This window comes from Pseudomonas sp. 18058, from assembly GCF_902706155.1.
GTDB classification, from domain to species: domain Bacteria; phylum Pseudomonadota; class Gammaproteobacteria; order Pseudomonadales; family Pseudomonadaceae; genus Aquipseudomonas; species Aquipseudomonas rustica.
In genome coordinates this window covers 171859-261958 of record NZ_CACSJY010000001.1, presented here as the reverse complement: position 1 = coordinate 261958, position 90100 = coordinate 171859, and the positions used below count along the sequence as shown (strand labels likewise).

At 58.4% G+C, this 90100-nt stretch carries 90 protein-coding genes and 4 pseudogenes (1 of these 94 cut by a window edge); 43 read left to right on the top strand and 51 right to left on the bottom strand.

Features of this window, described 5'->3' with window-relative positions; all coding sequences use genetic code 11:
- Positions 1 to 186 precede the first annotated feature (186 nt).
- Entirely contained in the window at positions 187 to 480 is a 294-nt protein-coding gene (locus GVL50_RS01155; RefSeq protein WP_053121122.1) for a putative quinol monooxygenase, read from the bottom strand.
- Between the two features lie 123 nt (positions 481 to 603).
- Complete coding sequence (locus GVL50_RS01150; protein ID WP_159811462.1) at positions 604 to 2037, bottom strand: PLP-dependent aminotransferase family protein; 1434 nt, start codon at positions 2035 to 2037, stop codon at positions 604 to 606.
- A 297-nt stretch (positions 2038 to 2334) separates the two neighbouring features.
- Between GVL50_RS01150 and GVL50_RS01145 the strand changes: the two genes are divergently transcribed.
- The 3 genes from GVL50_RS01145 to GVL50_RS01135 all read left to right on the top strand — a co-directional run bounded on the left by GVL50_RS01145 (position 2335) and on the right by GVL50_RS01135 (position 6978).
- Positions 2335 to 2775: a carboxymuconolactone decarboxylase family protein gene (locus GVL50_RS01145; protein ID WP_159811461.1), complete on the top strand. Its 441-nt coding sequence runs from the start codon at positions 2335 to 2337 to the stop codon at positions 2773 to 2775.
- A gap of 431 nt (positions 2776 to 3206) precedes the next feature.
- On the top strand, positions 3207 to 5573 hold the full coding sequence (locus tag GVL50_RS01140) for a TonB-dependent siderophore receptor (RefSeq protein WP_159811460.1): 2367 nt from the start codon (positions 3207 to 3209) through the stop codon (positions 5571 to 5573).
- A complete protein-coding gene (locus tag GVL50_RS01135; RefSeq protein WP_159811459.1) occupies positions 5563 to 6978 on the top strand; it encodes an APC family permease in 1416 nt (471 codons plus the stop codon). The genes GVL50_RS01140 and GVL50_RS01135 overlap by 11 nt, the downstream gene beginning before the upstream one ends.
- 285 nt (positions 6979 to 7263) lie before the next feature.
- Here the strand turns inward: GVL50_RS01135 and GVL50_RS01130 are convergent, their stop codons facing one another.
- The 3 genes from GVL50_RS01130 to GVL50_RS01120 form a co-directional block, all read right to left on the bottom strand.
- Positions 7264 to 7725 carry a DUF3574 domain-containing protein gene (locus tag GVL50_RS01130; protein WP_159811458.1) on the bottom strand — a complete coding sequence of 154 codons (462 nt, stop codon included), beginning with the start codon at positions 7723 to 7725 and terminating at the stop codon, positions 7264 to 7266.
- Positions 7726 to 7965: 240 nt separating this feature from the next.
- Entirely contained in the window at positions 7966 to 10341 is a 2376-nt protein-coding gene (locus GVL50_RS01125; protein WP_159811457.1) for a DUF3772 domain-containing protein, read from the bottom strand.
- Positions 10342 to 10413: 72 nt separating this feature from the next.
- A complete protein-coding gene (locus GVL50_RS01120; protein ID WP_159811456.1) occupies positions 10414 to 10872 on the bottom strand; it encodes a metallophosphoesterase family protein in 459 nt (152 codons plus the stop codon).
- Positions 10873 to 10969: 97 nt separating this feature from the next.
- Between GVL50_RS01120 and GVL50_RS01115 the strand changes: the two genes are divergently transcribed.
- A complete protein-coding gene (locus GVL50_RS01115; RefSeq protein WP_159811455.1) occupies positions 10970 to 11326 on the top strand; it encodes a hypothetical protein in 357 nt (118 codons plus the stop codon).
- A 92-nt stretch (positions 11327 to 11418) separates the two neighbouring features.
- Here the strand turns inward: GVL50_RS01115 and GVL50_RS01110 are convergent, their stop codons facing one another.
- Together GVL50_RS01110 and GVL50_RS01105 are read right to left on the bottom strand one after the other, a co-directional pair.
- Positions 11419 to 12303: a serine hydrolase gene (locus GVL50_RS01110; protein ID WP_159811454.1), complete on the bottom strand. Its 885-nt coding sequence runs from the start codon at positions 12301 to 12303 to the stop codon at positions 11419 to 11421.
- Between the two features lie 108 nt (positions 12304 to 12411).
- Entirely contained in the window at positions 12412 to 13329 is a 918-nt protein-coding gene (locus GVL50_RS01105) for a LysR family transcriptional regulator (protein WP_159811453.1), read from the bottom strand.
- A 125-nt stretch (positions 13330 to 13454) separates the two neighbouring features.
- Between GVL50_RS01105 and GVL50_RS01100 the strand changes: the two genes are divergently transcribed.
- The 7 genes from GVL50_RS01100 (at position 13455) to GVL50_RS01070 (ending at position 19905) form a co-directional block, all read left to right on the top strand.
- Positions 13455 to 14213 carry a 5-oxoprolinase subunit PxpA gene (locus tag GVL50_RS01100; protein WP_159811452.1) on the top strand — a complete coding sequence of 253 codons (759 nt, stop codon included), beginning with the start codon at positions 13455 to 13457 and terminating at the stop codon, positions 14211 to 14213.
- Between the two features lie 94 nt (positions 14214 to 14307).
- Positions 14308 to 14553: an acetyl-CoA carboxylase gene (locus GVL50_RS01095; protein WP_159811451.1), complete on the top strand. Its 246-nt coding sequence runs from the start codon at positions 14308 to 14310 to the stop codon at positions 14551 to 14553.
- Positions 14554 to 14563: 10 nt separating this feature from the next.
- Complete coding sequence (locus GVL50_RS01090; protein WP_159811450.1) at positions 14564 to 15937, top strand: acetyl-CoA carboxylase biotin carboxylase subunit; 1374 nt, start codon at positions 14564 to 14566, stop codon at positions 15935 to 15937.
- On the top strand, positions 15934 to 16806 hold the full coding sequence (locus tag GVL50_RS01085; RefSeq protein ID WP_159811449.1) for an allophanate hydrolase subunit 1: 873 nt from the start codon (positions 15934 to 15936) through the stop codon (positions 16804 to 16806). Before GVL50_RS01090 ends, GVL50_RS01085 begins: the two co-directional genes overlap by 4 nt.
- Positions 16803 to 17777 carry a biotin-dependent carboxyltransferase family protein gene (locus GVL50_RS01080; RefSeq protein WP_159811448.1) on the top strand — a complete coding sequence of 325 codons (975 nt, stop codon included), beginning with the start codon at positions 16803 to 16805 and terminating at the stop codon, positions 17775 to 17777. Before GVL50_RS01085 ends, GVL50_RS01080 begins: the two co-directional genes overlap by 4 nt.
- Before the next feature lie 111 nt (positions 17778 to 17888).
- Complete coding sequence (locus tag GVL50_RS01075; RefSeq protein ID WP_159811447.1) at positions 17889 to 19211, top strand: cytosine permease; 1323 nt, start codon at positions 17889 to 17891, stop codon at positions 19209 to 19211.
- 208 nt (positions 19212 to 19419) lie between these two features.
- Positions 19420 to 19905, top strand: coding sequence for a hypothetical protein (locus GVL50_RS01070; protein WP_256671793.1), 486 nt, complete (start codon positions 19420 to 19422; stop codon positions 19903 to 19905).
- 44 nt (positions 19906 to 19949) lie between these two features.
- Here GVL50_RS01070 and GVL50_RS01065 read toward each other — a convergent pair whose 3' ends face one another.
- Both GVL50_RS01065 and GVL50_RS01060 read right to left on the bottom strand, forming a co-directional pair.
- Positions 19950 to 20222, bottom strand: a complete 273-nt coding sequence (locus GVL50_RS01065) for a hypothetical protein (RefSeq protein ID WP_159811446.1) — start codon at positions 20220 to 20222, stop codon at positions 19950 to 19952.
- A gap of 141 nt (positions 20223 to 20363) precedes the next feature.
- Positions 20364 to 20780: a glycine zipper domain-containing protein gene (locus tag GVL50_RS01060; protein ID WP_159811445.1), complete on the bottom strand. Its 417-nt coding sequence runs from the start codon at positions 20778 to 20780 to the stop codon at positions 20364 to 20366.
- Between the two features lie 472 nt (positions 20781 to 21252).
- Here GVL50_RS01060 and GVL50_RS01055 point away from each other — a divergent pair, with 472 nt between their 5' ends.
- Positions 21253 to 22266, top strand: coding sequence for a DUF1214 domain-containing protein (locus GVL50_RS01055; protein WP_256671792.1), 1014 nt, complete (start codon positions 21253 to 21255; stop codon positions 22264 to 22266).
- Positions 22267 to 22352: 86 nt separating this feature from the next.
- Here the strand turns inward: GVL50_RS01055 and GVL50_RS01050 are convergent, their stop codons facing one another.
- The 6 genes from GVL50_RS01050 to GVL50_RS01025 form a co-directional block, all read right to left on the bottom strand.
- Positions 22353 to 23147 (bottom strand): transporter, encoded by a 795-nt coding sequence (locus tag GVL50_RS01050; protein WP_256671797.1) that lies wholly within the window; start codon positions 23145 to 23147, stop codon positions 22353 to 22355.
- Between the two features lie 51 nt (positions 23148 to 23198).
- Positions 23199 to 24305 (bottom strand): DUF1254 domain-containing protein, encoded by a 1107-nt coding sequence (locus tag GVL50_RS01045; RefSeq protein WP_159811443.1) that lies wholly within the window; start codon positions 24303 to 24305, stop codon positions 23199 to 23201.
- A 75-nt stretch (positions 24306 to 24380) separates the two neighbouring features.
- A complete protein-coding gene (locus GVL50_RS01040) occupies positions 24381 to 25865 on the bottom strand; it encodes a DUF1254 domain-containing protein (RefSeq protein WP_159811442.1) in 1485 nt (494 codons plus the stop codon).
- 146 nt (positions 25866 to 26011) lie between these two features.
- Positions 26012 to 27478, bottom strand: coding sequence for a DUF1254 domain-containing protein (locus tag GVL50_RS01035; protein WP_159811441.1), 1467 nt, complete (start codon positions 27476 to 27478; stop codon positions 26012 to 26014).
- 317 nt (positions 27479 to 27795) lie between these two features.
- Positions 27796 to 28788 carry a DUF1254 domain-containing protein gene (locus GVL50_RS01030; protein WP_256671796.1) on the bottom strand — a complete coding sequence of 331 codons (993 nt, stop codon included), beginning with the start codon at positions 28786 to 28788 and terminating at the stop codon, positions 27796 to 27798.
- A 285-nt stretch (positions 28789 to 29073) separates the two neighbouring features.
- Positions 29074 to 29745 carry a lipopolysaccharide kinase InaA family protein gene (locus GVL50_RS01025; protein ID WP_159811439.1) on the bottom strand — a complete coding sequence of 224 codons (672 nt, stop codon included), beginning with the start codon at positions 29743 to 29745 and terminating at the stop codon, positions 29074 to 29076.
- Positions 29746 to 29953: 208 nt separating this feature from the next.
- Here GVL50_RS01025 and GVL50_RS01020 point away from each other — a divergent pair, with 208 nt between their 5' ends.
- Positions 29954 to 30409: a GNAT family N-acetyltransferase gene (locus GVL50_RS01020; protein ID WP_159811438.1), complete on the top strand. Its 456-nt coding sequence runs from the start codon at positions 29954 to 29956 to the stop codon at positions 30407 to 30409.
- An 86-nt stretch (positions 30410 to 30495) separates the two neighbouring features.
- On the opposite strand, the gene GVL50_RS01015 is transcribed toward GVL50_RS01020, so the two are convergent.
- Positions 30496 to 30858: a DUF6124 family protein gene (locus GVL50_RS01015; protein ID WP_159811437.1), complete on the bottom strand. Its 363-nt coding sequence runs from the start codon at positions 30856 to 30858 to the stop codon at positions 30496 to 30498.
- A gap of 392 nt (positions 30859 to 31250) precedes the next feature.
- Positions 31251 to 32165: a LysR family transcriptional regulator gene (locus tag GVL50_RS01010; RefSeq protein ID WP_159811436.1), complete on the bottom strand. Its 915-nt coding sequence runs from the start codon at positions 32163 to 32165 to the stop codon at positions 31251 to 31253.
- 225 nt (positions 32166 to 32390) lie between these two features.
- Here GVL50_RS01010 and GVL50_RS01005 point away from each other — a divergent pair, with 225 nt between their 5' ends.
- The 3 genes from GVL50_RS01005 (at position 32391) to GVL50_RS00995 (ending at position 35117) form a co-directional block, all read left to right on the top strand.
- Positions 32391 to 33731, top strand: coding sequence for a nucleobase:cation symporter-2 family protein (locus GVL50_RS01005; RefSeq protein ID WP_159811435.1), 1341 nt, complete (start codon positions 32391 to 32393; stop codon positions 33729 to 33731).
- 31 nt (positions 33732 to 33762) lie between these two features.
- Positions 33763 to 34272 carry a nucleoside deaminase gene (locus GVL50_RS01000; protein WP_159811434.1) on the top strand — a complete coding sequence of 170 codons (510 nt, stop codon included), beginning with the start codon at positions 33763 to 33765 and terminating at the stop codon, positions 34270 to 34272.
- A 107-nt stretch (positions 34273 to 34379) separates the two neighbouring features.
- Positions 34380 to 35117 (top strand): class I SAM-dependent methyltransferase, encoded by a 738-nt coding sequence (locus tag GVL50_RS00995; protein WP_159811433.1) that lies wholly within the window; start codon positions 34380 to 34382, stop codon positions 35115 to 35117.
- Here the strand turns inward: GVL50_RS00995 and GVL50_RS29335 are convergent.
- Both GVL50_RS29335 and GVL50_RS29330 read right to left on the bottom strand, forming a co-directional pair.
- Positions 35114 to 35620, bottom strand: a pseudogene (locus GVL50_RS29335) (methyl-accepting chemotaxis protein); the annotation flags it as partial. The gene GVL50_RS00995 and the pseudogene GVL50_RS29335 overlap by 4 nt on opposite strands.
- A gap of 378 nt (positions 35621 to 35998) precedes the next feature.
- A pseudogene (locus GVL50_RS29330) lies at positions 35999 to 36733 on the bottom strand (MCP four helix bundle domain-containing protein); the annotation flags it as partial.
- Positions 36734 to 37006: 273 nt separating this feature from the next.
- On the opposite strand from GVL50_RS29330, the gene GVL50_RS00985 reads away from it, so the two are divergent.
- Positions 37007 to 37429 (top strand): hypothetical protein, encoded by a 423-nt coding sequence (locus GVL50_RS00985; RefSeq protein WP_256671791.1) that lies wholly within the window; start codon positions 37007 to 37009, stop codon positions 37427 to 37429.
- Here GVL50_RS00985 and GVL50_RS00980 read toward each other — a convergent pair.
- Positions 37420 to 37869 (bottom strand): GNAT family acetyltransferase, encoded by a 450-nt coding sequence (locus GVL50_RS00980; RefSeq protein WP_159811431.1) that lies wholly within the window; start codon positions 37867 to 37869, stop codon positions 37420 to 37422. The two genes, GVL50_RS00985 and GVL50_RS00980, sit on opposite strands and share 10 nt — an antisense overlap.
- 426 nt (positions 37870 to 38295) lie before the next feature.
- Between GVL50_RS00980 and GVL50_RS00975 the strand changes: the two genes are divergently transcribed.
- The gene (locus tag GVL50_RS00975; protein WP_212549373.1) at positions 38296 to 38745 is read left to right on the top strand and encodes a hypothetical protein; all 450 of its coding nucleotides are present in this window, start codon (positions 38296 to 38298) and stop codon (positions 38743 to 38745) included.
- Positions 38746 to 38823: 78 nt separating this feature from the next.
- Here the strand turns inward: GVL50_RS00975 and GVL50_RS00970 are convergent, their stop codons facing one another.
- Positions 38824 to 39357, bottom strand: coding sequence for an adenylate kinase (locus GVL50_RS00970; protein ID WP_159811430.1), 534 nt, complete (start codon positions 39355 to 39357; stop codon positions 38824 to 38826).
- 186 nt (positions 39358 to 39543) lie between these two features.
- Here GVL50_RS00970 and GVL50_RS28705 point away from each other — a divergent pair, with 186 nt between their 5' ends.
- The 6 genes from GVL50_RS28705 (at position 39544) to GVL50_RS00940 (ending at position 44512) form a co-directional block, all read left to right on the top strand.
- Positions 39544 to 39714 (top strand): hypothetical protein, encoded by a 171-nt coding sequence (locus tag GVL50_RS28705; RefSeq protein ID WP_178124140.1) that lies wholly within the window; start codon positions 39544 to 39546, stop codon positions 39712 to 39714.
- Between the two features lie 47 nt (positions 39715 to 39761).
- The gene (locus tag GVL50_RS00960; RefSeq protein ID WP_256671790.1) at positions 39762 to 39968 is read left to right on the top strand and encodes a hypothetical protein; all 207 of its coding nucleotides are present in this window, start codon (positions 39762 to 39764) and stop codon (positions 39966 to 39968) included.
- 47 nt (positions 39969 to 40015) lie between these two features.
- Positions 40016 to 40390 (top strand): cytochrome c, encoded by a 375-nt coding sequence (locus tag GVL50_RS00955; RefSeq protein WP_371925868.1) that lies wholly within the window; start codon positions 40016 to 40018, stop codon positions 40388 to 40390.
- A 165-nt stretch (positions 40391 to 40555) separates the two neighbouring features.
- Positions 40556 to 41974, top strand: a complete 1419-nt coding sequence (locus GVL50_RS00950) for a DUF1254 domain-containing protein (protein ID WP_371925873.1) — start codon at positions 40556 to 40558, stop codon at positions 41972 to 41974.
- A gap of 20 nt (positions 41975 to 41994) precedes the next feature.
- Positions 41995 to 43485 carry a DUF1254 domain-containing protein gene (locus tag GVL50_RS00945; RefSeq protein WP_159811427.1) on the top strand — a complete coding sequence of 497 codons (1491 nt, stop codon included), beginning with the start codon at positions 41995 to 41997 and terminating at the stop codon, positions 43483 to 43485.
- 130 nt (positions 43486 to 43615) lie between these two features.
- Positions 43616 to 44512, top strand: a complete 897-nt coding sequence (locus GVL50_RS00940; protein ID WP_053120439.1) for a LysR family transcriptional regulator — start codon at positions 43616 to 43618, stop codon at positions 44510 to 44512.
- A gap of 3 nt (positions 44513 to 44515) precedes the next feature.
- On the opposite strand, the gene GVL50_RS00935 is transcribed toward GVL50_RS00940, so the two are convergent.
- From GVL50_RS00935 to GVL50_RS29320, 5 genes and pseudogenes are all read right to left on the bottom strand, one after another.
- Positions 44516 to 45700 (bottom strand): iron-containing alcohol dehydrogenase, encoded by a 1185-nt coding sequence (locus GVL50_RS00935; RefSeq protein WP_159811426.1) that lies wholly within the window; start codon positions 45698 to 45700, stop codon positions 44516 to 44518.
- A 51-nt stretch (positions 45701 to 45751) separates the two neighbouring features.
- A complete protein-coding gene (locus GVL50_RS00930; RefSeq protein WP_159811425.1) occupies positions 45752 to 47230 on the bottom strand; it encodes an APC family permease in 1479 nt (492 codons plus the stop codon).
- Positions 47231 to 47532: 302 nt separating this feature from the next.
- Positions 47533 to 48060: a GNAT family N-acetyltransferase gene (locus GVL50_RS00925; protein ID WP_159811424.1), complete on the bottom strand. Its 528-nt coding sequence runs from the start codon at positions 48058 to 48060 to the stop codon at positions 47533 to 47535.
- 128 nt (positions 48061 to 48188) lie between these two features.
- Positions 48189 to 48785, bottom strand: a pseudogene (locus GVL50_RS29325) (methyl-accepting chemotaxis protein); the annotation flags it as partial.
- 291 nt (positions 48786 to 49076) lie between these two features.
- Positions 49077 to 49808, bottom strand: a pseudogene (locus GVL50_RS29320) (MCP four helix bundle domain-containing protein); the annotation flags it as partial.
- Positions 49809 to 50085: 277 nt separating this feature from the next.
- On the opposite strand from GVL50_RS29320, the gene GVL50_RS00915 reads away from it, so the two are divergent.
- Complete coding sequence (locus tag GVL50_RS00915) at positions 50086 to 50598, top strand: macro domain-containing protein (RefSeq protein WP_159811422.1); 513 nt, start codon at positions 50086 to 50088, stop codon at positions 50596 to 50598.
- A 102-nt stretch (positions 50599 to 50700) separates the two neighbouring features.
- Positions 50701 to 51870, top strand: a complete 1170-nt coding sequence (gene ppk2 / locus GVL50_RS00910; RefSeq protein WP_159811421.1) for a polyphosphate kinase 2 — start codon at positions 50701 to 50703, stop codon at positions 51868 to 51870.
- Positions 51871 to 51948: 78 nt separating this feature from the next.
- Here ppk2 and GVL50_RS00905 read toward each other — a convergent pair whose 3' ends face one another.
- The 6 genes from GVL50_RS00905 to GVL50_RS00880 all read right to left on the bottom strand — a co-directional run bounded on the left by GVL50_RS00905 (position 51949) and on the right by GVL50_RS00880 (position 59899).
- Positions 51949 to 53274 carry an LLM class flavin-dependent oxidoreductase gene (locus GVL50_RS00905; RefSeq protein ID WP_159811420.1) on the bottom strand — a complete coding sequence of 442 codons (1326 nt, stop codon included), beginning with the start codon at positions 53272 to 53274 and terminating at the stop codon, positions 51949 to 51951.
- 7 nt (positions 53275 to 53281) lie between these two features.
- Complete coding sequence (locus GVL50_RS00900) at positions 53282 to 55636, bottom strand: TonB-dependent receptor (protein WP_159811419.1); 2355 nt, start codon at positions 55634 to 55636, stop codon at positions 53282 to 53284.
- A gap of 129 nt (positions 55637 to 55765) precedes the next feature.
- Entirely contained in the window at positions 55766 to 56839 is a 1074-nt protein-coding gene (locus tag GVL50_RS00895; RefSeq protein WP_159811418.1) for an AraC family transcriptional regulator, read from the bottom strand.
- Between the two features lie 42 nt (positions 56840 to 56881).
- Positions 56882 to 57499 (bottom strand): glutathione S-transferase C-terminal domain-containing protein, encoded by a 618-nt coding sequence (locus GVL50_RS00890; RefSeq protein WP_159811417.1) that lies wholly within the window; start codon positions 57497 to 57499, stop codon positions 56882 to 56884.
- Positions 57500 to 57513: 14 nt separating this feature from the next.
- Positions 57514 to 58551, bottom strand: a complete 1038-nt coding sequence (locus tag GVL50_RS00885) for an ABC transporter substrate-binding protein (protein WP_371925872.1) — start codon at positions 58549 to 58551, stop codon at positions 57514 to 57516.
- Positions 58552 to 59452: 901 nt separating this feature from the next.
- The gene (locus tag GVL50_RS00880; protein WP_256671789.1) at positions 59453 to 59899 is read right to left on the bottom strand and encodes a low affinity iron permease family protein; all 447 of its coding nucleotides are present in this window, start codon (positions 59897 to 59899) and stop codon (positions 59453 to 59455) included.
- 246 nt (positions 59900 to 60145) lie between these two features.
- On the opposite strand from GVL50_RS00880, the gene GVL50_RS00875 reads away from it, so the two are divergent.
- The 4 genes from GVL50_RS00875 (at position 60146) to GVL50_RS00860 (ending at position 62978) form a co-directional block, all read left to right on the top strand.
- On the top strand, positions 60146 to 60709 hold the full coding sequence (locus GVL50_RS00875) for a hypothetical protein (protein ID WP_256671788.1): 564 nt from the start codon (positions 60146 to 60148) through the stop codon (positions 60707 to 60709).
- Positions 60709 to 61137: a phage holin family protein gene (locus GVL50_RS00870; protein WP_159811416.1), complete on the top strand. Its 429-nt coding sequence runs from the start codon at positions 60709 to 60711 to the stop codon at positions 61135 to 61137. The genes GVL50_RS00875 and GVL50_RS00870 overlap by 1 nt, the downstream gene beginning before the upstream one ends.
- Entirely contained in the window at positions 61134 to 61958 is an 825-nt protein-coding gene (locus GVL50_RS00865) for a DUF3618 domain-containing protein (protein ID WP_159811415.1), read from the top strand. Before GVL50_RS00870 ends, GVL50_RS00865 begins: the two co-directional genes overlap by 4 nt.
- 90 nt (positions 61959 to 62048) lie before the next feature.
- Positions 62049 to 62978: a ZIP family metal transporter gene (locus GVL50_RS00860; protein WP_053120443.1), complete on the top strand. Its 930-nt coding sequence runs from the start codon at positions 62049 to 62051 to the stop codon at positions 62976 to 62978.
- Positions 62979 to 62984: 6 nt separating this feature from the next.
- On the opposite strand, the gene GVL50_RS00855 is transcribed toward GVL50_RS00860, so the two are convergent.
- The 4 genes from GVL50_RS00855 to GVL50_RS00840 all read right to left on the bottom strand — a co-directional run bounded on the left by GVL50_RS00855 (position 62985) and on the right by GVL50_RS00840 (position 65868).
- Positions 62985 to 63713, bottom strand: a complete 729-nt coding sequence (locus GVL50_RS00855) for an NAD(P)-dependent oxidoreductase (RefSeq protein ID WP_159811414.1) — start codon at positions 63711 to 63713, stop codon at positions 62985 to 62987.
- Positions 63714 to 63788: 75 nt separating this feature from the next.
- Positions 63789 to 64181: a GFA family protein gene (locus GVL50_RS00850; RefSeq protein WP_159811413.1), complete on the bottom strand. Its 393-nt coding sequence runs from the start codon at positions 64179 to 64181 to the stop codon at positions 63789 to 63791.
- A gap of 33 nt (positions 64182 to 64214) precedes the next feature.
- Positions 64215 to 64463, bottom strand: a complete 249-nt coding sequence (locus GVL50_RS00845; RefSeq protein WP_159811412.1) for a DUF6555 family protein — start codon at positions 64461 to 64463, stop codon at positions 64215 to 64217.
- Between the two features lie 181 nt (positions 64464 to 64644).
- A complete protein-coding gene (locus GVL50_RS00840) occupies positions 64645 to 65868 on the bottom strand; it encodes a zinc-dependent alcohol dehydrogenase (RefSeq protein ID WP_159811411.1) in 1224 nt (407 codons plus the stop codon).
- Between the two features lie 187 nt (positions 65869 to 66055).
- Here GVL50_RS00840 and GVL50_RS00835 point away from each other — a divergent pair, with 187 nt between their 5' ends.
- Positions 66056 to 66757: a glycosyltransferase family 2 protein gene (locus GVL50_RS00835; protein WP_159811410.1), complete on the top strand. Its 702-nt coding sequence runs from the start codon at positions 66056 to 66058 to the stop codon at positions 66755 to 66757.
- Positions 66758 to 66781: 24 nt separating this feature from the next.
- Positions 66782 to 67027 (top strand): hypothetical protein, encoded by a 246-nt coding sequence (locus tag GVL50_RS00830; protein WP_053119674.1) that lies wholly within the window; start codon positions 66782 to 66784, stop codon positions 67025 to 67027.
- Here the strand turns inward: GVL50_RS00830 and GVL50_RS00825 are convergent.
- Complete coding sequence (locus GVL50_RS00825) at positions 67018 to 67275, bottom strand: hypothetical protein (protein WP_159811409.1); 258 nt, start codon at positions 67273 to 67275, stop codon at positions 67018 to 67020. The genes GVL50_RS00830 and GVL50_RS00825 overlap by 10 nt on opposite strands.
- Positions 67276 to 67656: 381 nt before the next feature.
- Between GVL50_RS00825 and GVL50_RS00820 the strand changes: the two genes are divergently transcribed.
- From GVL50_RS00820 to GVL50_RS00810, 3 genes are all read left to right on the top strand, one after another.
- Complete coding sequence (locus GVL50_RS00820) at positions 67657 to 68088, top strand: DNA methylase (RefSeq protein ID WP_159811408.1); 432 nt, start codon at positions 67657 to 67659, stop codon at positions 68086 to 68088.
- Positions 68089 to 68274: 186 nt separating this feature from the next.
- Positions 68275 to 69414 carry a glutathione-independent formaldehyde dehydrogenase gene (locus GVL50_RS00815; protein WP_159811407.1) on the top strand — a complete coding sequence of 380 codons (1140 nt, stop codon included), beginning with the start codon at positions 68275 to 68277 and terminating at the stop codon, positions 69412 to 69414.
- A 75-nt stretch (positions 69415 to 69489) separates the two neighbouring features.
- Complete coding sequence (locus tag GVL50_RS00810) at positions 69490 to 70587, top strand: catalase family protein (protein WP_159811406.1); 1098 nt, start codon at positions 69490 to 69492, stop codon at positions 70585 to 70587.
- A gap of 6 nt (positions 70588 to 70593) precedes the next feature.
- Here the strand turns inward: GVL50_RS00810 and GVL50_RS00805 are convergent, their stop codons facing one another.
- On the bottom strand, positions 70594 to 71076 hold the full coding sequence (locus GVL50_RS00805; protein WP_053119680.1) for a MaoC family dehydratase: 483 nt from the start codon (positions 71074 to 71076) through the stop codon (positions 70594 to 70596).
- Between the two features lie 36 nt (positions 71077 to 71112).
- Positions 71113 to 71730 (bottom strand): LysE family translocator, encoded by a 618-nt coding sequence (locus GVL50_RS00800; protein ID WP_159811405.1) that lies wholly within the window; start codon positions 71728 to 71730, stop codon positions 71113 to 71115.
- Between the two features lie 149 nt (positions 71731 to 71879).
- On the opposite strand from GVL50_RS00800, the gene GVL50_RS00795 reads away from it, so the two are divergent.
- The gene (locus GVL50_RS00795; RefSeq protein ID WP_159811404.1) at positions 71880 to 72338 is read left to right on the top strand and encodes an Lrp/AsnC family transcriptional regulator; all 459 of its coding nucleotides are present in this window, start codon (positions 71880 to 71882) and stop codon (positions 72336 to 72338) included.
- A gap of 135 nt (positions 72339 to 72473) precedes the next feature.
- Positions 72474 to 72710 carry a hypothetical protein gene (locus tag GVL50_RS00790; protein WP_159811468.1) on the top strand — a complete coding sequence of 79 codons (237 nt, stop codon included), beginning with the start codon at positions 72474 to 72476 and terminating at the stop codon, positions 72708 to 72710.
- 58 nt (positions 72711 to 72768) lie between these two features.
- On the opposite strand, the gene GVL50_RS00785 is transcribed toward GVL50_RS00790, so the two are convergent.
- The 3 genes from GVL50_RS00785 to GVL50_RS00775 form a co-directional block, all read right to left on the bottom strand.
- A complete protein-coding gene (locus GVL50_RS00785; RefSeq protein WP_159811403.1) occupies positions 72769 to 72927 on the bottom strand; it encodes a DUF2986 domain-containing protein in 159 nt (52 codons plus the stop codon).
- A gap of 33 nt (positions 72928 to 72960) precedes the next feature.
- On the bottom strand, positions 72961 to 73284 hold the full coding sequence (locus GVL50_RS00780) for a gamma-glutamylcyclotransferase (protein WP_159811402.1): 324 nt from the start codon (positions 73282 to 73284) through the stop codon (positions 72961 to 72963).
- A gap of 69 nt (positions 73285 to 73353) precedes the next feature.
- Positions 73354 to 74262, bottom strand: a complete 909-nt coding sequence (locus GVL50_RS00775) for an alpha/beta fold hydrolase (protein WP_159811401.1) — start codon at positions 74260 to 74262, stop codon at positions 73354 to 73356.
- Between the two features lie 216 nt (positions 74263 to 74478).
- On the opposite strand from GVL50_RS00775, the gene GVL50_RS00770 reads away from it, so the two are divergent.
- Positions 74479 to 74946, top strand: a complete 468-nt coding sequence (locus GVL50_RS00770; protein ID WP_159811400.1) for an anti-virulence regulator CigR family protein — start codon at positions 74479 to 74481, stop codon at positions 74944 to 74946.
- Between the two features lie 29 nt (positions 74947 to 74975).
- Here GVL50_RS00770 and GVL50_RS00765 read toward each other — a convergent pair whose 3' ends face one another.
- From GVL50_RS00765 to GVL50_RS00755, 3 genes are all read right to left on the bottom strand, one after another.
- The gene (locus tag GVL50_RS00765; protein WP_159811467.1) at positions 74976 to 75263 is read right to left on the bottom strand and encodes a barstar family protein; all 288 of its coding nucleotides are present in this window, start codon (positions 75261 to 75263) and stop codon (positions 74976 to 74978) included.
- 182 nt (positions 75264 to 75445) lie between these two features.
- Entirely contained in the window at positions 75446 to 75868 is a 423-nt protein-coding gene (locus tag GVL50_RS00760) for a VOC family protein (protein WP_159811399.1), read from the bottom strand.
- A gap of 51 nt (positions 75869 to 75919) precedes the next feature.
- Positions 75920 to 77368 (bottom strand): L-lactate permease, encoded by a 1449-nt coding sequence (locus GVL50_RS00755; protein WP_159811398.1) that lies wholly within the window; start codon positions 77366 to 77368, stop codon positions 75920 to 75922.
- 132 nt (positions 77369 to 77500) lie between these two features.
- On the opposite strand from GVL50_RS00755, the gene GVL50_RS00750 reads away from it, so the two are divergent.
- The gene (locus GVL50_RS00750) at positions 77501 to 77983 is read left to right on the top strand and encodes an Lrp/AsnC family transcriptional regulator (RefSeq protein ID WP_159811397.1); all 483 of its coding nucleotides are present in this window, start codon (positions 77501 to 77503) and stop codon (positions 77981 to 77983) included.
- A 117-nt stretch (positions 77984 to 78100) separates the two neighbouring features.
- Here GVL50_RS00750 and GVL50_RS00745 read toward each other — a convergent pair whose 3' ends face one another.
- Complete coding sequence (locus GVL50_RS00745) at positions 78101 to 78616, bottom strand: AAA family ATPase (protein WP_159811466.1); 516 nt, start codon at positions 78614 to 78616, stop codon at positions 78101 to 78103.
- A gap of 205 nt (positions 78617 to 78821) precedes the next feature.
- On the opposite strand from GVL50_RS00745, the gene GVL50_RS00740 reads away from it, so the two are divergent.
- Positions 78822 to 79517: a tRNA (adenine(22)-N(1))-methyltransferase TrmK gene (locus tag GVL50_RS00740; protein ID WP_159811396.1), complete on the top strand. Its 696-nt coding sequence runs from the start codon at positions 78822 to 78824 to the stop codon at positions 79515 to 79517.
- On the opposite strand, the gene GVL50_RS00735 is transcribed toward GVL50_RS00740, so the two are convergent.
- Positions 79509 to 80558 (bottom strand): FAD-binding oxidoreductase, encoded by a 1050-nt coding sequence (locus GVL50_RS00735; RefSeq protein ID WP_159811395.1) that lies wholly within the window; start codon positions 80556 to 80558, stop codon positions 79509 to 79511. The two genes, GVL50_RS00740 and GVL50_RS00735, sit on opposite strands and share 9 nt — an antisense overlap.
- Positions 80559 to 80681: 123 nt before the next feature.
- On the opposite strand from GVL50_RS00735, the gene GVL50_RS28700 reads away from it, so the two are divergent.
- Complete coding sequence (locus GVL50_RS28700) at positions 80682 to 80831, top strand: hypothetical protein (RefSeq protein WP_172680105.1); 150 nt, start codon at positions 80682 to 80684, stop codon at positions 80829 to 80831.
- 42 nt (positions 80832 to 80873) lie between these two features.
- On the opposite strand, the gene GVL50_RS00730 is transcribed toward GVL50_RS28700, so the two are convergent.
- Both GVL50_RS00730 and GVL50_RS00725 read right to left on the bottom strand, forming a co-directional pair.
- On the bottom strand, positions 80874 to 81089 hold the full coding sequence (locus GVL50_RS00730) for a PLD nuclease N-terminal domain-containing protein (RefSeq protein ID WP_053119696.1): 216 nt from the start codon (positions 81087 to 81089) through the stop codon (positions 80874 to 80876).
- A gap of 74 nt (positions 81090 to 81163) precedes the next feature.
- A complete protein-coding gene (locus GVL50_RS00725) occupies positions 81164 to 82747 on the bottom strand; it encodes an EAL domain-containing protein (RefSeq protein WP_159811394.1) in 1584 nt (527 codons plus the stop codon).
- Positions 82748 to 83019: 272 nt separating this feature from the next.
- Between GVL50_RS00725 and GVL50_RS00720 the strand changes: the two genes are divergently transcribed.
- Positions 83020 to 86958, top strand: coding sequence for an autotransporter outer membrane beta-barrel domain-containing protein (locus GVL50_RS00720; protein WP_159811393.1), 3939 nt, complete (start codon positions 83020 to 83022; stop codon positions 86956 to 86958).
- A gap of 1679 nt (positions 86959 to 88637) precedes the next feature.
- Here the strand turns inward: GVL50_RS00720 and GVL50_RS00715 are convergent.
- Both GVL50_RS00715 and GVL50_RS00710 read right to left on the bottom strand, forming a co-directional pair.
- Complete coding sequence (locus GVL50_RS00715; RefSeq protein ID WP_159811392.1) at positions 88638 to 89081, bottom strand: PaaI family thioesterase; 444 nt, start codon at positions 89079 to 89081, stop codon at positions 88638 to 88640.
- 72 nt (positions 89082 to 89153) lie between these two features.
- Complete coding sequence (locus tag GVL50_RS00710; RefSeq protein WP_159811391.1) at positions 89154 to 89657, bottom strand: thiol-disulfide oxidoreductase DCC family protein; 504 nt, start codon at positions 89655 to 89657, stop codon at positions 89154 to 89156.
- Between the two features lie 219 nt (positions 89658 to 89876).
- Here GVL50_RS00710 and GVL50_RS00705 point away from each other — a divergent pair, with 219 nt between their 5' ends.
- Positions 89877 to 90100: the start of a carbon-nitrogen hydrolase family protein gene (locus tag GVL50_RS00705; RefSeq protein ID WP_159811390.1), read on the top strand. 589 nt of this gene lie beyond the right edge of the window; only the first 224 of its 813 coding nucleotides appear in the window; it begins with the start codon at positions 89877 to 89879; its stop codon lies beyond the right edge, outside the window.

Here is a 90100-nt window from a genome sequence, read left to right as displayed (position 1 = left end):
GTGGTAATCACAGTAGTCCGAGGGGCGGGGCAAGCAAACGGCCAATATTCGGGAAGATTGGGTGACCAATTGGCGGGGTTTACGGAAAATTATCGGTGGGCCGGAAACCGCTTTCGCGAGCAAGCCCGCTCCCACAGTGGAGCGCATTTCAAATGTGGGAGCGGGCTTGCTCGCGAAGGCGTCAGATCAGACGATGGGGAAACTGTTGAAGTCGACACTATTGGCCAGCCGGCTATCGATCAAGTCTATAAAGCCCTGCGCTTCGGGCCGGTTGAAATGCGCCTGCATCGCCGCTTCCGATTGCCAGCGCGCACTGACCGTCCAGCGATGGCTGTCCTCGGGGCAGCGGTCGACCAGGTAGGAATCGCAGCCCGGCGTTTCCCGCAGGGTTTCGACGATCCTTTGCAGTTGCTTGCCCAGCTCGTCAGAGCGGCCGGCAGCAGCCTGCACCTGCACCGTGTTGATCACTTCATTGGACATTGCTCACACTCCTGAATCAGGCCGGACGAATCCTGCTCATTGAGGGATAACGCCTGTGCAGAATAGGCCTGCACCCGCCGATCACCAATAACCAATCGGCGGTTAATCCGTTAGGCCAATCGCTCAGGCGACTTGCTGGAGAATGTCGCGCAGACGATCGAGGGCGATATCAATGTCCAGCGTCTCAATCGCGCCGAAGCCAAAGTACAAACCATCACGCGGCGTCTGCTGGTAATAAAAGCCATTGATCGCGTACAGACCGACTTCGACCTTTTTTGCCAGTTCGATCACCAGCGGCAGGTCGATCGGCACTTTGCAAAACACCGCCATATGGAATCCGGCACTGGCCGGCACCGCATCAAGCCAAGGCGACAGATCGCTGGCCATGCGCGCCAGAATCCGTTCGCGGCGCTGCGCATAAATCGTGTGGCAGCGGCGAATATGCTTGAGCAAACAGCCCTCGGCGATGAACTTGGCCAGCGCCCATTGCGGCAGGGTGGACGCGTGCAAATCGGTGAGCTGCTTGGCGCGGATCACCGCTTCGAGGATCGCCGGCGGCAGAATTCCGTAGCCCAGGCGCAACTCGGGCAGCAAGGTTTTCGAGAAGGTGCCTACATACGCGACGAGACCGCGCTGGTCGAGGTTGTACAGCGAATCAGTGGGCCGGCCTTCGTAGCGAAACTCGCTGTCGTAGTCGTCCTCAATGATGATTGCGCCGAGCTCATGCGCACGCACCAGCAAGGCTTCGCGGCGCGCCTGACTCATCGGCATGCCCAACGGAAACTGGTGCGATGGCGTCACGTAAATCAGCCGCGTGCCTTCGGGAATGTGTTCGACCTGAATGCCCTCGGCATCCACTGGAATACCGACCACGGTGGCGCCGTGCGTGCCGAACAGCAGGCGAGCCGGCGGATAACCCGGGTCTTCCATCGCCACTAGGCTGCCGGGACGCAGCAGCACGCGGGCGATCAGATCCAGCGCCTGCTGCGCGCCGTTGCAGACCACGATGTCTTCGTCCTGACAGTTAACCCCACGAGAAAATGCGATGTGTCGGGCAATCGCGTTGCGCAGCGACGGCAAACCTTCGGCAACGCTGTAAAAGCCTTTCGAATGCGCCATCTGCCGCATCGCATGAGCGACGCAACGACGCCAGTCATCCTGGGGAAACTGGCCCTTGCTGGTGGCGCCGCCAATGAAGTCGTAACGCAGCGAACCTTCCAGTGTCGGGTGCCGCAGGAACACCGGCAGATTGCGCCAGCTCTCGATCACCTCGGCACTGGCCAGTTCGCTGTGACTTTGCTTGCGCTGAGCCTGCGCCGGGCGCGCATTGACGTAGGTGCCTTTACCGATCACGCCGGTGAGGAAGTTTTCGTAGGTCAGTTGCGCGTAGGTGTCGGAGATGGTTTTGCGCGAGATCCCCAGTTGCTCGGCGAGCAAGCGGCTGGGCGGCAATTGCGTGCCAGCGGCCAGACGCCCGGATTCGATGGCGCCGCGCAGCTGTTGGTACAACTGACCGGCGAGATCCTTGCGGCCGTTGATCACGACATGAAGTTCCATACCGACGTGGCTCCGAGGCAATGTGAAGTGCCCGCCAGATTAGCGCTGTTGGGCGATTGGCAGAAGTTGCGCAGCACAAATACCCGAAATTGGCATAAACCCCTGTAGGAGCTGCCGAAGGCTGCGATCTCTTGATCTTAGAAAGCAACATCAAAAGATCGCAGCCTTCGGCAGCTCCTACAGGGGGTTTGTGTTGAGCCCGCTATTGGTGTGGCACTTTTCCGTGGAATTGGGGCTGTAACGCTAGCCTCTTGGCGCTTACTTTGAAGTCTTTATTGCGCCTGCCGAGATCAAGCCATGTCCCCGCGTCTGGATTACTACAGCGCTTCACCCAAAGCGATGAAAGCGATGATTGCCATGGAGGCGCTGACCAGCAACTTGAGCATCGAACAGCCGTTGCTGCAACTGATCAAGATCCGCGCCTCGCAACTGAATGGCTGTGCGTTTTGCACGGATATGCATTCGGTCGAAGCCCGGCGAGCGGGGGAGAGTGATCGGCGGTTGTATGCGATTGCAGTGTGGCGTGACAGCGGGTTTTTCAATCCTCGTGAACGCGCGGCACTGGCCTGGGCGGAGGCGGTGACCTTGTTGGCGGAAAGCCATGTGCCGGATGATGTGTATCAACAGGCGCGGGAGCAGTTTAACGAAGCGGAGCTGGTCGACCTGACCATGGCCGTGACCACGATCAACAGCTGGAATCGCCTGGCGGTGAGTTTTCGGCAAACCCCGAGCGATTAGTAGCCCGCCACCGTTAAATCTGTAGGAGCAAAGCTTGCTCGCGAAAGCGGTGGCTCATTCAAAGAATATGTTGGCAGGTATGGCCTCTTCGCGAGCAAGCTCTGCTCCTACAAGGTTTCGGTAGATTAGTTGTTGTTAGTTGGATTTAGTGTTGCCTGGGCAACACTTATGTTGCTCTAAGCACACTCCGCCAAGCCGATATAACCTAAGCGTTATTGGTTCTTTTGCCACAGCCCTCCGCTCGTCTAGCATCGGCCTCCAAGGGGAAAAGCTTACTTTTGGGGATCCTGCGTTCTATTTGCACTTTCCGATCTAACAGCCTTCGCTGCCTTCCTGTTTTATAAAACTACAGCAGACATTGCCGTGCACTGATTGCCGACGACTTTTGGTTGGCAGGGCCGGGTATTAGCTGCGATTCAAGGAGCTGTTGCATGTATTACCGTTCGCGTTCATTACTCGCTGCTGCTGTGCTCACGTCCATCTGGCAACTTCCCGCGCAAGCTGACGATGAGGCCAAACTCGACACCGTGTTGGTGACCGGCACACGCGGCACATCGCGCACCGTGCTGGATTCGCCAGTGCCGGTCGACGTGCTCACCGCTGATGACCTGAAAGCTGCCGGCGCCGCGGATGGCGAATTGGGCGCAGCTTTGCAGACGCTGTTGCCATCGTTCAGCCTGCCGCGCCAGTCCAACTCCGGCGGTGCCGACCATGTACGCGCCGCTCAACTGCGCGGCATGAGCCCGGATCAGGTGCTGGTGTTGGTCAACGGTAAACGCCGGCACACTTCGGCGGTGGTCAACGATTCCTCGAAGATCGGTCGTGGCACCGCGCCGGTGGATTTCAACTCGATCCCGATCAGCGCGATCAAACGCATCGAAGTGCTGCGCGATGGCGCCGGTGCGCAATACGGCTCCGATGCGATTGCCGGGGTCATCAACATCATCCTCGACGACGCCCCCGAGGGCGGCGAAGTGACGACGAGCTACGGCGCCTATCACACCCATCAGGACGCGATCGGCAAAACCACCACCGACGGCCAGAACAGCGTGACCACCGCCAAGATCGGCACGCGCCTCGGCGAGGAGGGCGGCTTCATTCGCGGCGGCACCGAGTACAAGGATCGCAACCCGACCAATCGCGCCGGTTTCGACGGCTTCGACGACATCCCCAACCAGCGCAACTACGTGATGGGCGACGGCATCGCCCGCGATGTCAACCTGTGGTTCAACAGCGAACTGCCGCTGGCCGGCGGCAAGGCTTACAGCTTCGGCACCTACAACCAGCGCCACACCACCGGCGCCGAATTCTATCGCTACCCGTACGAGCAGCCGCAGTTCTACCCCAACGGCTACCTGCCTCAATCGCTCGGCGACAATAAGGACGTCTCGGCCACTGCCGGGTTCAAAGGCATGATCGGCGACGACTGGGACTTCGACAGCAGCGTCACCCATGGCCGTAATCGCTTCGATGGATCGACGCGACGCACCCTCAACGTCAGCCTCGGTGAAGACTCGCCGACCGAGTTCGATACCGGCGATTACGAGTTGCGCCAGACCACGACCAACCTCGATTTCACCCGCGAACTGCGCCTCGGCGAACGCTCATTTGTGTTGGCCGTCGGCGGCGAATACCGCTACGAAAACTACCTGACTTACGCCGGTGACGCGGCTTCCTATGTCGGCTCCGGAGCCGATGGCGCCAATGGGCTGCGCCCGAGCGAAGAGTCGGATCTGGATCGCAATGTGTTCGGCACTTACGCCGAGTTGTCCGGCGATCTCACCGACCGTTTCTTCGTCGACGCCGCCACGCGTTGGGAGCATTACGACGATGCCGGCAGCAAACTCACCGGCAAACTCAGTGGCCGCTACAAACTCACCGAACAGTGGGCCTTGCGCGGCGCAGTGTCGAACAACTTCCGCGCGCCGTCCCTGGCGCAGAGCGGTTTCCAGAACACCACCAGCAACTTCGGCGACGGCGGCACGCTGACCGATATTCGCGTGCTCTCGGTCAACGATCCGATTGCCCGCGCATTGGGCGCAGAAAAACTTGATCCGGAAACCTCGAAAAACTTCAGCCTCGGCCTGACGTTCCAGTTGAACGAACGCTTCGATGCGTCGCTGGACGTGTTCCGCATCGACGTCAAAGACCGCATCACCCTGTCGCAACGCATCGGCAGCGATGCGCTGGAAAACTACATCAATGACAACTTCGGCGTGGCCGGCATACATGACGTCAACTTCTTCACCAACGCCGCCGACACCAGCACCCACGGCGCCGAACTGGTGCTTAACTATCATCAGCCGTTCTACGAAGGGCAACTCGGCCTGACCACCGCGTACACCTACAACCACACCAAAGTCACCAGCACCAAAGGCACGCCGTCGCAATTGACCGCGCTGGGCATCGGCAATGATGCGCTGGTCGGCGTCGAAGAAACCAACACCTTGACCGACGCCGCGCCGAAGGATCGCTTCATCTTTTCCGCCAACTGGGCCAGCGAACACTGGGGCTTGCTCGGACGCCTGACCCGTCAGGGCGAGACTACTCGTGTGTTTGATTTCGGTGATTCGCAACCGGAGCAGACCTACGGTGCGGTGTGGCAACTGGACGCTGAAGTCGCCTACAAATTCACCCCGAAATTCAACATCGCCGTCGGTGGCAATAACCTCACCGACAACTACCCGGAACGCTCCGGCTCGGCGATCAACTACGGCGGCAACTTACCGTACGATGTGCTCTCGCCAATCGGCACCAACGGCGCTTACTACTACGCTCGCGCCACCTATGGTTTCTAACGCCGGGCCGGGGCGGCATCTGCCGGTGATCCAGGCGCTGCTGATCACGCTGGGCATGGTGATCACCACCGACATCCTGAAAACCGCGCCGACCGTGGCGCTCAACGTCGGGCCCGAGCACTTCTACCTGGTGTGGGTGCTTGGCGGCGTGGCGTCGATGATCGGCGCGCTGTGCTTTGCGGAAATGGCCACGGCGTTTCCGCATCCCGGCGGCGACTACCATTTTCTGCGCACAGCGTATGGCGAGCGCATGGGGTTTCTGTTCGCGTGGTCGCGGTTTTCGGTGATGCACACCGGGTGGATTGCGTTGTCGGCGTTTATGTTTGCCGATTACGTGAATGCGGTGGTGCCGTTGGGACAGTATGGATCGGGGCTGTTTGCCGGGGCGGTGATCGCGGCGTTGGTGCTGCTGAATCTGACGGGCAAGCACATCGGTTTCATCACGCAGACATTGCTGGTTGGCTTGCTCGCGTTGGGCTTTTTGAGCATCGCCAGTGCGGGTGTTTTTCTGGCGTGGCAAGGGGTTGAACCGCCGGCGCCAAGCTCGGCGGTATTGCCAGAAAATACCGGTATGGCCGGGTTTTCGGCGGCGATGATTTTTGTGTTTCTCGCGTTCGGCGGCTGGAGTGATGCGGCGACGTTATCGGCGGAAGTGCGCGATGGTCGGCGGGGGATTTTCATCGCCATGATCGGCGCGCTGACGGTGTTGATGATTATCTATCTGGCGCTGAATTGGGCGTTTGTTCAGGGGCTGGGATTTGCCGGTTTGGCGGCGAGTAATGCGCCGGCAGTTGAACTGCTCAACCGTGCTTTTGGCGCGCCGGGGGGCATGTTGATTTTGTTGATGGTGGGGATTGCCGCGATCGCTACCATCAACTCGACCTTGTTGGTTGGCGCGCGCACCACTTATGCCGCTGCCCGCGATGTACCGCAGTTGCGCAGTTTTGGTGATTGGGATGATCGCCATGGCGTACCGCGTAAAGCGTTGCTGGCCGAAGGCACGGTGGCGTTATTGCTGGTGTTGTTCGGCAGTTTTACCCAGAGCGGGTTTAACACCATGGTCGAGTATTTGACCCCGGTGTATTGGTTGTTTTTGAGTTTGAGCAGTGTCGCGTTGATCATATTGCGGCGGCGGTTTCCTGAGGTGGCGAGGCCGGTGCGGGTGCCGTTGTATCCGCTGTTGCCGTTGCTGTTTTTTGGGTTGTGCCTGTACATGCTGTATTCCAGTGTGACCGTGGTGGGGTATGGGGCGTTTTTGGGGATTGGCGTTCTTTTGGTTGGCGCGGTGGTTTTGGCCGGGTTGAGTCGCTTAACGGCAAACCCTCATCGGAAACGCCGCCCGCCCAGCCCTCTCCCGGAGGGAGAGGGGGCCGACCGAGGTGTGCTGCGTGATACATCGACCTGAAAAACCGAGTCGATTATGAATTTTGTAAGGCATGTTCAGCAGACCGGATCGATTATGGATTCGCCAAAGCAAGTCCAAGTCGGCGAACCCCTCAAATATCCCCCAATCAGTTCCCTCTCCCTCGGGGAGAGGGCTAGGGTGAGGGGCTTTTAAGCTGTGCCTCAATCGACCTGAAAAAACCGAGTCGATGCTGGATTCGCCAAAGCACGTCCAGGTCGGCGTACCTCTCAAATATCCCCCAATTAGTTCCCTCTCCCTCGGGGAGAGGGCTAGGGTGAGGGGCTCTTAAAACGACACCTCCGCCGGCTGCGACAACCGCAGTACCGACAAGTCTCCGGTAATGCGCTTGTACGCCAATCGGATCGCCTCAATATCGCTGCCACGTTTCGCACTGTTCTCATGCAAAATCACAATGACTTTAGTGCTCAAACGCTCGGGCTCCTTCGCGCCTTTATCGCTCCACTGCCCATAAGCATCGAGCACCGTGAACCCATCCGGAAAACGCGGCGTCACTTCCTTGTCGAGAAACTCGCGCCAGCGCGCCGGGCTGACCGCGCCTTCCTTGCGATCGATCGATCCCACCGAGAAGTACAACTCAGTGCGCAACCACTGCGCCTGCGCCGGCCGTGAGGCATCGCCTTGCAGGGTTGAACTGGCGGGATCGTGGGTGTGAACGGAAGCAGGAGGAGGGCTGGCGCAACCGGCGACTGCGACGAACAGTGCCGCCAGTAAAAGACGTTGAGGCATGGAACATCCTTATTGATGATTGGGCGAACCCGGCGAGTATAAGGTCGCCGTTTCACCGTCAATAAAGACCTAAAAAGCAGGCTGATAGGCGCTTCAGGAATAACCCTTGGGTCGCTGCGCAACGAACGATCCGAAAGCCTGTAGGAGCCGTCGAGTGAAGCGAGGCTGCGATCTTTTGATCGTGTTTTTTTACAAGACAGGATCAAAAGATCGCAGCGTTCCGCAGCTCCTACAGGGGCATCAGGGTGGGGGCGATGCCAAGGCAATTCCGGCCGCTCCCAGCCGTTTGAGAATCTCGAACAACAGATCACTCTTGGTCACCCCGACAATCCTCGGGCTGCCGACATAACCGGTCACCGTCAGCGTAATCCCGTCCGGCGACAACTTGCTGAAGCGCACGAACGACGCCGGTTTTTCGAGGATGGTTTCGTTCTCGTGGTACGTGTTCAGCAGCAGAACCTTCACTGCCTCAGGATCGATATCCAGCGGAAACACCAACTCCAGCGACGCGACACCCTGAGCGCTACCACCCAGCGTGACGTTGCGCAGATTCTGCGAGATCAACTGCGAGTTCGGCACGATCACAATCGAGCGATCGCTGAGCTGAATTTCGGTGGCGCGCACGTTGATCCGGCGGATATCACCCTCGACGCCGCTGATGCTGATCAAATCGCCCACCTTCACCGGCCGCTCGGTCAGCAGAATCAGACCGGAAACAAAGTTCTTCACGATCTCCTGCAAACCGAAACCAATACCCACCGACAGCGCACTGACGATCCACGCCAGGTTCGTCCACTGCACGCCCAACGACGACAGCGTCAGCAGAATCACGAACGCGTAACCGATGTTGGAAAACAGCGTGCTCAGTGACGCGCACATCCCCGGATCCATGTCGGTCTTGGGCAGGAATTCATTGTCGAGCCACCGACTCAGGGCGCGGATCAGCCAGATACCGATCAACAGCGCGAGTACCGCGTTAAGCAAATGCGAAGGGACGATGTTGAACTTGCGCAATCCGGCACCGCCGAGGATCGCCATGATGTTGGTCGCCAACTGTCCGAGCGTGGTGCCGATGCCACCGACAAACAAGGCGATCACCGCCAGCAGCAACAGCGCCGCGCGGCTGAAACCGGACAATAGAATGGAGATCTGATCGAGGCGCCGATCGCCTATTCCCAGTAACTGTTTGAGCGCCTTGCCGCTCGCATGCTTGGGCGAGAACGCGTATTCGCAGCCGTCCTTGATCACCTGAATCAGCAAGTAAAAACCCGACAGCACAATGTAGGCCCAGACCACTTCATAGGTGATGAAACGGGCCAGCGATACGTAACCGGTGAGCAGCGCAATCGCCGAGACGAACATCGAAATACTGGCGATGGTGTACATCACCCCGGCGAACGTACTGTTCGCTTGCGTGTCATTGGCGGCGACCAACGCCTTGCGCACCTTGCCGACGCGCAGCAGCAGTGTCACCACAATCACCATGACCACAATCGATGTCACGCCGCGCCCGGTCAGAACGATCTGACTGCTCATGCCGGTGGCGTTGCACACCTGCACCAGCGTCACCAGCACCAGCAACGTGCCGGAAAGGATGCGCGGGAAGCGCTTCAGTGCCTGCGCGACCTGATCATGAATGGCCGGCAACCGCCACGATGGATGATCGATCGACAACAGCGCACGGCTCAGCCCGGTAATCAGTACGCAGGCGTACACAGCCTTCTCGAATTCCTCGGAAAACGTCGACAGCACCGGCGTCAGCGGCGCGTGACGGGTGAGCGCGTAATACAGCACATGCAAGGCGAGAGCGGTGGTCGCAATCGTCGCCAGCGCCGAAGCAAACGCCAGCGCACTGCGGCGCAAACGACCTTCCGGCATGCGGTGGATGCAAACCCAGGTCAAGCCGCGCTCGGCCAGACGACGGCCGAACGTCCACACCACCAGTGCCAGCGCGAGCAACACCAGCGTATAAAAATACCGCCCCGGCGCCCACACCGTCGCCCAGGTGTCAGAAACTTGATCAACGAAAAAACTGAAACGCTGCCGATCATCCCGCGAAGGATTGACCAGCGGTGCCCAGAAGTCCGGGTTCAACACGCTCAGCGTGCCCAGCGTCAACTCGCTCTCAAGCAATGTGCGGCGGATGCCGGCGATCTGCGTGATCAGATCCGCTGCACTCTGCTTCAGCGCCGCCAGACTTTTCAGCGTGCCGTCGACTTTGTTTTTTTGCTCCGTCAGCGTCGCTCGCTGGGCGACGATATCCGCTTGCTCGGCGGCGATCTCGGTGTCCGGCGCTGCGCCCAAAACGCCCAGTTGCACGGTCAGTTGCGCCTGTTGCGGTAACAACGCCGCCGACAATTTATCGACGTCCAGAATGAACGCCTGCACCCGATCCTGTGGGCCTTCGAGCTGGTTGTAATTGTTCGCGGCGGAGATTTGCTGTTTGAGGCCATCGAGGCGTTGTTGCAGGGCTTGCAGGTCACTTTGCGAAATGACCGGGAGCGGCGCGGCGGCGGTCGCGGCAGGTGCTGGCAGATCGGCGGCCCACAGCGATGGACTGCCGGCGGTGAGCAGCATGAATGCGATGAGAAACAACGACTTCAACGTGTTGCGCATGGGACAGACCGACTCTCGATGAACACACAGTCTAAGAGGTTAGGTGATCAGGCCGATTGGAGTGAAAAAGTTTCAGGGCAGGAGGTGGATTAATTGCGGTTCCAGAGCTTGTGCGTGGATGTCGAGCAGGGCGAGGGTGACCGGCAGTTTGAAACGCCGCCGCCCAGCGCTGCCCGGATTCAAGTACAGCCGATCGCCGCGCCATTCGATCAAGGGTTTGTGCGAGTGGCCGGTGATGATGAGGCGGGTAAGGCTGTCGAGAAGGGCGGGGACGTCGGCGATGTCGTGGGTCAGCAGGGTTGGCCAGCCGTTGAGGTTGAGGGTGAGGTGATCGGGAAGGTCGGTGGCCCAAGGCAGGTTCAAGTCGTTGTTGCCGCGCACGGCGTGAACCGGGGCGATTTGCGCCAGTTGGCTGAGGATGTCAGCGCTGCCGATGTCGCCACCGTGGAGGATCAGTTCGACGCTTTCGATCGCGGTTAACGCTTCGGGGCGCAGGAGGCCGTGAGTGTCGGAAATGATGGCGATTTTCATGGGGAACAGATTAGCAGGGTTGGTGTGGATGGCGGTGTTCAGCCGAAAATGCCAGAGTGCGCCTACGCCCCTTTAATGATCTGCCAAGGAACTTGCAATGCCCGCAGGAAAACGTGAACTAGCGCGAATAGAACGCCGGCTGATCACCACGCTGACCGAAGCGTGCGAAACGGCAAAAAGTGAAATCAACGGCTTCACCTGGCTCACCCACACGGCTGACCTGAATGCACTGGCTGAAACACTGAAAATCATCTGGGTGTTCGAAACCCTGGCCGACAGGAAGCTCGCCGAGGTTGACGCAAAAGCACGGATCTTTGAACTGACGGCTATTGCGCTGGATGAAGCGGGTATTGAGCTGAAACTGACAGATCGCAATGTTCGCTTTGATTCTGAGCAGGAGTGCGAAAACGCTCAGGGTGGCGATTGGCAAAAGCGTCTGGCCAAAGGGTATTGAAGCTGGCTACAGAAATCGAAAACTCTTGTGGGCCTCAGAGCAGGATGTGATCGAGAGGATGTACCACGACTTGCTGTTGGTGCCGTAAAGAATTAGACATGCGGCAGCGCTTGCATCAACTGTTCAACGACCTTGGCCTCGACAGCACCTTCACTGGTACCCGGCTCAAAAACAGCGCAACACGCTGATGCATCGCCCTCACGAACACGATAGACAGCGATAACACTGCCCGGCCCGCAACCGGTGTGCCCGCAGAGGGAATGCCCGCCGCCAATCGTGCCCTGCATCACCCCAAAGCCGTAGCCCGGAGTGATCCATGGGCGCCCGGGTATCGGGCCGCCCAATGTTCGCGCGGCCTGCATTGCCTGGCGCAAATTCGAGGAGAGCAAGTCAGTGCTGAGGAGGCGATCCAGAAATAGCGCTGCTTGCGAAACCGGTCCAGTCAGCAGACCGTGATAAACCCAGGCAGGGTCGTAATTCAAGGTGCTTCCAAGGTGAGTCGTTTGTAAGTCTGTGCGCGTTTTAGCGAAGCGAACATTCGACAGACCCAATGGTGAAATCGCCCGCTGTAGCACCGCCTCTTCAAGCGTCAGATCAGTTAGCCGCTCAATGAGCCTGCCGATAAGCAAATAACCGACATTTGAATAACGCCAACCGGTTCCGGGACTGTATCGAAGTCGAGCAGCGTCAAGCCGTTGCATCATTTCATCTGGCGACCAGGCCGATTCGTCATTCCTGACGGCTGCGTGATATTCCGCAAGTTCGCCGTAATCGGCCAGACCTGCCTCATGCCGCAGAAGCTGACGCAGCGTGAAAAGCTGATCAGGCACGGGCTCGTCTAACGTAGTCAGCCCATCTCGTACCAGCGACAGGGCTGTCGCCGCCAAAACTGTTTTGGTGAAACTCCACCAAGGCACCGTCAGTTCTAATTGTTCAGGCGTTTGTACCTGACCATTTGATATGAGCGAACTGAGCATTGGCTTCCCTAGGCTATTGAGTGAATCAGCAGGCCGACAAGATAGCTCACTTCGCAAAACAATTTGAACCGCCTTTGGGCATTCCGGAGTGGGCGGTGGAGTGGGTTGTCACCGTCGCGCAGACAGCTGTTGCGGCGCCAGAAATGCATCGTGGAAATAGTTACGAAACGCCTGCATCGCCGGGCTGAATTCGCGTTCGCGATGCCAGGCCAGCCCGACACTCATCGGCGTCACTTTGTCGGTGACGGTCAGGGTTTCAATGCGTTTACCTTCCAGTGACCAGGGGCGGTGTACCAAATCCGAGAGGATTGCCACGCCGCTGCCATTGGCGACCATACTGCGCACCGCTTCGACTGAACTGGTGCGTACCCGCACGTTTGGTTGCTGTTGTGCCTGTTCCCAGTAGCGCTTGGCGCTATGTTCAGCTTCGTCGACGGTCAGCAGAATGTAGGGTTCTTTCGCAACGTCGGCGAGGCTGACTGCCGAGCGTTCGCACAGCGGATGGTGGCTGGGCAGCCATAACCGGCGTTCGGAGTTGAAGAGTATTTCCGAGACGATGTCCGGGTGGGTGAGGTTGGCGGTGAGCACCACGGCCATGTCAAAACGACCTTCCAGCAAGCCTTGTTCGATCGCTTGCCGCTCCTGTTCGTGGACTTCGATGGCCACGTCTGGATGCCAGTGCTCAAGCCGTTGCAGATGGTGTGGCAGGAAGTATCCGATCACCGTGTAACTCGCCGCCAGGCGCAATACACCGCTGGCGCGGATGTCCGGCAACGGGCTGTTCAATGCGTCATCGACGCTGCGCAAAATCACGTAAGCCCGATTCAAAAAGTGCCGACCGGCGTCGGTCAGGCTCATGCCTTGGGCCGAGCGCTGGAACAACAGCGTGCCGAGGATGCTTTCCAGTTCTTTGATCGCCGTCGTCACGGCCGACTGGGAAATATTCAAATGAATCGCGGCTTGGGAAATTTGCCCGATCTCGGCGGTGGCGACGAAATAACGGACTTGGCGCAGGGTCAGTGACATGGGTACTCCGAGTGACGGGGTATCTGTTTTTCAGAAGATACCCTATCTATTAATAGATCTTCCCAAGGGGGTGGCGGGAATCTAACTTGACCTGCATGAAGTCACAAGCGTCGGGAGCAGGTGTTATGCAGGCAGTAGATTTCAACTCGGACATGGGCGAAGGGTTTGGCCCGTGGACCATCGGCGATGGTGTCGATAATGAGCTGATGGGCTTTATCAGTTCGGCCAACATCGCCACCGGTTTTCATGCCGGCGACCCTTCCACCATGCGCCGCACCGTCGAGCAGGCCAAGCGTCTGGGCGTAGCCATCGGTGCGCATCCGGGGTTTCGCGACCTGGTCGGTTTTGGCCGTCGGCACATCAATGCGCCGGCCCAGGAACTGGTCGACGACATGCTCTATCAGTTGGGCGCCCTGCGTGAACTCGCCCGGGTTCAAGGCGTGGCCCTGCAGCACATCAAACCCCACGGCGCGCTCTACATGCACTTGGCGCGGGACGAGGAGGCCGCCCGTTTGCTGGTGGAAAATCTCCAGCGTCTGGAGCCGGAATTGCTGTTGTATTGCATGCCCGATTCGGTGATCTGGCGGGTTGCCACAGAGCTCGGCCAACCAGTGATTCGCGAGTTCTACGCCGACCGCGAATACGACCTCAGTGGCTCCATCGTGTTCACCCGCAACGTGCAGGCTTACGACCCGGCCCACGTCGCTGAACGCGTGCTGCGTGCTTGCCAGCAAGGCGTGGTGCGCACTGTCGAGGGCGAAGACCTCGCCATTGAGTTTGATTCCATCTGTTTGCACAGCGACACGCCGGGAGCTCTGGCGTTGGTCGAAGCCACGCGTCGCGCGCTTGATGGCGCGGGCATAACGGTTCGCGCACCGCGCTGAGACCTGACGCAAACACCTCGCACAGAGACGCGAGGGTTTGCCCAACGATTCACCTTTTGCCTGCCTTTCTACAACTATTCCAAAAGGAACAGACATGGCCGAACACTCAGTCATCACCCCGTTGCCGGGAACCTTCTACCGCAAAGCCACCCCGGAATCGGCGAACTTCGTCGAGGTCGGCGCGCAGGTCGGCGCTGACACGGTCATTGGCCTGATCGAGGTCATGAAGCAGTTCTCCGAACTGACCGCCGGGACGGCTGGTCGCCTCAGTGCCTTTTTGGTAGAAGACGGTGATCCGGTGGAACCGGGTCAAGTCGTCGCAACACTCGACGACGAGTGAGGGCGCGATCATGACTCAAACCATTCATAAACTGTTGGTCGCCAATCGTGGCGAAATCGCCGTGCGGATTATCCGCGCCGCCAAAGAACTGGGCATTCGCACCGTTGCTGCGTGCAGCGAGGCGGACGTCGATTCCCAGGCCGCGCGCATGGCCGATGAGATCCACATTCTTGGCCCGGCCCGTGCCGATAAAAGTTATCTCAACGTCGAGGCCTTGCTCGGCGCCCTGAAAGCCACGGGCGCCAATGCCGTGCATCCCGGCTACGGCTTCCTTTCAGAGAACGCCGATTTCGCCGAAGCGGTGGTGGCGGCTGGCGCCATTTTCGTCGGCCCAAGCGCGCAGACGATCCGGCGCATGGGCGATAAAGCCGAGGCGCGGCGTACCGCACAAGCCGCTGGCGTACCGGTGGTGCCGGGTTCGCCGGGTGAACTGTTTGACGTCGAGTCGGCACTCAAGGCTGCTGAGTCCGTGGGTTACCCGTTATTGATCAAAGCGTCGGCCGGTGGGGGCGGGCGCGGTATTCGTCTGGCGGAAAACGCCGAGCAACTGAGCGAAGAATTTCCCCGCTCCCAGCGCGAAGCCCAAGCGGCGTTTGGCAATGGCGCGGTGTATCTGGAGCGGTTTATCAGCCGGGCCCGGCACATTGAAGTGCAGGTATTGGGCGACGGTCAGCACGCCGTGCATTTGTTTGAGCGCGAGTGCTCGCTGCAACGTCGGCGGCAGAAAATCTTCGAAGAAGCGCCGTCGCCAGTCCTCAACCAACAGCAACGGGACACCCTCTGCGAAAGCGCTGTGCGTCTGACCGAATCGTTGGGCTACAAGGGCGCCGGCACGCTGGAATACCTGTATGACGACGTCACTGGCGAGTTCTTCTTTATCGAGATGAATACGCGGATTCAGGTCGAGCACCCGGTCAGCGAACTGATCACCGGTATCGATCTGGTTCAAGCCATGTTACGCATCGCTGGCGGCGAGCCGCTGGGTTTCCAGCAAAGCGACATCCGACTCAACGGCGCCGCCCTGCAAATGCGCTTGAACGCTGAAGATCCGGCGCGGGATTTTTTCCCGAGTCCAGGTCTGGTCGAAGAACTGATCTGGCCGAGCGGCGAGGGCATTCGCGTCGATACGCATCTGTATCAAGGCTACCGGGTGCCGCCGTACTATGACTCGCTGCTGGCCAAACTGATTGTTCATGGTGCCGATCGCGCCGAAGCGCTGGCCCGCGCGCAAGTGGCGGTAGCGAACACCACGCTCACCGGCATGGCCAACACCTTGGCGTTGCACGCTGAATTGCTCGAGCAACCGTGGCTGCACAGCGCCGACTTTCACACCGGCACCCTGGAAACCTGGCTGGCCGAGCGCCGCAGCGGAGGTGAAGCATGAGTACGCCCATCCGATACAGCTTTGGCGCCGATGAGCATTTGTTTGCCGAAGTCAGTGACAGCATGTCTCTGGACGCGTTCTTCAAAGGTCTGGCCGTCACCCGCGCTGTGGAACGGCTGGCGCTGGATGGCGTGCTCGATATCTGCCTGGCTAACGCGTCATTCCAGATTCGTTTCGACCCGGATCGCATCGCCCCTCACACCTTGCTCGAAGCGGTAAAAATCGCCGAGGCCGGAGCTGTCGCCGAGCGCACATTGCAGACGCGGATTATCGAGATTCCGGTGCTCTACAACGATCCCTGGACTCACGAAACCCTGATGCGTTTTCGCGACCGTCATCAAGACCCGAGCGCCACGGATCTTGAATACGCTGCCCGCATCAACGGACTGGCCGACGTCGATGCCTTCATCGCGGCCCACAGCGGCGCGCCGTGGTTTGTCTCGATGGTCGGCTTCGTTGCCGGGCTGCCCTTCATGTTTCAGATGGTCGAGCGTGAGCGTCAGTTGCAGGTGCCCAAGTATCTGCGCCCGCGCACCGATACACCGAAATTGACCCTGGGCCACGGCGGTTGCTTTGGTTGCATTTATTCGGTGCGCGGCGCCGGCGGTTATCAGATGTTTGGCGTCACCCCCGCGCCGATCTACGACCCGCTACAACACCTCGCGTACCTGAAAGAACACATGGTGTTTTTCCGTCCAGGCGACATCGTGCAATTCAAGCCGATGGATCGAGAAGCCTACGACTCCGCGGTGGCAGAAGTGGACGCCGGAAGCTTTGATCTGCGGATTCGGCCGGTGGAATTTTCGCTGGACGCGTTCCTCGCCGACCCCGTTGGCTATCCCAAGTCGCTGCAGGAGGTATTGGCATGATCAAGGTTCTCAAACCCGGCCTCGCCACTTCGGTACAAGACTTGGGCCGCGAAGGGTATTACCACTTGGGCATTCCGCCCTCCGGCGCGCTCGATCAGTACGCCTTGAGCGCGGCCAATCAATTGGTCGGCAACCCGCCCGGTTTGGCGGCCCTGGAATGCACCTTGCTCGGGCCCGAGCTGGAGTTTCAACAGGACGCATTGGTGGCGGTCAGCGGCGCGCACATGACGCCCCGGGTCGATGGCGTGGAAATGCACCACGATACCGCCTTCACCGTGAAGGCCGGGCAAGTGCTGCGCTTTGACTTTCCCAAGGCGGGTGCCCGCGCTTACGTGGCGGTGGCCGGCGGTATTGATGTGCCAGTGGTACTCGGCAGTCGCTCCACCTATGCGCTGGGCGCGCTCGGCGGTTTTCAGGGTCGACGTCTGATCGCGGGTGACGAATTGCCCGTCGGCATTGCCAGTGGCAAAAGCCGCGCCGGGGCCAGTTTGCCCATGGCGTTACGGCAATCACTGGGTGGCGAAATCACTCTGCGGGTGGTGCCCGGTTTGTACTACCACCGCTTGACTGAATCGGCGGCGAAGAGCTTTTTTGCCGAGCCGTGGACGGTCGGTTCGGAAGCCGACCGCATCGGCTATCGCTACAAGGGCGGCAGCGCGCTGAGCTTTCAGCCCCGCGACCAGCCGTTCGGCGCCGGTTCCGATCCGTCGAACATCGTCGACAGTTGCTATCCGATCGGCTCGATTCAGGTGCCCGCCGGGCTCGAACCCATCGTGTTGCATCGTGATGCGGTGTCCGGTGGAGGCTACGCAATGATTGGTACGGTGATCAGCGCCGACCTTGATTTGATCGGCCAAATGCAACCCAACCAGAAGGCCCGCTTTGTCGCGGTGACCCTCGAAGAGGCGCTGGAAGCGCGACGTTCCTATAAGAAAAAACTCAGCTGCCTGAGCAAGCTGTTCCCTTCCTGATTCTGCCCGCCGTCAAGCGCGGGTCATGCCATACGGTACGCCAACGCCGCACTTCGGTGCGGTGACGGCTGCCCGCGCTTCAACCTTCGACTGGTTTTGGAGTTCACGCACATGGCTGCTTTATCGCAATCGAATCAAACCGGGCAAGATCCGGCGCATCATCCCGTTCCCGCCGAAGCACGCATGGGGCGACTGTCCCTGACGATGGCCTGGTGGGCGGTGTGCAGTGCGATGTTTTACATCGTGGTGGGCGCTTCTTTGGCGTTGTCCTTCGGTGCGCGCAATGCGCTGATCGGCATGGTGCTGTCGGTAATCTGTTATGGCCTGGTCAACAGCGTGCTCAGCCGCTTTGCGATTCGCAGCGGATTGTCGGTGGCGTTGTTTTCACGACTATTGTTCGGCAGCACCGGAGCGTGCCTGGCGACGCTGATTTTCTTCTCGACCGCGATCTATTACGCGGTGTTCGAAGGTTCGGTGATCGCTGTTGCGCTCAATCACCTGTACCCGGAACTGGTCTATCCGCTGGCGGCACTGGCGGTGGTTCTGTACAGCGTGCCGATGATCCTGGGCAGCGTGCAGCACTGGCTGGACAAGCTCAACGGCGTTTTGCTGCCGGTGTACCTCGGTGGATTGCTGGTCGCGGTCGGGCTATCCATCAGCCGTTATGGCTACCAGCCGCAATGGCTGGATTTCGGCCCGGCAACGCCTGATGCATTCGGCTGGTGGGATTGTTTTGTCGCCTACATGGGCGTCTGGGTGTTGATGCTGTTCACCTTCGACTATGCGCGTTTCGGCAAGCCTGAAGATGCCGAATACCACGGCCGCTGGAACTTCGGCATGCCGTTCTACGCGGTGACGTTCCTGCTCAACGGCGCGGCAGGCATTTATCTGGTCAGCAGCATTCCCCACGAAGGCGCGTTGAACGAAGTCTCGGTGGTGATGGCGATTTTGCAGTTGATGGGCTTGTGGGGATTGCTGTTTGTCTGGGCCACGCAAACCCGGATCAACACCGCCAATTACTACCTGGCGACGTTGAATATGCAGGCGTTCTTTGGTCGATTTGGCCTTCGCGGTTCGTACCTGATGTGGGCCGTAGCGGTGGGGGTGATCGTCTACGGCTTGATGCTGGCGGACGTGTTTGCCTACCTCCTCAAGGCGCTGGCCTATCAGGGGATTTTCGTCGTGGCCTGGGTGGGAGTGGCGTTGGCGCGAATTATCTACGGACGCAGTGACGTGGCAGCGCTCGATCGGGTGGGCGAGTTCAATCCGGTAGGCTTGACGGCCTGGTTTGGCGCGACAGCATTAGGTCTTGCGCTGATGTTTTCCGGCGGCGGCTTCAGCAGCTTTTCCGCGCCCGCTACGGTGATCGTTGCATTTACCTTGCACGCAGGGTTGTCCCATCGAAGCCGGTTGCGGTTAGCGCTGGCCGAGTAAAACGTTGCAGTCACTTATCCCGTGCCCGCCTGCTCTGACAAGGCAGAGCGGGCAGGGGCTAGCCTGTTATGACGCCCGGAAGGCACAGGGGGAGGGCAACCCGTAATTTTCGACTAAGCTCGTTCGATCATTAAACACCAAGCGCTGTGCTGTACTCGCTCAGGGGATCGATATGAAAGCCGTACTCCACACGATCAAGCATGAAGTCATGAAGGCCATTCCGCCGACCGTATTTTTCTTCATCATTCTGCACATCGTCGCCCTCATCCGTACGCTGATGATGAAAGGCACAGGCGTTTCGCTGCCGGTCTCCACGTCAATCCTGATCGCATCGCTGGTGCTCGGCAAATCCGTGCTGGTCGCAGACATGCTGCCGTTCATTAATCGCTTTCCGGAAAAGCCGCTGATCTGGAACGTCACCTGGAAAACGCTCATGTACGCGCTGGTGGCGCTGGTCGTTCATTATCTAGAGCGGCTGTATGAGTTCTGGAAAGAGGCACACAGCTTCATGGACGCGAACGCCACGTTGTGGACTTCGATGAACTGGCCCCAATTCTGGGCAGTGCAGATTCTGCTGATTACTTTGATCTTCGTGTATTGCGTCTTTTCAGAACTGACGCGCGCATTGGGTCGTGATCGACTGAAAAGAATGTTCCTCGGCCCGCTGCCACCAGACATCAACAAAGATTTGTAAGAAGGGAAGAGGCTAGGGCGTAGCGCCCTAGCCGATAGCAGAGGTTACTTTTTCTTCTTCGCCGGTTTGTCGGCCTTCTCTGATTTCTTGGCCTTTTCAGGCTTGCTATCAGCTTTCTTGGTGGCTTTCTTATCGGCCTTCTTATCGGCTTTTTTCGGTTCGGCGTCTTTTTTCTTGTCTTTCTTATCGGAAGATTTCGAAAGCGCCGAGGCTGCCGCGGATTTCTTTTCCGGTGACGACTTCTTGTCCTTCAAGTCCTTGCTGGCCTTGGAAGCTTCACCTTTGCTTTTCTTATCGTCTTTAGCCACGTTGATCACCTCTCGGAGCATGCCGGTATTGGCAGATTGCCTGTGGGAATACTCACAAGCTGATCATTAGGCGAGCGCGTTCTGAAGCGGTTCAAATTTTATTGACGCGTCGCGACAGGCTGCCGGCAGGAGAAGATCAGGCGCTCAGTTTCAATGTTTGTGACTGTGTTTATTCGTGTGCTTGTGGTCATGACCGGAGTGATGGTCGTTATCGTCAGCCAGGTTATTGCCCACTGCACCGCCGGCTGCTCCGCCCAATCCCGCGCCGATCAGGCCACCTGTTGATCCGCCCAGACTGGCGCCAACGACCTGGCCACCCGCGGCGCCAATACCGCCGCCAATCGCCGCTTCAGTTTTCTTGCCGCTTTTTGCACTGATTGCACCCCCGGTCGCGCCGCCAACCCCTGCACCTATCAACGCGCCAGTGCTTCCTCCGACCGACTGACCGACAACACTTCCAAGCGCACCACCGAGACCTCCGCCCAGTGCTGTGTTGGTGGTTTCACCGGCGACGGCGTAATGAGCAACAAACAGACTTAATGCTGCAACCGATAATGATTTGCGCATCGAACTCACCTCCCGCTATTCAAATAAGCAGGAAAGTCTGTTGGCCCGAGCTAGTCAGGTCAATGCGCATTCGGCCGTGCATTAATCTGGGTCAAGCAATTGCCGGGTAGGGGTACCGTTTATCGCGTAAGCCGTCAGATTCGTAGTGCGATTTTTCAAGATCGACGGGGTGCGTATTTCGAGTTTCAAGATGATTTTCTGTGGCAAAAGCGGTCGTTGATGAGTGACTGCTTTCGGCCATTAGCTGCCGCTCACGAACACCTGCTTTTCGGCCAGAAGCGGAAGTTTCTTGTTTATTTCAAAGTACCTTGGCATTGCTCGAGCCCTCTCTCATTTCGTTTCTCGACTACGCTTCCGGCTGGAGGTAACTCGCACTTTCCTTCATGCAATCTCGATTACCTGGTCGACAAGCTTCGCCGGTATTGCCGCTTTTTTTTAATCGCAGTCGATGGGAAATTAAAGGACAGAGCCAATGACAGCCATGAGAACAATTTTGATCTGTAGCACGCTATTAGGGACATCAATCGCGCACGCGGGGCTGCAGGTCACTCCCGACAGCTACGCTCGGGCAGAAGTGGACGAATCTTATAAAAATATCGTCAAAGATGTGGGGTCGAACGCCTTTCGCCACGACAGGGCGGTTATGCCCTTGGACAAGCAGCCTGCGGTAACCATGAACCGTGACACGGTGTATTCATTTGGTGTGTTTTACGTGCCCGAGGGTACAACCATCACCTTACCGAAATCAGCTGACAATCGTTATCAGTCGGCCATGATCATGCAAAACGACGACTTCACCGATCAGGTTTTTTATGCGCCGGGGACATTCGAGATCAAATCGAAAACCGAGTTTGCTGCGGTGGTCATGCGTACGCAGATCAATCCTAACGACCCTGGCGACACCCAAAACGTCAAAACGCTTCAGGATGGCATCAAGGTCAACTGGCCAAAAGGCACGGTGCCGAAAGAATACAAAATCGTCGACTGGGATGAAGCCAGCCGCATGAAGCTGCGTTCCGAGTATCAAAAAGAAGCCGCCAAGCTGACTAACTTCAACGACACATCAGGAGCTCGCGGGGTCATCAAACCGGAAATGCTTCGACTGAGTGCATCAGTAGCACTCGGGCTTCTTCCGGCAAAAGATGCCGTGTACCTCTACCGAGATTACGGCTTAAGTGGCGATAAATGCTACAAAGCAACCTATGGCAAACCCGACTTCCTGGAAGGTGGATTCTTTTCCTTCACAATGTATGGAGCCGATAAATACCTGAAAAGTGAAGACTCCAACATTAACAATCGCGCCATGCACTTCAACGAGGACGGCACCTTTACAGTGCACTATGGGCCGAAGGAGAAATGTGGGGAGGTGACTAACTGGCTGCCAACACCGGGTGATAATTGGTATCTCGGTATGCGAATCTATCGTCCAGGAGAAAGTGTCATCAGCGGTAAATACACCATACCGGAACCGACTGCTGTCAATTAGGCGGTACCGCTCCAGAGCTGAAAGCTCTGCAAACCCATTAATAAGCTTTGGCCAACGGGAGTGACACCCGCTGGCCAAAGTGTTTTTCAGCGTGGGAACAACAGGGTGATGGCGAAACGAAAACCCCAACCTTGTGGGCCATCGTCAGGGCTGTCGAGCCAGTACCGTGGCCCCGCTTGCACCGTCAGTGGCTGACCGCCGATTTTCAGCAATTGCGTAACCGTCAGATTGACCGGCACTGACCATTCGCGTGATTGCCAGTTGTAGGTTGATTCTGTGTTCACGCCCCACGTAGTTAGGGTACTGGTGGTGTAGGACAGGAAAGGTTGTAGGAAGGTCTGATTGACCTTGTCCTTGTCATCCGGTGGACTGCCATCCAGTCCCCAGATGTGATTGGCGAGGATGCCATGCGTCCAGCCATTTTCCTGCTTAAGGGCAACTGCTGTCGGGCCAATCCCCCATTGCTCGCTGCCGAGTAATTCATCACTGCCCGTGGGAATCAATATTGCTGGGCCGACTCCGAGTATCCAGCCACTTTCAGTGGGTTGTTTGGGCGAGAAGAAAAAGCTCTGCGTGATATCACCGACACCGGATTTGTCTGCCGCGCCATTGGGTGCCAAGCCGTGCTGATCGATGACGGGAAGGATTGTTCGGGAAATCAGGTTCCAGTCATCGTTAAGCGTAAACGGCAGCACGGGTTGAATATTGGTGACGCTGTGCATGCCGTCACCGGTCGGGCCCATCTTCTGATCCCAGTTGTACTGCACCGGCAGGCTGTACATCGCTGCGACCGGATTGAGCGCTTTCTTGGCCAACTCTGCTGAGTCCTCAGCATGGACACCTGATACGAACCCAAGCGCCACGAACAGCGTCGCTCCCATGTGCCTGCAATGCTTGTTAGTCACCATACTTCGTCACCCTTAGTTCGATGATCAATGAGTGACAGGTTTTGGTTCTGGCAATTTGTACTCGTTGTTTTGAACCGATTTGTCGGGCATGTAAACGCGGAAAGCCAACGTCCAGTTGTCTGTGGGGGCGATCAGCAGGTTTTTAGCATCTTTGCCACAGCTTTCTGGGTTGCCAAAGTGCAGGGAGAAGGTCTTGCCATCCTTGTTGGGCACGATCTCGTGGTTCGAAAGGCTGGAACCCTCTTCGGTGTGCAGGTATAGATCGTCACCGTAAATAGTCATCGAATAAAAGCCCAACTGCGGGTTGGCCATGCCAGGCACTGGGTAGTTCGCGGTGTAGCAGGTGTCCTTCTTTACCTTGTACGACTTGAAGGAATACCAAGCATGCTGGTCGGGCAATAGCCCGGTTGCCACTGCCACACCGACGTTGATGTCATCCTGCGGGATCGTGCCGCGAGCCCCCATGGTTTTGCTCACGCCACGGGTGTCGGCCACCTTCACGTAGTGCGCTTTCACCTGCTTCAGTTGTTCCTGGTTCCAGTCAATGGCCTTAAAGGCTTTGGGCGTGTACCCAGTCGGAAAGCTGACCTTGTACTCATCCTGGATGGCATTGGCCTTTGCCACGTCTGCTGGATCATTCGGGTTCACCTGAGTGCGGATATTGACCACGACGAAATCAGTGACGGTTTTCGGGTCGATGGTGTATTCACCCCCGCCGTAATAGACGTTGTCGGTGACATGGTCATGCTGCATGACGTGCACCGAGGTGTAACGGCCATCGCCCTTGGGCACATGAATGGTGGCGCCGTGCGACGCATCGATGATGGCGAAGGAGTACAGCGTATCGCGATTCATCAGAACCGCCGGCTGCTTGTCGAGCTCCATGGGTTTGCGGTGGTTGTAGAACTTGTTCGTCGCGCCCAGTTTCACCTCGTTTTGCATCGACTCATCCAGTACGGCAAAGGCGAAATTTTCTCGGGTAACCGCAACGTTCTTTTCGTTGACCAGAGATGACTCCAGCTTTCGGGCCGCCTCCAGGCTGAGCAAAGGTGTTTGGGCGTCGGTTTGAGCAGCATGGATATTTGTCGCCAGTACGCTCAACAAGACCGCAGCGGGTGTGAGTAACTTCATCGAGTCCTTCCTTGAAAAAATTCAGGGGGGCAGTAAATGGAAAGCGTAGATACCTGTTCTTTTCCCGTGAGATCGTTAATTCACTTTGACTACATCGTCCGGCTTCCAAGTTTGGTCGTAGAACGCGTCTTCCGCCCCATACAGGCGCAAAGCGACGAGGAAGTTACGGCCAGGGATGGTCTGAATGAATGCGGTATCTGCAATATCAGCGGGTTTTTCAGGCGCAAACCAGATTTCGATGGAGCCATCCGGCTGCTTGGGAATGTCGTAATAACCGTTGGTAGACGGCATCAGCTGCTTGGTTTCCGGCATGGTTCCGTCGGTGATGTTGTAGGCAGTAACGGCCCAAAACAGCGCCGCTGGTGCGTTTGGCGGGAGTCGCAACTTATATGTGCTCGCGCCCTCCAGAAACTTGCCGTCCTTGTCGCGCGCAGTGAACGGGTACTTGGAACCGGCACCCGTGGTGTGCATCACCATCGCAGGGGCTGATGAATAGGCGAACTGGAAGAAGTTGGCGCGCTGACTCACGTCCAGGTAGCTGTCCTGCATCCACTCCGCTGTGCCGCCCGCCCAGGTATTTTCGTACTGGCGATCCTTGTAGTAGAGATTGCGCTTGTCCTCGCGGCCCAATTGACGGTTCGCAAGTATCATTTTCGGCGCAGTCTCTACCGCTTTTTTCAACAGAGCCTTTTGATTTTCGGACGGGTTGAATGGCTCGCCTTTTATAATGCCGATTGAGGCCAGCACACCGCGCAACTCCGGATCAATAGCCTCCACCGGCTCGTAGTCGACGAACGCTTTCAGTTTGCTCCAGTATTCGTTGTCCGTCGGGTACATCATGTTCAACGACTTGCCACTAGCGTCGGGGAATTCCATGGGCTTGACGTCCTTTTCAGTCATCGCCAGCGGATAGACGCGGGTACTTTCAGCCGCCTTGACCGCCGGTGCCGGATCCGGTTTGCCCTCGCCCTTTGCCATGACGGTGCGGAAGAAGAGGAATACGTTATAAGTGCGCGACTTGACCACGAAATAACTCGCCGGTACTGGCCCGTTGTAGTCCGGCGGCAGGGTCAGATACAGGCCACCTCGCGCACGATCCGGCCCAATCGCCCCCACGTCTGTGAGGGTGCGCTGAAAGAAGTCGGTGAACATACCGATGACGTTCGCCGGCGCTTTGACCACTAGCGGCCCGGTCTTCTTCAGATCGAGATAACTCATGGAATAAATCACGTCAGCATTCGGTGTCGGCACCATGGCGCGTGAATCCATACGCTGCTTCCAGATTGGCAGCACGTTGTAGCCGCTTCCGAACGCTTTCTCCGATCCGTCACGCAAGCCAATGACATTGAGCGCTGGCAGCATGGTCATGTAGGCATGCACGGCACGCTGGTAATACAGTTCATCTCGCAGGCTTTCTGCTTCCTTTGGATCGAGCCAGTTACCGTTGTTAATCTGCTTGATCAAAGGTGAAGCCGGTGCAGAATCTGCGGCTTGAGCGAAGGGAATGCTTACTAGCAGCGCAAGGGATATAGCGGACAGTGCCTTGGGTGCATAAATCATTTGTCGACTTCCTTGCTGATAGATGAAACAGCCTCAGTAGACGGAACTGTTAAGAGCGTAAATACAATCGAGACAACAATGAAAAGTCCGAGCCAAAGTTGTTAGGCTCGCTAGCGAATGGGATGACCGCCACTAGCGAGCCTGCATCATTTTACTTTCTTGATAACCGGAGGCTTCCAGCTGCCGTCAAGGATGGCTTGCTCTCCCCAATACGCACGGATGTACAAAGAAATGTTCTCTTTCGGCGAAGGCAACCAATTGGTTTCCTTGTCTTTGCCTGGTGATGCCGGACTGATGTACAGCGTCAGCGAACCATCGGCATTACGCTTCAGATCCTTGTTTTTGGTTCCCAGAGAATAACGTTTGAGCGGGTTGTCGCTGAACAAGTGATGCTGGTTATAAAGTGTCAGTGACCAGAAACCCTGTACCGGTGGCTCTTGCCCTTTGGCGAAGGTAACTTCGTAACTATGGCTACCAACAAGCTGCGCACCGGCGCCATCAAGATCGCTGTAAAAATACTGAGTTTCAGTAGGTCGGTTGTCGAACATGTTCGACTTGGCCGTACCGGTGCGGTTGTAATAGTCCACGCCCCACTGAGCATTGTTGGCGGAGCGGTTCCAGCCATTGCCCGCCGGACGACCATTGTGCTTCCACTGGAAAAACGGCTTGATCACCTCCTGCTCGGTTTGCGTGGCCACGTCTACGATTGCCTGCTTGATCGCAGGATCCTTGGCTGCGGCATCCATCAACTGCCGAAACTGAGCGTAGAGCGCTTCTTCGCCCGGTAGCGGCGGAACCGTCTTCAGTATTTGCGGGAACTCATCAAAGAATTTTTCGGGGACGACCCATTTGGTTTCACCGGCACTGGCAGAGGCAGCATTCGGGTTAGGGATAGTGGGTGATTTTTTCCAGTCAACGGTTTTCATTTTTCCGTCGAAATCACTGAGGGGGTAGAAGACAACCTGGTTGAGTTTCTCCTGAATGGCCTCGCGGTCTTCCGGCGTGCTGTCCATGAACACGCGTGGTATCACGTTGGCCAACGCCGTGGGACTGCGAACAATGGCCTCGACGCCTTCAGGTTTCTCACCCTTCCAATTGGGCCCGACCAACAGATAGAAACCTGGTTTCGTGTTGTACGGCTTACCGACTTCACCGAACTGATCAGTACGCTGGTCATACAGGGCATAGACCCAGAAGCGTTCACCGAAATCCGGCACCTGGGCGATAACAGGTTGCTCGTCCAACGAGAAAAAACCCAAGCCATAAGCCACGTCCTGGTTCGGGCATGTCACGAAAGTCTCCGACGGTACAATGTAATCATGCAACATCGAGACGTAACCGAAGGGTGCTACCGGCAGAATGCCTCCCAGCAGGCCGGGTTTAGGCGCCTTGGTGATGGTCTGGCTGCGGTTGAGCATGTTCACCATCGGCCATCCCCAGACGTAGGCCATACGCGCGATGGTCTTGGCGTACTCGGGGTGCATATTCACATCGCTAGTGGGCTGTGTAAGGCTCTCAGGACTGACTTGAGCTTGATTCTCGGCGTGAATCGTGGGAGCACAAAACGCCAGAACCACCATGGCTGATGTAAGTGCTTTTAAAGCATGGGTCATCGTCGACTTCCTTGCATGGTTTGAAACTGCCGCGACACAGAGTCGAATACAGGAGCAGCCGCTCGCGGCCAATAGCCAGCATTTGCTCGTGTTCCGAGCAATCCGTAGGAGTCTAGATCGCAGGTTTCATATCGCAAGAAAGAGGTCTGATAAATGTTTACTTTTGTCGCTGCTTAGGGTGAAAGCGGTGGGTCATGAGCGGCTGATTTTGGCCGTCTGCTGCCCGTCACAATAGGCAGAAGTCGGCCAGAAGCAGACCGTCATCAACCACCGTTTTTGCCCCATGGCAGACCGATGCAATAGCTCCATGTGACTGTTTATTTGATTGGTTGCGGATCAGGAAACTTCCAAGTGTTTGCGAGTATTTCTTGCCTTGGCCGGTAGAGGCGAACCGTGTAGTTCCAGCCCTTCATAATTGGTAAGCAATTTGTTGGATTCGAGTCGCACCCGCCGAATTGAACGGTGATTGAGCCGTCATCCGATTTTTTACCGGTAAGATTATTCAGGGTGTACGCGTTGGCAGCATTTTTTTCAAAATATCCCTGTGCGTTGTAAACGCTGACAGACCAGAAGCCATCAACAGGCACATTCCTTACGGTAAGGCGGTAGTTCGTTTTTCCGTCGTTGTTAGTAGGGGCGAAGCTCAGATAGGTTGCATCCTTGTCCGGATTGCCCCCCCAGCCCGCAGCGGTGCCCAGCAAATGGTGAACGGGGTCAACTTCCTCTCGTGTGCCGAAAGCTTTCTTGAAATCAGTGATCGTCGATGAGAGAACCAATAGCGCATCACGCACTTTCTTCTGACTGGTTGCCTCCCAGTGAGGAAGCTCCAGAGCACCGGGACTCTTTTGGCTGGCGCTAATCGCGTCCTGCAAAGCGTGGACTTGCTTGATGTCGTCTGGGTTGTTGGGATCTACCAGCGTACGGATAGCGGTGAACACATAACGTGTACCGACATTTTCGCGGGTTAGTGTGTGGGATCCCGCGCCGTAAAAGACATTGGGGGTGTAGTGATCTTGATTGACGACCTGCAACGACATGAAGCGTTTGCCTGGGTCAGGTAGCGTAATGTTCACCGGCCCCGCATCAAGATCGAAGACCCCTGAGGTATAAAGCGTGTCGCGATTGAGGCGAATAACGGTCTGTTTATCAATAGATGCTGGTTCGCGGCGATGATAGAGCTTGCCCAGTCCACCTTCCTTTGCCATGGATTCAATGTACGTGTCCGACTCAGCCCTCACGAAGTTATCGACTGTGACTGGCGTAACTGCTGTGTCTGTCGCCTTCTCTAAGGCATAAACCGGATCAGTCATGGCGGCGGCACCACTGATGAAGAGGGCCAGCATTGCTATCTGCTTCATACGATTCCTTTCAGTTCGCGAGTAAACACGTTCTATTTAGCAGTTACCTGCACCTCTCGACAACACATAGTCGCGATCTGTCGAATGTCCGCTTATGGCCGAAAGCAGCCAGTCGCTGACAGCCAAATTTGGCTGCCAGCTTTTCTTCCTGCCAAAGCGAACCTCGTTCTCAAGGTTGTTGCAGCCCCGACGAGAGTTGCAATGGGTTCGCCTGCTGAACGCTACAAACGCGCCTGCTTACATGGTTCTGCCGATGGCTTGCTCGTAGTAGGAAAGGAAATGCTGCCACTGCGACTCATCCCAGAAAGAATGCCGTCTGAGTTGAGGAATATCGTGACGCGCTGCGCCCATGGCCGTGGCGCGACCGCGAGATTTTTCCAGGTCGAGCAACGCCAGTTCGAAGTCGAAGTCTGCGTCGGTAATCGATGCCTTGATAAAGATGTGCTTGGAACGCATGCAACCGTGCTGCCATTTGCCTGAGTGCATCCGCGCCAGCATTTGCGCTAAACGTTCAAAAAGTCGCTGATGCTGCTCTGTCGTCAACATGCTTGCAGCGCCTTGGCTATACCAGGTATCCAGATCGATGAAGCCACCGAGGTCTTCGGTAACTAAAACACCTTGCCAAGTGCCTTGGACTTTTCTCGCACCGTAAAACACCGGCCGTGGCGCGTTCACGCCCAGTTCCTCGAGCCTGGAAAGGGCAATACCTTCGCGCAGAGCGGTGGGCCGTCCAGTGGGGTAGCGGAGACTGCGAAACAGGTGACCGGTCTGACGCTTCACGAAGAACGTCCTGTTATCGTGAACGATCAGTTGGACGCCGCTGGTGCCGCTCCGGCGCACATTCGGTGGTTCAACCCACGACCCCGACGTACCCCACCAGAATTCAAACTCATCGCGTACCCGGCCCATTGTGTGCTCCATTTATTGTAGAAATCTGTTTGCTTGCGACGGTTGCATTATGGTCGCAATAGCACCTCAGTCTATTGGTGGACGTCAATAGTTCCCCGTCATTCGCAGATGTTAGTGCTTGGTTTTGGCTTTTACGCAACTACGTGGCGAATATGGGCAATGGGGGGATACTCACAAGTCTCAAGACATCACGGAAGGAGTTGCTTGAATGGAGTGCCTGATTCGAATCGCAATGAAAGCGGACGCTGCCGCCATCAGCCAAGTCATCATTGGTACCCTTCGCGAGTCCAATGCTCAGGACTATTCAGCCGAAATCATCAACCAAGTGGAGCGAAGCTTTTCTCCACAAGCAATCCTCTGTTTGATGACGCAGCGTCAGGTGTTCGTCGCCCTACTTGAAAATCGTATTGTTGCAACGGCCAGTCTTGATCAGGACGTTGTTCGAAGTGTGTTTGTCGAGCCGGCTTATCAAGGGAAGGGCATCGGGAGACAGCTGATGAAAAGCATTCAATCAAGCGCCATTGCTGAAGGGCGCAACCTGCTGCGTGTCCCTTCTTCGATCACGGCTGAGGGCTTTTATGCTTCGCTAGGCTTTATAAAAATCCGAGACGCATTTCACGAGTCCGAGCGCACGATCATCATGTCGAAGACGTTGGATGTGTAGCTTGACTGTATGAACTCAAATGACGATCGGTATCACGGCTAAAAAGGCTTGAAGTGGCGACGGCAAGTCGCCACTGAACGAGTTACTCAGTCCGTAACTTCAACCCTGTCCAACGCCCGATTCACCGCCAATTCTCCAAGCATCACCACCTGCGCAATGCCCAGCAACGTCCTGCGAATCGGGCCATCTACCAACCCCGCGACATCGCCCAGCATGATGGGAGCCGAGGCCAGTGATTCGGATGCGTTAACCAGTAATGACTCGGTGTCCGTTTCCGGATTCACCAAAAACATCGTACTCGCCTGATACGGCGCAGCCATGATCGCCGCAGTCGGGTTGAGGTAATGATCGAGCGCACGTTCAGCTGCGTCGTGAAGCTTTCTTGAATCGAGCGATTCGTAAGGTGAGACCGAATCGGTTTGCGGTGGGTTTGGTGTTGGTTTGAACATTGATGAAACTCCACGTGTGTTTAGAGAGCCATCACTCTCGCTACCAAACGAGGGGTGGCGGCCATACGAAGGTTGGTAGACCGGCCCACATGGAAAAAACCGGCGCGCCCGAAGACGCCCTGCGCATGGCCACCATCAAGCAGATGCGAGAAAGCATCTGCGTTAGGTGACGCGATACGCCATGTGGAGTAGCGGGCTACCAAACCCGATCACTGTGTTCAGTGACCGACCCACGATAGAACCCGCGCTCCAGGCGCACAAGCCGGCGGATTCTGGCGTAGTCGTAGGCAAAGGCGCAAGGTGTTGTAGCCTTTCGGGCGTAACGCCGAGTGTCCTTAAACACGACGCGAAAAACGTTAAACACACTCCTACTCAGCCGAACCACAACCCCGTCAAAGCGTCGTAATCTGCCCATTCCGATCCAGCTCATACACCTTGTTCCCCTGCAATTTCTCCTTCAGCCAACGCTCCGCTTTGCCCAGCGGACGTTGCCGCGCCCAGAGCAAATCCACGCCAATCTGCCAGTCCGTATGCGGATACGCCGTGAGCTGCAACTCGACCAATTCACCTTTGGCCAGTTCACGTTGAATCAGCTGCCGGGGCAGGGTGGCCCAGCCGAGTCCGGCGCGCACCATTTCCAGTAACGCCAGATAACTTTCCGCTTGCCACAACTGCGTCGAGCGCAGGTATTCGCTGCTGGGCAGTTTGCTCGCGTGGGCGCTGAAGGCGAGGCGGCGGTGGACGTGCAGGTCGTCGAAGGTGACGTTGTCGAGTTGCGCCAGCGGGTGATTCGGGTGGCAGACGTGCAGCATGATCAGTTTGCCCAGTTGCTGGAACGCCAGTTCCTCTGGGTAGCCCGGTTGGGAGAAGGCGACGCCGAGCACGGCTTGGCCGCTGCTGACCAGTTCGCTGACGTCGCCGTGCACCGGGTGGCGGATGATCAGGTCGACGAAGGGGAAGGCCTGCTCGAAGGCTTTTAGCACCGGCATGATCGGGCCGTACGGCGTTTCGATTGCCAGCGTCAGACTGGGTTCGACGTTGTCCGAGAGGCAGTCGGCGTGGGCTTCGAAGGTCATGCAACGTTCGAGCACGGCTTCGGCCTGGATCAGCAGTTTGTGGCCGCTGGCGGTGAGGGTGGGGCTGCGGCTGCTGCGGTCGAACAGGTCGACGCCAAGATCGGTTTCGAGGTTGGCAATCGCCGCGCTGATGGTCGATTGCGTCTTGCCCAGCTTGCGCCCGGCGGCGGAGAACGAACCGCTTTTGACCACTTGGACGAACATCAACAGTTGATCGAGTGAGAAGCGCAAGCAGTGAACTCCCGGGTCGAAGAAGAGGGGTGAAACTGCGTCATCAATAACCGATTTCGCCGCGTTCGCGCCATCGAAAAAAGCGATGGTTGCTAATTTGTTTCATCGCTATAAACGTTCAACTATGGCCCCGCGTCAAACGATCTCCGGGGCGGTTCTACCCTTCAAACGCCCCTGAGAATGCCCGCGATCTCAACAAATGCCGCACCTTCAGGAGCGTGTGAAATGACCACACAACGCATTCATCCGGTGGACGAGGTTTTGCCGCTGCGACAGTTGTTCACGTTTGGCTTGCAGCATGTTTTGGTGATGTACGCGGGGGCGGTGGCGGTGCCGCTGATTCTCGGCAGTGCGATGGGGCTGACCTCGGCGCAGGTCGTGTTGCTGATCAACGCCAACCTGCTGACCTCCGGTGTGGCAACGTTGATTCAGACTTTGGGCTTCTGGAAATTCGGCGCGCGTTTGCCGCTGATTCAGGGCTGCTCGTTTATTGCGCTGGCGCCGATGATCATGATCGGCAAGGAGTTCGGGCTCAGCCAGATTTTCGGTGCGGTGATCGCGGCGGGGTTTATTACCATCGCGCTGGCGCCGGTGTTCAGCCGACTGCTGCGCTTCTTTCCGCCGGTGGTGATTGGCAGTTTGATCACCATTATCGGTATCTCGCTGATGCCAGCGGCGGCGATCTGGTTGGGCGGTGGCAATCCTGATTCAGCGGATTTCGGCAACCCCGCCAATCTGTTGCTGGGCCTGGCCACGGTCAGCGTGACGCTGGTGATCTACGCCAAATTCAAGGGATTCCTCGGCAACCTCAGCGTGCTGATCGGCTTATTCGTCGGCAGCCTGATCGCGGCGGCGTGCGGCATGACCCACTTCAGTAAGGTGAGCGAAGCGGCGTGGTTCGAACTGAGTGCGCCGATGGCATTTGGTGCGCCGGAATTTTCGCCGGTGCCGATTCTGATCATGACTCTGGCGATGCTGGTGATCATGGCCGAGACCACCGGCAACTGCCTGGCGATCGGCAAATTGACCGGCAAACCAACCACACAGCAGACCCTCGGCAACGCGTTCCGCGCCGATGGTTTGTCGACCATGCTCGGCGGCTTGTTCAACAGTTTTCCGTACAACGCCTTCACGCAAAACACCGGTTTGATTGCGCTTTCCAACGTGAAGAGCCGCTTCGTCGTTGCGGCGGCCGGGGCAATCATGGTGCTGATGGGCTTGTTCCCGAAGCTCGGCGCGTTGATCGCGGCGGTGCCGACACCGGTGCTCGGTGGCTGCGCGATCGTGATGTTCGGCATGACCACGGTGGCGGGTATTCAGGAGCTGTCGCGGGTGCAATTCGAGGGCACTCGCAACGGCATCATCGTCGCCGTGTCGGTGAGTGTCGGCGTGCTGCCGATGTCCTTTCCGGCGCTGTTCGAACACGTCGGCCCGACGCTGAAACTGGTGCTCGACAGCGGCATTTTTCTCGGTGCGATCACCGCCATCGTGCTCAATATTCTGCTCAACAATGAAAAAAAATCGACCGAAACCATCGGCGCTGCATCGGCTGAATTGGCCGACTGACATTTTGTTTTCCACTGCCCAGGAGTTACCCATGAATCAATTCACTCAGCTCATTCCAGCAGGCGTCAGCGATCTCGATCTGGCGTTGCTGCGCCAGACCATCGCCTTGTCCGAGGCCTCGAAACAGCGTGGCCGCCACCCGTTTGCTGCGTTGGTCGCCGACCGCAACGGCAAAGTGATCGTCGAAGCGGGGAACAACTCGATGCCGCCGGAAGGCGATCCGACTCAGCATGCGGAACTGGTTGCGGCGGCTGCTGCGGCCAGGTTGCTGACGCCGCAAGAGCTGGAACTGTGCACGCTGTACACCAGCGCCGAACCTTGCTGCATGTGCGCTGGCGCGGTGTATTGGACGGGCATCGGTCGTGTGGTTTATGCATTGTCGGAGCACGCGTTATTGGGACTGACGGGTGACCATCCGGAGAACCCGACGTTCTCGCTGCCGTGCCGTGAGGTGTTTGCCAAGGGGCAGCGCAAGGTCAGTGTATTGGGGCCGATGCTGGAGGGAGAGGCGGCTGAGCCGCATAAGGGCTTCTGGTCGTAACGATGGATCACTGCATTCCCGTCGGGAATGCAGTGCATGAAATCATTGAATTTCTCTTGTCACACTGGCCGGCGTAATTTGCGGAAAAAGGACATGGAGACCTGCCAGTGAAATCATCCTCATCTGAAAAATTCGACAACTCCCGCGCCAGTGAATACGCGAAGCAAAGCCGCATCGCTTTGGCCGGTTATGACGCCTGCCATGATCTGGCTGCGTGCATGCTGGCCGCCAGTCTTGGCCAATCACGCCCGGCGAAAATTCTAGTGGTCGGCGCTGGCGGTACCGCACAGGAAATCATTGCGATGGCGGCACTGGAGCCGGACTGGCATTTCACTGCAGTCGATCCTTCCGAGCCGATGCTGGACGCCGCCGTGCAACAGCTACAGGCAAACGATGTGCTGCACAGAACCGAGATTCATCTTGGTCATGTCGATGATTTGCCGGCGGACGAATCCTTTGATGCGGCCACGCTCATCGGTGTGCTGCATCACCTGAATGGCGACGAGGCCAAATGCGAAATTTTGCGATCGATTGAGGCTCGGCTCAAACCCGGCGCACCGCTGATTGTGGCCGGCAATCATTACGCCTACAAAAGCCAACCGTTGATGCTGCAAGCGTGGGGCCAGCGCTGGCGGCAGCAGGGTGCCAGTGCGGAGGAGGTGAGCGCAAAACTGGGGAAAATTCTTCAGGGGGCTGATCCGCCGCACTCTGAGGCGGCGGTTCAGGCGTTGTTGCAGGAGGCGGGTTTTGCTCAGGCGACGCGATTTTTCAGCAGTTTATTCTGGGGGGCATGGTTGACGGTTAAGGAAGAGCAACCGCGAACCTTCGAAAAGCGCGCCGATTAAACCGTAAACCGCGATACCACTTTGCTCAATCCGATCGCCAGCTTCGACAGTTCATTGCTGGCAATCGAGGTTTGATCAGCCGCCGATGTGCTTTGAATCGACAAATCCTTGATGCTCATCAAATTCTGATCTACGGATCGGGCAACGTGTGCCTGCTGCTCGGACGCCGTGGCGATCAACAGGTTGCGTTCGTTGATGTCAGCCACCGCAGCGGAGATATCGCGGATCGCCTGACCTGCTTGACGGGCAATTTCCAGGGTTCTGATGGCTTCGGCGCTGCTCTGCTGCATCGACAACACGGACTTGTCCGAGCCGGCGAGGATGCCGCTCATCATTTGCTCGATTTCTTGAGTCGATTCCTGTGTGCGGTGAGCCAAGGCTCTGACTTCATCGGCGACCACGGCAAAACCCCGGCCTTGTTCGCCCGCGCGCGCGGCTTCAATCGCGGCGTTCAAGGCCAGCAGATTGGTCTGCTCGGCAATCGCCCGGATCACGTCCAGCACCTTTCTGATGCCTTGGGTTTGCTGTGCCAATTGCTCAAGGTCGTTGCTCGTCTGACCGACCGCACCGGCGAGGTTCTCAATCGACGAAATGGTCTGCGAGACCCGATCCAGACCGGTCTGTGCGGCTGTGCCGGATTGCTGAGTGGACTTGGAGGCCGACACGGCATTGCGCGCAACATCTTCCACCGCCACGGTCATCTCGTTGACGGCCGTTGCTGCTTGTTCGGTCTCGACGTTCTGGCGTTGTATGCCGCTTTTCGACTCTTCGGTGATCGCACTCATTTCTTCAGCCGCCGAGGCCAGCAACGAAGAGGATTCGGAGATGTGATTGATCGTGCTTTTGAGGTTGCTCAGCATGGTCGCGGCTGACTGTTGCAGCGCCGTGAGTTCATCCGCGCCTGACACTTCCACGTTGCCGCGCAGATCGCCTTCGGCAATTTTCTGATTGACGTTCAGCAGTGCCTGCATCGGCAATACGATGCTACGGGTAAAGAAGATGGCGATCGACACCGTGAGTGCCAAGCCAATGATGATGATCGCGATCACCCACATCTGACCGCTTTCAAACGCAGCGCGTGCGGCGACGCCCGATGTGGCAGCGCCAGCGGTGTTAACGCCGGCCAACGTATCGATACCGTCCATCAAATCCACCGCTAAAGGAGCGGTGACGGCGCGTATATAGGCAAAAGAGTCTGCCTGGGATTGCTTGTCCGCCTGCGCCAGCAAGACTTCGACTTTGTCGTGGTAGTTTTTTACCAGCGCCTGGACTTTCTCGTATTTTTCGCGCTCGGCCGGCGAAGAAACATTGGGGTCATAGTTACGGGTCACTTCATCGAGTTTGTTTTCCAACTCGATGACTTTGGCGCGGGACTCGCCGTTATCGTTCGCCCCTTGAACAATGAAGTTTGTCAGCGCAAGGCGGACGTTGTAGGCGGTCGACTTTATCAACGCAGACGCCTGAATGCTCGGCAGCCAGTCGACTTCCAGCCTTTTTGCCTGCGCGCCAATGACCGACATTTTCCAGGCGGACAGACCGCCCATGCACATCAACAAGAGGCTGATCACCCCAAAGCAAAGGGTGGCGCGTGCGCTTAGCCGTATGCGTCTGATCATCATTTTTTTAGAGATCCAGTATAAATTGACAGTTTCCATGGCCCGCGATCGGCCGAGGGTGGGGTAGGTTAGCTACGCACCCACGTTAGCGGCCCACGGAAGCCAGAAACATCAGGTAAACCCTAAAAACAGCTGCGATCGATACTCGTGCCGGCCATCCGCCGGGCACGGTCACGCCTGCCGATCGCGGCCTCGTGTGGCATTCGACTTCTGATCTATAGTCACTGAACCGGCCACCGGACTCGGCCAGGACGACCCGCAGGAGCGCGAGAATTGATCACTCGACTGCAAGCCCTCAAGTTGATGCAACTGGTCATCGCCTTGCCGGCCTATACCGTGCCCACCTGCACGACGATCGCCGCAACACTGTTTTTCGTCTTCGCCGTGCCGTTCAGCTTTGTCACTTCGCTGCCGCCGAGCGCTTTTCTACAGACACTGCCGTGGGTGACGCTGTTGCTGTTTATGCAGTGGGCCTGCTGGAGCATTTTTGCTGACGTGCTGGAAGACATTCCGAGCGTGCGTCATTTGACGTTATTGGTGTTTGGGCTGTTGCTGACGCTGTTCTTCGGCGCGTTCGCCTGGTGGCTGTTTGACGATCACATTCTCGGACTGATGTGCGGCACGCAGGGGATGGCGGCGGGTGTGCTGTTGGTGATCAATTTGCTGCGTAAACGGTTTCAGACGGGTCAGCCCTGAAACCCCGACATCACGATATTCGCTTCAATCTTCTTGCCCATGCTGATGCGCGGTTCGATCGAATAACCCAACGCTTCATAAAAAGCCGCCACGCTCGCATTGGCGCTGATGATCTGCAGATTGATCTTCATGCAGCCGCGCGCAATCAGCGCGTCCTCGGCGTGACGAACCAGTTTGGCTCCCAAGCCTTCTCGACGATGTGCGGGGTGCACCGCCACCGAGTACAACCAACCGCGGTGGCCATCGTACCCGCCCATAACCGTGCCGATGACTTCTTCATCTCGTAGAGCCACGAAAAACAGCTCATCGGCGACGGCGAGTTTTTTGTCGATGGCGAGGCTGGGAGTGTTATGGGCGGTTTCGTAACCGAAGACGGTTTCCCATAACGCTATTACCGCGTGTCGGTGGTGGTTGTTTGAATAGTTGGCAATGACGTCCATGGCGCGGCTCTTGAGTTGAATGAGCTGACGCTAGCGCTCTGTGGTTTGTGTGTCCAGGGGGCTTCAGATTGGATGGATGACAAAATTATCTGCAAAAAGCCGCATACATCATTGATGTCCACCTACGCTAAGACCGTTCAGGCCATTGCGATCGTCGTGCAGCAGCGATCGCAGGCTTGCGATTGCAACCCATTGGTACAGGCGGAACCTGACCTGAGTGGTTTATTTCCTGGAAACTCCGGAAATCAATGATCAAGTCAGGTAGGGCCGTTTGAAATCCGGCGCAGTGAGATGATCCCAGACCAGATTTACTCGCATATCCGTATCGTCCTCAGCATCATCCTGGGGCTGGGTATATCGACGTTACTCTAGGGGATCGCTTCGATCATCGAACACCCGCGCCAATTTGGATGGTCGTGGATACACATGAGCTGGGTGGTCTGGGCGCTCATTTCAATCATGACGTTCTGGTGGTGGGAGTTTCGTCTTACGCAGGTGCCGGTGTGGACGTTCGAGTCCTATTTTTTCATTGTTTGCTATTGCGCCCTTTATTTCATGGTGTCGACGATGCTGTTTCCGTCAGACGTGAGAGAGTTCGGCAGCTACGAAAACTACCTGCTCGAGCGACGTGCCTGGTTCTTCGGGCTCATCGCGCTTATCACGGCCATGGATCTCATCGACACCTCCCTCAAAGGCAACGCCCGCTGGCATACGCTCGGAGCGGCGTATACCGCCCACACCGTCATCATGCTCGGCATCGTGTTGATTGGCATCACACAGAAACGGCGTCGAGTACAACTGACACTCGCGCTGTTTACCCTGATCTATCAGGTAGGCTACTTTGTCGTGGAGTACTTCACTCTTTTAGCGGACTGAGTGTTAAGAACAGCCGTAGTCGCGCAATGGGATTTTTCCCTGACCGAGCCGATTGGAGTGACGTTTCTGGCCGAATTGCTACCGGCGACAATGCCCCAAAACATTCGCCACCATTTCATCCGCACCACGCGCCCCATCAACCCGTAAAACCGGAATCGTTTGCCTGCTCAACCACGCCTCATGCCACGCTCGATTACGCCCTGAAAAATTCGGATCGTCATACTGCGAAGCCCATTCTCGGAAAGCCACATGTATCTCATGCATGTCGCCCCCTGGGGCGATCCGGTCGCCAAATCGCTCCCTTTCACGCGCGGCCAGACGCTCAAGGCGAACAGGCGTTGGTGTCGCAACGAAGACGATCAAATCAGCGTGGGTGATCAGCGCATCGCCCCAGCCCATACAAGAGCCGGTCAGCACCCAGTTGTCGGCGCCCAGTTCCTGCTGCATCAACGAAACGCGTTCTTCAGGCGGCCGCTTTGTTGTGAATGGCGGGTTGGTGGGCGCCCAGTAAAAATCATCGACATCGACATGTTTTAAATCGAGCGAGGGCGCGAGGTTGGCACCCAAGGTCGACACGCCTGCGCACGAAGCACCTGTAATGTATATCCGCAATTTTTCCTCCGTGAATACTGTTCGATAGTCCGTCTTATCCAGCCATGCGGGGGCTGACGGCGAGCAGGATATCAGGGTAGCGCGGCTTGAATCCTCGATGAATTTGGAAAGTAGCTAAGAAAGTTAGCTATAGGTTAACGTCCCCGACTCGTCACGATCAGCCCTGAATTCCGGACAGGATTACGCATGAGCGCACCCTCAACGCCAGTCGTAGATCCACGCAGCCTGCAAATTGCCAGGGATGTCGTCGGCCAGCAGCTACAACAAATCGCCATTCTGACGCGCAACGATGTGCGCGGCGCCGGTCGTACGGTGATTCAGCGCATGGGCATTGAGGCGCTGATCCGGGCGAACTGAGTCGTCACGACGATCATGCCCAAGCGTTCGCGGCCTACGAAAAACTGATGCGCCCCTACGTCAATCAGGCGCAAAGCGTGCCCAAGTTCGCGCCCCGACTGGCCTCGCCACATTCGCGGCTTGGCATCGGCCTCGGTCACGCGGTATTAAGGCTGGCCACCGCACCGGGTTTCAAGACGGTATTTGGCAAAATTCTTTCACCGAAAGCAGACGCGATCGAGCTGCCGCGTTATGAAGGTCAACAAGGCGCGTAGCGTCTACTTCGATATAGATTCAATGGATGGTATACGAGCATATGGACATGAAATCAGTCTTCATCGCTGCGCTGAGCGTTTTATCGCTGGCTCAAACATCGCCGTCTCTGGCGGACAACAGCAACGGAAAAAACCTCTTCGTGCAGCGCTGTGCGATGTGTCACGGCGCTGATATCAAAGGTACAGGGCCGCTGGCGCATAAAAGCAATCCGCCGACGCCGGATCTGACAACAGCCGCTTTCAAGCAACGGCTGAGCGATTACCCGGGCGTCATTGTGTCGTCAATCATCCTGCGTCCCAATGGAGACTTGATCCCAAGAACGTTGCGTGAGAACGGCGTGAAAGTGCCGCCGCATGCCTGGAGTGTTGAGGATTTTCGTGATTTGAATCAGTACATGAAAAGTGTCATTTCAAAACGTTGAGGGCTGCGGATCAGGGCCTGCTGCGCGCAGCCCAAACATTCAGTGACCACTTCGGCAGACTTGCGCTATCTTCCCTGCGACTCACCTGCAAAGGGTGATTCCCGCAAGTAAGGATGCTTTATGACTCAACTGCCGCAACGCCTCAATCTGTTCGCGCTGAGCTTGATGGGGGCGCTGGCCACCACCTGTGTTCTGGCCCCGCAAAGTTTCGCGAGCGAAGGCTCCGTCAGCGGCCCGGTCGCCAACACCAAGGTCACCGAGCCATACGTGCGCATGATGGCCCGTGAGGCGTATTTCTGGGGTTGGCCGATGGCCAATATTTTCAACCGTCGCCAAGCGTTCAAGGATCTCCCTGAACCTGGCTTGATGGGCGGAATTGTTCCGGTCGCGCCAATCAATCGACTGTCGATGCTCAGCGATTACATCGATCCGGCCGAGCGCCTGGTGGCGTGTCCGAATCAGGACGTGGTCTACGGCGCGGGCAGCATCGCGCTGGATCTGGAGCCGGTGGTGTTGCAGGTGCCGGATTTTGGCAGCCGTTTCTGGGTGTACCAAGTGGTGGATTTGCGTTCTGACAGCTTTGCCGAGCTCGGCAAAATGTATGACACCAAACCCGGTTTCTACCTGCTGGTGGGCCCTGACTGGAAGGGCGAAGTCCCGGCCGGGATCACCAAGGTCTTCCGCTCGCGCACCAACACCGGATTCGTGATTCCCCGGGTGTTCCAGGACGATAGCGCTGTCGATCGCGCGGCCATTCAGCCATCGTTGTCGGGCGTCGACATGTACCCGCTGTCGCAATTCGACGGCAAGGTCAAACACCGCGATTGGGCAAAACTGCCGAAATTCCCGGCGCAGGCCGCCGGCAGTGGCGAAACCAAATGGGTGATGCCAGAGAAGTTCTTCGACGAGTTGCCCGCGCTGCTCAAGGACGCCAAACCGTTGCCGGGCGAAGAAGCTCGCTACGCACAAATGGCCGCACTGGCCGCCATTGCCAAGGCCGATCCTCAGCTCAAAGCCGCGATGATCGATGAAGCGAAAAAAGCCGATAGCGAAGTCATCGACCCGCTGTTGCAGTTCCGTAATTACGGCCTGCAACTGACGGATCACTGGAGCACCATCAGCAACGGCGCCGCGTTCGGCACCGACTATTTCAGCCGTACCGCCGTCGCGCGCTCGAATATCTTCGTCAACCAGCAGAAAGAAACCAAGTACTTCTATCAGGATCTGGACAAGACCGGCACGCGCCTCAACGGGCAAAACAGCTACACCGTGACCTTCGCCAAAGGGCAACTGCCACCGGTCAAAGGCTTCTGGTCGCTGACCCTGTACAACGAACAGCACTTCTTCTCGCTGAACGACCTCAAGCGCTATTCCATCGGCACCAAAAACAAATCCCTGCAAGCCAATGCTGACGGCTCGCTAACGATTTACGTGCAAAGCGACTCGCCGGGCAAGGACAAGGAAACCAATTGGCTGCCGACGCCTGAAGGTGCGGATTTCTCGCTCTACATTCGCGCGTACTGGCCTGAGCCGGCTGCGCTGAACGGCCAATGGGTGCCGCCCGCTGTTGTCAAAGCCAATTGATCGAGACAAGGACGTTTACGATGAACACGTTTGCAAAATCACTGACGGCGCTGAGCCTGGCCGCATCGATCAGCGCCAGCGCCCAGGCCGCCAGCCATTACCAGCAATTGGCCGACCTGCCGTTCGCTGGCGGTTACCCGACGCTCGAAGGCGTGGCGCAGCTGCAGAACGAATTGCTCTTCCAGCGCGCTGTGCAGTCGTACATCTGGGCTCTGCCGGCGTTGAACATGTACGCCATGAAAGAGGGCTCGGAGAAAGCTTTCGGCGCCGGTTACAACGTGCTGCCGATCTGGAAGGATCGCCTCAACGCCAAGACCCGCGTGACCACGCCCAACTCCGACGTGATCTACGCCATGGGCTATCTGGATCTCAAGCAGGACGGCCCGATGGTGATCGAAGTGCCGCCGGGTTTGCAGGGCATTCTGGATGACTTCTTCCAGCGGCCGATTTGCTCCGAGGGCCAGATTGAAGGCCGCCAGTGGTGTGGCGATGTCGGTCTGCCGGGGCCGGACAAAGGGCAGGGCGCCAAATACCTGGTGCTACCGCCGGATTTCAAGGGCGAGGTACCGCCGGGCTATCTGACGTATCGCTCGCGAACGTACGGCGTGTTCGTGTTCTGGCGTGGCTTCTTCAAAGATCCTAAACAGCTCGATGCGCCGGTCGCGGTCATGGAGAAAACCCGCATCTATCCGTTGGGTAAACAGGCCACGGCCAAAGCGATGGTGTTCCCCAACGCCTCGAACACCCCGGTCAACATGCTGTACCCCACCGATGGCAGCGCTTTCGACATGCTGTCGCGGTTTATCGAACACGAATACGTCGACCCGCAGGACATGGAAATGCGTGGCATGCTCGCCGCACTGGGCATCATCAAGGGCAAGCCGTTCCAGCCCGACAAGGCCAGCCGTGACCTGCTCGACAAAGCGGCGAAAACCGCCAGCAAGATCGGCCATGCGATCTCTTACACGCCGCAGACGATTGTCGCCAACGGCACGTGGTACCCGGATCGCAAGTGGCTGAATGTATTCCCCGGCAACGCGACGTTTACCGCCGACACGTTCAACTACATCGACCCGCGCACCGGCTTCTTCACCAACGCCTATTCCGCCAGCCCGGGCATGGCCGTGAACATGGAAAACGTCGGCGCCAAGTACCCGGCCACGTTCGTCGATGCCAAGGGTGAATTCCTTTCCGGCAGCAACAGCTACACTTTGAACCTGCCCAAAGGTATCCCCGCAGCCTTGTTCTGGTCGGTCACCGCGTACGACTCGATCACCGCGTCCGGCCTGGACAACGGCCAGCCGTTTCCATCGATCAATACTATGGACAAACCGGTCGCCAATGCCGATGGTTCGATCGATGTGCATTTCGGCCCGGACTCGCCCGGCGCCGGTAAAAACTGGATCAAAACCCTGCCGGGCGAAGGCTACTTCGTGATTCTGCGCCTGTACGGCCCGACCAAAGCGTTCTTCGACAAAGTGTGGAAGCCGGGGGATTTGCACAAGCAATGATTTGAGAGGTTCTTGAGCGGCATGGGAGCCTCAGCGTCCTCATGCCCTCAATACGCTTGCCGACGGCGCCCGTCGCAATGGAAACTTGATCCCCGCAACGTCGCAAGAAATCGTTGAACAGGACACCCCGGTGATCAGAAACATTACGGACATGGATTTACGCCTGCTGCGGATTTTCGCCATCGTGGTGAAGTGCGGTGGTTTCACCGCTGCGCAAGCTGAGCTGAACATGAGTCAGTCGAACATCAGCACGCATATTTCCAGTCTGGAAAAACGTTTGGGCTACCGGATTTGCGAGCGCGGCAAGGGTGGTTTTCGCTTGACCGAAAAAGGTCAGCGGATTCTCAAGGCGTCAGCGGCGCTGTTTGGTGCGGTGGATGCCTTCCGTGATGAGGCGCAGGATTTATCCGGGCGTCTGGTGGGGGATCTGTATCTGGGGCTGGCGGACAATATCGCGACCCTGCCGACCGCGCGCATCGACGCGGCCATTGCACGGTTTTATCAGCGCGAACACGACATGCACCTGCATATCTTCGTGAACTCGCCGATAGAGCTCGAACGCGCGGTGATCGACGGGCAACTGGACGTCGCCATTTCCTATTTCAGCCGTCCGCTACCGACCTTGAATTACCAACCGCTGTACAGCGAGGAGATCGGTATCTTCTGCGGGCAGGCGCATCCGCTGTTCGCCGTCGAGGCGCCGACGCTGGAACAGCTCAAGGCCAGTGACTGGATTTGCCATGGTTTCTTGCCGGCCGATCAGGTGCTGCCCATTGCGCCGGATCGCGCCTCAGCCACCGCGCACCACATGGAGGCGGTGGCCCACGGCGTGCTCGCCGGGACGCATCTGGGCTATTTGCCTGCGCACTACGCGCGGCCATGGTTACAGAGCGGCAAGATGCGCGCGCTGCACCCGCAGACGCTGCGTTATGACGTGCAGCACAGCATGATCACCCACGTCGGGCACCCGCAAAGCGAGGCTGTGCGTGCCTTTATCGCAGATCTGCTGGCTGAGCACGGTTTGTGAGTTTTATCTCGGCAGCACGCCTTGCACGGCGTTGCGGAAGATTTGCGTGTAGTCGGCGGCACTGAGGACACAGGCGTTGGTGTCGGATGAAGAAACATCGGCCAGCGCCTGTTCGCCAACCCAATCCGCCGCGTCGGTTTCCAGACCCATCTCGCCCAGGCTGTGGGCGATCCCTAACTGCTCGCGCAGCTGCAAGACCCAATCGAGAAAACCGTCGAAATCAGGCTGCGGCAACTCCAGATAGCGGGCCAGTCGCGCGATGTCCTGGCTGATTGCCTGACGGTTGGCGACCAACACGTAGGGCAGCAGGATCGCATTCAGCAACCCGTGGTGTTTGTGATAACGCGCGCCCAGCGGATGGGCGAGGGCATGCACGCCGCCCAAACCTTTCTGAAATGCCACCGCGGCCATGGCCGAAGCGATCAACATGCCTTCGCGGGCAACCATGTTCTGGCCATCGCGATGTGCGTTGCACAAGTGCTGCTGAATCAAACGAATACCTTCCACCGCGACACCGGAAGACATCGGGTGATACAGCGGCGAACAGAAAGCTTCGATGTGATGGGTCAACGCGTCCATGCCGGTGGCGGCGGTCAGTGCGGCGGGCAGGCCACGGGTCAGCACCGGGTCGAGGATCACGCAGGCCGGCAGTAATTCCGGGTGGCTGACCACACGCTTGATGTTTTCTTCGCTGAGGGTCAACACCGCTTCGCGACCAAGCTCCGAACCCGTGCCCGCCGTGGTGGGCAGCGCGATCAGACGTGGCAGATCGAGGTGCGGAAAGTCGGCCAATGTTGGATAGCTGGCTATGACATTCGACCATTGATATTGCTCGAGGCCTTGAGCATCGACGGATGCCAGGCTGATGCCCTTGGCGGCGTCCATCGCGCTGCCGCCGCCCAGAGCAATCAGCGAATCATGCCGGCCAGCCTTGAAAGCGGCCACGCCTCGGGCGACGTCATTCAGGCTCGGGTTGCTGTCGATGTCGCTGAACACCGCGAAGGCAATATCGGCGTGCTGCAAATGCGCTTTGATCAGCGCCATAGGTTCCAGCGCGAGCATCCCCGGATCGGTGACCAGCAGCGGAGTGCGCATTCCCAACAGTTTGCAGCGTTCGGCCAACACATCCAGCGCGCCGGGCCCGCAGAAAATTTCGGTGGGGTAATTCCAGTAATGAAGAGAAGACATCTGAACTCCAGATTCGCGGGGCGCAAGGGCCCCGCATGACAAGGCGGGGGGTTATTCGGTGCGCAGTTGCAGGCTGCTGCGCAGATAAGGCTTGGCGCGGAACAGGTAGATCAGGCCCAGCAGCGCGAGGATCGAGAACACCAGAATCACCGCCCACACCTGAAACCATGGCGCACCCGGCGGCGCCAGCGACTCCCGTGGCCAAGCGACGTTGATGCTTTCAAACACCAGCCAGAAGAACGCCGCAAGATTGACCGGCAGACCCCAGCGACCAAGGCTGAAAGTCCCGGGTTCGGGTTTCCATTGGCCGCGCAGACGAGCTAGCAGGGCGCAGCTGACGACAATCAGGAACACCATGAAAAAGCCGCCGCTGCCGAAGGCGATCAACGTGCCAACCGCCGTTGCGTTGAGGCCGAGCGCCAGACCGAGACTGGCGAAACAGGTGCTGAAAACCATCGCCGCGAAAGGCACTTTGCGCTTGTCGACTTTGCGCAACAAGGCCGACGCCGGGAGCATCGAGTCGCGGGCCATGCCGAACACGGCGCGACCGATGTAGGTCTGCACCGAGACGATGCACGCGATGAACGCCACCAACACGATGCCCACGAAAGGTCGTTCCGACCAGCTACCGAAGGCATCAACGACAGCAGGTGTCACCGGGTCGACGATTTGCCCGGAGACCATGCCTGCGGTGTCGGTAAACGAGAGCGTCACGGCGAATGCGGTGAGCATCACGGTGAGGCCGACCAGAATCATCGAACGCAAAATCGCCCGCGGCGTCGACGTCCGCGCATCGGCAGTTTCTTCGGACACTTGCGAGCAGGCGTCGAACCCGAGGAAGGCCCAGCCACCGACCGCCATCGCCGTCAGAAATCCTGGCAGGTACGAGCCGTCGCCACCCTGACTGGAGGTCAGTCCTTCAAACACCAGCGACAGCGAATGGTTACGGAAGAACAACAGCAACAACACGCCGATGCCGATGGAGGCGATCGCCTCGGCAATGATCCCGGCGTTGACGAAGTACTTCAGCGGGTTGATGCCGAACAGGTTCACCCCCAAACCGAGCAGCAACAGCACGGCGCCGCTGAACACTTGGGCATTCGCCGATGGCGGCGCGCCGGTAAAAAACAGCCACAACCAGAAACCGCCCAAGTAAGCGACAGTGGTCAAGGAAGCCAATGCCGAGGCCAGATACATGAACCCGGTGAACCACGCCCAGCGATCGCCCGCCAGTCGCCGAACCCATTGATAGCAACCGCCGGCGAGCGGGTATTGCGAGGCCAGTTCGGCATACACCAGCGCCACCAGAAACTGCAGCGCCAGGCACAGCGGAACGATCCAGACCCAGGACGGCCCGGCGTTCATCGCGCCCAATGACATCACCGAATAAATGCCCACCACCGGCGAAACGGTAGCGAACCCGACAGAAAATGAAGACCACAATGACAGACCGCGATGCAGTTCCTGGGCATAGCCTTGGCTGTGCAGCAACGATTCGTCGGCGTTTGGGCGGGAAAGAGGCGAGGTCATTGTCGGCCTCCCAGTGAAGCGCTGGCGCTGGAGAGCGCGCAATGACAGGCACGGCAGCGTGCGAGCAGGGCGGACATAAGAAATTCCTTGGTCGGCAGACACATTATTTTTAGGATCGCCTTGTCTCAGGCGTACCGACGAAACGGCCTCCTTCATGAGGAGTGAAGGGAGCTTAAGCCAGGCAAACATCGATAAAAATTCATATGTTTGTAGGCTGGGTTCTGGAATTTCATATGTTTGGAGAAGGGAGCAGAGAAGAACGGCTGACCGTGATCAGCCGTCGTTGATTGGCAAAGCGCAGGCTAGCCCCATTGCGCTCTGGAAAGCCCATAGCATTTGCACATCGCAGGCACTCCAGACAGATCCAGTTCGGCGTCATACAAATGCGTTGCGCCCAGCTTGAGCATGGCGTTTTGCGAACGAAGATTATTAGGCGCGACGTGGAAGTAGACGATGTCATACGCCTTGAACGCATGCTCCAGCATCAATCGCTTAAGCTCGCGATTGGCCGGCCCGCCCCATTTCGCCCGCGTCAGAAAGGTGTAACCGATGGCGATTGCGTCAGGCTGGTCGGGCGGCGAGTAGTAGCTCGACATGCCGACGATCTGCCCGGAGGCCATCTCGATCACGGCGAGGGCTTTGCCGCTGGCCAGGCGCGCGGCGAAGTAGGGCGCGAAGACCTGTCGTTGATAGCGATCCGTGGCCGGGTGGCCGGCCCAGATCAGCGGGTCACTCGCCGCCAGCAGCATGCCTTCAAAATCACTGTCGGCGAGTGGTCGCAGTTGCAGCGTATTGCCGCTTAAATCGGGTTGGTTATCAAAGTCGCGCACTGGACGGGTTTCCTTGTCAGGTGAGTCCTGAGAAAGAAACCAGTCTAGGGCGCAGGCTGATCAAGGAAAGATCCAATGGATCGGTATTTCAGGGAGCCATCGTTAAATGCTCCGGGATTACCAGACCGTCAGAGCGAAAACCGCGCCACCACCCGACTCAGTTCCGTCGCCATTTTCGACAACTCGTTGCTTGCGACCGAGATTTGCTCGGCAGCACTGGTGCTTTGCATCGACAGGTTTCGGATGGTGATCAAATTCTGATCCACCGATTTCGCCACGCACGCTTGCTGTTCGGACGCGGCGGCGATCAGACAATTGCGCTCATTGATCTCTGAGACCGCGTGAGTAATCTCCGAGATTTCCTGTCCCGCTTCACGTGCGATCGCCAGTGCGGCGATCGCGCCGTTGTTGGTTTCATGCATCGACGACACTGCTTTTTCTGACCCGGCCTGGACACTGCCGATCATTTGCTCGACTTCCAGCGTCGACACTTGAGTGCGATGCGCCAGTGCCCGCACCTCATCGGCCACCACCGCGAAGCCGCGCCCTTGTTCACCCGCTCGCGCGGCTTCGATGGCCGCATTCAATGCCAGTAAATTGGTTTGTTCGGCAATGGCATGAATGACATCCAGTACTTTGGCAATGCCTTGGGTTTGCGTGGCGAAATGCTGGATTTGCACGCTGGTGCTCTCCACGGCGCAACTGAGGTTTTCAATCGAGGTGATGGTTTCGGCAACGCGTTCGAGGCCACGGTGGGCGGAGCTTTCGGATTGTTGAGTCGAGTGTGACGCGGCCACGGCATTGCGCGCGACTTCTTCAACCGCTGTGGTCATTTGGTTAACGGCGGTCGCCGCCTGCTCGGTTTCAACACGTTGCTGCTGGATGCCTTCGTTGGATTCTCGAGTGATCGCGTTCATCTCTTCGGCCGAAGACGCCAGCACGGAGGACGACTCCGCGATGCGGTGGATGGTGTCTTTGAGGTTGCAAAGCATCATCGCCGTCGCAGTTTGCAGTTCGCTCAATTCATCTTTACCGGTGACCGCAACCGTGCCGCGCAAGTCGCCTGAAGAGATCTTCTGCGTGGCGAGCAGCAGTTGGCGCAGGGGCGTGACCAGGCTTTTAGTAAAGAAAACCGTGATGACCAAGGCCAAGGTCAGGGCCACGCCGATGATGACAACCGTCGTCGTGTAACCGTGCTCCGCCGAATGCCGAGACACGGCGGTGGAGTGTTCAGTTTCGCTGATCATGAAACTGTTGAGTTTGTCAGCAGACGACAGTACTGCTAACGCGGCCGGGGCACTGACCAAGTTGATGTAATGGCGATAAATCTCTAATGGCGTCGTTTTGTCCATCGCCAGAATAACGTCGACTATTTCAAAGTAGGTATTAACATTGGCTTCCACGGATTCGAAAATCTTGCGTTCTTCCGGGCTGTTGACCAGTTTCTCGTATCCTTTGACACTGTCGAGTAACTCTTCTTTTTGTACGCGGAGTTTTCCACCGAGTACTTCTTTTTCATTTTTGTCGCTAAGTGCATAAGTCAGAATCCCGACACGCATCTTATACGCGGCAAATTCGATCATATCGGCTTGCTTGATGCCGGGGATGGCATCGCTGGCCAGGCTGTCTATGCCGTCCTGCAACTCGTCTGTCGTCCACAAAGACTGGGCTCCCAATCCGATCAGCAGTAAGCACAGCAAGCCGAAGCTGAGTAAGGTTCGAGGCAAAAGCTTGATGTTTCTTATCATTGCATTCTCCAATAAATATCAATGGGTTTACCAAGCCTTAAATGGTTGGCGGGAGCAATCAGGCGTTCCTGAAAACCCATGAAATTCAGTATTCCGTTAATTGAATTGATCAACACAAGCAGGGCTTTAAACAAAACGTCTGGAACCTTGTCAGGCGTGTTGAAACTTGATCTGGATCAAGTTGTGCGGTTTGGCCCATGCCTAGGCTGATGACAGGAAAGTAAGAACGCCGACCGGGTGGCTGAACTCGGGTTAATCATTTAACGAGGCAATGCCTATGATTCGCGAAGTTGAGGGCGATATTTTATTGAGCGACGCCCAGGTGATTGCGCATGGCATCGCGCCCCAGGATCCGTTTGATTCCGGGCTGGCGCTCGCCTTGCGTGAACGCTGGCCGTCGCTGGTCGTTGATTACCGTCACGCCGCTCACGCCAAGGCCCATAAGCCGGGAGAGATCTGGTGCTGGGCCGGTGTTGATGAGCAGGGTCAGGTGCGCTGTATCGTTAACTTGCTGACGCAGGATTCCCTGCATTCGGGGCATGCAGCCAAACCCGGCAAAGCCACGTTGAAAAACGTCAGCCACGCATTGCGCGATCTGGCGAAATACATCGTCAGTGAAAACATCAGAAGTGTCGCGTTGCCGCGCTTGGCAACGGGGGTGGGCGCGCTGGACTGGAGCGAGGTCAAACCGCTGATTGCAAAGTATCTGGGGGATTTGAACGTCGACGTCATTGTTTACAAGGAATACCACAAAGGCGTGAAAGCGCCGGAACAGCTCGGTCAGGCGTAGCGCGCTCAGTCTTTCGCTGCCTCCCTGCAAAAGGACTTTTTGCAGGGAGCAGAGCAGGGCTTGCGGCGTGTTGGAATATCTTTGGTCTTTTAAGGAAATACGATGGTCGACGTGATCACGCCCACTACCGGCAATGGCTCCGCTGCAAAAACTCTTCGCCGGGCGCCGCGTCCTCGGCGTAGTCAGGCCGGTGACGTTGCCCCCACACAAAGTGCTGCGCGACTGGAGCGCTTTGTTGTCGAGGAAGAGACTCAGGCGCGGCAGGCAGCAACCGAGGCCGCGGTGCAGGACATTCTGCAAAAAATCCCCGAGGGTGATACCGACGGGCTGATTAAAACCCTGTGCACATTGATGGCGGGGCTGCCTCCCGACGATGCGGTGGTGTTGCGCAACGTACTGGTCAGTGAGGAAAACCGTTTGCTGGCCGATCAACGACTGCTGCATCCGGACGATCAATTGGCGCCTGACTGGCGCAAGGGTGGATATCCCTATAAAAACTTGCTGTCGCGGCGCAGTTACGAGCGTGAGAAATATCGTCTGCAAGTTGAGCTGCTCAAGTTGCAGGCCTGGGTCAAGGAGACCGGGCAGAAAATAGTGGTGTTGTTTGAAGGTCGCGATGCGGCCGGCAAGGGTGGCTCGATCAAACGGTTCATGGAGCATTTGAATCCACGCGGTGCACGGATTGTCGCGCTGGAGAAACCCAGCGAAGTCGAGCGCGGCCAATGGTACTTCCAGCGCTATGTAAAACACTTGCCGACGGCGGGCGAGATCGTGATGTTTGACCGCAGCTGGTACAACCGCGCCGGCGTCGAGCGCGTCATGGGTTTTTGCTCTGACGATGAATACCTCGAGTTTATTCGTCAGGCCCCCGAGTTCGAACGGATGTTGGCGCGCAACAACGTTCACTTGATCAAATTCTGGTTTTCGGTCAGTCGGGAAGAACAGCGTCGGCGTTTTGCGGAGCGCGAAAAACATCCGCTCAAACAGTGGAAGCTCAGCCCCATCGATCTGGCTTCGCTGGACAAGTGGGATGACTACACGAGAGCCAAAGAGGGCATGTTCACGCACACCGATACGGTCGATGCGCCATGGACGGTGATCAAGTCCAACTGCAAAAAACGCGCACGGCTCAGCGCCATGCGTTACGTGCTGCACAAGTTGCCGTACGCGGGCAAAGACTTGAAGAATATTGGTTCGCTTGATCCGTTGGTCGTGGGGCGTGCCAATGTTGTTTACGAACAGGGTGAACGTGGATTGCCGATCTCGTTGTAATCGACTCGGCTAACGGTGGCGTACCGAGTTCACCGCTTCATTCGTGGCGGCGGTGTTCTCGGTACGTGAGCGACCGGCTTAACGCTCGTAACGATTGCCCGGCCGCTGCAATCCCAGATGATCACGCAGCGTGCTGCCGCTGTACTCAGTGCGGAACAACCCGCGCTGTTGCAGCAACGGCACCACGCCGTCAACGAAGTCATCCAGACCTTCCGGCAGGAACGGCGGCATGATGTTGAAGCCGTCAGCAGCCTGGCCGACGAACCATTCTTCAAGGGTGTCGGCGATGGTTTTCGGCGTGCCGATCACGGTGTGATGGCCACGCGCGCCGGCGACTTTCAGGTACAACTGGCGAATTGTCAGGTTTTCCCGGCGCGCCAGATCGATGAACAACGCCTGACGGCTCTGCATCGAATTGCTTTGCGGCAGCTCTGGCAACGGGCCGTCCAGATCATATTCCGACAGGTCGAAACCACCGGCCATGCCCGCGAGCATCGCCAGTCCAACCCGTGGCTCGACCAGATCCTGCAACTGTTGGTATTTGTCTTCCGCTTCACTTTGCGTGCGGCCAATCACCGGCGAAATCCCCGGCATGACTTTCAACTGCTCAGGACGGCGGCCGTAGCCGGCGAGGCGACCTTTGACGTCGGCGTAAAAGGCTTGGGCGTTGCTCAGGGTCTGTTGTGCGGTGAACACCACTTCAGCGGTGCGCGCGGCCAAGGCCTTGCCCGGTTCCGAGGAGCCGGCCTGAATCAGCACCGGGTAGCCCTGTGGCGTGCGCGGAATGTTCAGCGGCCCGCGCACCCGGTAGTTTTCGCCGTGGTGATTGAGTACATGCAGTTTGTCCGGCTGGAAAAACACGCCGCTGGATTTATCGCGGATGAAAGCGTCGTCTTCGAAACTGTCCCACAGGCCGGTGACAACATCGATGAATTCTTCAGCGCGCTGATAACGGTCGCCGTGTTCGAAATGCTTGTCGCGGCCAAAATTCAGCGCCTCCAGGTCGGTCGCCGAGGTCACCAGATTCCAGCCACTGCGCCCGCCGCTCAAGTGATCGAGGGAGGCGAACTTGCGCGCCAGTAAATAGGGTTCGTTGTAGCTGGTAGAGACCGTCGACACCAGGCCGATGCGCTCGGTCACCGCTGCCAGACCCGAGAGCAGCACCAGTGGATCGAAGACATCGCCAGCGGTGGTGAACTGGCCCAGTTCCGGCGAGCCCATCAAGGCCAGGTTGTCGGCGAAAAATATCGCATCGAACTTGCCGCGCTCGGCGGTGGTGGCGAGGTTTTTGAAGTGCTGGAAATCCAGTCCGCCGCCGGCCCAGGCACGCGGATGGCGCCAGGCGGCGAGGTGGTGGCCGCTGCTCATGAGAAACGCGCCCAGGCTCATTTTTGCTGTTGTCATAGTGTCCTCAGAAGTCATAGCGCAAGGTCAGGCCGGCAGTGCGCGGCTGGCCTGGCGAGGCGGTGTAAAGACCGTTGGAACCACTGCCAACAGCCAGGTAATACTCACGATCGAAGGCGTTTTTCACCCACAGCGAGGCGTCCAGCAAACCGTCGCCGTAGTCCATGCGCGCGCCGACCGAGAAGTTGGCGAGGCCGTAGCCGTCGATCTTCGCCAGGTCGGAGTTGTCGAGGGTGCCTTCGCTCTCGGAGCGATAGGCATAGCTGCCGGTGGCGTAAGGTTCGATGCGGTCAATGCGCGGCCACTTGTATTCGCCGTTGATGTTGCCGATCCAGCGCGAGGCGCCGGCCACACGCTGGCCGCTGAGGTCGCAGTTGGTCTGGCCGGGGTTTTCCGAGGGGCAGGGCGCGTCTTTGAACGACAGATAGGTGACGTCGTTGAACGAGCCGTTGACGTTCAACGTCAGTCCGCGAACCGGCACGGTGGTGGCCTCAAATTCGAGTCCACGAGAGCGCACGGTGCCGGCGTTGGTCAGCAATTGGTAACCGGTCAACGAGCCCGGCGGCTGGTAGTAAGTGGTGGCTTGATAGCCGTTCACGCCCGTCCAGAATACGTTCGCGTTGAGTTGCAAGCGCTGGTCGAACAGCTGACTTTTGATCCCCAGTTCCGCATCGTTCGCCCGCTCCGGGCCGACCAGCAGCGACTCTGCGCCAGCGCTCGGAGCCGAGCCGACCGCGAGGTTGACGCCGCCGGATTTCTCACCGTGGGACAACGAGGTGTAGCCCAACACATCGTCGCTGAAGTGGTAGCTCAAACTGGCCAGAAACGACGGTGCGGCGTTGTACAGGTGCAAGTCACCGGTGTCGTAGGCGCCGACCTGGCCGGCACGGATCGCGTTGCCGTCGACCACGCCCGGGATCACCACTGGCGTGCCGCCACCCACAGGGGCGAAGCGCTTGACGTTGGCTTCTTTTTCTTCATAGGTGCCACGGATGCCGGCGCTAAAATCGAGGCGCTGGGTCAGGTGCCAGGTGCCTTGGGCAAACAGCGCGTAGCTCTCGGTGTCGATCTTGCCGTTGACCTTGCTGCTGACGTTGTTCAGCGCATTGAGATTGGCGCCGATCAGGTTGAGATCCGCCAGCGGCCCGAGGTCGGTGAAGATGCGGTTGCCGAGGTCTTGCTTGAACGCGTAGGCGCCAACCACGTAATCAAAGAACTCGCCTTTAGGCGAAGCCAGACGCACTTCCTGCGAGAACTGCCGGTCGTGGACTTCGTAGCCGAAGTCGTTGATCACCGGGACTTCCAGTTGGTCGGCGTCGTTGGCCGGGTTGAAGTGCCAGCTGCGATAAGCACTGATCGAGGTCAGCGTGTAGCCGCCGGCCAAGTTCCAGTTGGCTTCAACGGAACTCGCATTCTGGTGCACGCTGACGTTCTGGCGGCCATCGATGTTGCTCTCGCCCACCTGCGGATTCGCGCCAACGAGTGCCGCGCGGCGCCAAAACACGGGCCCCGCGCCGTAAATCACGCTGCTGCCGCTGCTGGAGTTTTCGCTGTTGTATTCGTTGATCCAGCGCAGGCTGAAATCGTCGTTGGGTTTGAACAGCAATTGCCCACGCAAGCCTTCGCGCTCACCGCCGAGTAGTGTGCGATCGTCGTGGCGATTGTTCAGGTAGCCGTCATCGCGGGTGCGATAGAACGACAGTCGCCCGGCGAGGGTGTCGGTCAACGGCCCGGACACTGTGCCTTTGCCTTGAAAGTAGCCGTCCTGCCCACCCGACACTTCGAGGCTGCGCTCGGGGGTGAACGTCGGGCCACGGGTGGTGATGTTGAGCACGCCCGCCGTGGTGTTTTTGCCGAACAACGTGCCTTGCGGCCCGCGCAGCAATTCCAGTTGCTCGACGTCGAGCATGTCAAACGCGGCCATGCCGGGACGGCCGAGATAGACGTTATCCAGGTAAATCCCGGCGCTGCCTTCGAGGCCATCGCTGGCCGGGTTGTTGCCGATCCCGCGCACGGCAAAACTGGAAACCCGCGCATGGACATAAGCGACGTTAACGCTCGGCAAGGCCTGTTGCAGATCCTGAATCTTGTAGATGCGCTGGGTTTCCAGGTTGGCGCCGCTAAGGGTGGTGATCGGCGTCGGTACGTCTTGCGACTGTTCTTCGCGACGGCGCGCGGTCACGGTGACCTGTTCAAGCCTTGGTGCTGAGTTATCGGCTTGAGTTGCCGTCGGTGTGGACGCTTCGGGCTCATCGGCGGCGAAGCTCTGGGTCGAGCAGAGGACACCGGGCAGCGCCAGCCATAAGGAAAAGCTCAGGGGCTTGAGGCGATGGGCCGTGGTGGCCGAGTAACGTAAAAGCATGGACGCAGAGCTCCTTTTTTTGCCGCGCGACGCAATCGGTCGGGCTCGGTAGGAGTGCCATGCTAGAGCGTGTGAAGGAGAGAAAAGGGGCCTGCGCGGACAACCTATGGTCCGCCGCAGACAAGTGACTCAAACCGCGATCGACAGTGCTTGCTCAGCCGCGAAAACAGTGGGCCGTGGCACGTAACGTTGAGGTTGCAACGGCACATCATCACGCCGCCATTTGCCCGGACTTTCGCCGGTCCAGCGACGGAACGCGCGATTGAAACTGCTCGGCTCATTGAAGCCCAGTCGATAGCAGATTTCGTTGATTGAACAGTCGGTCTGGCGCAGGTAACTGAACGCCAGTTGTCGCCGGCAATCGTCGAGCAACGCCTTGAAACTGCTGTCGTGTTTGAGCAAGTGCCGATGCAGATTGCGCACGCTCATGCCGAGCTCGTCGGCGACACGACTTTGCTGAACTTCACCCAGAGGCAAGTAACGAATAATCGCCGCGCGAACCCGCTCCGGCAGATTAAGGCGTCGTTGCCGTTCGAGGTAGTCGTTGAGCACGCCGTCGAGTCCTTGGGCCACGGCGTGATTGGCCGTGGTCAGCGGCGCATCCAGCCAGCGGTTGCTGTATTCGATGGCATTTTCGCCGGCGTCGAAGCGGATCGGGCAACCGAGCAAACGTGTCCAGCGCAGCGGATCTTGCGGGGCAGGGCGGGCCAGGCGCACGCCGTGCACGATCGGCAAATCCACCCAGGTTTGCCGGGTGAAGCGCACCGCGCAGGCAATCGACGCTTCGGTGGCGATCTGCTCCACCTCGGCGCCGTCGGCCACGCCGTAAACCATGCGCGTGGTGTGTGGCCCGCGCACCAGACTCATTGCCGCCGACGTGGTGATCACCGGGGCGTAACGCACACCCCGTTGCAACGCTTCAATCACCGTCGAACTGCTTTGCGCGGCGAAAAACAACCCGTGAAAGTCGGTCGGATAACTGTGCTGCGCCACTTGCAGGCCGAAGCATTCGTCAGCACTGATGCGCCGCGCCGCCCGCCAGAATGCGCTCATGGCGGGGAGGGCGATGCGCTGATCAGGGTCATGCAGATGACAACGGCTGATACCGGCCTCGCTCAGCAGCGGGGCGGCGTCGATGCCCTGTGCTTCCAGCGTGCGGGCGATGACTTGGGCCCAGGTGGCAATGGTATCGGTGCTTGGCATGGTGGTTCTCCGGCGTGTTCGGTTATCCGTCCTCGGGGTGATTCAGGCAAGGCCTTCGGCGGCCAAGGTCTGCACCACTGATTCCCGCGCGCGGAAGCGACCGAGTGCGGCCTGCAGCGCAGGGAAATCGTTGAGCACACCGACGCGGGCGCTCCAGCTGAGGAAGACGCCGAGGTAGGCGTCCGCCACGGTGAAACGATCACCGACCAGATACTCGGTTTGCGCCAGTCGTGCTTCGATCGGTTTCAGTGCGTTGCTCAGTTGTTCCAGCGCACGCTGGCGAATGCCGGGGAATGCGCTTTCGTCAGCGCTGTAACGCTCTGGGCGATTGATCGGGCGAAACGCGCCAACGTGTACTTCCGTCGCCACGTAACCGAGCCAGCCTTGAATCTGCGCGCGCTCGACTGAACCTGCCGGTGCGAACAATTCTGTGCCGGGTTTGAGGTCGGCGAGGTACGGCAGGATCGCGGTGTTTTCGGTGAGCAGCGTCTGGTTATCCAGCAACAGCGCCGGTACACGGCCGGTCGGGTTGATCTGGCGGTACGGCGAGTTCGGGTCGCCGAGGGTCACGCGCTCGACGCTGATGGGCAGTTGCAATTCGTGGATCACGACATGGGCAGCGAACGAGCAGGCACCGGGGAAAATGAACAACGTGGTCATGGAGAGTCCTTGTTTTAGCGGCTGGCTTGTGGGGTTTGCGAAGCGGAGTCGGTCGGTTGCAGGGCTGCCTCGATGAAGCGCGGCTCGGCCCAGGTTTTCACTTCAAAACCTTTGCGGATCAGTTTCGCCTTGAGCGCCAGATCGACGCTGCGCTGCAAGTTGTCGAGGAACGGCGCGTCGAGCTGCGGGGCGAAAATCTTTACCAGCGATTGGTCTTTGGCATCGGTGGTGAGGATGTCTGCCGGGAAGCTGGCGAGTTTTGAAACCAGGTTGATGTAGTCCTGTTTGTGGTCGTCGTTGCGCAGCCAGGTGATGGCGGGTTGTTGCGCCTTGATCAGGCGCGCGACCAGTTCCGGGTGTGCGTCGACAAAGGCGCCACGGCCCAACAGCACGGCTTGCATGCTGCCGGCGCCATCGAGGTCGACGGTGGTCAGCGGCAATTCAGCGAGGCCGCGTGCCTTCAGCGCAATCACGCCGGCACCCGACCAGGTTGCGTCGATTTGCCTGGCGGCGAGTGCTGCGTTGGCGGCGTTGTAGTCGAGGTTGACGACTTTGTAGTCGCTCTCTTTCAAGCCTTGGTGCGCGAGTGCCGAGGCAAACGAAAGTTGCGTGGCGGTGCCTCGGAAGATAGCGACGCGTTTGCCTTTCAGCGCTTCGAGGGTGGTGATGCCGGAGCCCGGCTGTACGGCGAGATAGAGTTTGACGTCACGGGCCGTCACACTGAGCAAACGCGTGTCGAGGCCACCGGCCTTGCCGATGATCGCCGGCAAGTCGCCGAGGTAAGCGAAGTCTTCCTGGTTGTTGGCCAAGGCCTCATTGATCGCCGGCCCCGCTCCTTTGAAGAAGTCCCAACGGATCTTGATGCCGTCCTTTTCGAACTCCTTTTCCAGGGTTTGTCGGTCGCGTAACACATCGACAATCCCGGCGCCGCTGGGTGTCGGCCCGGCGCTGATGTCAGGCACGGCGATACGGATTTCCTTGACCGTATCGGCCAGCGTCAGACTGGAAACGAGTAAAGCGGCGAGGGTAAGCGCGGCTTTCGGAAGGGAAATTCTGCTAAACGACGTCGTTCGACTCACACGGATGCTCCTGCAAATTCCAGCGAGGTGCCGGATCGAAGGCGCAGGTATAGCGGCGTACACACGCAGAAATAAAATAATTAAAAATGTGCTGGTTAGTCGCTTTGGGCATATGAGCGACAGCGCATAGCTTGGGGCAGCAATGCCTTTCAGGCATAAAAACTATGCCGAGCCAAATCCCCCTCAGATACCCCGTCGTTCACTGTAGGAGCCGTGCTTGCTCGCGAAGGCGACAGCCCAGGCAATGCATCGTTGAATGACCCACCGCCTTCGCGAGCAAGCTCGCTCCCACAGGTTTCTTTGTCGCTCACAAAATCCCGGACACGCCCCAAATCCCTGTGGGAGCTGAGCTTGCTCGCGAAAGCGTCAGTTCAGGCAATGCATCGTTGAACGACCCACCGCCTTCGCGAGCAAGCTCGCTCCCACAGTTTTTTTTGTCGCTCACAAAATCCCGAGCACACCCAAATCCCTGTGGGAGCGGGCTTGCTCGCGAAGGCGTCAGCTCAGGCAATGCATAGTTGAATGACCCACCGCTTTCGCGAGCAAGCTCGCTCCCACAGGTTTCTTTGTCGCCCACACAACCTTGGGCACGCCCCAAACCCCTGTAGGAGCTGAGCTTGCTCGCGAAGGCGTCAGCTCAGGCAATGCATAGTTGAATGACCCACCGCCTTCGCGAGCAAGCTCTGCTCCTACAAGTTTTCTGCCGTACACAAAACCCCGGGCACGCCCCAACCCCTGTGGGAGCGAGCTTGCTCGCGAAGGCGTCAGTTCAGGCAATGCATAGTTGAATGACCCTCCGCTTTCGCGAGCAAGCCCGCTCCCACAGTTCGGAATGGCATACACACATTCCGGGGCGCGCTTCAAAACCGCTGCGTCAGCGTTGGGTCTCACCCGGCTCCACTTCGGCGGCGGCAGCTTTGACAGGCACGCCATCAACAAACGCTTCATGCGCTTCAGGGTCGAGATTGACCTGGTGACGCTCACCCAGCGAGCTATAGCGATCACGCAGTTTGCGCAGATCCCGTGAACCCATTTTATCCAGCCCCAACGTCGCATTCTGCGCCGCCGTGGTCGCGCGAATCAGTTCATCAATCTTCAGATGCAAAATGTCGTTGTCGCGGTTTTGCGTGTTCTGGATCAGAAACACCATCAGGAAGGTGATGATGGTGGTCGACGTATTGATGATCAGTTGCCAGGTATCGTTGTAGTGAAAGTACGGCCCGGTCAGTCCCCAAACCCCAATCAAGACGATCGCGAGGAGAAAAGTTTTCGAGTTGCCGGCCCAGTTTGAAAGGCCTTGGCAGAAACGTGCAAAAGTCATGAGTGCGAGCTCTCGTTGAATGTAACGAGTCTGACCGCAGCCAGTTCTTGAAATTCTTTTTTACATTTAGACCGCTCGTCGCCATGTTTGCGCGCGACCGTCGCTGCTGGAAAACCTTCTTGCAGGTCGCCCATCATCCTCTTTGAACTCTGCGTCAAACTCCCCCGTCCTCTGCAGTGAGGGGCTCAGGGCAATCCTTGCTGCGCAGTCCCGTTGAACGTTTTCATCCAGAAGGCGAGGGACGACATGAATGCTTCAGACAGCAGAGCAGGATCTCAGACCGGCGATCCGGCAGGCAGCAAGCCTGAGCACGACTTTGAGCATTTAAAGGAAGAGGTCACCGAGGCGTTGGGCGGCGCGAGGCATCAAGCCGATGCGCAGTTTGGGCAATATCGCGACACCGCCGCCGATCAGATCGAGGCATTGGCGCAAGGTGCGAAAAGCTTTGTGTCGGAACTGGAGGACAAGGACTCACTGGGCATGTCCGACTACCTCAGCGACATGGCGGAGTCGATGACGGGGCTGGCCGGCAATCTTCGCGGCAAGAGTGCCGAACAGCTCTTGCACGATGCGGCGGATCTGGCACGCAGCAATCCCGCGCTGTTCATTGCCGGGAGCATTGCCGTGGGGTTCGGATTATCGAGATTCCTCAAGGCCGGCACGGGCGCGGCGGTCACCGTCAGCGCCCATCACGATCCGGCAGCAGGCAGTTCCTCCATGCCGCCATCAGACGGTTATGGCGCCCATCGGCCTTATGAAACGTCGCCCGCACCGACCCCCGTTGCGCCAGTCGCGAAAGGAGAACTGTGATGAACAGAGACGATCCGGATCTGCCGGGCACAAGACCTCTTGCGCAACCTGACGACGCTTCAGTCGTCGGTCTGCTTCGACAGCTGTCCCGCGAAGTGCCCGCGTTATTCACCAAGGAACTGGCCTTGGCCAAGGCCGAGCTGCAAACCAGTCTCACCACGCTGAAGGCCGGCATTGCGGCGGTGGCGGGCGGTGCCATCGTTTTTCTGGCGGGTTTCATCATCCTGCTGATGTCGGCGGTCTACGCTTTGAGCCTGTTCATGGCGCCGTGGCTGGCAGCGTTGATCGTCGGTGTTGTGGTGATGATCATCGGCTTCGCCATGTTGCAAACCGGCAAAAAACAATTCGAGCCGTCCCATTTCAAACCTGACCGGACGCTGGACGCTCTGAACAAAGATCAGGAAGCGCTGCGGAGGAAAGTCTCATGAACACTGAACTGGATATCGAATCGCAAAAAAGTCCCGAGCAGATCGAACGGGAAATCGACGCGCAGCGCGCCAGCATCGGCAACATCGTCGACCAGCTGGAAAGCAAGTTCACCCCCGGTCAGATGTTCGACCAGGCCTGGGGCCTGATGCAAAACAATGGCTCGACGTTTATCACTAACCTTGGCACCAGCGTGCGCAACAACCCCGTGCCTGCGGTGCTGACCTCGGTGGGTCTGCTGTGGCTGATGATGAGCCAGAACCGGCCGCCGGTGCCGCAACCGGTCTATCGAACCGGGCCCGATCAGGACAGGGCCGGGGAATGGGCGGATGGTTTGGCGGACGGTATCGACAGTGCGCGCGACCGTTTGCACCAGACGGCCGATTCGCTGAAAGAAGGTTACCAATCGCTGAAAGGCAAAGCCGCGCACTTGGGCGACAACGTCGGTGCCGCCAGTGAAAACCTCAGCCATGCGATGCACGATGCCGGTGATCGGTTAGCGCGCAACTCACAGGTATTGGGTCAGCAGTTCAATCAATTGCTCAAGGAACAACCCTTGGTGGTCGCCGCCGCCGGCATCGCTCTGGGCGCCTTGCTCGGCGCCGCTTTGCCAACCACCAGCACTGAGCAACGCATGATGGGGCGCACCAGCGCCGGGCTGGTCGATAAAGTCAAAAAGCAGGCGCAGGAAGGCTACGAAGCGGTTCGCGATACCGTGACGAAAACCACTGAACAAGAGGCTGTCGCCGCCCGTTCAGACTCCTCGTCTGCAACATCGCCGGCCCCGTCCGCCGATCTTTCCCAAGGCTTGGGAACCTCCTGATCGCGGAGAACCGGAGGCCCGCAATGGGCCTCCTTGCCTGGGGTAATGATCGTCGCTTGATCAGTGAAAACACATTGAATGGTGGGAATGATGTCCGAACCTGCAACGCCTTCTGAAACGTCTTCTCGAAACTGGTTTAGCCATCTCACAAACGCTGGTTGGGGAGGTCGCGCCTTCTGGCTAGCGCTGGCGTGTGTGGCTGTTCTGTTGATGGTCAGCGGTTATGGCGCATTTGTCGGCGCCAACAAGGCGAATCTTTATTTTGCTTTTCTGGGCGGACTGTCCGGATTTGGCGCCACCGCATTAGGGGCGGTGGTGGCGATAGCGTTGCGCGACATTGCTGCGCGTACGCAAGACATTATGCTTGGGTTCGCGGCCGGCATGATGCTTGCCGCCAGTTCTTTTTCGCTGATTCTGCCGGGCATCGAAGCGGCACAGGCCTTGTGCGGCAATCAGTTGCTGGCGGCTTGTGTGGTGGTGGCCGGGTTGGCGCTGGGCGTGGCGCTGATGGTGGGACTGGATCGCTTCGTGCCGCACGAACACGAAAAAAGCGGCCGGCGCGGGCCTGAAGCGAAGCGCATCAATCGAGTCTGGCTGTTTGTATTGGCAATCACTCTGCACAACCTGCCGGAAGGCATGGCGATTGGTGTGAGTTTCGCCAACGGCGACATGCAGGTGGGTTTGCCGCTGACAACCGCCATTGCTATTCAGGATATTCCCGAGGGGCTGGCGGTTGCGCTGGCACTGCGTGTAACGGGGCTTTCGGCATTGCGAGCGGCGCTGATTGCCGTCGCTTCAGGACTGATGGAGCCGATCGGCGCCATCGTCGGTTTGGGCGTTTCCAGCAGCTTCGCGTTGGGGTATCCGATCGCTCTCGGTCTGGCAGCTGGCGCAATGATTTTTGTGGTGTCCCATGAGGTCATTCCGGAGACCCATCGCAATGGTCACGAGACGCCCGCGACCCTTGGATTGATGCTCGGTTTTGGAGTGATGATGTTTCTCGATACGGCATTGGGTTAGCGCGCGTTATTTGCCCTCAAGAATCTTGAAGGCATCATCCAGCGGCGCATAGCCGACGACTTTTCGCGTTTCATCAATCGAAAGGCGCTTGTATCGATTGTCCGAAACGCCATGGACAACGTGGAATCCGTTCAGCTCGGCATCCACGCAATCGCGCAGCAACGCGACGACATCCCGCACACTGATAAACGCCGCAACGTCCCTGTGGCTGTGCGCTTCACCCGGGTGAAACTCGTTTACGTTGGCAATGCGCACGGCGACGGTGGTCATCGCACCGTCGTTGGCCTGCAGCGATGCCAGTGCTTCGCCGAACGCTTTGCCGACCCCGTAAAGATTGCCGGGCCGGGGCGCCATGCTTTCGTGGACTTGTACATCCTTGGGGTAGCCTTCGATGGCCTGAGCGCTGCTGGCGAAGATGAAGCGCTTGCAGCCTTGCGTCTTCGCGGCGAGCAGCATGTTGTAGGTGCCGACGATATTCACCGGCAGGACGGAGGTCATGAAATCCGCGTCCGGATTCGGATCGGCCGCCAGGTGAATGACGGTGTCGATGCCTTCGCAGGCTTCATGGCAACGGGATAAATCGGTGATGTCGAGGGCGAAACGTTCGCTGGAATCGGCAAGTTTTGATACGTCTATATCGGCTAAGCGCAGAACCAGTTCATCGCCATACGCTTTGTAGAAGGCGCTGCCGATCTTGCCGGCAGCACCCGTGACTAATATTTTTTGTGCGCTCATGTCCGTATGTCCTCAGGGTGAGATTCCATTCTGGTTCTCGACCGACCGATGAGTACCATCCTTCTTCGCTTCCAATCAAGATGTTTGCCAAACCCCACCCTCGGCAACAGGCACATCGTCCAGGTCGTAAGGGTTGACCCCTTCGAGGCAGCCGACATTGAAGCCGAACTCTTGCGGGTTGGTGCTGCGTCGATGGTGCGTGTAGATCCCGCAGTTGCCACAGAAAAAATGCTCGGCTACGTGCTTGCCGAACTGGTAGGTCCGGAGCGCCGATTCGCCCCGGATCACCTTTAAGTCCACCGCCGGAACCGCCGCCACGACCGCGCCTTTGCGTTTGCAAAACGAACAATCGCAACGGTGCGGGGCCGGGAGACCGTCAGGCAGATGCAGCTCAAGAATCACCGCGCCACAGTGGCAGCTGGCGCGGTGATCGACGCGGATGTGTGTGTTGCCGATTTGTTTAAGCATCGCAGTCCACCTCTCTGGTCTGCCGCATAAAGCTCAAGCCTCTGTCCAGTCCACGGTCGCCGTTTCACGCCACTTCACCTCCGTGACGCCGAATCGCTCGGCCTGAGGCTTGGATACGACTTTCAATGGCGGCTTGCCCGGTTTCGGAATCGGCGCGATGCCGGCATCACAACTCGCCCAATGCCAGGCATCGGCATTGCGCATGGTTTTCGCGCGTATGACGAAAGACTTCGGCTGCCCGTGAAGTTTGTATTCAATGACGAAAATGTCTGTCTGGCTCATGAGTTACTCCTTACGCTCATACGCCAATGAGTGGTGTCGAGAGAAAAAAATTCCAAGAATTTTTACGATGCGAACGACGCGGATACCAGCGCCGCGAAATCAACGCAAACTGCTTAAAAAAAGGAACCAGAGGACTCGCAAAAACTCTGAATCCTCTGCTCCTTTTTTAGCCGAATGAAGCTTACGTAGCCAGAACCGGAACGCCGTCATCGAGCTCGGGCAAGGCAATGTGGCTGTCGCCTGGCGTCAGAATGACCTTGCGGCAATCCTCCTCACGTTTATCGAAAATCCTGTAGCCCTCGGCAGCCTGTTCGAGCGACATGCGATGGCTGATGATCACATCGGGGGAGAGCCGGCCGGTTTCGATGTGCCCGAGCAGTTCCGGGAGGAAACGATGAACGTGGGTCTGGCCCATTTTGAAGGTCAGGCCTTTGTCGAACGCGTCGCCGAACAGAAAGCCATGGATGAACCCTGAGTAAACGCCCGGGACACTGACAATGCCGCCGCGTCGAACGGCGGCGATGCACTGGCGCAAGGCTTTGCCGCTGCTGCCTTCGAGTTTGAGGGTGGCGAGGACGGTTTCGGTGGTGCTGCCTTTCGCTTCAAAACCCACCGCATCCACGGCGCCGTCAACGCCACGCATGCCCTTGGTCTGGCGGATGATGGTGTCGGCGGGGTCATCGTCCTCATCAAAATTGATCGGGATCACGCCATAGGTTTTCTGCGCATAGGCGAGGCGATAGGGGTGGTGATCGACCATGAAAATCTGCTCGGCGCCGAGCATCCGCGCACACGCCGCGCTCAACAGACCCACCGGGCCGGCGCCATAGATCGCCAGGCTCGAACCCGGCCCGATGTCTGCATTGGTGACCGCCTGCCAAGCGGTGGGCAAGATGTCGGAAAGGAACAAAACCTTCTCGTCCGACAGGGTGCCCGGCACCTTGAACGGCCCGGTGTTGGCTTTGGGGACGCGCACGTATTCTGCCTGGCCGCCGGGCACGCCACCGTACATGTGGCTGTAACCAAACAGCGCCGCTCCGGAAGGAATGGCCTTTTTATTGAGGATCGCGCCACGGCCGGTGTTGGTGGTTTCGCAGGCGGCGAACAAATCCATCTGACAGAAAAAGCAGCTGCCACAGGCAATCACAAAAGGAATTACCACGCGGTCGCCCGGCTGCACGGCAGTCACCGCTGATCCTGTCTCTTCGACGATGCCCATGAACTCATGGCCGAAAATGTCGCCGTGCTCGACGGTCGGTATTTTCCCCCGATACAGATGCAGGTCAGAGCCGCAGATCGCTGTGGCGGTCACGCGCAGGATGATGTCGTCGCTTTGCTCGATAACCGGATCAGGAACCGTGTCGACCTTGACGCTGTGCGCGCCGTGATAAGTGAGAGCTCTCATGACGTCTTACCCGCTTCAACTGGATGGTAAGTGGGAGAGGAGGAACGGCGAACGTAAGTTCATAGATTCAGGGACACAAATGACTGGCGGTCGCCGACGCGGCCACTTGTGCGATTTTTTAAACCTAATGGCTTAGCCACCGGTCGACTGCAGGAGCCTGTAACTCTGATAGTCGGAGGTAGCGTTAATGATCGGTGTCGTGATCCCTGCACATAATGAAGAGCACCATGTCAGGGCCTGTCTTGAGTCGGTTCTGTTCGCGGCGCAACATCCTGCATTGGCGGGCCAGTCGGTCTCGGTAGTGGTCGTCCTCGACGATTGCACTGACCACACCGGGCGGATCGTTTCAGCGCTGGGCGTGAGCACGATCGTGGCGTCATTCCAGAACGTGGGAAAGGCGCGAGCCACCGGCGCAGAGCACTTGCTGGCCGCTGGCGCGAAATGGCTTGCCTTCACCGATGCCGACACCGCCGTGCCCGCCGATTGGCTGGCACGGCAGATTGAATTCAAAGCCGATGCCGTCTGTGGCACCGTCGAGGTGGACAGCTGGAACGAGCACGGTGAGTCGGTTCGCTCAAAGTACCTGGAGCATTATCAGTTCATCGAAAACCATCGGCACATCCACGGTGCCAATCTCGGTTTGAGTGCCGAGGCCTACCGAAACGCGGGTGGGTTCCAGCATCTCACTGCCCACGAAGACGTCCATCTGGTGGGTGATCTCACGCGGATTGGTGCTCATATCGTCTGGACGGCGACGAACCCGGTGGTCACCAGCGCTCGCAAGGATTACAAGTGTCGCGGCGGATTTGGTGAGTACCTGGCCAATTTAAGTACGTCACTGGCCGTGCCTGTGCTTGATCAACAAGTCAGTACCGGTGTTTCTCTTTGACGCGAATGTAGGCGGGAGCGGAAATTGCAGTACATCGATTGGATGCAGTGGCCGGCCATGGTCATTACGGTAGCCTCTGCCTGGTTTATCGGATCGCAACGAGCCTACCGGCGAATGATCGCTTTCTGGGGATTCATCCTCAGCAATGCGCTCTGGGTGATTTGGGGGCTGCACGCCGACGCCTACGCGCTGATCCTCCTTGAGTGCATTCTTTTGGGGATGAATGCCCGAGGCTTCAAGAAGAATTTTGATGGCCACCGTCAGTCTTGAGGGGGTTCGGTTTCCTTGCCCCTCGCGTTTTTCCTCAGCCCACGCAGATTCATCAGAAACAGACAAATCTGCAGGATGATCAACGCGTACGCCCCGGCATAGGCGCCCCAAATCACCCACAATACGTTGCTCAGGCTAAAGCAGATAAAGCCGAACATTCGCCTTGCCGGTCGCTGCGATCCAATCAGCCATGCGGCGAGAACGGTCACAACCATCGCTGGCCATTGCACCCAATCCAGATAAGCCAAAATCCCCTCCCGGCACAGTTCGGCGAATGCATCGCCATCAAGTTATTACGCCAAATCAATCGGGCTTCTGATGACTGGATGAGGTCTTCGATTTGCCGAGTATGTAGCAAGGGTGAAGCTGGCCATTAGGGTGGGTAGTGACGACCACAGATATCAGTGACCAGCCTTCATGAAGCTTAAGGTTCGCTTCGTTGGCAGATAGCGCTTCCATGACTTGAACGGTCTCGGACATATGCATTTTGTGCTTGCTCACATTTCAGTATTTAACCCTTAGGTGTCCTATATGAATAAGGGTTCCAGTAGCGATTCTCGCCACGGGATCGTTCGCAGTCGTATCGGGTCTACCTACTTGACTGGGACATGCCGCAAAGGGCCTGAAACTTGAACAACGCAATCAGCGCACACGACTTGAACATCGACCTGCAGGGCGGTGACGAAACGGCCTTGTTCAAATGGCTGCTCGCCAGTTTTTTGATGGGTAAGAGAATTCAGGGAGCCATTGCTGCAAAGGCCTATCAGGTCATCGTTGAGCAGCACCAGCGGGATACGCCGCAGAAACTCGCACACTGCACTCATCGCCAATTGGTTGTGATGCTTGGCCAGGCCCACTACGTGCGATACGACGAAACCACGGCATCGCGATTGCTCGCACTGGCTCACAAGCTCAATGCCGAATACGACGGCAAGATCGGCAATATCGTGGCGGCGAGCAACGATCGTCAGGCCTTCGAAAAACGTCTGGGTGAATTCGAAGGGATCGGGCCCAAGACCGTCGAGATTTTCATGCGCGAAGCCGCCGCTGTGCTTTTTTGAACGGGGCAGGGGAGCCCGCAAATAGAAAGCATCGTCCGCGGATAATTCATTGTTTTCGACGTGCAGTATCGCAGTTGGCCGTTCGTCGTTCTTGCGCCTCTATCGATTGAACATACGTTCTTGTTCTCCTGACAGATAAATCTGAGCAGGCGAATTTTTCCATCGTCTGGCTAACGGGAGAACACCATGAAAGCAATCGTTTACAACGGCCCGCGTGATGTCAGCGTGCAGAATGTCGCGGATGCCAAAATCGAAAAGCCTACCGATGTGCTGGTTCGAATCACCACGACCAATATCTGCGGCTCGGACTTGCACATGTACGAAGGGCGTACATCGATGGAGACCGGGCGGGTGTTTGGTCACGAGAATCTCGGTGAAGTGATCGAAGTGGGCGCGGGCGTCGATCGTGTGAAAGTTGGCGACCGGGTTTGCCTGCCGTTCAACATCGGTTGCGGGTTCTGCGAGAACTGCGAAAAAGGCCTTACCGGTTTTTGCCTGACCGCCAATCCCGGTAGCGCGGGCGCCGCTTATGGTTTCGCCGACATGGGCCCTTATCAAGGCGGCCAGGCGGAGCTGCTGCGTGTGCCGTATGCCGACTTCAATTGTCTTGTGCTGCCCGAAGATGCCGAGGAGCGCGAGGATGACTACGTCATGCTCTCTGACATCTTCCCGACAGGCTGGCATGCGACTGAGCTGGCGGGGCTGCTGCCGGGCGAGAGCATCGCAATTTATGGCGCAGGCCCGGTCGGATTGATGGCGGCGCACTCGGCAATGATCAAGGGCGCGTCGCAGGTTTTCGTTGTCGACAACCATCCCGACCGTTTGAAACTGGCCGCACAATTGGGCGCTACCCCGATCAATTCCTTAGAGAAAGAAGCGGTCGATCAGATTCTCAATCTGACCCATGGCAAAGGCACTGACCGTGGTTGCGAGTGCGTAGGTTATCAGTGCTGTGATCGCCACGGCCATGAAGCCAATCACCTGACCATGAACAATCTGGTTGCCTCCACCAAAGCTACGGGTGGCATTGGCGTCGTTGGCGTGTTTGTCCCACAGGATCCGAGGGCCGAAAACGAGCTGGCCAAGCAAGGCAAGATGGCTTTCGACTTCGGCTCGTTCTGGTTCAAGGGCCAGCAGATCCGTACCGGTCAGGCCAACGTCAAACACTACAACCGTCGCCTCGCCGAGCTGATTCATCACGGCCGCGCCAACCCGGCGCAAATCATCTCGCATCGCCTGACACTCGCCGAGGGCCCAGACGCCTACAAGCACTTCGATGCGCGTGATAACGGCTGGACAAAAGTGGTGCTCAAACCGGCGGCTTGACGCTCCACGCGTTGCCTTCGCCGGCTGTATCACGGCCGGCGTTTTTCGCTATTCGATCGAGCGGAGAGACCTTCCATGAATGACCTTCCAGTAGTGAGCATCGCCGCCAGGCCGTTGCCATTCGAGCCTGCTTTCGAGCAGATCCCCGACGACGAGGCACAGACCAGCGAGGAACTGAACAAAGCGCTGCATGCCATCATGGAAACTACGTTCAAGGACAATGGACACGCCACGCGCAGCGTTCACGCCAAGGCCCATGGCGTGCTGCGCGGGCGGATCACGGTGCTCGATAATCTTCCGGCCGAATTCGCCCAAGGCGCTTTTGCGACGCCGGGAACGTTGCCGGTGGTTTTGCGTTTCTCAACCAATCCGGGCGACATTCTTGATGACAAGGTGTCGACCCCGCGCGGGTTGGCACTGAAGATCATTGGCGTGGACGGCCCACGGCTGCCGGGCAGCGATGGGGCGGTGACGCAGGATTTTGTGATGATCAACGCCAAAGCCTTTACGTCGGCCACGCCCAAAGCATTTCTTAAATCACTGAAGTTGCTGGCGAAGACGACCGATAAAGCGCCCGGGCTGAAGAAAGCGTTTTCTGCATTACTGCGCGGTGTTGAGGCGGCGATTGAATCCGCGGGCGGTGAAAGTGGCACGCTGAAGAGTCTCGGCGGCCACCCGCAAACGCACATTCTCGGCGAGAGTTTCAGCACGGTCGCGCCATTACTGTATGGCGCGTACTACGCAAAAATTGCAGTCGTGCCGATTTCTCCCTCACTGACGGCGTTGACTCATCAGCACGTCGACTTTGCCGACAACCCCAATGGCCTGCGCGCAGCGGTCAAAGCGTATTTCGCGCAGAACTCGGGGGTGTGGGAGGTGCGCGTACAACTGGCCACAGACCTTGAGAAAATGCCGATCGAAGACGCCTCGGTCGAGTGGCCGGAGAAACTCAGCCCTTACCTCACCGTCGCGCGAATCGAAGTCGATGCGCAGGACGCCTGGGCCAGCGACAACGTCGAAGCAATTGACGACCGTATGTCGTTCAGCCCGTGGCATGGTTTGGCTGCGCATCGGCCGTTGGGCGGAGTCATGCGGGTACGTAAACCGGCCTATGAAATGTCGGCCGGGTTTCGCGCGGAGCACAATGGTTGTCCGATGCAGGAACCTCGTTGAGCTCGATCATCGGGTCTGGCGCGAGCGGTTGCTTGGATCACCTTCTGCCAACATGCGCTTCAGGCATTCCCGCTCCGGCGCGCCGGGCAACACACCGGTGGTTGTCGCCAGCAGTACAGTGACGCCTTCGCCATTGACGACGCTGACCTCGGCTCTCGCGTGCCCGCGCTCAGCAATGTCGGTGATCAACCACTGGCAGGTGATCTGTTCTTCGGCGTACACCGGGCGCTTGAATTCGAAACTCATGCCACTGGCCAGCCAGCCAATCTGCCCGCCAATCTCGGTCATCAGGCTGGCCGTCAGCAGGCCGTGGGCGACGGGCGCCTTGAACCGGCGTAATTGCGCGTATTCAGCGTCGCAGTGCACCGGGTTGTAATCCCGCGAGATCTGCGCAAATTGCTGGATATCGTCGTAGGAGAAACAGCGGACAACGCTGAAACTGTCTCCGACCTTCAGGCCCTCGGCGGCACGTTCTCTCGGCGTTTTCATAGGCTTCCTTGAATAGGCATTGGCTCGAAGGATAGGTCAGGCACGCAGTTGTTCAATCAGCAGCACCAGCGCGATCACGATCATGATCGCCCCGGACAAGCGACTGACCACGCGTGCGGCGGCCGGACGGGCCTGAAGCACGACTTGCGAGCCGAAACCCACCAGCAGATAAATCACTCCGCAACTGACGGTGTGCACCAGCCCGAGCGCGATCATCTGCGCAGGCACTGGCCAAGCTGCGGCGGTGCTGGTGAATTGCGGCAGCAGCGCGAGAAACAGCAAGAACACTTTCGGATTCAACCCGCTGACACAAAAGCCCTTGAAGGCCCAGCGCGCCCACAAATCAGTGCTCTGGCTTGCATCAGCGTGCGGCGTGGGCGGGCGGGCTAGCAGATTAGCGCCTAACCACAGCAGATAACCGGCGCCGGCCACCGTCAGCACCGACAAGGCCAAAGGATGATTGGCGACCAGTGTGCCGACACCCGCCGCGACAATGACGGTTGCGAGCAAATGCCCGGACAACAGCCCCGCCACGGCAGGCAGAACGACGCGATGCCTCAAGCCTGCGGAGATCGCGTACGCCCAATCGGCCCCCGGCGTGATGACAAACAGAATCGACACCGCCCAGAACGCGGCGAACATGCTCAAAGTCATGGCGTCACCCAGGGTCGTTGATTGGAGGTGGTTTTGATCATCGTTGCTTCCTGAACAGTGTTTTGTGCCAAGGAAGAATAATGAAAACGGGCTAGAATCTTCTTTCAAAGATGATCGTTGTGGCGTCGCAAATTGGAAGGTTTTACTGAATGGACAGAATTGATCGCAATATTCTTGCTGAGCTGCAAAAGGATGGTCGGTTGTCGGTGACTGAACTGGCGGATCGCGTCGGGTTGAGCCTTTCACCGTGTCATCGCCGCGTGCGGGCGTTGGAGGAGTCTGGGGTGTTGCTGGGTTATCGCGCGCAACTCGATCCAGCTGCGCTGGGCTTCAACTTCTCCGCGATGGTGTTCGTCACCCTGCGCGAGGGCAATCGTCAAGCTGTCGAAGCGTTTGAGACGGCGCTGGTGGAGATTCCACACGTGGTGGATGCGCAACGGCTGTTTGGTGAGCCTGATTATTTGCTGCACGTCATCACTGAGGATCTGCCGGCGTTTCAGCGTTTGTACGACGAGAGCCTGTCGACGTTGCCCAATGTGCAGCGGCTGACATCGACGTTGGTGATGAAGCGGGTGGTGCAGGATCGGCCGTTGCCGTTGGGAGTTTGAAAAAGGGGGCGCTGCGCACCCCAACGGGGATAAATCCCCTCGCCACAGGGGGCTGTATTGTGATTTGGTTGAACTAAAAGCTGACCGGCTCGTCAGGATATTAAGTTGTCCATTCAACCACTGACGGATATCCGCATGCACACCTATACCTTGGAATACCTGTTTAACGGCGAGCCGCGTAGCCACACCTTCGAACTCAAAGACACCCATCTGGCCGAGCATGAAGCGGCCATGCATCTATTGGAGTTGCATTTGGGCGATGCCGAAAACGGCTTGCTGATGCCCACGGCAGACGCCACTCCGGAAGAAATTCTGGAGCAGGCCGAGCGGGTAGGGTTGACGCAGATTCGCGTGGTCAATCAAACGCGATGAGGGCGGCGCCGATTGCAGTGTGCGTTGCAACACTGCGATCGGTCCTGAAACGCGGGGATCAGCTTTCGGCGGTTTCGCTTGGGGTTGCAGCGGCCTCGGCGTCCAGCTTCAGGCGATCAGCCTTGCTGATGTATTTCGGCTTTTTTGGCGCCAGTTTGGCGCTGGCCTTTTTGGCCTTTTCCTTGAACAACTGCTTGAGTTTCTTTTGACGGTTCATCGGTTTTACTCGGTTTTAAAGGCGCAATAGCAACTAGCGAAGAGCGTAAACGTAAGCGTCGATGGTTGAGCCGTCTGCCAGCGTCACCTGCGTCAGCAGGCGTTGGTATTCAGAACCTTCGAATTCGTCGAGCGCAGCCCAGTGTTCGGGAAAATTCTCGGAGGAGAACACATAGCCGGCAATGTCGTCGCCATCGTCGGCAATGATCAGGCCGGGATAACCCAATTCCGCGCCCCAACCGGCTTCGGCCAAACGGCCTTTGAGCGTGGCAGTTTCCCAGACGCCGCCGATCTTCAGCATGACATGCTCATTCGGTCGCCCCGGGCCCAGGGTTCCATAAACGAATAGACGCTCCACGTTTGCTCTCCGCTGGAAAAGGGGTGAATCCTGACCTATGGATCGAGTCCAGGCAATCAACAACTGGGGTCACAGCGATATAAAGTCCCGAACGGCTTTAATCGTCGGCACCGGTGCCTCTTCCATCAGCCAATGACCTGCCGCAGGAATCACCACTTCCGTGACGTTGTCAGCGGCATTGCGCATGACGATCGCCTCGTTGTTGCCAAAGGATTTCTCGCCGCCCACCGCCAGTACCGGCATGCTCAAGTGTTTTTGCAACACCGGCTCGTTGTCGAGGGCATCCTGACGAATGCTGCGAAATTGCGCGAAAGCGGCGTGCATGGCACCCGGGCGCGCATAGAGTTTGGCGTAGTGCTGACGGGTTTGTTCATCGACCTTGGCCGGGGTGCCGGCGAATTCGTTCCAGAAGCGGTCGAGGTAGATGCGCTCGCGGCCAGCCACCAAGCGCTCCATGTCCTTACCACCAAAATCGAAGTGCCAAAGCATCGGCGAGCGCACGATGTCGTTCCACGGCGTAATGCCTGGAACAGGCGCGTCCATCACCACCAAACGGTCGGTGAGCTGCGGATAGCGTGCGGCGTAGGCAAACGCGACCATCGTGCCGATGTCATGGCCGATGACCACCGAGTGTTCGATTTTCAACGCGCTCAACACCGCGCGAATGTCGCCGGCCTGTGTCTTCTTGTCATAACCGCCCTCGGGGATCGACGACAACCCCATGCCACGCAGATCCGGCACCACCACCGTGTGATCGCGCGCCAGATCCGTCGCCAGCGGCGCCCACATGTCGCCGGTATCGCCAAAACCATGCAGCAACACCACCGCCGGGCCTTTGCCGCCGACCCGAACGTGCATCGTCGCGCCTTCGACCTTGATGTCCTGCGTCTTGAAGCCTGCGGGGAATGGCGTGATGTCAGCGTGGGCTGGGAGGCTCAGCGCGAGGAGGGTGAGGGCGGTCAGCAAGGGACGGATCATGTCGGTGGCTCCGGATGCGGGGGCGCTGTTGGGGGAATGGAATGAGCGTAGACGGATCCATGGGGGCAGGAGGGTTTTTAATCGACAGCCAGAAGCTGGGTCAGGGACGTCAAATCGCTGTGCAGTCGCCTCCTGAACTTGTGTCCGTTCAATCATCTAAGCTGAACGTGCAGCGTCCGGAATTCACAGGAGCACGCAACCATGTAGGAACCTCTCATGTTCAGATTACGCTCAACGATTGCAATGCTTTCATGCGTCGCGCTGATTGTCGGTTCTACCGCCGCGCTGGCCGATCCCGGTAACGGAAAGGGCCAGGGCAACGGTAAAGGTAACTCGCAAAACGTGCAGAACCAGGGTGGACAGGACGGGCACGGCAACAAGGGCAAGAAGTCCGGTGGCGACTGGGGCAATGGCCCAAGCATCGACCGCGGCAACGTGCTCGGCATTGTCGGTGGCTATCGCGATTACTGGAGCCCGGGGCCGTCGTTGCCGCCCGGGATCCAGAAAAACCTCGCACGCGGCAAGCCCCTGCCACCGGGGATCGCGAAGAAACTGGATGGACGACTCGTCGGCCATCTGCCGCATTACGACGGCTATGAATGGCAGCAGGCGGGCACGGATCTGATCCTCATAGCGTTGGCGACGGGTCTCATCTACGAAGTCCTCAACGGGGCTTTTGATTAGCGAGGGGAGATGGGGGGACAGGCCGTACTTTAGTCAAACACGACAGTGGCGGCTTGCTCCGGGAACTCGGCCGTCATTTGATCAAGGCATTTTTGCATCAGCCGCGCATCCCTAGGCAAGTGGCTGGAGAACGCCTGCCATCCTGAAATCTGCAGCTTGAGCGGCATTTCAACCAGCCCAGTGATCGCGTCCCAGAAAGCATCCCAGTTACAGCCGTACCAATCAGGGAAACCCAGGCTTTCGCGCAGCAACGCGTGAAGTTCGGCGGAACACGTCACTTCACTCAAATCAATGGTTACAGTCTGTACTCTAGGCATCATCAGCACGTGAACTCGGATCGCGGAAGTGAACGGGACAGCATTGTTTATCACCTATCCTGTGGGAGCCGAGCTTGCTCGCGAAGAGGCCGGCGCATTCAACATTTCTTTCGACAGTTACCCCGCCTTCGCGAGCAAGCTCGGCTCCTACAAGGGATCAGCGTTGATTGAGGTATCTGCGTTCAAACTGCCCGCTCACCCAACCGCTCCACCAGCCTCACCAGATACCCGTCCGGATCCTGAACAATAAACTCGCGCTGACCCACCTCGACTTCCGCCGCCCGGTACCACGTGTCCTTGCACTCGCGGTACAGGGCAAATCCGGCATGACCCAGTTTCTCGATGACGGGGGTGACGGCGACAACATCAATCTGCAAGTTGATACCTCTGCCAAACGGCTTGCTCAACGGCGCGGTCAGCCATTGACCCGGCTGCGGATCGACTTGCTCCAGCATGACTTGGGCGCCATTGAGATCCAGATAAGCAAAGCCGTGTTCCGGGCGCTGGTAGGCGATGGTGAACCCCAGGCAGGACACCCAGAAATTCAGGCTGTCCGGCAGGTCGGTGACCATCAATTCCGGGACGAGCGTGTTGCGTTTGAACATGAGGTGAATTCCGTTTCGTTGGATATTTTGTCGCGAGTCTATCTCGAATCGCTATCCAATCCACACACTCAACACCCCGGCAGCCAAAGCGACCAGCGCGGTATTCAGACACACCAGCGCAAAGCCAAACCTGACCAGTTCACTCTCTTCTTTGGCCTGGGTTTTGGCCAACCCGAGAATCAACATGACGATCGACAGCGAGCCCAATGCCGCATGCCCGGCCGCGCTGTTTTGTACCGCTGCCAACAACAGACGCGAAGACTCGGGCAGCATCGCGATGGCGGGCATGAAGATCGCGTTGCCGCCGACGTTCGACCCGGTCATGTAGCCTGATAGCGCACCCAATAATGCAACCAGCGAGGTCGCGGCGCTGGGCGATAGACCTGAGAGCAATTGCATCAGGCCCGCGAGAAAACCCGCTTTGACCATCATCTGCGACATCGCCAGAAAGAAGAAAATCGTCAGCAACGGCCGTTTTGCTCGGGCAGCCAATCCGCTCAGCATGCCGCTGTCGGTAACGTTTTTTCGCGTGTGAAAGCCTAACCCGATCAACACCAGAATCAACGCCACACCGGGGGAGGCCAACGGTTTCCAACTGACCTGAGCACCTTGCACCACCCAGTGATTTTGCCAATCAGTGATTGCCCACAACACTTTCAACGCGACGATGCTGACGATCAACAACAGATACGGCCAAGCCTGACGTGGCCAATGCAATTCATCGTGTTCGCTCATGTTGCGAGACCGTCGCCATAGGCCGGCGGCCAGTGCAGCGGTCGCCGTCACCAGACCTGCGGCAACACCGGCGACTTCCGGCCCCAGCCAGCGACTGGTGCCATACAACACGCTGATGAAGATCAACCAAAACGCGCCCAGCGCCCGCCATTCCTGCCATTGCCGCGCACCCGCCAGATACAACGCCAACGCTGCCAATCCGAGGAAAACCAGCGCACTGGTCAGCGCCGACGTTTGCGCCAGCATGGCGGCATCCAGTTGCGCCAGCGAAGCGCCAATCACCGAGGCCAGGCCCAATGTGCCCCACGGCATGATCGCCATCCCGGTAAGCGCAATGCGCAAGGCAACCCGGCGTTCGAATAGACTTAACAGCAGCGGCACCGTCGCAATCAGCGACACACCGAAACCGGTCATCGCCTCCAGCAACGGCGCCAGCCCGAGCACGATAAACACCACTTGATCGCCGCGCCCCAGTCCCAGCGAACGCACCCATTGGCTGACGGCTAAATTGACGCCGAGCCGCTCGATCACCATCACAAACGCCAGCCCCGGCACAATCACGAATGCAGTGCTGGCGAACAACACGGCGGTGTCTTGAGCGGCGGCCAGCAGGCTGCTCGATTGCCAGGCATCAGCTGCGCCTGCAATCCAGAGCACCATCACCAGCAGCGTGCCGGCGACAGCGGCCTGAACCGGAGGCCGGCGCAGCACGACCAACATGGCGGTCACCAGCAAAACAGGGGAGAGATGAAACAGTGCGTCCATGGCCAACATTTCCCTGTGCAAGTTCTTGATCAGCCGGCGAATGCCGACTGCGAGCAAGATAATATTTCGCGCGACTGGATAAAGGTGCGCAGTTTTCTGCTAGTTTTCGAGAAAATTTCTCACGGATGAATCATGGCCAAAATGCCCGCTGTACCCGAATCGCTGGATAAATTCGATCGCGCCATCCTCGCGCTTGTCCAGCGCGACAACGCGATGCCGCTGCGCCTGATGGCCGAGCAGGTCAATCTGTCCACGGCGGCGGTTCAGCGCCGCATCAAGCGGATGGAAGAGGCGGGCGTGATTACCGGCAATGTTGCGGTTGTCGACCCGAATGCGGTGGGTCGCCCGATCACCATCATTGTTGAAGTGATGGCCGAGCGAACCAGCATCGAAGCGCTGGAGGCAATGAAGGCGCACTTCCGGGTGCCCGAGGTTCAGCAGTGCTATTACGTCACCGGCGAGGTGGATTTTGTGCTGGTACTGACGGTCGCCAGCATGCAGGAATATCAGGCGCTGGCGCGGCGATTGTTTGCCGAGAACACCAACGTAACGTGGTTCAAAACCATTGTGGCGCTGGATCGGGTGAAGGTCGGGCTTGAGGTGCCGGCGGGTTGATGCGGCGCGGCTGAAAAAGCTATCGCGAGCAGGCTCACTCCTACAGGGGAACGCATTTCAAACTGTAGGAGTGAGCCTGCTCGCGAAGGGGGTAGTCGGGCCACCGCAAAAGCCCCCTCAACTCCCCAATCCATCCAAAAACCGCGAAATTTGCCGCGCCCCGCAAAGCCGAACCACCGGCACCTGCGGCGCAATCGCCAGCCGATTCGCCTCGATGCTCGGCCGATTCACCCGGTCGTAATTCCAGACAAATTTCAAAAACTCCAAAAACGCCTTGTCCAGCCGTTCCGTACAACCCGCCGGCAGATCCGCCCGAGGCTTGTTCAGCGCGCTGCGCAGAATCACTCGCTTGATGCAGACAACGCGAGGCGTATCGAGCCAAACCACCAGGTCGGCGCGAGGCAATCGCAAATCAAACGTGCGCCGCGAATAATTGCCCTCGCACACCCACGCATCGCCGGCGACAGACTGACGTACTCGCTCGCGGAAAATTTCATTGTCCGGTTCGATCCAGCCGGGCTCCCAGAACAGTGTGTCCAAATGAACCACCGGCAGCGACAGTCGATGACCAATCTCGCGGGCGAGGGTGGATTTACCGCTGCCCGAATTACCCAAAATCACAACGCGCTGCATGTGCAAATCCCTTGCTGAAAAAAAGCGCGCAAGTCTAAAGCAATCCTTGATCGAAGGCGCAGCAAAAGGCGTCACTTGGTCAGCCTGATCGGCGCTGCGCTTGAGATGTCCGCAGCCGTTGGGCAAACTCCGCCGTTTGACTGGCCGCCACACCTTCGCGAAGGGTCGCACACCGCCAAAAGCCGTCGCTCGAAGGAGTCTTTTGTTGAACCACAACACCTTGTCCCAACGCCTGGAACGCGTGGCTACGCACGTGCCGGCGGGTGCACGCCTGGCCGATATCGGCTCCGATCACGGCTATTTGCCGGTGGCGTTGATGCGTCGTGGCGCGATCAGCTCGGCGGTGGCGGGCGAGGTCGCGTTGACGCCGTTTCGCGCCGCTGAACGCACCGTGCGCGAAAACGATCTTGAGCAACACATCACCGTGCGCCATGCCAACGGTCTGGCGGCGATCAAACCGGGCGACGCGATCACTGCGCTGACGATTTGCGGCATGGGCGGCGAGACGATTCGCGACATCCTCGACAGCGGTAAAACCCATCTCAGCGGTGAAGAGCGTTTGATCCTGCAACCCAACGGCGGCGAGCAGCCGCTGCGTCAGTGGTTGATGGACAACGGCTACACCATCCTCTGTGAAGAACTGCTGCACGAAAACCGTTTCTACTACGAAATCATCGTCGCCGAACGTGCTGGGCCAGTGGCTTACACCGACGAAGAACTGTATTTCGGCCCACTGCAAATGCGCGCCCGCAGCGCGGCATTTCTGAGCAAATGGCAGCGCAAGTTGAAGTACAAACAGAAAACACTGGCCCAGTTCGCCCACGCCCGCGATGCAGTGCCCGAGGCGAAAGTGCAGGACACCGCTCGGCAGGTGCGCTGGATCGCTGAACTGTTAGCTTGAACGGCAGAACCGATCGGGACGGCACGCCTCAAGTGCCGCCGATACGCGGCCCTCGCTGATCTCTTCACTCGCTAGTCGGCCGACGATGGCGGCGAGTGTCACCCCCGGATGCATCGCGCAAACATAGACGCCGTTGATATTCGGCAAGAATCCAACGATGGGGACGCCATCGACAGGCATGGGTCGAAGGCCGACGAAAACGCCGTCCGGCTCAATAGAAATAACCCCGTCCAACTCGCTTTGAATGCCTTTGGCTGTGCGCAACGCAATCTGCGCTGGCTGGTTTCCGAAGGCTTCTCCCAAATAATCTTCCGCCGCCAGCAACGTGCCGTTGACGCGCTGCCGAACTTCCATCGCGGAGTTGGAGATGACGCCGTTCACAAGGCTGGGCTGAGTCTTGTAGCGAATGAAAATGGCGGGTGATGCGTCCACCGGCAACGTAACGTTGAGCATCGCCGCCAACCCCGGGATCGCTGTGCCGGCGGCCAGCACCACTACATCAGCATCGACTGTGCCTGTTTCGGTTTTAAGGCCGGTAACGGTTGAATCGCGGGAAATAAAGCCAAGCACTCGGGTGTGAGTCAGCACTGTCGCCCCGTGAGTCTTGGCGCCGGAGAGCAGCGCGTGAGTCACTTGCACAGCATCAACTGCGCCTTCTTCGGCTCGATAGCTCGCCTGCTCTGGTGGATTTTTCAGTTTGGGTTCAAGACGTCGGATATCATCCCGATTCAGCCGCGATGCCGAACACGGGATGCCCGCGCCGTACGTCAGAGCGCCAGTCCACTGCACGTTCAGGTCGGGCAACTCGGCTTCGAGCCGATGATATTCGGCGATGGCGGCGCTGCGTAACGGCGCGATGGGATCAGGCCCGGAATGTGTCGTGTTGAGCCACGCGAACGAATGTCCAGTCACGCCGCTGGCAATTTCCCCAGCCTCTATCACGATGACTTTTGCGCCTTTGCCCGCCAAGTGATAAGCCACGGACGCACCCACAATGCCCGCGCCAATCACCACAATGCGTTTGCCTGCTCCATTTCCCATTTCAACGTCCCTGCAATCAACGAAAAAGTTCGAACTGATAGGTGATTGTAGCGTCCACCCACAGAGGCAACGCATCGCTCGCCAATTCGCGGCGATGGCAAATCCATTGTTCAGGAGACGATCATGAAGAAAATCTGCGCGTGTCTGGGAATCTGCAGCGTGATGCTGCTGCAAGGTTGTTACGAGGGTTCCAACGATGCTCCCAACAAGGAAGGCGACAAGAGCAAAGCGTCTCTGCAAATACAGCAGGACAAGCCTGAAGACAGTAAATGAACCCGATGGGTGAGGGAGCAATCTCCCTCACCCTCTATCGGTTTAGCGGCTGGAATTAGAGGTCGCGCCATGGGTGATGTGCTTGGGCCCCGCCAACGCCCAGGCAATCAAACCGAACAACGGCACAAACACGATCAGTACGATCCACACGCCCTTGGTACTCGATTTCCCCTCGCTTTTGCGCACCCGATTGATGGCCCAAAGCTCGATAAGCAGAAGAACTGCCGCCAGTACGATCCACACGGTTTCGATATGCATTGGCTACCTCCTGATGGTCTATGCGTTAGGTGGCCTTAGGTGCGTTGGGTTCATTTATTTTGAGGAATGCCTGATCACACGGTCGACTCCAGCGCAGCTTGGTCGCTGACCACGTTTGCCCGCGCGTGTTGAAAGCGCAAAAAATCCTCGACCGGCATCGCTTTGCCAAACAGCCAGCCCTGACCGAAATGCACACCATTGGCGCGCAAGTAATCCCGTTGTGCCTCGGTTTCGATGCCTTCGGCGACGATCTTCAATTGCAGACTCTTGGCCATCTCAATGATGTGGCCGGTGACCGATCCGGTCGCTGCATCCTGTTCAATGTTGTCGACGAACGACTTGTCGATTTTCAGCACGTCCAGCGGTAGCCGTTGCAGGTGTTGCAGGCTGGAGAATCCGGTGCCGAAGTCATCGATCGCGGCCAGATAACCCAGTTCGCGGGCGTGATTGACCGTGGCGCGGGCGGCGTCGATGTCGAGGAAACCGCGTTCGGTGGCCTCCAGCCAGATCTGATTCTGCTGCACACCGGCCTTGTGCAATGCAGCCTCCAGGCCGGGCAGGAAGCGCCCGCTGCTGACGTCCCTGGCGGCGAGGTTGATCGCCACGTGCAGACCGCGCTCCTTGACCAGCAAGGGGCCGATGTCGCGCATCACCGAATCGATGACTTGATCGGTGATTGGCAGAATCAGGCCACTGCGTTCGGCCAGCGGGATGAACGCGTCGGGGCAGACCATCGAACCGTCGGGATGCTGCCAGCGCACCAAGGCTTCGGCACCGACACAGGCGCCATCGCTGAGGCTGACAATCGGTTGATAGTGAACGACGAATTCGCGATTGCGCACCGCCAGTTTCAGCTCGGCCAGCGGCGACAAGCGTTGGCGTGTGCGGCGCACGATCAGCAACACCAACAGGCCGGCGAGCAAACCGCCGATGGGCAACAGCCGCATTTCCCGGCGAACCAGCCCCTGCATCAACTCATGCCGGGAGATCGCGGCAATCGCCACCCAGTCACCGCTGTGCACGAGGGTGTAGAGGTAACCTCCGTCCAGAGCCGAATGCGAACCCGAGTGCACGCGGCTGAGAAAATGCTCCGCTCCCGGTCGCGAGGCGCTGACCAACTGGCCCGCTGCGGTGCCGACCGTCAGGTGCATATCCTCTTCGAGCATCACATGGAGGAATTGTGCGGGGTCGACCAGCACATTGAACGCCGCGTATTGCAGCGCCATCATCGGCTTGGCCGGGACGATGCGTGACTGCACACCGAGCGACACGCGCACGCCGTCGGTGGTGGTGAAGTCCTCCGGCCATGGCGTTGCGTGGTGTCCGACCGGGCCCCAGGAACCGCAGGCATAAATCTCCTGCTCGACATAACCGACCGACTTCACTGAAAAGGTGTTGATGGTCAGCAGGCGCATCTCATCGATGCTCTCGGGTGTGCAGGGCGCCAGGCTTGAGCCGGCGATGGTTTTGAGGGCGCTGGCGGCTTCGTTGAAGGTGCCGCTGGCCCGACTGGAGGCGACGGCTGCGAGGGTTTCCAGACGCTGTTGCGCGGCGTGCAGATTGAGCACCCAGGCCAGATAACCCATCAACAATACGGGAACCAAGACACACGGAAACCCCAGGAGAATGCTCCCCCAGACGATGCGTTTTTTATTCATTTGTCGCCACCTTGGCCCAAGGCCTGTGACGTGCGCACAGCACGGCTGTCTTCCAGCAAAGACAGATTACGGCGGCGCTGGCGGGCAAATATTGCTGTGGATCAAAAAGTCAGCTGAATGGATAAAGCCGTGCAGAAACACTGCGCAGGCCACGGGTTTTCCGCCATCTTTCGAAATAGCTACTAAGGTTTAAAGCTGTATTTACCACGCAAGACTCCGGTGGTGCCGTCAGTCGCCTGCCACGGGGGAAAACGCTGGACAAGGAGGTTTTCATGCAAAGCGCTTGTGTGCATCCATTCAGCGGGCATGCCCCGAACTTTCTTCGCAGTGCCTTGCTGATTGCCATGGCCAATGCCCTGACCCTAACCGATGCTTACGCCGCCTGTGGGCCGCTGGCTGCTGGCGCCTATAACGTCTCGCAAACCTGCACGCCGGCTGCCGGTATCGACGCCACGATCAGCACGCAAGCGGGCACGAGCATCACCACCACGGCCGGCGCCTCGGTGCTCGTTCGTGGCAACAACAGCAACTCGGCGCTCAGCCTCAGCGGCACGACCGTCAACAGCACACCACCGACCGCCGCCAACGCAGTGTTTTCCAATGTCATCGGCACGACCGGCAACGCGACGCTGACCGTCGACGGCGGCACCAACACCGTCAACATCGGCGGCAGCGGCCTCGATGCGCTGGCGATCACCAATGCCGGCGCGGGTTCTTCGACGGTCACGGTGACGTCCGGCACTACCCTGAACATCCTCAACACGGTCGTCGGCAACGAGCATGACGGCATCGACGTCAACGGCAGCGGCGGCGGGGCGATCAATGTCAGCCACCAGGGCAATGGGCAGATCACCCTGCTGGGCGGTAACGGAATCTGGACGAAGGCCACGGGCAGCGGCGACAACAACGTCAACGTCGGTGCCGGGGTGAACATTCTGGTGAACAACGACGATGCGCTGTCGGCCGGTCTGCCGATCATCGACGACACCTTGCCGACCGCTGGCGTCGGCAATCACGCCGGGGTGCATACGCGCGCGATCAATGGCAACACCACCGTGGTGAATGCGGCCAGTGTTCAGGGACTGGGCATGAACGCCTTCGGCATCTTCACTGAAGGCGGCGCTGGCAATACGCTTCTGAGCAACAGTGGCACGATCAATACCGACGGCCTCAACGGGTTCGGCATTCGTGCGATTTCGACCGTTGGCAGTATCAATGTCGTCAACAACGGCGCCATCACTACCACTGGCGGCGGTGGCCACGGGATTTACGCCAACGACAATACTGGTGGGCTGGGTTCGATCAGTATCGAAAACAATGCGCCGATCAACGTCGGCAACATCGCCAGTAATGTCGGTGCGCGGGCGATCTATATCATCAAGCGCGGTACCGGCGATGTCACCGTCACGGGCAGTGGCGATCTCACCGTGCTCGGCGCGCAGAGCACCAATCGCGCTTACGGCATCATCGTCAGCGCCGAACAGAATAATGTGTTGATCGATTATTCCGGCAACATCACCGCCAGTGGTTTTGGCGCGGGCGGCATTCGGGTGGATTCCACGGGAGGCAACGTCCGGGTCAACTATTCTGGCGATCGAATCGAAACCTTCAACAGCAATGCCAACGGTATTTACGCTTCCACGCAAGCGCCAACGGGCACGGTCGACATCAGCGCCAGCGGCACGATCATCACGCACTCCGACGCGGGGACGGGTGACGGCAGTGGCATTGGCTCCTTTGGATTGCAGGCGCTGACGCTGGGCGGAAATGTCAGCGCGGTGTTCACCGGCACGCTGATTGACGTCAACGGGGCTGGCGCGGCGATTCTTGCCGGTAGCGCGTTCAACGGCGGCACGGGCGCGGGCACGGTGAATATCAGCAATAGCGGGCAACTGATCGCTCGCGGTGATCAGCAGCGTGGCATTCGCACCTTGTCCGGCGATGGTACGCAAACCATCGTCAACACCGGCTCGATTCAAACGCAGGGCGCCAGCAACAGTCAGGGGATTCTGGCTGAAGCGTCGGGTGCGGCGAATGTTTCGGTCACGAATAGCGGAGCGATCACCTCGCGAGGGACGAATTCATCGGGTATCGCCGCGTTGACGGAGGGCGGCGTTGCCAACGTCAGCAACAGCGCAACGATTCAGGGGGGCTGGGCCGACAGCAGCGGTATCGCCTTGGGTGGTGCAACGCAATCGCTGAACAACACCGGGGTCATCGGTGCGCTCAGCGATGTCGCTGTGCGTGGTGATGCGACCACGCCCGGCACGACGTTTACCCTCGACAACATTGGGCAGATGACCGGCTCGGTGAACGCTGTGAGTGTGGCGAGCACGGTGGCCAACAGCGGCACCTGGACGCTGCGCAATTTTACCGATTCAACCGGCAGCGGCACGCGGGACACGTGGGGTGTGGCGACCAGCAACCTCGGTACTTCGGGTGCCAACAGTATCGACAACAGCGGCGTGATCCGTCTGGCAGAGCAACCGGCGAGCGGTATCGTCAATTTCAGTAGCAGTGGTGCGTATCTGCCGTTTGGGCAGACGTTCAACACGCCGACTGCGGGCGGTGCGGTGCAGGGGCAGTTGCTCGACGTTAATCGCTTCACCAACAGCGGCACCCTCGATCTTCCGGGCGGGACCAACACGGTTGGCAACGTCCTGGTGATCAGCGGCGCTTCTGCTGCGGGCACTAACGGTGGCGGGGTGTTTGTCTCCAATGGCGGTCGCTTGCTGCTCAATACCACGCTGAATGCGGGAGGTGCCGACAGTCGTTCTGACATGTTGGTGGTCGACTCGATCGCTACCGGCAGCGGCGGCGCCACGGGGCTTGCGGTGCGCAATGTCGGTGGTCAGGGTGCGGTGACTCAGGGCAACGGTATTGCGGTGGTCGAGGCGCTCAACAACAGCGCCGGGGCCGGTGATGCCAATGCGTTTCGTCTGGCCAGCCGCGTGGTCGCCGGGCCGTATGAATACCGCCTGCAGCAGGGCGGTGACGACGGCAGTGCGCGCAACAGCTGGTTTCTGCGTTCCGATGCGCCCGTGCCGGATGGGCCGCCAGAGCCACCGACGCCACCGACGCCACCAGTACCGCCTCCGACGCCACCCACGCCGCCGGTACCGCCGCCGACACCGCCGGCCCCGGATCCAACGCCCGATCCCGACCCGACGCCAGACCCCGATCCAACGCCTGCGCCTGCTCCCGTGCCCAACTATCGTCCGGAAGTGTCTCTGTACGGCGCGGTACCCGCATTGGCGCTGGTTTACGGGCGGACGATGGTCGACACCCTGCACGAGCGCGTGGGCGAAGAACGCCTGAACGCCGGCGATCCACTGCCCAAGGAAGATGAATCGACGACGACACCGTCCATGGGCTGGGGCCGGGTGATTTATCGCAGCGGCAAGCAGGATGGCGATCGCAAAAACGCCCTGGGCAACACACCGGAATATAACTATGACCTGACAGCATTTCAGGTCGGCACTGACCTCTATCGCAAAGTCAGAACCGACGGCAGTTATGAGCAGGCCGGCATCTCATTGTCGGCCGGCACCATCGACGCGGGCGTCAGCCATTACACCCGTCGTAATGCCGGGGAGGACACCTTGCGTGCTTATGGTTTGGGCGCCTACTGGACGCACTTCGGCCCGTCCGGTTGGTATCTGGATGGCGTGTTCCAGGTCAATCGCTTCGACGTCGAAGCCAAACCGAGCAACCTGGCGAAACTGAAAACCCGTGGCTGGGGCTACACCGCTTCGCTGGAGAACGGCTACCCGTACGAGTTTGATAAAAACTGGTACGTCGAACCGCAATTGCAGGCGATCTACAGCTACGTCGACCTCGATAGCAGCGACGACGCCGGCGCAAAAATCCGCTTCCGCGACGTCGACTCATTGATTGGCCGCGCGGGTGTGCGCATCGCCAAGGATTGGGACACCGAAGGCGTCGACAAAAGCGCACGACGCACCAATGCGTGGATTCGTCCGAGTGTCTGGCATGAATTCAAGGGGCAGCCGAAGACCGAGTTTTCCTCGGAGACGGGTTACATCCCGTTCGAGTCGGATATTCAGGGCACGTGGGGCGAGGTGAATGTCGGGGTGGACTATCAGGCGAATCGGCGTACGACGGTTACCGCTTCGGCGGGGTATCGCCAAGGGTTTGATGGCGACAGTCATGGGTACGACGCGATGCTGGGGTTCAAGATTAATTTTTAGGGTGCACCCACTGTGGGAGAGGGCTTGCTCGCGAAAGCGGTCGTCCTGCAACAATGATGCTGAATGTGCTATCGCCTTCGCGGGCAAGCCCGGCTCGCACAGGATCCTGCGTCGTACACAAAGTCGGGCTGCTTCAAAACTGTAGGAGCCGAGCTTGCTCGCGAAAGCGGTGTACCTGCCACAGAGATGCCGAACCTGCCGCCGCCTTCGCGGGCAAGCCCGGCTCCCACAGGATCCTGCGTCGTACACAAAGTCGGGCTGCTTCACAAAACTGTAGGAGCCGAGCTTGCTCGCGAAAGCGGTGTGTCTGCCACGGAGGTGTCGAACCTGCCGCCGCCTTCGCGGGCAAGCCCGGCTCCCACAGGCTGCTGCGTCGTACACAAAATCCGCCTACACCACAAAACTGTAGGAGCCGAGCTTGCTCGCGAAAGCGGTGTGTCTGCCACGGAGGTGTCGAACCTGCCGCCGTCATCGCGGGCAAGCCCGGCTCCCACAGGCTGCTGCGTCCTACACAAAATCCGCCTACACCACAAAACTGTAGGAGCCGAGCTTGCTCGCGAAAGCGGTGTGTCTGCCACGGAGGTGTCGAGCCTGCCGCCGTTATCGCGGGCAAGCCCGGCTCCCACAGGCTGCTGCGTCCTACACAAAATCCGCCTACACCACAAAACTGTAGGAGCCGAGCTTGCTCGCGAAAGCGGTGTGTCTGCCACGGAGGTGTCGAGCCTGCCGCCGTTATCGCGGGCAAGCCCGGCTCCCACAGGCTGCTGCGTCCTACACAAAATCCGCCTACACCACAAAACTGTAGGAGCCGAGCTTGCTCGCGAAAGCGGTGTGTCTGCCACGGAGGTGTCGAGCCTGCCGCCGTTATCGCGGGCAAGCCCGGCTCCCACAGGCTGCTGCGTCCTACACAAAATCCGCCTACACCACAAAACTGTAGGAGCCGAGCTTGCTCGCGAAAGCGGTGTGTCTGCCACGGAGGTGTCGAGCCTGCCGCCGTCATCGCGGGCAAGCCCGGCTCCCACAGGGGGCTGCGTCGTACACAAAATCCGCCTACACCACATAACTGTAGGAGCTGAGCTTGCTCGCGAAAGCGGTGTGTCTGCCACGGAGGTGTTGAGCCTGCCTCCGTGTTCGCGGGCAAGCCCGGCTCGCACACCGGGCTGCGTCGTTCACAAAATCCGCCTACACCACATAACTGTAGGAGCTGAGCTTGCTCGCGAAAGCGGTGTGTCTGCCACGGAGGTGTTGAGCCTGCCTCCGTGTTCGCGGGCAAGCCCGGCTCCCACACCGGGCTGCGTCGTTCACAAAATCCGCCTACACCACAAAACTGTAGGAGCTGAGCTTGCTCGCGAAAGCGGTGTGTCTGCCACGGAGGTGTCGAACCTGCCGCCGTCATCGCGGGCAAGCCCGGCTCCCACAGGGTGCTGCGTCGTTTACAAAATCAGGCTACACCACAAAACTGTAGGAGCTGAGCTTGCTCGCGAAAGCGGTGTACCTGCCACAGAGATGCCGAACCTGCCTCCGTCATCGCGGGCAAGCCCGGCTCCCACAGGGTGCTACGTCGTTCACAAAATCCGGCTACACCACAAAACTGTAGGAGCTGAGCTCGCTCGCGAACGCGGTAGACCTGCCACAGAGATGCCGAGCCTAGACCGGATCTGGCGGCGCGGGCGCTGTGATCAGCCCTTGTACGGCAGGTTGCGCATGGTCACCAGCGCCGTGGCGCAAAGCGTTTCCTTGCCATCCTTGACCGCAAACAAATCAGCCGCCGCCACGGTGGTGTTGTTCGACGCATTGATCACCCGCCCTCGGGCGAGCAGTTTTTCACCGTCGGCCGGTGCGATCAACTTGACCGTGAAATCCGTGGTCATGTTGATCCAGCCAGGGGGCAGCAAGGTGCCCGCCGACGAACCGCCGGCAAAGTCCGCCAGCGCACCGATGATTCCGCCCTGGAAAAAGCCGTTGTGCTGAGTGAGTTCTTTGCGCGTCGGCTGCTCGATTTCGCAGTGACCGGGTTTGAGGTAGTTGAAGTGAAAACCCAGCAGTTTCGCCGCCGGCATGCTGAGCACCGCGGCGGGCACGTGCTTGTCGTAATCGGGGTTGCTGGCGGTGAAATCTTCCATGGTATTGATCCTTGTCGTGACATGAGTCACTGGGTATAGCGGCTCAGCGGCAGAAACCAAGGTTTGTGCGAGTTAATAAGGCTTTTGAATATCCTTCGATAACGGGATGCGGTGGGTTACGCCTGCGTTGAAGGCTTTGAGGAAACGCCGTTCGTGATCGGCACTGGGCAACAGGCAGGTGTCGTACTTGCCGAATAATCGATAGCGATTGCGCGCAATGCGGTCGTAGGCCCAATCGCGTAACGCACGCGGGATGACGCGCAACAGCCTTAGCGGTTGCCAGCGCCCGGGTAACTGGCTGATGACTTCGAAAAAGGCCTCCGAACGCTCCCAGTAATGCCGGTCACGAATCACCGCCATGGTGTCGAACTGATCAATCGGCAAACCCGCCCATGCCAGCAGCGCCTGACCCTCGGGCGATTGCACCGCCGCCAGCCGCACGCGGCGTTGCTGATCATGACGAATCAAGAAACGCGCCCAGCCGTTGCACAGTTTGCACACGCCATCGAACAGCACCACGGTTTCACCGGGTTGCAGCAAGGGCGCTGGGGTAGGGCGGGTTTGTGTGGCGGGCATAGGGGCTGATTCTTGGCAGAGGGGCACGTCGGATCATAGCCGGGTGTTGGGTGAATCAAAAGATCGCAACCTTCGGCAGCTCCTGCATGGATCGGTATCTAACCCTTTGGGGGTACTCCCTCAGCGTGATAGGAAGTTTCGCCACGATCCGCATACTGGTCGCACCTTTGACAAAGCCTTGCTTCCTGGCCAGGACGCTATTTTCCGAAAGGTCTGACAATGAAACTAGAACTCGTACAGCTGGCAGGACGCGATGGCGACGCCGCGCACAATCTGCAATGCATTCTGCAAACGATCGCCGACTGCCAGCCTTGCACCGACATCGTGGTGTTTCCCGAGGCGTACCTCACCGGTTTTCTCGGCCATCACAACATTGCCCGACTCGCTGAAAACCTCAGCGGGCCAAACGTGCAGACGATTTGCACCGCCGCCCGCGAACGCGA

Bases quoted from the DNA above. Each gene is read 5' to 3' on its own strand.
- GVL50_RS01155 (WP_053121122.1), bottom strand. From the start codon at position 480: ATGTCCAATGAAGTGATCAACACGGTGCAGGTGCAGGCTGCTGCCGGC.
- GVL50_RS01150 (WP_159811462.1), bottom strand. From the start codon at position 2,037: ATGGAACTTCATGTCGTGATCAACGGCCGCAAGGATCTCGCCGGTCAG.
- GVL50_RS01145 (WP_159811461.1), top strand. From the start codon at position 2,335: ATGTCCCCGCGTCTGGATTACTACAGCGCTTCACCCAAAGCGATGAAA.
- GVL50_RS01140 (WP_159811460.1), top strand. From the start codon at position 3,207: ATGTATTACCGTTCGCGTTCATTACTCGCTGCTGCTGTGCTCACGTCC.
- GVL50_RS01135 (WP_159811459.1), top strand. From the start codon at position 5,563: ATGGTTTCTAACGCCGGGCCGGGGCGGCATCTGCCGGTGATCCAGGCG.
- GVL50_RS01130 (WP_159811458.1), bottom strand. From the start codon at position 7,725: ATGCCTCAACGTCTTTTACTGGCGGCACTGTTCGTCGCAGTCGCCGGT.
- GVL50_RS01125 (WP_159811457.1), bottom strand. From the start codon at position 10,341: ATGCGCAACACGTTGAAGTCGTTGTTTCTCATCGCATTCATGCTGCTC.
- GVL50_RS01120 (WP_159811456.1), bottom strand. From the start codon at position 10,872: ATGAAAATCGCCATCATTTCCGACACTCACGGCCTCCTGCGCCCCGAA.
- GVL50_RS01115 (WP_159811455.1), top strand. From the start codon at position 10,970: ATGCCCGCAGGAAAACGTGAACTAGCGCGAATAGAACGCCGGCTGATC.
- GVL50_RS01110 (WP_159811454.1), bottom strand. From the start codon at position 12,303: ATGCTCAGTTCGCTCATATCAAATGGTCAGGTACAAACGCCTGAACAA.
- GVL50_RS01105 (WP_159811453.1), bottom strand. From the start codon at position 13,329: ATGTCACTGACCCTGCGCCAAGTCCGTTATTTCGTCGCCACCGCCGAG.
- GVL50_RS01100 (WP_159811452.1), top strand. From the start codon at position 13,455: ATGCAGGCAGTAGATTTCAACTCGGACATGGGCGAAGGGTTTGGCCCG.
- GVL50_RS01095 (WP_159811451.1), top strand. From the start codon at position 14,308: ATGGCCGAACACTCAGTCATCACCCCGTTGCCGGGAACCTTCTACCGC.
- GVL50_RS01090 (WP_159811450.1), top strand. From the start codon at position 14,564: ATGACTCAAACCATTCATAAACTGTTGGTCGCCAATCGTGGCGAAATC.
- GVL50_RS01085 (WP_159811449.1), top strand. From the start codon at position 15,934: ATGAGTACGCCCATCCGATACAGCTTTGGCGCCGATGAGCATTTGTTT.
- GVL50_RS01080 (WP_159811448.1), top strand. From the start codon at position 16,803: ATGATCAAGGTTCTCAAACCCGGCCTCGCCACTTCGGTACAAGACTTG.
- GVL50_RS01075 (WP_159811447.1), top strand. From the start codon at position 17,889: ATGGCTGCTTTATCGCAATCGAATCAAACCGGGCAAGATCCGGCGCAT.
- GVL50_RS01070 (WP_256671793.1), top strand. From the start codon at position 19,420: ATGAAGGCCATTCCGCCGACCGTATTTTTCTTCATCATTCTGCACATC.
- GVL50_RS01060 (WP_159811445.1), bottom strand. From the start codon at position 20,780: ATGCGCAAATCATTATCGGTTGCAGCATTAAGTCTGTTTGTTGCTCAT.
- GVL50_RS01055 (WP_256671792.1), top strand. From the start codon at position 21,253: ATGACAGCCATGAGAACAATTTTGATCTGTAGCACGCTATTAGGGACA.
- GVL50_RS01050 (WP_256671797.1), bottom strand. From the start codon at position 23,147: ATGGGAGCGACGCTGTTCGTGGCGCTTGGGTTCGTATCAGGTGTCCAT.
- GVL50_RS01045 (WP_159811443.1), bottom strand. From the start codon at position 24,305: ATGAAGTTACTCACACCCGCTGCGGTCTTGTTGAGCGTACTGGCGACA.
- GVL50_RS01040 (WP_159811442.1), bottom strand. From the start codon at position 25,865: ATGATTTATGCACCCAAGGCACTGTCCGCTATATCCCTTGCGCTGCTA.
- GVL50_RS01035 (WP_159811441.1), bottom strand. From the start codon at position 27,478: ATGACCCATGCTTTAAAAGCACTTACATCAGCCATGGTGGTTCTGGCG.
- GVL50_RS01030 (WP_256671796.1), bottom strand. From the start codon at position 28,788: ATGACTGATCCGGTTTATGCCTTAGAGAAGGCGACAGACACAGCAGTT.
- GVL50_RS01025 (WP_159811439.1), bottom strand. From the start codon at position 29,745: ATGGGCCGGGTACGCGATGAGTTTGAATTCTGGTGGGGTACGTCGGGG.
- GVL50_RS01020 (WP_159811438.1), top strand. From the start codon at position 29,954: ATGGAGTGCCTGATTCGAATCGCAATGAAAGCGGACGCTGCCGCCATC.
- GVL50_RS01015 (WP_159811437.1), bottom strand. From the start codon at position 30,858: ATGTTCAAACCAACACCAAACCCACCGCAAACCGATTCGGTCTCACCT.
- GVL50_RS01005 (WP_159811435.1), top strand. From the start codon at position 32,391: ATGACCACACAACGCATTCATCCGGTGGACGAGGTTTTGCCGCTGCGA.
- GVL50_RS01000 (WP_159811434.1), top strand. From the start codon at position 33,763: ATGAATCAATTCACTCAGCTCATTCCAGCAGGCGTCAGCGATCTCGAT.
- GVL50_RS00980 (WP_159811431.1), bottom strand. From the start codon at position 37,869: ATGGACGTCATTGCCAACTATTCAAACAACCACCACCGACACGCGGTA.
- GVL50_RS00975 (WP_212549373.1), top strand. From the start codon at position 38,296: ATGAGCTGGGTGGTCTGGGCGCTCATTTCAATCATGACGTTCTGGTGG.
- GVL50_RS28705 (WP_178124140.1), top strand. From the start codon at position 39,544: ATGAGCGCACCCTCAACGCCAGTCGTAGATCCACGCAGCCTGCAAATT.
- GVL50_RS00960 (WP_256671790.1), top strand. From the start codon at position 39,762: ATGCGCCCCTACGTCAATCAGGCGCAAAGCGTGCCCAAGTTCGCGCCC.
- GVL50_RS00955 (WP_371925868.1), top strand. From the start codon at position 40,016: ATGAAATCAGTCTTCATCGCTGCGCTGAGCGTTTTATCGCTGGCTCAA.
- GVL50_RS00950 (WP_371925873.1), top strand. From the start codon at position 40,556: ATGGGGGCGCTGGCCACCACCTGTGTTCTGGCCCCGCAAAGTTTCGCG.
- GVL50_RS00945 (WP_159811427.1), top strand. From the start codon at position 41,995: ATGAACACGTTTGCAAAATCACTGACGGCGCTGAGCCTGGCCGCATCG.
- GVL50_RS00935 (WP_159811426.1), bottom strand. From the start codon at position 45,700: ATGTCTTCTCTTCATTACTGGAATTACCCCACCGAAATTTTCTGCGGG.
- GVL50_RS00930 (WP_159811425.1), bottom strand. From the start codon at position 47,230: ATGACCTCGCCTCTTTCCCGCCCAAACGCCGACGAATCGTTGCTGCAC.
- GVL50_RS00915 (WP_159811422.1), top strand. From the start codon at position 50,086: ATGATTCGCGAAGTTGAGGGCGATATTTTATTGAGCGACGCCCAGGTG.
- ppk2 (WP_159811421.1), top strand. From the start codon at position 50,701: ATGGTCGACGTGATCACGCCCACTACCGGCAATGGCTCCGCTGCAAAA.
- GVL50_RS00905 (WP_159811420.1), bottom strand. From the start codon at position 53,274: ATGACAACAGCAAAAATGAGCCTGGGCGCGTTTCTCATGAGCAGCGGC.
- GVL50_RS00900 (WP_159811419.1), bottom strand. From the start codon at position 55,636: ATGCTTTTACGTTACTCGGCCACCACGGCCCATCGCCTCAAGCCCCTG.
- GVL50_RS00895 (WP_159811418.1), bottom strand. From the start codon at position 56,839: ATGCCAAGCACCGATACCATTGCCACCTGGGCCCAAGTCATCGCCCGC.
- GVL50_RS00890 (WP_159811417.1), bottom strand. From the start codon at position 57,499: ATGACCACGTTGTTCATTTTCCCCGGTGCCTGCTCGTTCGCTGCCCAT.
- GVL50_RS00880 (WP_256671789.1), bottom strand. From the start codon at position 59,899: ATGACTTTTGCACGTTTCTGCCAAGGCCTTTCAAACTGGGCCGGCAAC.
- GVL50_RS00875 (WP_256671788.1), top strand. From the start codon at position 60,146: ATGAATGCTTCAGACAGCAGAGCAGGATCTCAGACCGGCGATCCGGCA.
- GVL50_RS00870 (WP_159811416.1), top strand. From the start codon at position 60,709: ATGAACAGAGACGATCCGGATCTGCCGGGCACAAGACCTCTTGCGCAA.
- GVL50_RS00865 (WP_159811415.1), top strand. From the start codon at position 61,134: ATGAACACTGAACTGGATATCGAATCGCAAAAAAGTCCCGAGCAGATC.
- GVL50_RS00860 (WP_053120443.1), top strand. From the start codon at position 62,049: ATGTCCGAACCTGCAACGCCTTCTGAAACGTCTTCTCGAAACTGGTTT.
- GVL50_RS00855 (WP_159811414.1), bottom strand. From the start codon at position 63,713: ATGAGCGCACAAAAAATATTAGTCACGGGTGCTGCCGGCAAGATCGGC.
- GVL50_RS00850 (WP_159811413.1), bottom strand. From the start codon at position 64,181: ATGCTTAAACAAATCGGCAACACACACATCCGCGTCGATCACCGCGCC.
- GVL50_RS00845 (WP_159811412.1), bottom strand. From the start codon at position 64,463: ATGAGCCAGACAGACATTTTCGTCATTGAATACAAACTTCACGGGCAG.
- GVL50_RS00840 (WP_159811411.1), bottom strand. From the start codon at position 65,868: ATGAGAGCTCTCACTTATCACGGCGCGCACAGCGTCAAGGTCGACACG.
- GVL50_RS00835 (WP_159811410.1), top strand. From the start codon at position 66,056: ATGATCGGTGTCGTGATCCCTGCACATAATGAAGAGCACCATGTCAGG.
- GVL50_RS00815 (WP_159811407.1), top strand. From the start codon at position 68,275: ATGAAAGCAATCGTTTACAACGGCCCGCGTGATGTCAGCGTGCAGAAT.
- GVL50_RS00810 (WP_159811406.1), top strand. From the start codon at position 69,490: ATGAATGACCTTCCAGTAGTGAGCATCGCCGCCAGGCCGTTGCCATTC.
- GVL50_RS00805 (WP_053119680.1), bottom strand. From the start codon at position 71,076: ATGAAAACGCCGAGAGAACGTGCCGCCGAGGGCCTGAAGGTCGGAGAC.
- GVL50_RS00800 (WP_159811405.1), bottom strand. From the start codon at position 71,730: ATGACTTTGAGCATGTTCGCCGCGTTCTGGGCGGTGTCGATTCTGTTT.
- GVL50_RS00795 (WP_159811404.1), top strand. From the start codon at position 71,880: ATGGACAGAATTGATCGCAATATTCTTGCTGAGCTGCAAAAGGATGGT.
- GVL50_RS00790 (WP_159811468.1), top strand. From the start codon at position 72,474: ATGCACACCTATACCTTGGAATACCTGTTTAACGGCGAGCCGCGTAGC.
- GVL50_RS00785 (WP_159811403.1), bottom strand. From the start codon at position 72,927: ATGAACCGTCAAAAGAAACTCAAGCAGTTGTTCAAGGAAAAGGCCAAA.
- GVL50_RS00775 (WP_159811401.1), bottom strand. From the start codon at position 74,262: ATGATCCGTCCCTTGCTGACCGCCCTCACCCTCCTCGCGCTGAGCCTC.
- GVL50_RS00770 (WP_159811400.1), top strand. From the start codon at position 74,479: ATGTTCAGATTACGCTCAACGATTGCAATGCTTTCATGCGTCGCGCTG.
- GVL50_RS00765 (WP_159811467.1), bottom strand. From the start codon at position 75,263: ATGCCTAGAGTACAGACTGTAACCATTGATTTGAGTGAAGTGACGTGT.
- GVL50_RS00760 (WP_159811399.1), bottom strand. From the start codon at position 75,868: ATGTTCAAACGCAACACGCTCGTCCCGGAATTGATGGTCACCGACCTG.
- GVL50_RS00755 (WP_159811398.1), bottom strand. From the start codon at position 77,368: ATGGACGCACTGTTTCATCTCTCCCCTGTTTTGCTGGTGACCGCCATG.
- GVL50_RS00750 (WP_159811397.1), top strand. From the start codon at position 77,501: ATGGCCAAAATGCCCGCTGTACCCGAATCGCTGGATAAATTCGATCGC.
- GVL50_RS00745 (WP_159811466.1), bottom strand. From the start codon at position 78,616: ATGCAGCGCGTTGTGATTTTGGGTAATTCGGGCAGCGGTAAATCCACC.
- GVL50_RS00735 (WP_159811395.1), bottom strand. From the start codon at position 80,558: ATGGGAAATGGAGCAGGCAAACGCATTGTGGTGATTGGCGCGGGCATT.
- GVL50_RS28700 (WP_172680105.1), top strand. From the start codon at position 80,682: ATGAAGAAAATCTGCGCGTGTCTGGGAATCTGCAGCGTGATGCTGCTG.
- GVL50_RS00730 (WP_053119696.1), bottom strand. From the start codon at position 81,089: ATGCATATCGAAACCGTGTGGATCGTACTGGCGGCAGTTCTTCTGCTT.
- GVL50_RS00725 (WP_159811394.1), bottom strand. From the start codon at position 82,747: ATGAATAAAAAACGCATCGTCTGGGGGAGCATTCTCCTGGGGTTTCCG.
- GVL50_RS00720 (WP_159811393.1), top strand. From the start codon at position 83,020: ATGCAAAGCGCTTGTGTGCATCCATTCAGCGGGCATGCCCCGAACTTT.
- GVL50_RS00715 (WP_159811392.1), bottom strand. From the start codon at position 89,081: ATGGAAGATTTCACCGCCAGCAACCCCGATTACGACAAGCACGTGCCC.
- GVL50_RS00710 (WP_159811391.1), bottom strand. From the start codon at position 89,657: ATGCCCGCCACACAAACCCGCCCTACCCCAGCGCCCTTGCTGCAACCC.